The following is a 100,675-nucleotide window of genomic DNA, read 5'->3' as shown; positions in this document are numbered from 1 at the left end:
CCGCCAGGGGCACGGCTGGTTAGCTACGTTCGGAAGGGATAACCGCTGAAAGCATCTAAGCGGGAAGCTCGCTTCAAGATGAGGTATCCCACCCACATTGTGGGGTAAGGCCCCCAGCTAGACGACTGGGTTGATAGGCCGGAAATGTAAGCCCGGTAACGGGTTCAGTTGACCGGTACTAATAGGCCGAGGACTTGACTACTAAGCTGCTACGCGTCCACTGTGCAACTCTGAACAAACCACCACCCATGTTGTTGGGTTGGTTGACATGTTCATAGAGTTACGGCGGTCATGGCGGAGGGGAAACGCCCGGTCACATTCCGAACCCGGAAGCTAAGCCCTCCAGCGCCGATGGTACTGCACTCGGGAGGGTGTGGGAGAGTAGGACACCGCCGGACAATCTTTCAAATTCAGGGCCACCCCCACCGGGGTGGCCCTGAATTGCGTGACCGGAAAGCCGGCCCGAAGGCCGGCTGCGGTCAGCGGCGCTGGACGGACTCGCGGATGTCCCGGAACAGGGCCGCTGCGTCATCGACCCGGCGGCCCGGGAACATGCCCATCACCACGCTGCCGTGGTCGGCCCACCCGCACACCGCGAAGTCGCCGCCGTCGCCGCTCGTCGTACCGCACTTCATCACGCCGCCCAGGCGACCCGCGTCCACCTCGCGCAGCCCTGCCACCCGGCCGGTCTCGTCGGCCATCAGGCCGAACAGGGTGTCCAGGTCACGTTCGGGCTGCCAGAGCAGCGTGGTGCCGCCGAACAGCAGCACCGAACGCTTGGCGTCCCCGCGGTCGGAGTAGACGGCGCCGTAGCCGCGGTCCAGTTCGATGTCGGCGGCCAGTCCGTCGCGCAGGTAGTCGGCGGTGCTGCGGGCCCGTTCGCTGTCGTCGCGTACCAGCCCGGCCACCTCGGCCGGCTGACCGAGCGTGGTGTCCTTCTGCTGGATCACCCGCCAGCCGCCCAGCCCGAGCGCGCCGGCACCGGCCAGGCCAGCCGCCAGCAGGGAGGCGAGGACGATCTTCCGGCGCCGGGACATGGGACGGCGTTCGGGCTCCTGCGCGGGATCGCGGCGGCTCAGCTCGATCGGCTCATCGGTCAGCTCGACCGGATCGGAACCCCCGTCGACCGGGCGCTCGGTGAGATGCGCGTCGGACATGACCGCCACCGTACGCGAATCACAGGTGGTGCACGTCGGGTCCCCGAAAGCGCTCCGTAGACTTTCAGGGTGACCGAGAGACTGGATGCCCGACGCCCCGACGCCCCGACCCTCGCCGGCCAGTACCAGCCCGGCGAGGTAGAGCAGCGACGGTACGAGCAGTGGGTAGCCGGCGGGCACTTCCGGGCGTCGGCGGACAGCGAGAAGCCGCCGTTCACCATCGTCATCCCGCCGCCGAACGTCACCGGCTCGCTGCACATGGGGCACGCGTTCGAGCACACGCTCATGGATGCGCTCACCCGGCGAAAGAAGATGCAGGGGTACGAGGCGCTCTGGCTGCCGGGCATGGACCACGCCGGCATCGCCACCCAGAACCTGGTCGAGCGGCAGCTCGCCGGTGAGGGGCTGTCCCGGCACGACCTCGGGCGGGAGAAGTTCGTCGAGCGGGTCTGGCAGTGGAAGGCCGAGTCCGGCGGCGCGATCCTCGGCCAGATGCGCCGGCTCGGCGACGCGGTCGACTGGGACCGTGAGCGCTTCACCATGGACGAGGGCCTGTCCCGGGCCGTGCAGACCATGTTCAAGAAGCTCTTCGACGACGGGCTCATCTACCGGGCCAACCGGATCATCAACTGGTGCCCGCGCTGCCTCACCGCGTTGTCCGACATCGAGGTGGAGCACACCGACGACGAGGGCGAGCTGGTCTCGATCCGCTACGGCGACGAGGTCGTGGTGGCGACCACCCGCGCGGAGACCATGCTCGGCGACACCGCGGTGGCGGTGCACCCGGACGACGAGCGCTACAAGCACCTGATCGGCACCGAGGTGGAGCTGCCGCTCACCGACCGGCGGATCCCGATCGTGGCCGACGAGCACGTCGACCCGAGCTTCGGCACCGGCATGGTCAAGGTGACCCCGGCGCACGACCCGAACGACTTCGAGATCGGCCAGCGGCACGACCTGCCCTCGCTGACGATCATGGACGAGCGCGGCGTCATCACCGCGCCCGGCCCGTTCCAGGGCCTGGACCGGTACGAGGCCCGCCCGGCGATCGTCGCGGCACTTCGCGAGCAGGGCCGGATCGTGGCCGAGAAGCGGCCGTACCTGCACGCGGTGGGGCACTGCTCGCGGTGCAAGACGACCGTCGAGCCGCGGCTGTCGTTGCAGTGGTTCGTCAACACCGCGCCGCTGGCCAAGGCCGCCGGTGACGCGGTGCGCGACGGCCGGGTGAAGATCGAGCCGGCCGAGCTGGCCAAGCGCTACTTCGCCTGGGTCGACAACATGCACGACTGGTGCATCTCCCGCCAGCTCTGGTGGGGTCACCGCATTCCCGTCTGGTACGGCTCGGACGGCGAGATCGTCTGCGTCGGCCCGGACGAGGAGCCGCCGACCGGCGAGGGCTGGCGGCAGGACGAGGACGTGCTGGACACCTGGTTCTCCAGCGGTCTGTGGCCGTTCTCCACGCTCGGCTGGCCGGAGCAGACCCCGGACCTGGCGAAGTTCTACCCGACCAGCGTGCTGGTCACCGGCTACGACATCCTGTTCTTCTGGGTCGCCCGGATGATGATGTTCGGCCTGTACGCGATGGACGGCGTGCAGCCGTTCGACGTGGTGGCGCTGCACGGCATGGTCCGCGACGAGCACGGCAAGAAGATGTCGAAGTCGTTCGGCAACGTGGTCGACCCGCTGGACTGGATCGACCGGTTCGGCGCCGACGCCACCCGGTTCACGCTGGCCCGGGGCGCCAACCCCGGCCAGGACGTGCCGGTCAGCGAGGAGTGGTGCCAGGGCTCCCGCAACTTCTGCAACAAGCTCTGGAACGCCACCCGGTTCGCGCTCCTCAACGGCGCGCACACCGACGGGCCGCTGCCGGCCGCCGCCGACCTCTCCACCGTCGACAGGTGGATCCTGTCCCGGCTGGCGCACGTCACCGCCGAGGTCGACGAGCAGTTCGAGGCGTACGAGTTCGCGAAGGTCTGCGACCTGCTCTACCACTTCGCGTGGGACGACGTCTGCGACTGGTACGTGGAGCTGAGCAAGCCGGTGCTGGCCGAGGGCGGCCCCGCCGCCGACGCCACCCGCCGGGTGCTGGGCCACGTGCTGGACCAGCTCCTGCGGCTGCTGCACCCGGTCATCCCGTTCGTCACCGACGAGCTGTGGGCCGCGCTCAGCGGCGGCGAGACCGTACTGTCGGCGTCCTGGCCGGTCGCCGACCGTACCCTGATCGACGACGCCGCGGAGGGCGAGGTCGGCACCCTCCAGCGGGTGGTGACCGAGGTCCGGCGGTTCCGGTCGGACCAGGGGCTGCGGCCGACCCAGCGGGTCGCCGCGCGGCTCGACGGCCTGGCCGGCGCGGGCATCGCGGCGCACGAGCCGCTGGTGCGCTCGCTGGCCCGGCTCGACGCCCCCGCAGACGACTTCCAGGCCAGCGCCACGCTGGCCATGCCCGGCGCGGTGAGCGTCGCGCTCGACACCCGCGGCTCGATCGACGTGGCCGCCGAGCGCGCCCGGCTCACCAAGGACCGGGCGGCAGCCGAGAAGGAGGCCACCCAGGCGCGGGCGAAGCTGGACAATCCGGCGTTCGTCGGCAAGGCGCCCGAGCCGGTGGTGGCGAAGATCCGCGAACGGCTGGCGGTGGCCGAGGCGGACCTGGTCCGGATCGACGCCGCCTTGGAGGCGCTTTCCTCGTGAACGACCGCACCGAGTTCGCCGAGGTGGAGGCCGCGCTCAACGCGCGCGGCTTCACCCGGATGCACTTCGAGCTGGAGAAGATCGAGACCCTGCTCGACCTGCTGGGCAGCCCGCAGCGGGCGTACCCGTCGATCCACCTGACCGGCACCAACGGCAAGACCTCGACGGCCCGGATGATCGACTCGCTGCTGCGGGCGTTCGGGCTGCACACCGGCCGCTACACCAGCCCGCACCTGGAGACCGTCCGGGAGCGGATCAGCCTGGACGGCGAGGCGGTGAGCGAGGAGCGGTTCGCGTCCACGTACCGTGAGATCGCGCCGCTGGCCGAGCTGGTCGACCAGCGGTTCGCCGAGCCGCTGACGTACTTCGACATGACCACGGCGCTGGCGTTCGCCACGTTCGCCGACGCCCCGGTCGACGTGGCGGTGGTGGAGGTCGGGCTCGGCGGCGCGGAGGACGCGACGAACGTGATCCAGGCCGGCGTCGCCGTGATCACCCCGATCGGGCTGGACCACACCGAGTGGCTCGGCGACACGATCGAGGACATCGCGCTGCACAAGGCCGGCATCATCCATCCTGGCGCCACAGTGATCGCGGCGGCGCAGGAGGAGGAGGCTGCTCGTCCGATCCTGGAACGCTGCGCCGAGGTCAACGCCACCGTCGCCCGCGAGGGCGCCGAGTTCGGCGTGCTGCGCCGCGCGGTCGCGGTCGGCGGCCAGGTGCTGACCATCCAGGGCCTGGGCGGAGTGTACGAGGAGATCTTCATCCCGCTGCACGGCGCGCACCAGGCGCAGAACGCAGCGGTCGCGCTGGCAGCCGTGGAAGCGTTCCTCGGTGCCGGCGCCCGGCGGCAGCTCGACATCGAGGCGGTCCGTGAGGGATTCGCCGCGACCAGTTCGCCGGGCCGGCTGGAGCGGGTGCGTACCGCCCCGACGGTGCTGCTCGACGGCGCGCACAACCCGCACGGGATGGCCGCGACGGTCGCCGCCGTGCAGGAGGAGTTCGCGTTCAGCAAGCTCGTCGGCGTGCTGGCGGTGCTCGGTGACAAGGACGCGGCGAGCCTGCTGGAACTGCTCGAACCGGTGCTCGACTCGATCGTGGTGGCGGAGAACAGCTCGGCCCGGGCGATGCCGGTGGACGAGCTGGCCGCGCTGGCGCGGGAGATCTTCGGGCCGGAGCGGGTGCAGGTGACCCGGGAGATGCCCGACGCCATCGAGGCGGCGGTGGCGGAGGCCGAGGCGGACGTGCCGGGCGAGCTGTCCGGGGTGGGCGTGCTGATCACCGGATCGGTGGTGACAGTGGCCGACGCCCGCCGGCTGCTCAAGCGATGACCGGCCCGCAGCGCCCGACAGGGCCGGAGCAGCCCGACGGCGTCCGCCGGTCGGGGCTGCGGAACCCGGACAAGGCGGTGCGCGGACTCGGCGCCGGCACGATGTCGCTGGAGGCGCTGGTGCTGCTGCTGGCCATCCAGCCGATCCGGGTGGTCGGCGGTGACCTGAGCGGCGCGGCGATCGGCGCGATCGTGACGCTGGCGGTCGCCTGTGTGGTGCTCGCCGGGATGACGCGCCGCCCGTGGGCATGGCACGCCGGCACCGTCATCCAGGGACTGCTGCTGCTCTCCGGGCTGCTGCACTGGTCGCTGTTCGCGCTCGGGGTGATGTTCGCGCTGGTGTGGGCGTACGCGCTGCACGTGCGGCGGGTCATCCTCGGCTGACGCCGTCGCGGGTGTTGAGAAGGGGGCCTTCCTTACACCTGCGCGAGGGTGCGCCACTGCGTCAGCGCGACGCCGTGGCCGTCGGGGTCGCGGAAGGCAGCCGCCCACACCTCCAGCTTGGTGCCCCGGTTGACCACGCGCGGGGCGTACGTGAACCGGACGCCGGAGTCGCGCAGCCGCTCGTACGCACCCTGGATGTCGTCCACCTCCAGGTTCACGTGCACCAGGCGGCGGCTGATCGGGGCGGCGCCGGTCACCCGGCGCAGCACCAGCCGGGTCGGCCCGGAGACGAGCACGGCGTTGCCCTCGCCCCGGTCCAGCTCCTCGAAGCCGAGCTCGCGGTAGAAGTCGAGGGACCGGTCCAGGTCGGTGACGAGCAGCGTGATGCCGACGCCGCTGATCGGGCTGGCCAGCTCGTCCGGCTCGGTCGCGCCGGACGGGCCGAAGATCGCCTCGTCCAGTTCCTCGGGCGTCGGCGGCGCGTCGGAGCGCCGAGGGGCGTCCGCGGGGTCGTCCAGCGCCACGTCGATCGGGTCGGTCTCGGTGTCGGCCGGCCCGATGTCGGCCCGTCCGGCGTCGGCCGGCCCCGAGCCGGCCGGCCCGGAGTCGACGAGCACTGTCTCGACCGGCACGGTGTCGACCGGCTCCTCGGCCGGCGAGCGGGGCGCCGGGGCGCGGCGGGGGAGCGGGTCAGGGCCGGCCGTGCGTTCGGCCCGCTCGACGAGCTGGCCCTCCAGCACCACCGGGCCGCCGGGGCTCTGGTGCAGCACCACCGGCTCGCGGTCCTCGGCCCGGGGCGGGACGTCGTCCAGGTACGGGTCCGGCACCGGCGGATAGTCGTCGCGGAAGTCGTCCTCCGGCGCGCGCCCGGCCCACGGCGGCGCCTCCTGCGCGATCAGCGGCTCGTCCAGCGGGTCCGGCTCGGCGGCGTACTCAGGCGGCAGGTCGGCGACCGCGGCGGCGCTCTCCGCGTGCGTGGGCACCTCGTCCCAGAGCACGCGTACGTGCCGCTGGTCGTCGAGCGCCACCCGGACCGGCAGCGCCTGGCCCAGCGAGGGCCACTTGGCGACCGGCACCCGAGGCTCGATGATCTTCTTGGAGCGGGGCGGCAGCCCCGGTGCGTCGATCACCAGTTGCAGCTCGCACCGGCCGAACGCGTACTGGGTGGGCGGCTCGGAGGCGCTGTGCACGTGCCCGAGGCCGATCACCCAGGTGCGGCCGCCGCCGCGTACCGTGGCCAGGGCGATCGCCAGCACCAGCAGCGCCACGCCGAGCGCCACGATGGCCCAGCTGGTCATGCCGAGCCCGAACACGGTCACGAAGGTGGCGACCGTGCCCAGCACCGCGCCGATCAGTTTGCGTACCGGCGCGATCGTGCGGTTCCCGCCATTCGCCACAGTGGACCTCCCAGGGGTTCCAGGGCCAGGCTAGGCCGCCGCGGCGGGCCAGGGAAGACGCAGCCGCCGCGCCGGCGCCGGGACCGGGTCGCTACGCTGACCGTACCCAGCCGAACCCCGTTTGAGTGCGCAGGAGGAACCCAGCGTGTCCAGCAGCAGCCCGGACGAGCGGTCGCTCGTACTGATCAAGCCCGACGCGGTGCGCCGCGGTCTGGTGGGCGAGATCCTGTCCCGTTTCGAGCGCAAGGGCCTGCGGATCGACGCGATGGTGAGCCGGACCATGGACGGCGGCTTCGCCGACCAGCACTACGCCGAGCACGTCGACAAGCCGTTCTACCCGCCGCTGAAGACGTTCATGACCAGCGGCCCGCTGGTGGCGCTGGTGCTCTCCGGCGACCAGGTGGTCGAGGTCGTGCGCGCGATGATCGGCAGCACCGACGGCCGCAAGGCCGCCGCCGGCACCATCCGCGGTGACCTGTCGCTGTCGAACCGGGAGAACCTGGTGCACGCCTCCGACTCGGCGGACAGCGCCAAGCGCGAGATCGCGCTCTGGTTCCCCGAGCTGGCCTGACCGACGCGCCGACGGCCCCGGCCCGCTCCTGGCGGGACCGGGGCCGTCGTGTGTCAGCGATCAGACCTGCGCCGGCGGCTGCGTCTGGCAGGTCACCGCGACCCGGTTCCACACGTTGATGGTGGCGATCGCCATCACCAGGTCCGCCAGCTCCTTCTCCGACCACACCTTCGCCGCGGCGTCCCAGACGTCGTCCGGCACGCCGTGCTCGCCGAGCCGGGTCACCGCGTCGGTGAGGGCCAGCGCGGCCCGCTCCCGCTCGTCGAAGAACGGCGCCTCGCGCCACGCCGCGACCGCGAACAGCCGGCGGCTGTCCTCACCGGCCGCCAGCGCCTCGCGGCTGTGCATGTCGACGCAGAACGCGCAGCCGTTGCGCATCGACGCCCGCAGCTTCACCAGCTCCAGCACGGTGTGGTCCACGTTCGCCCGGACGTACTTCTCCAGGCCCAGCACGGCCTGGTACGCCTCCGGTGCCACCGCCGCCATGTCCATCCGGCTCATCGCCGCCTCCTTGAGGGTTCGGGTACGCGCACAGGACGGGGCACGGCGGGTGCGGTGTGACGGCCCGGCGGTGTGACGGTGGTCATGCCGGGGCGCTGGACAGCAGTCGTCGACGTGCCGGTCACCTCGACCGGAGTCCCCGGCCACCTGCGGCCGGTAGACCGGGCTGGCGACACTGCCGACCCCTCGGGCCTCACCCAGGCTCTCGTTGATCATGAAGTTGACGGCGATGTGGATCTCGGATTCCGCCGTCAACCTCATGATCGACGGGGCGGAGGCGGGGCGGAGGCGGGGCGGAGGCGGGCGGGAGATACTCGGCGGCGCGGTGGGTGGGGGGTCGAGTACGCTTGACGGGCACAGGCGACGACCCGGCCATCACCGGCGAGCCTCCGGAAGAACGGCCGGGTGACCGGCTCAGTAGAACCGGACGGGACGGCCCGTCACAGCCGGCCAACGAGCGGGCGGTCGCACCTCGGCCGCCAAGCGGGGTGGTACCGCGGGCCACGCCCGGGACGCCGGTCACGGCGTACCGGATTCGGCTCGTCCTCGCAGACCACAGACGAGTGAGCTGCTGAGGGAGAGCGACAGGCGATGGCCTATCCGTTGCACGACCCGACCGGCGCCGGTGTCCCGGCGAGCCCGGACCTGCCCGCGGTCGAGCGCCGGGTGCTGGAGCACTGGACGGCCGACAAGACCTTCGAGGCCTCGGTCGAGGCCCGCGACGCGGGCCGGAACGGCGAGAACGAGTACGTCTTCTACGACGGCCCGCCGTTCGCCAACGGCCTGCCGCACTACGGCCACCTGTTCACCGGCTACGTCAAGGACGTGGTGCCGCGCTACCAGACCATGCGCGGCAAGCACGTCGAGCGCCGGTTCGGCTGGGACTGCCACGGCCTGCCCGCCGAGGTGGTGGCCGAGAAGCAGCTCGGCATCACCACCAAGGCGGAGATCCTCGACCTCGGCGTGGCCCGGTTCAACGACGCCTGCCGCACCTCGGTGCTGGAGTTCACCCACGACTGGGAGCGGTACGTCACCCGGCAGGCCCGCTGGGTCGACTTCGCCAACGACTACAAGACGCTCGACCTGGACTACATGGAAAGCGTCATGTGGGCCTTCAAGACCCTGCACGACAAGGGTCTGGTCTACGAGGGCTTCCGGGTGCTCGCGTACTGCTGGCGGTGCGAGACGCCGCTGTCGAACACCGAGACCCGGATGGACGACGTCTACCGGGACCGGCACGACCCGACGCTCACCGTCTGGTTCGAGCTGACCGCCGACGAGAACGCGCCGGAACCGCTGCGCGGGCCGGTCAAGCTGGGCGTCTGGACCACCACGCCGTGGACGCTGCCGTCGAACCTGGCGCTCGCCGTCGGCCCCGACATCGAGTACGCGCTGCTGGAACGCGACGGCGAGCGCTACGTCGTCGGCGCCGCGCGCCTCGGCGCGTACGCCAAGGAGCTGGAGGGGTACGAGCAGGTCGGCACCGTGTACGGCCGCGACCTGGTCGGACGCCGCTACACGCCGCTGTACGACTTCCTCGTCGAGCCGGCCGGCCCGAACGCCTACCAGGTGCTCGGCGCGGACTTCGTGACCACCGAGGACGGCACCGGGATCGTCCACCTGGCGCCCGCCTTCGGTGAGGACGACCAGAACACCTGCAACGCCGCCGGCATCCCCACCGTCGTGACGGTCGACGACCACACCCGGTTCACCGCGCTGGTGCCGCCGTACCAGGGCGAGCAGGTCTTCGACGTGAACAAGCCGGTGATCCGGGAGCTGAAGGAGCGGGGGGTGGTGCTGCGGCAGGACACCTACACCCACTCCTACCCGCACTGCTGGCGCTGCGACACCCCGCTGGTCTACAAGGCGGTGTCGTCGTGGTTCGTCGCGGTGACGACGTTCAAGGACCGGATGGTCGAGCTGAACCAGCAGATCAACTGGACGCCCGGCCACATCAAGGACGGCTCGTTCGGCAAGTGGCTGGCGAACGCCCGGGACTGGTCGATCAGCCGGAACCGGTTCTGGGGCTCGCCGATCCCGGTGTGGAAGTCCGACGACCCGAACTACCCGCGGGTGGACGTCTACGGTTCGCTGGAGCAGATCGAGCGGGACTTCGGCGTACGCCTGACCGACCTGCACCGGCCGGCGGTGGACGACCTGGTCCGCCCCAACCCGGACGACCCGACGGGCAAGTCGATGATGCGCCGGGTGCCGGAGGTGCTGGACTGCTGGTTCGAGTCCGGCTCGATGCCGTTCGCCCAGGTGCACTACCCGTTCGAGAACCGCGAGTGGTTCGAGCACCACTACCCGGGTGACTTCATCGTCGAGTACATCGGGCAGACCCGCGGCTGGTTCTACACCATGCACGTGCTGGCCACCGCGCTGTTCGACAGGCCGGCGTTCCGCAACTGCCTGAGCCACGGCATCCTGCTCGGCTCGGACGGCCGCAAGATGTCCAAGAGCCTGCGCAACTACCCGGACGTCTACCACGTGTTCGACTCCTACGGGTCGGACGCGATGCGGTGGATGCTGATGTCCTCGCCGGTGCTGCGCGGCGGCGACATGGCGGTCACCGAGTCGGGCATCCGGGACGCGGTGCGCCAGGTGCTGCTGCCGCTGTGGAACGTCTGGTACTTCTTCTCGCTCTACGCCAACGCCGACGGCTACACCGCGCGTCGTCGTACCGACTCGGCGAACGTGCTCGACCGGTACGTGCTGGCGAAGACGAACGAGCTGGTCGCGACCGTCGGCGCGCAGATGGACGCGTACGACATCTCCGGCGCCTGCGCCACCGTGCGGTCCTACCTGGACGCGCTGACCAACTGGTACGTGCGCCGGTCCCGGGACCGGTTCTGGGCCGGCGACGCGGACGCGTTCGACACGCTGTGGACCGTGCTGGAGACGCTCTGCCGGGTGGTGGCACCGCTGGCGCCGCTGACCGCCGAGGAGATCTGGCGCGGGCTGACCGGCGAGCGGTCGGTGCACCTCACCGACTGGCCGCAGGCGGACGAGTTCCCGGCCGACCACGAGCTGGTCTCCGCGATGGACAACGTCCGGGCGGTCGCCTCGGCGGCGCTGTCGCTGCGCAAGGCCAAGGGCCTGCGGGTACGGCTGCCGCTGGCGACGCTCACCGTGGCGTCGCCCGTCGCCGCCCAGCTGCGGCCCTTCGCCGACCTGGTCGCCGACGAGGTCAACGTCAAGGAGGTCGTGCTCACCGACGAGGTGTCCGCGTACTGCCAGCAGGTGCTCACCGTGGTGCCGCGGGCGCTCGGCCCGCGCGTCGGCAAGGCCGTCCAGCAGGTCATCAAGGCGGTCAAGGCGGGGGAGTGGGAGCTGCGCGACGGCGCCCCGGTCGCCGCCGGGGTCACGCTGGCCGAGGGCGAGTACGAGCTGCGCCTGGTCGCCGCCGACGCCGAGCACTCCGCGCCGCTACCAGGCGGTGAGGGAGTGGTCGTGCTGGACACCGAGGTCACGCCGGAACTCGCCGCCGAGGGGCTGGCCCGGGACGTGGTCCGGGTCGTGCAGCAGGCCCGCCGCGACGCCGATCTGGACATCTCCGACCGGATCACGGTGGCGGTCTCGGCGTCCGAGGAGGTGCGCGCGGCGGTCGCCGCGTACACCGGGTTCGTGGCCCGGGAGGTGCTCGCCGACAGCATCGACTTCGCCGAGGGCCTCGACGGCTTCTCCGGCGAGGCCGGCGAGGGCGAGCGCGTGACGGTGACGGTCCGCAAGGTGTGAGCGGACCGGGCCCTCCTGCACCCTCTCGGGTGGAGGAGGGCCCGCACCCAGCGAGTGGACTGCGGGCCACCCGCTCGGTGGCGGACGGCCGCGTCGGCTACCGTGACAGCGCCTGTTTCACGTACGACCGCCGGAGGACCCGTGCCCCTGCTCTACACCATCGGCAAGCTCACCGTGGCGCCCGCGCTCCGGTTGGCCTTCCGTCCGCACGTGGAGGGTTTGGAGCACATCCCGGCGACCGGCGGCGCGATCTTCGCCAGCAACCACCTCTCCGTCGCCGACGAGCTGCTGCTCGGCACCGTGGTGCCCCGGCACCTGGCGTTCTGGGCCAAGTCGGAGTACTTCAAGGGCACCGGCCTCAAGGGCGGCTTCTCCAAGTTCGTGCTCACCGGCCTGGGCGCGATCCCGGTCGAGCGGGCCGGTGGCCGGGCGGCGCTGACCGCGTTCGACGCGGCGATCCCGGTGCTCAAGGCCGGCGACCTGGTCGCCGTCTACCCGGAGGGCACCCGCTCCCCGGACGGGCGGCTCTACCGCGGGCGTACCGGCACCGTCCGGCTGGCCATCGCCGCCGGTGTGCCGATCATCCCGGTCGGCGTGACCGGCACCGACAAGGCCCAGCCCATCGGTACGCGGATCCCGCGACCGGGCCGCGCCAAGATCACTATGAAGTTCGGCAAGCCGCTGGACTTCACCGGCCGTCCCGACGACCGCACGTCGCTGCGCACGATGACCGACGAGATGATGGCCGAGATCCAGAAGCTCAGCGGCCAGGAGTACGTGCCGCGCTACGCCCCGAAGCGCGCCGACCAGGCCGGCGGCGAGCAGACCGCCTGAGCGGTCAGGACTTCGGCACCACCACGCGCTGGCGCAGGTCGTTCAGCAGCCGCCCGCTGTCGTCCACCGACAGCCGGGTGAACACGCCGGTGGTGAGGCTGCCGTGGTCGGCCGAGACGCAGACCACCACCGAGTCGCCGTCCGCGCGGCCGACGGCGCAGCGCTCGTGGCGTCCCCGTACGCCGGTGTCCACCACCACCGACTCCTGCAGGGCGTAGTCCCCGGCGAGACGTTCGATCTCCGACTTGGCGTCCGACTCCGGGCTGAACCGCAGCCCGGTGGTGCCGAACAACGTCACCCGCTTGCCGTCGCTCGTGCTGTAGATGCCGGCGAACGTGTCCTCGGCCAGCAGGTTCGACTCGCGTACCCGGGACTTCAGCTCCTCGGCGGCGGCCCGGCTGCTGTCGTCCTGACGTAGCCGCATCGAGTCGATCTGGTCCGGGAGGGTGGCGCTGGCCGGGTACTGGGTGGAGATCGGCTGGAACCACCAGAGCGGGAGCCCGCAGCAGCAGGCGACGGAGAGCAGCAGCACCCAGGGCCAGCGGCGCCGGCGGCGGGTCCGCTTCGGCGGCTGCTGCCAGCCCGGCGGCGGTGCGACAGGCGGACCGGCCTTGCCCCGGCGCTGCTTCGGCGGCCGCCCGGGCTTCGCCGGCGGCGCGACGGGCGCCGCGGGCGGCAGGGGCCGGGCGGCGGGCGGAGCGGGATGGTGCGGCGGCGAGACCGGCTGGGCCGGTCCGGGGTACGGGGCGCTGTGCGGCGGGGGCGAGACCGGCCGGGCGGCGGGCGGCGCGGGACGGGCCGGTTGCGGGGCAGGGTGAGCGGCCGGGTGGGCCGCCGGTGGCGCCGGGTGCGCCGGGTGCGGGTTGTTCGGCACGGCCCAGGGCGCGGTGTACGGCAGCGTCGGCGTCGGTGGCGGCAGCTCCGGGGCGTGCAGCTCCCAGCCGGTGGTGTCCACCCCCGCCCACGGGTCGACAGGCGTGGCGTGTTCCGGCGACGCGAGCGGCGGCACCGGGGTGGGCTCGGCGGACTCGCCCCAGGCGGGCCGGCGTGCCGGCGGTGGCGGGACGGCTGCGGAACCGCTCCAGCGGGGCGCCTCGGCCCGGGTCGGGTTCGGGGCGTTCTCCACGCGGGTCGGGTCCGGCGTGTTCCCGGCCCGGATGGAGGCCGGGACGTTCTCGACCTTGGTGGGATCCGGCGTGGTCGCGGCCCGGGGTGGCTGCGGCGCGACGTCGATGCGGGTCGGATCCGGCCGGCCCCCGGTACGCGGAGTGGGGACGGGCGTGGTGCGGCCGGGAACCGCTGCGGATCCCCGCGCCCGGGTCACCGGTACGGGCGGGGTGGCGTCGATGCCGGCCGGTGTTCCGGCGTCGGCGGTCGGGGCCTCGCTGTCTGTGGGCGCGTCGGCCGCGTCGGCCGGCGTTCCGGCGTCGCCGGTGGGGGCGTCGGCGGTCGTCGTGCTCGCCGGTGGGTTCGGGCTCGTGCCGTCGAGCGCGGTGGTGTCGGCCGGGTCTGCCGGCTCGCCCGCCGGTTCGGCTCGTTGGCCCCGCCGTGCCGGTTCGGCCTGCTCGGACGGTTCGGGGCGGTCCTCCGGCAGCGCCCGCCCGTCCTGCCGCGCGGGTTCGGCCTGCTCCGACTGCTCGGCGGGGGCCGGCTGCGGGCCGGTGGTCGAGGCCGCCGGGCTGGGCGTGACCGGGACGTCGGGCGGGGAGGCGGGCGCCGCGGCGCCGGACGGCTGCTCGGCCGGAACGTCGGCAGAGGTCGGGTCGTCGGCATAGGTCGGGTCGTCGGCGCCCTCCGGCGTGGTGGACGGGGACGCCGGAGCCGAGGCGCCGGTGGCGTCCTCGGTGACGGCGGCGGTCGCCGGCTCGGTGACGGACGGCATCTCGGCCCCGTCGGCCGGCCGGTCCGCCCCCGGCTGCGGCTGCGGCATCGCGGCTATCTCCTCTCGCGCCCGTTGCGAGGTTAGTACCGCCCCGCCACCCGGGACGAATCCCGCCCGCCCCGGGCCCCCACTCCGGTGATCAAGGAGTTCGTGTCCGGTGGGAGCGTGGGACAGTCCGCAAACTCCTTGATCAACGCGGTGGACACGGGCGCGGGCGCGGGAGAGGGCGGGGGCACCGCGTACGCTTGGGCATCATGAGTGCCCCGTCCACGACCCCGCGTCCCGCCGCCGCCAACTCGGTCTGGCCCCGGCTGGAGCCGTTGCTGCCGCAGGTGACCAAGCCCATCCAGTACGTGGGTGGAGAGCTGGGCGCGGTGGTGAAGGACTGGGACGCCGCGACCGTCCGGTGGGCGCTGATGTACCCGGACGCGTACGAGGTGGGCCTGCCCAACCAGGGCGTGCAGATCCTGTACGAGGTGCTCAACGAGCTGCCCGACGTGCTGGCCGAGCGGACGTACGCGGTCTGGCCGGACCTGGAGAAGCTGATGCGCGCCCACAGCGTGCCGCAGTTCACCGTCGACGCCCACCGCCCGGTGCGTGACTTCGACGTGTTCGGCGTCTCGTTCTCCACCGAGCTGGGCTACACCAACCTGCTCACCGCGATCGACCTGGCCGGCATCCCGATGCTCGCCGCCGACCGCACCGACGCCGACCCGGTGATCGTGGCCGGCGGGCACGCCGCGTTCAACCCGGAGCCGATCGCCGACTTCGTCGACGCCGCGGTGCTCGGCGACGGCGAGGAGGCGGTCCTGGAGATCACCGCCATCGTGCGGGAGTGGAAGGCGGAGGGCTCCCCGGGCGGCCGGGACGAGCTGCTGCTGCGGCTGGCCCGGACCGAGAGCGTCTACGTGCCGCGCTTCTACGACGTCGACTACCTGCCGGACGGCCGGATCCAGCGGGTCGTGCCGAACCGACCGGACGTGCCGTTCCGCGTGCACAAGCGCACGACCATGGACCTGGACGCCTGGCCGTACCCGAAGAAGCCCCTGGTGCCGCTCGCCGAGACGGTCCACGAGCGGTACGCGGTGGAGATCTTCCGGGGCTGCACCCGGGGCTGCCGGTTCTGCCAGGCCGGCATGATCACGCGCCCGGTGCGGGAGCGGTCGATCACCACCGTCGGCCAGATGGTCAAGGAAGGGCTGGAGTTCTCCGGCTTCCACGAGGTGGGCCTGCTGTCGCTGTCGTCGGCCGACCACTCCGAGATCGGCGACATGTGCTCCGGCCTGGCCGAGCAGTACGCCGGCACCAACGTCTCGCTGTCGCTGCCGTCGACCCGGGTGGACGCCTTCAACATCGACCTGGCCCAGGAGCTGTCCCGCAACGGCCGCCGGACCGGTCTGACCTTCGCCCCCGAGGGCGGGTCGGAGCGGATCCGCAAGGTGATCAACAAGATGGTGTCGAAGGAAGACCTCATCCGCACCGTGGTCACCGCGTACTCCAACGGCTGGCGGCAGGTGAAGCTCTACTTCATGTGCGGCCTGCCCACCGAGACCGACGAGGACGTCCTGGAGATCGCCGACATGGCGCACGAGGTGATCCGGGCCGGCCGCGCCGCCACCGGGTCCAAGGACATCCGCTGCACGGTCTCCATCGGCGGGTTCGTGCCGAAGCCGCACACCCCGTTCCAGTGGGCCTCGATGGAGCGGCCGGAGGTCATCGACGGCCGGCTCAAGCTGCTCAAGCAGGCAATCAACAGCGACCGGTCGCTGGGCCGGGCGATCGGCTTCCGCTACCACGACGGCGAGCCGTCGCTGATCGAGGGCCTGCTGTCCCGGGGCGACCGCCGGGTCGGCTCCGTGATCCGCAAGGTCTGGGAGAACGGCGGCCGCTTCGACGGCTGGAGCGAGCACTTCTCGTACCAGCGGTGGGTGGACGCCGCCGCCGAGGTGCTGCCGGCGTACGGCGTGGACCTCGACTGGTACACCACCCGCGAGCGTGAGGAGCTGGAGGTCCTGCCCTGGGACCACCTCGACTCCGGCCTGGACAAGGACTGGCTCTGGCAGGACTGGCAGGACTCGCTGTCGGAGTACGAGCAGGACGACTGCCGCTGGACGCCCTGCTTCGACTGCGGTGTCTGCCCGTCCATGGACACCGAGATCCAGATCGGCCCGACCGGCCGCAAGCTGCTGCCGCTCACCCCGGTCAACGGGCTGAAGCTGCCCGCCGCCGCCCAGGGCTGAGCCCGCCCGTACGCACCGGAGCGCGGGAACCCGACACGGGTTCCCGCGCTCCGTCGTCTCCGGTGACCGCCGCGGTACGCGGGGTGGGGGTGCCCCGACTGGTCCTTCCTCGATACGCTGCGTCCGTAATGGACCGGCCGCGCCGGTAGCGGGGAGGACAGGCAGCATGGGCATCAATCCGCCGGACACCGGCGATCTGCACGTCAGCGTCGAGGACCTGGATGCGGCGGCCGAGTACATCGAGCGCCTCAAGCAGTACGTCGAGGACACCATCTCCTGGGAGATGCAACGCATCAAGGAGGACATGAAGGGCGACAGCAACAGCCCGCAGATCATGCCCAACGGCACCCCGTTCGGCGCGTTCGCCGACGCCCGGTTGCAGTGGCAGGCGCTGGAACGCTCGACGGCCAACATGGAGGCCCACCTCAAGGGTCTCTCGGCCAAGCTGGCCGGCCTGAAGAAGGGCACCGAGGACATCGCCAAGGCGTTCCGCGACGCCGAGGAGCGCAACGCCGCGAACGGCAAGGACATCGAACGGCTGCTGGAGTCCGCGGCTCCGCCGCCCGGTGGCGCCGAGCCGCCCACCTACCCGTACCCGGCCTGAGAGAGGAGACGGTCATGGCTGGAGCCACCTGGGAACGCTGTGTCCGCGAGGTGACGCTGTCGGCGGATCCGTACACCGTCGGCGTGGTCGGCTCGGGGTGGAGCAACCTCTCCACCGCTCTGGGCCACCTGCGCGACTCCCTCGTCGGCCGGTCGTTCGTCGGTCCGATCGCGGCCGGCCAGGAGCGCCCGCACACCGGCGGCCTGCCCGGGATGCTCGCCGGCTGGAAGGGCAGCGGCGGCGACGCGTACCGCGAGCACCTGTCCGAGATCGGCAAGGACATCGAGGACCTCATCACGCACGCCAGCAACGTCAGTGGCGCGCTGTCGCGGATCGAGGGTGACATCCGCAAGACGGTGGCGAGCATCCCGATCCCGCTGATGGACAACTTCGGCTGGAACGAGTGGAGCCTGCCCGGCGGCACCGAGCTGGACGACGCCCGCGACGGGGAGAGCCAGTCCGGCTTCCTCGCCGCCCTGCGCAGCGACTACCAGGGCAACCAGTCCCTGTACGCCGACGGCGCGTTCCGCGACAAGGCCGACGACCTCGAAGCCACCATGAAGATCGACGGCAACGCCAGCGACCAGAAGCGTGGCGGCTGGTGGGACACCAAGTCGCACCTCGACAACTGGTACAACGACAACCAGAAGGCGGCCAACGCGGCGATGTCGCCGTTGCCGGCGGCGGTCGAGGCCGAGCGCCCCAAGCTGGCCGTACCCCAGCCCAAGAACGACTTCGGCGACGGCTACCGGGGCGACCCGCGTGTTCCCCCGTCGGGCGTACCCGGTGGTGGCCTGCCCGGTGGCGGCGCACCCGGCGGCGGCATGCCCGGCGGTGGCATGCCCGGCGGCGGCCCGATGCCGTCCATCGGCAGCACCGGCATCGGTGGCGGCACGCCCGGTGGCGGCTCGTACACGCCGCCCCCCGGTGGGCCCGGCGGCGGCCTGCCGGGCGGCGGCTCCTACACCCCGCCGACCACCGGGGGTATCCCCGAGCTCGGTGGCGCCCCCGGCTCGGGCACACCGGAGTACGGCAGCGGTCTGGCCGGCGCCGGCGGGCCCGGCACGGTCACCGCCGGCGGGCCCGGCACGCTCGGCCTGGGCGCCGGCGGCGTCGGCGGTGGCGCGGGTGGACTGAGCGCCGGTGGCGGCGGCTTCGGCGGCGGTGGCGCCGGCCTGGGCTCGGCCGGTGGGATCGGCGGCGGTGGGATCGGCGCGGCCGGCGGCATGGCCATGGGCGGCCTGCCCGGCATGGTCGGCGGCGGTAACGGCAAGGTTCCGCCGCTGACCAGCGCGGCCAGCGCGCTGAAGGCCGCGGCCGCGGCGGGCCCGGGCGGCGCGGCGGGTGCGCGTGGCGGGATGGCCGGCGCCGGAATGATGGGCGGCGGGATGATGGGCGGTCACGGCGGCGCCGGTCACGGCGGCGACGCGGCAGGGCACTCGTCATGGTTGACTGAGGACGACGATCCGTGGGGCACCGGTGACGGTGCGTCCCCGGGCATCCTGCGATGAGGACGGACGGATGAAGGTGCACGTCGGCGCGCTCCGGCCGGTGGCTGCCGGCCTGTTTGCCGGACTGATGCTGCTGGGCGCCGCCCAGCCGGCGGTCGCCGCTCCGCGTCGCGCCGAGCAGTGGTATCTGGACGAGCTGCGGATCGACCGGGCGCACCAGATCTCCACCGGCCGGGGCGTCGTCGTGGGCGTGGTGGACACCGGCGTCGACGCGGGGCACCCCGACATGCGGGGCCAGCTGCTGGCCGGGGGAAGCACCCGCGATTCCGGCGACGGGCGGCGCGACCCGGACGGTCACGGCACCCACATGGCGGGGATCATCGCGGCCAACGGGACCGGGGTGGTGGGCATCGCGCCCGACGCCCGGATCCTGCCCATCCGGAAGCCCGCCGGCGACGCGTTCACCTCGGACGACTCCGCGCGGGGCATCCGGATGGCCGTCGACGGCGGGGCGAAGGTGCTCAACCTGTCGTACGGCGGTGCCGGAGCCGTGGAGGAGGTCGAGGAGGCCGCGATCCGGTACGCGCTGGAGCGCGACGTGGTCGTGGTGGCCGCCGCAGGCAACGCCCGGCAGGCCGGCCCGGACGTCACCTCACCCGCCAAGATCCCCGGTGTGATCGCGGTGACCGGCACGGTCCGGGGCGGGGGCTTCTGGTCCGGATCGGCCTCGGGGCCGGAGGCGGTGATCGCCGCGCCCGGTGACGAGGTCTACAACATCGGACCGGACCGGGGCTACGGCTGGGGTGACGGCACCTCCGACGCCGCCGCCGTCGTCTCCGGCGTCGCGGCGCTGATCCGGTCGAAGTACCCGAAGCTGTCCGCGCCCGACGTGATCAACCGGATCATCCGCACCGCCCGGGACGCGGGCCCGCCCGGTCGGGACCCCCGGTTCGGCTTCGGCCGGATCGACCCGGTGGCGGCGCTCACCGCCGACGTGCCGGGGGTGTCGGCGAACCCGCTGCTCGGGGCTGCCGCGCCGAGCGCGTCAGCGCCACCGGCCGCCGCCGAGGACGACAACTTCGACGTGACGAAGTACGGCGACCGGGGCGGCCCCACCGACCAGCAGGTGATGGTCATCGGCATCGGCATCGCCGTGGCGCTCGTGGTCCTGCTGGCGCTCGTGGCGTTCCTGATCTGGAACCGCCGCCGTCACCGGCGCGAACTGGCCCGGGCCGGCGCGATCCCGGAGGAGGACTTGGACCGGCTGAACGGTCAGGGCCCACCGGTGCCCGCCGGTCACGCGGCCGCCCCGCCGCCCGGCTACGGCGCACCCGGCGGCTACCCGCCGCCCGGCGCGCACCCTCAGCAGGGCGGCTATCCCCAGCAGGGCGGATACCCGCCGGGGGCGTACCCGCCGCCGGGTGGATATCCCCAACCCGGTGCGTACCCGCCGGGCGAGGGCGCCTATCCGCCGCAGGGCCAGGCCCACCACGCCCCACCCGGCCAGAGCCCTTACGCCCCACCCGGCGACAACCGCTCCTGACCCACACCCCTACCGCCCCGCCCCGCACCGCCCGCGCCCGCCCACCCGGCACGCCCTCGGCCCGACGATCATGAAGTTGGCGGCACATTCGGAGATCGACTTCGCCGCTAACTTCATGATCAGCGAGGCGAGCGCGGGGTGGGGCGGGGGCCAGGGTGGGCGAGGGCGGGGTTTGGGTGGGTTTGGGGTGGGTGGGGTGGCCCCGGGTGTGGGGCGTGGCGGGCGCTGCGTCAGGATGAGACCGATACGCAGGCACAGCCGAGGAGCTCACGATCGCCAGAAAGCCTCAACCCGAGGGCGGCCAGGCCCCCGTCGTCCAGCGGGTCCGTATCCGGTACGCCAAGCGTGGGCCGCTGCGGTTCACCTCGCACCGGGACTTCGCCCGGGCCTTCGAGCGCGCGCTGCGCCGGGCCGGCGTGCCGATCGCCTTCTCCCAGGGGTTCACCCCGCACCCGAAGATCTCCTACGCCTCGGCCGCCCCGACGGGTGTGGCGAGTGAGGCCGAGTACCTGGAGATCGGGCTCCGTGAGCCGGTCGACCCGGCGAAGCTGCGCGAAGCCCTCGACGGCGCCCTCTCACCCGGACTCGACGTGCTCGACGCGGTGGAGGCCACCGGTGGCAGCCTGGCCGACCGGATCGAGGCGTCGTACTGGCGCATCGAGTTGCCCGAGGTCGACCCGAAGGTGCTCGCGCAGGCGGTGGCGGCCTTCACCGCCGCTGACGAGATCCAGGTCGAGCGGATGACCAAGCAGGGGCGGCGTACGTTCGACGCCCGAGCGGCAGTGGTATCAATCGATGTGATGGCTCCGGCTGAGACGCCTTCCGGGGCGGCGGCCGTACCGTGTGCGATACTCGAACTGGTCGTGCGGCAGGTCACCCCGTCCGTTCGGCCCGATGACGTCCTGTCCGGCCTCCGCGCGGTGGCCGCCCTGGAGCCGCCGGTCACCCCGAAGGTGATTCGGCTGGCGCAGGGCACGCTGACCGCGCAGGGCGAGATCGTCGATCCGTTGGAAGCGGATCGCGACGGGGCAACCATCGGAGAGCGCTGACCGTCGGTCAACGCTCTGGCAGGCAGACTTCGGCGGTCGCGCGTTTGCGCGCCCGGCGGAAACACCTTTGCGGCAACCCTGCGTGGCAGCGCTCACCCGCGCCCGGGGCGGCCAGAACTGGAGAACGTCCATGCTCGAGAACGAGCCCGAGGGCGGCGAACGGACCGGCGCAGAGCCGACCGGGACGACCGCCGACAGTGCCGCCACCGCCTCCGGCAGCGCCGCGAGCGCGACCCCGGCCGGCGCCGAGGGAGCCACCACGGAAGGCACCGTGGAGGGCGTCGCCGAGACCAAGCCGCCGGCCCGTAAGCGGGCCAGCCGCCGCAAGGCCGCTCCGCTGAACCAGCCGGAGCAGACCGACGCGCCGGTCGAGGCGTCCGGCACGGTGACCGGCAGCGGCGAGTCGCCGCAGGCCGAGGTGTTCGCACCGATCGCCGGTGAGTTGGACACCGCGCCCAAGACCACCCGGCGGCGTCGTAAGGCGACGCCGGCGAAGGCGGTCGAGGAGCCGGTGGCCGCAGCCGGGGTGGAGGCTGCCTCGGAGGAGGTCGTGCCGCCGGTCAAGGTGACCCGGACCCGTCGCCGCAAGGCCACGCCGGCTGCCGAGACCGTCGCCCCGGACGAGACCGCCGCCGCGGGGCAGGCGCCCGCGGACGGCATGATCGACGGGCCGGTGTCCGCGCCCGGTGGCGATCTGATCGCCGAGGGACGCGCCGACATCGACGGCGGCGAAGCCGCCGCCCCGGCCGGGACCGCCACCGAAGAGACCGCCGGTACCGGCGGCCGGACCCGTACCCGCCGGCGCGCCGCCGCCAAGACCACCGCCGCCGGCGACAAGACCACCAGCGGGAGCAGGGCCGCCGCCGGTACGGCGAGCACCGGCGCCGCCGAGAGCACCGTCGAGGACGTCGAGGACGAGGACGCCGAGAGCGAGACCGGCGGGACCGTCGAGGACGCGGGCGCCGCTGCCGCGCGTACCCAGGAGGTCGACCTGGCCCGCAGCGGCGGCCCGGCGGACGCGACGGGCGTCGTGTCGACGGGCGCCGCCGTGCCGCGCGTGGCCGAGGAGCCGGCCGAGACGCCGCCGCCCACCAGCCGCCGCCGTCGTGCCGCGCTCTCCGCGCCGACCGTCCTGTTCATGGCGCCGCAGCCCGACGAGGCGCCGGCCGTCCAGGTGACGTACCCGGCGGCGGAGGAGCCGATCGAGGAAGCGGTCGAGACCGGCCGGCGCCGCCGTCGCGGCCGCCGTGAGGTCGAGCCGGTCGAGGCCGAGGTCGAGCCGGAGGCCGCCGAGGAGGAGTCCGCCGCCGAGGCCGAGGAGGCCGTCGAGGGGGACGAGGACGACGAGACGGCCGCGGGCCGGCGTCGCCGTCGCAGGGGCCGCCGGGGTCGTGGCCGGGGCAAGGGCGGCGCGGACGAGGCCGACGACGAGGACGGCGAGGAGCCCGTCGCGGCCGAGGCCGCCGAGGGCGAGGCCGAGGAGTCCGCGGAGGACGAGGAGGCCGAGGGCGAGGGGATGACCCGTCGCCGTCGCCGTCGTCGCCGCCGGGGAGCGGGGGAGGCGGACACCGCCGCCGAGGACGGTGTGCCGACCGTCGTCAAGATCCGTGAGCCGCGCAAGCCGGTCGACGAGGTGCAGGGTGTCTCCGGCTCGACCCGGCTGGAGGCCAAGCGGCAGCGGCGGCGGGACGGCCGCGAGCAGCGACGTACCCGCCCGCCGATCCTGAGCGAGTCGGAGTTCCTGGCCCGCCGCGAGGCGGTGGACCGGGTGATGGTGGTCCGCCAGCGCGGTGACCGTACCCAGATCGCCGTGCTCGAGGACGGCGTGCTCGTGGAGCACTACGTCACGCGGAACTCGTCCGGCACCATGGCCGGCAACGTCTACCTGGGCAAGGTCCAGAACGTCCTCCCGAGCATGGAGGCGGCCTTCGTCGACATCGGGCGCGGGCGCAACGCGGTCCTGTACGCCGGTGAGGTCAACTGGGACGCCACCGGCCTGGAGGGCCGGGCCCGCTCGATCGAGCAGGCGCTGCGCTCCGGCGACTCGGTGCTGGTGCAGGTGACAAAGGACCCGATCGGGCACAAGGGCGCGCGGCTGACCAGCCACATCGCGCTCTCCGGCCGGCACCTGGTCTACGTGCCGAACGGCAACGCCTCCGGGATCAGCCGCAAGCTGCCCGACACCGAGCGCAAGCGGCTTCGGGACGTGCTGAAGAAGCTGGTGCCGGACGGCGCCGGGGTGATCGTCCGGACCGCGGCCGAGGGCGCCAGCGAGGACGAGCTGGCGCGTGACGTCAAGCGGCTCCAGGCGCAGTGGGAGGACATCCAGGCCAAGGCGACCGAGGGCGGCGCCCCGGTGCTGCTCTACGAGGAGCCGGACCTGGTCATCCGCGTGGTCCGGGACCTCTTCAACGAGGACTTCCGCGAGCTGGTCATCGAGGGCGAGCCGGCGTACGACCTGGTCGAGTCGTACCTGTCGCACGTCTCGCCGGACCTGGTGGCGCGGCTGCGCCGGCACGCCGGGGTGGCGGACGTGTTCGCCGAGTACCGGATCGACGAGCAGATCCTCAAGGGGCTGGACCGGAAGGTCTTCCTCCCCTCGGGCGGCTCGCTGGTGATCGACCGCACCGAGGCGATGACCGTCGTCGACGTCAACACCGGCAAGTACACCGGCTCCGGGGGCAACCTGGAGGAGACGGTCACCCGCAACAACCTGGAGGCGGCCGAGGAGATCGTGCGCCAGCTGCGGCTGCGTGACCTCGGCGGCATCGTGGTGATCGACTTCATCGACATGGTCCTGGAGTCGAACCGGGAGCTGGTGCTGCGCCGGCTCACCGAGTGCCTCGGCCGGGACCGTACGAAGCACCAGGTCACCGAGATCACCTCGCTCGGCCTGGTGCAGATGACCCGTAAGCGCATCGGCGCGGGCCTGCTGGAGGCGTTCAGCGAGACCTGCGAGTGCTGCAAGGGCCGGGGCGTGATCATCCACACCGAGCCGGTGCCGGAGAAGCCGCGCGGCGGGGCGGGGGAGAAGGTCAAGGCGGTCGCCTCGGCTGTCACCGCACCGGTCGAGGAGAAGAGCGGCCGGCGCCGGGGCCGCAAGGCCGCCGCGGAGAAGCCCGCCGTGGAGGCCGCGCCGGAGCCCGCCGCCGTGCAGCCGCCGGCCGTCGAGCCGCCTGCCGCACCGGCCGCCCCGGAGCGGACCGTCGCCGAGGTGGTCGAGACCGACGACGACTACTACGACACCCAGGGCTACGACTTGTCCCGGTTCGAGACGGACACGCCGGCCGCCCCGGCGGTCGCGGACAGCCAGGAGGGCGACTCGGCCCGGCTGGCCGCCGCCGACGACCCGGACGCGATCGGTGACGGCGACAACGACGACGACAGCGGCGCCCCGCGCCGGCGGGCACGCCGTGGTGGCGCCCGGCGGCGTACCCGGCCGTGAGGCTCTGACCTGCTCGAACAGGACCCCTGAATCCGCACGCTATGGGTGGATTCAGGGGTTCTGTCGTGTCCGCTGGCCGCCGGGAGGCCGCGGACCGCGGGCCCGGTTTGGGGGGCGGGCCGGGTATGGCGTACCCTTGCCTGCGGCGCACTTTTGGTGTGCCGAGTTCCCGCGTGCCCGCGCTGCCGGTGTCACGGCTCCCGGCGAGACGCCGTGGGAACGACCGCGAACGGTGTGACAGCCGACTGCGGTGGAATAGACGCCAGTAGCCTCAACGACAGGGAGTCCGCCTCCGATGTACGCGATCGTCAAGACCGGCGGCAAGCAGTACAAGGTCGCCGAGGGCGACGTGATCGAGGTCGAGAAGCTCGCCGGTGCCCCCGGCGACGCGGTGAAGCTCACCGCGGTGCTCCTCGTCGACGGTGACGACCTGGTGACCGACGCGGCGAAGCTCGCGAAGGTCGCGGTGTCCGGCGAGATCGCCGCGCACACCAAGGGCCCGAAGATCCGGATCCACAAGTTCAAGAACAAGACCGGCTACCACAAGCGCCAGGGTCACCGCCAGCCGCTGACCCAGGTCAAGGTGACCGGCATCTCCAGCGGGAAGTAGGTCGTCCTCCAATGGCTCACAAAAAGGGTGCGTCCAGCTCGCGTAACGGCCGTGACTCCGCGGCCCAGCGACTCGGCGTGAAGCGCTTCGGTGGTCAGGTCGTCAGCGCGGGTGAGATCCTCATCCGTCAGCGTGGCACCAAGTTCCACCCCGGTGACCTGGTCGGCCGTGGCGGCGACGACACGCTGTTCGCGCTGGCCGCCGGTTCGGTGCAGTTCGGCACCAAGCGCGGTCGCAAGACCGTCAGCATCGTGCCGCAGCAGTAGTTCTGAAAGCGTTGCGGGCCGCGGACCTCGAGTCCCGGCCCGCTTCGCTTTTTCACGCGCGGGGCGGACCCCGCTGGAAGGATTGGCGTCGTGACGACGTTCGTTGACCGGGTCGTCCTGCACATGCAGGCCGGCGACGGCGGGCACGGCTGTGTCTCGATCCACCGGGAGAAGTTCAAGCCGTTCGGCGGGCCGGACGGCGGCAACGGCGGCCACGGCGGCAGCGTGTCGCTGGTGGTCGACGCGCAGGTCACCACGCTGCTCGACTTCCACTTCCGGCCGCACCTGAAGGCCGAGAACGGCAAGGGCGGCGCCGGCTCGAACCGGGACGGCGCCAACGGCCGCGACCTGCTCATCAAGGTGCCGAACGGCACCGTCGTGCAGAGCCTCGACGGCGAGGTGCTGGCCGACCTGGTCGGCGTCGGCACCACGTTCGAGGCGGCCCGGGGCGGCCGGGGCGGGCGCGGCAACGCCTCGCTGGCGAACGCCCGCCGCAAGGCGCCGGGCTTCGCCGAGCTGGGTGAGCCCGGCGACCGGCTCGACGTCGTGCTGGAGCTCAAGAGCGTCGCCGACGTGGGCCTGGTCGGCTTCCCCTCGGCCGGCAAGTCGTCGCTGATCTCGGTGATCTCCGCGGCCAAGCCGAAGATCGCCGACTACCCGTTCACCACGCTGGTGCCGAACCTGGGCGTGGTCCGGGTCGACAACCACACCTTCACCGTCGCCGACGTGCCGGGCCTGATCCCTGGTGCGGCCAGCGGCAAGGGCCTGGGCCTGGAGTTCCTCCGCCACGTCGAGCGCTGCGCCGTGCTGGTGCACGTGATCGACACCGCGACGCTGGAGCCCGGCCGCGACCCGCTCGCCGACATCGACGCCATCGAGTCCGAGCTGTCCCAGTACGGCGGCCTGGCCGACCGGCCCCGGCTGGTCGCGCTCAACAAGGTCGACGTGCCGGACGGCAAGGACCTCGCCGACATCGTCCGCCCCGACCTGGAGGCGCGTGGCCTGCGCGTCTTCGACGTCTCCACCGCCACCCGCGAGGGTCTGCGCGAGCTGACGTACGCGATGGCAGAGCTGGTCGAGCAGGGTCGCCGCGCCGCCCCGCCGGCCGAGCCGACCCGGATCGTGATCCGCCCGAAGGCGGTCGACGACGCCGGATTCACCATCGAGGCCGAGCCGGACGGCTCGTACACGGTGCGCGGCAGCCGGCCGGAGCGCTGGGTCAAGCAGACCAACTTCGACAACGACGAGGCGGTGGGTTACCTGGCCGACCGGCTGGCCCGCCTCGGCGTCGAGGAGAAGCTCGCGAAGGCCGGCGCGCAGGCCGGTGACCTGGTGCGCATCGGCGACCGGGAGTTCGACTGGCAGCCGACGCTCTACGCCGGCGTCGACTTCGTACCCGGTAACCGGGGCACCGACGTACGGCTCGAGGAGAAGTCGAACCGTCCGTCGGCGTCCGACCGGCTGGCGGCCCGCAAGGCCCGCCGGGTCCGGCCGGAGGACGAGGTCGAGGCCGCGCCGGTGGCGGAAGCGGACGCCGAGTAGCCGTTTCCGGGTCGGTGGCGGGAAACCTGCGCGAAATCAGGCCGATCTAGCGTACGGGCATGTTGATCGAGTCCCGTCCCGCCACCGATCCGGAGATCGCCGCGCTCGTCGTCGCCCAGCAGCGTGAACTGCGCGACGCGGACGGCGGGCTGGACGGGCAGGTCACAGTCGTGCACACCGACATCCACTACCTGGCCGCCGTGGTGGGCGGCCGGGCCGTCGGCTGCGGTGGGCTCCAGGCACTCGACGCCGACACCGGCGAGCTGAAGCGGATGTACGTGCGTCCGGCGTACCGGGGGCGGGGCATCGCCCGGCAGATGCTGGTGGCGCTGGAGGAGCTGGCGTTCCGGCACGGGCACCGCACGGTGTGCCTGGAGACCGGCACCTACCTGCCGGCCGCGATCGCGCTCTACCGATCAAGCGGTTACGAGCCGATCCCGGTGTACGGCGAGTACGTGGACAACCCGTACAGCGTCTGCTTCGCCAAGCGGCTGCCGGTGGCGGCCTGACCGGTGGCCTGACGCTCGGGGCGAGCGTGGTCGCGGTTGTCCTCCGGCCCGGCGCCGGGCCGGGGCAAACGCCGCGCCGGCGTGTCGCGCCTGGTCAGGGGCGGTCGAAGGGTGCCTCCACCGGGGTGCCGGTGCCGAGGTTGTTGTTGAGCAGCAGACCGGCGGCGAGCATGCCGAACCCGAGGACCAGGTGCAGCCAGTTGTCGGCGTCGTTCACCGGCACGAAGTTGGCAGCGGTGTCGCGGTCGATGGCGAAGCCGTACAGCCACAGCACCAGGTAGAGCGCGCCGCCACCGGCCAGGAAGACCCGCGCCCCGGCCAGCCGCCGGGCCATCACGAGCCCGACCAGCCCGAACAGCAGGTGCACCAGGTTGTGGAGCACCGACACCTGGAACACCCCGAGCAGCTTCGCCTCGGAGTGGTGCCCGGCGAACGTCAGCTCGCCGTAGTGCGTGGTGATGCCGGGAATGAAACCGAGCACGCCGATGAGCGCGAAGACGGCGGCCGCCGCGAGGGCGACCTTCTGCACCGCAGGCCGGGCGGGCGCGTGTTCGCGCAGGTCACGTGCCATCCCTGTCACCCCCGTGGAACTCGCCGCCGCCCGGGCGGGCGGGCACCCCATTGTCTGACCGGGGCAGGGCACTCCCGCAGAGAATTCACGAATCAGGCATGGAGCCGCCGACCTGGGGTAGGGCGATTGTCACGCGGAAACAGATCCGCGTACCCCCCGAAGACACCCCGCTGGGAACACACGAGCGGAAGGGACACCATGACTCAGGATCTTTCCCCCAGTTCGGCCACGTACCAGTCGACGAACGGTGGTGGCGGCGTACGTGACCAGGCCCGCCAGGTCGGCTCCGACGCCGCGAACGCGGGCGGCGCCGTCGCGCAGACCGCCAAGGAGCAGGGCCGGGAGGTGGTCGGCGAGGCCAAGCGGCAGGCCCGCGACCTCTACGGCGAGACCCGCACCCAGGTCGCCGCCCAGGCCGGTCAGCAGCAGCAGCGCGCCGCCAGCGGACTGCGCTCGCTCGCCGACGAGATGCGCACCATGGCGCAGCAGGGCGGCGGCTCCGGGCCGGTCACCGAGCTGGCCCACCAGGCGGCCGAGCGCGTGCACGGCGTGGCCGGCTGGCTGGAGCAGCGTGAGCCGGGTGACCTGCTCAACGAGGTGAAGAGCTACGCCCGCCGCAACCCGGGCACGTTCCTCGTCGGCGCGGCGCTGCTCGGCGTGGTCGCCGGGCGGCTCACCCGCAACATCACCGCGCTCGGCGACGACAACAGCGGCGCGCGGCCGGCGTACGACCCGGACCGCACCGCCGTCATCCCGACCGCGCGTGAGGTGCCGGACCAGGTGCCGCCGGGCGGCTACCTCGACCCGACGCCGGGCAGCTACGCCGAGCCGGACCCGGGCTACTCCGCGCCGGGCGCGACCTACCCGACCGGCGGCGCCCCGAACACCTGGGCCGACCCGGCGGGTGGCACCGGTCAGCCGCTGCCGCCGCCGGAGCGCACCGACCCGCTGCCGGGTGTCCCGTCGACCGGCGCTCCCCGCCCGTGACCGGCCGTATCGGCAGAAGGGAGGCGACGGCGTGACCGTACCCACGCAGGACCCCGGCTATCAGGCGGCGGGTGCCCCGCCCCATGCCGACGAGGTGCGCGGCAGCTCGCTCGGCGACCTGATGCGTCAGGTCACCACTGACCTGTCCACGCTGATGCGCCAGGAGGTCGAGCTCGCAAAGGCGGAGATCCGCCAGGAGGGCAAGAAGGCGGGCAAGGCCGCCGGACTGTTCGGCGGCGCCGGCTTCGGCGGCTACATGGTGGCGCTCTTCGTCTCGATCGCGATCTGGCAGTTCCTCGACAACGTCATGGACTCCGGGCTGGCCGCGCTGATCGTGGCCGTCATCTGGGCCGCTGTCGCGGCGGTCCTGTACTCGATGGGCAAGAAGAACGCCGAGCGGATCCGCGGCCTGAAGCAGACGAACGACAGCGTGCAGCGCATCCCCGACGCGCTCAAGCCGCACCCGGAGGGAGTCATCCGATGAGCACCGATCCCGAGCAGATCCGCCGCGAGATCGAAGCCACCCGCAACAACCTCAGCTCGGACGTGGACGCCCTGGCGTACAAGGTCAGCCCGAGCCGCATCGTCGACGACCGCAAGCAGCGCGTACGCAGCGCGCTGACGAACGTGAAGGACAAGGTGATGGGAACCGCATCGGATCTCGGCCACGGCACCGGCCACGCCGCCCACTCGGTGGGCGACCACGCCTCCTCGATGGCGTCCACGGTGGGCGACAAGGCGCAGTCCGCCGCCGCCACGGTGAGCGACGCCGCGCACCGGGCGCCGCAGGTGGTGCGGCGCAAGTCCGAGGGCAACCCGATCGCCGCCGGCGTGATCGCCTTCGGTGTCGGCATGCTGGTCTCCTCGCTGATCCCGGCCACCCGCCGCGAGCAGCAGGTCGCCGCGCAGGTCAAGGAGAAGGCCGCCGAGCACGGCGGCGTCGTCAAGGAGAAGCTGGGTGAGGTCGCCACCGAGCTGAAGGACGAGCTGCGCGAGCCGGCGCAGCACGCCGCCGAGTCGGTGAAGGCCACCGCGCAGGACGCCGCGTACGCGGTCAAGGACGACGGCCGCGCCGCCGCCCAGGACGTCCGGCACAGCGCCGAGCAGGTGCGGTCCTCCTGAAGGTCCGCGCTCTCGGTTGGGAAGGGCCCCTTTTTATCGCCTGGGCGACAAAAAGGGGCCCTTCCTTACACCTCGGCGCGCAGCGGCGGCGGGGGCACCGCCCCGGTCTCCACCCACAGCACCAGATCGTCGGGGCGGCGCCGCGCCATCCGCCGGCGCAGGACCCCTGTGGGGTGGGCCGCCGTCCGCAGCCGGGCGCCCGCGTAGGGCACCCCGCCGCGCAGCCGCCGGCCCACAGCCAGCCACGCGCACAGGCCACGTTCCAGCACCCAGGCGGGCGCGGCCAGGCTCGTGTGCGCCGGGAAGACCCGGGCGCCGCCGGCCCGTCGCCGGCCCAGCTCCGCCACGGCCACCGTCGCCAGTCCGGCGCGCAGCAGCAGCCCGGGCCGGCGGGTGGCGAGCGCGACAGCCGTCGCCGGCAGCACCGTCAGCGCGGCCAGCAGCCACACCGGCCGGGCCGTCTCGTCGTACGCCTGCCGGACGCGCTGCCCGAGGAAGTGCGCGACGGAGGGCGGTAGCCGCCGCACGTACAGCCACGCCGGGGTGGCGGTGCTGCCGCCGTACGCGCGCACGGTCCGGACCAACTCCAGGTTCTCGAAGAGCACGTCGGGGTCGTAGCCGCCCATCGCCAGGAACGTGCTCCGCCGCACCCCGAGCGTGCCCGGCCAGTCCCCGCCGAACACGCGGGCCAGCAGCGTCCGGCCGGTGTCCCACCAGGCGTGCCAGGGCAGCGGGTCGAAGTGGTTCTGCGGCCGGACCAGGTCCACCCCGTCCAGCAGCTGGTGCACCGCGCACAGGGCCGCCCGGTCGTACCGGACGTCGTCGTCGGCGATCACCACGTGCTCGTGCCGGGCCAGCGCGACGCCGGTGAGCACGCCGAGCACCTTGCCGTTGCGCCCGCGCAGCGCCGGGTCCGGCGGCACGTGCCGGACCAGTCCGCGCCAGGCTTCGGCGTGCCGGGCGAACGACTCCGGCGCCGATCCGTCGACCACCACCACGTCGACCCACCGGCTCAGCTCGCGCAGGTACCCGGTCAGCTCGTCCAGGCCGCCGTCGTCGTGGGCGCGCAGCGGCAGGACGTACGCCATCGGCAGCCGGACCGACGCGGACGCGGCGCCCGCGTCGCGTGGCGGCGCGGCGGTCGGTAGGGTCATGTCGTCTCCCCTCGTGGCGGGTGACGCGACTTGCCCGGAATGCGGCTGCTGAAACCGTTCTGGCCGGCTGTGCCGGTTAGCGCAGCCGGATATCGCGGCCGGCGAGATCGACCCCGGCTCGGCCCGGTTCAGCGCAGCGGGCGTACCCCACCGGCCGGGCGTGCGCCGTCGGCCGGGCGTACCCCGTCGAGCACCAGCCCGCCGGGTGGCAACGCCGGCATGGCCCCGAGGTCGAGCGCCAGGTCCTGCGGCGGAACGCGGTAGCTCATCGCGCCGGTCAGGTTCGTCACCGCCCGCTTCATCAGCTCGATCGTGATCCACTCACCGGCGCAGCGGTGGCCGGTGAAGTGGTCGCCGCCGCCCTGCGGGACCAGGCCGAACGGGTCGTCGCGCCAGCCGGCGAAGCGTTCCGGCCGGAACCGTTCCGGCTCCGGCCACACGTCGGGGTGGTGGTTGGTGCCGTACAGGTCGAGCAGTACCCGCCGGCCCTGCGGGAACGCGTAGCCGCGCCACTGGAACGAGCGTCGGACCCGGGCCGCGGCGACCGGGAAGAACGGGTAGTAGCGGCGTACCTCCTGCACGAACTGCTCGGTCGCGGCGTCGTCGCCCGGCAGCCGGTCCCGCCAGTGCGGGTGGTCGTGCAGCGCCAGCGCGGCGAAGACCACGTACCGGTCCACCGCGACGGTGGGGCGCAGCACGTTGAGCAGCTCCACGGCGGCGATCCGGCGCGGCAGCGGCAGGCCCCGTTCGTCCCGGTGCCCGGCCACGACCGCCAGCGCGCTGCCCTCCGGGGCGGGCACCGCGCCCGCTCGTACCCGCTCGATCAGCTCGCCGGCCCAGCGTTGCGCGTGCCGGCGGCCGAGCCGTCCGCGCCAGTGCCGGGGGCCCAGCGCGGCCGGCGCCTCGATCATCGCGTGCATCTCGGTGGTACGGCGCGGCACGTCGGCCTCGGCCAGCGGAACCCCGGCCCAGGCCCAGACCGTACGGGTCAGGATCCGGCCCACCTCGTCGTAGAGCACCACCGGGCCGCTGCCCGCCCAGTCGAGGATCCGGGCCCGCCACTGTTCGTCGAAGATCTCCCCGAGGCGGCGGATCGCGGCCGGCGTCATGATCGACATGAACATCGCCTTGCGGACCAGGTGGGCCTGCCCGTCGAGGCCCTGCACGCCGCCGACGCCGGTGAGCGTGCGCTGCCCGCGCATGGGCATGGCGCCGCGCCTGACGAACCGCTCCTCGTCGTAGAACAGCTCGGCGGCCTCCCGGCCGCGCAGGCAGATCGTCGGCTCCAGCAGCAGCCGGGTCTGGAAGACGTCGCTGCCGAGGCGGTCGCAGCGGGAGCCGACGAAGCGGTAGCCCTCCCGGAGGAACGCCAGTGTGCTGTCCGGGCTCCGGTCGCTCGGCATGGTGCTCATCTCGGCTGCTCCTGACGCGGTTCGGCGGCGCTGCCTGCCTACCCGGGCCGGCGCGGCCGAACCCTCCATTCCAGCAGCTCCGGCCCTGGGGGAGGGGCCGGGCCACGCGGGCGGGCGCTGGCCCCTCCCCGGGCGCGGAAAAGCTGGTTGGCTCGGGTTCGCGGACCGGCGGGCGACCGGCCCGCCGCCCGCCGGCGCGACGTCCGGCGGGCGTCACAGACGACGGGGGAGGGCACCGATGCGTGACGACAGGGCGGCACGACGGCACCGCGAGGCACCGGCCCGGCTGCGCGGCGACGGCCGCGACGGGCCGCTGATCGGCACGCCCCGGCGCGCCGCCGGCCGCCCACCGCGCTACTTCACCGTGCACCTGGGCTTCGCCGCCGACGATCCGGCCGTCGCGCGGGAGCACGCCGTGGCGTACGCCGAAGCACTCGGCCTGCTCCGCCCGGAGCTGGCGCTCGGTGCGGCGGCGCTGTCCCCGGCGGACGCCTGGCACCGCGCCGAGCGGCTGTTCTGCGACGCCGCCGGGCCCGACGGCGAGCGCTGCGCCGACGTGGCCGGTCACCCCGGCTTCCACCACGCGCCCGGCCCGGGTGGGCTCGGCTGGGGCGACGGTGACTGAGGTGCGCTCAGTCCAGGTCGAACTCGCCGTCCTGGGCGCCCGCGACGAACGCGTCCCACTCGGCCTGGGTGAAGACCAGCACCGGCCCGTCCGGCTCGGCGGAGTTGCGCATACCGATCAGGTCGTCGACGAAGGCCACTTCGACCGCTCCCTCGGAGGTGTCGCCCTCAGCCCGCTGCCAAACCGCCCGGGAGAGGTCGAAATCGCCCTTGGGGTGCTGACCCATCGCTGCTCCTCCATCGCCATGCGTAACGAGACGGCCCGAGCGGACCTCATCGGGCAGGATAAGCGGATGCCGAGCCTCACCCGTGCAGAGGCGACCGCGCGCCGCGCGTCGATCACTGTCGAGTCCTACGATGTGGACCTCGACCTGACCGGCGACGCCGAGCGGTTCCGCTCCGCCGTCACCATCCGGTTCCGGGCCACCCCCGGCGCCGAGACCTTCGTCGACGTCAAGCCGCGCCGACTCCTCGCCGCCCGCCTCAACGGCAACGACCTCGACCCGGCCCTGCTGGTCGGCGACCGGCTGCCGCTGACCGGCCTGGCCGAGGACAACACGCTCACCGTCGAGGCCGAGATGGCCTACTCCAACACCGGCGAGGGGCTGCACCGTTTCGTCGACCCGGCCGACGGCGAGACCTACCTCTACGCGATGTCCTTCCTGGACGACGGGCCGCGCATCTTCGCCGCGTTCGACCAGCCCGACCTGAAGGCGCCGGTGACGCTGACGGTCACCGCGCCGCCGGAGTGGACCGTCGCCGCCAACGGGCCGCTCGCCGACCGCCCCGCGCCCGGGCGCTGGGAGTTCGCCACCACCGAGCCGCTGGCGACCTACTTCGTCTCGCTGATCGCCGGGCCCTGGCACGTGCTGCGCGCCGAGCACGACGGCATCCCGCTCGGCCTCTACTGCCGGCGTTCGCTCGCCGCCCACCTGGACGCCGACGCCGAGGAGATCCTCACCGTCACCCGGCAGTGCTTCGACCGCTTCCACGAGCTGTTCGCCGAGCGTTACCCGTTCGGCAAGTACGACCAGGCGTTCGTGCCCGAGTTCAACGCCGGCGCGATGGAGAACCCGGGCCTGGTCACGATCCGCGACGACTACGTGTTCCGCTCGGCGGTCACGGACACCCAGCGTGAGCTGCGCGCCACCACCATCGCCCACGAGATGGCGCACATGTGGTTCGGCGACCTGGTCACCATGAGCTGGTGGGACGACCTGTGGCTCAACGAGTCCTTCGCCGAATACCTGGGCACCCGGGTCACCGCCGAGGCGACCCGGTTCGACCGGGCATGGACCACGTTCGCCAGCCGCCGCAAGGCGTGGGGCTACACCGCCGACCAGCGTCCCTCCACCCACCCGGTGGCCCCGGAGGAGGTCGCCGACGCCGCGCAGGCGCTGCTGAACTTCGACGGCATCTCGTACGCCAAGGGCGCCAGCGTGCTGCGCCAGCTCGTCGCCTGGCTCGGTGACGAGGCGTTCCTGGCCGGGCTGAACGCGCACTTCGCGGCGCACCGGTTCGGCAACGCCACGCTCGCCGACCTGCTTGCTGCCCTCGGCGCGGCGAGCGGTCGCGACCTGGACGGCTGGGCGGAACGCTGGCTGCGCCGCGCGCAGGTGAACACGCTGCGGGTCGACACCGCCGTGGACGCCGACGGCCGGTGGACCGACGTGGCGATCGTGCAGACCGCCCCGGCGAGCCACCCGGTGCTGCGACCGCACCGCATTGGCGTGGCCCACCACACCGCGGACGGCCCGGCGTACCGGTTCGAGGTCGACCTCGACCCGGACGCCGACGGTGGCCGCACGCCGCTGCCGGAGCTGGTCGGGCGGCCCGCCACCGGGCTCGTGCTGCCGAACGCCGGTGACCTGACGTTCGCGAAGATCCGGCTCGATCCGGCCTCGACGGACGCGGTGCCGCTGCTGCTTCCCGGGCTCGACGATTCGCTGGCCCGGGCGCTGCTCTGGGCCGAGACGCTGGACGCGGTCACCGACGGGGAACGGCCGGCCGGCGCGCTCGCCGAGCTGATCGGGGCGGCGCTTCCGGCCGAGACCGAGGTGACGATCGTCGAGGACGTGCTGCTGCTCAGTCGCCGGCTGATCGACCGCTACCTCGATCCGCTCGCCCGTGACGCGGCGCTGCTGCGGGTGGCGAACGCCTGCACGGCGCTGCTCGACTCGGCGCCCGCGGGCGGCTCCCTGCAACTGGCGGCGGCGCGGGGCCTGATCGGCGCGACCACCGACACGGTCATGCTGACCGGCTGGCTCGCCGGCAAGGACGTGCCGCCGGGGCTCGCGGTCGACGCCGACCTGCGCTGGGCGGTGCTGCGCCGGCTCGTGGTGCTCGGGGCCGCCGGTGCGCCGGAGATCGACGCCGAGGCCGACGCCGACCGCAGCGCCACCGGTGCCGAGCAGGCCGCCGCGTGCCGGGCCGCGCTGCCCGACGCCGACGCGAAGCGGGCCGCGTGGGAGATCGTCACGCGCAGCACCGAGCTGTCGAACCGGCTCGTCGAGGCGACCGCCGAGGGCTTCTGGCAGCCCGAGCAGGCCGAGCTGACCGCCGGGTACGTGGAGCGCTACTTCACCGACATGCCGGCGACGGCGCGGCTGCGTACCGCGTGGGTGGCCGACGCGGTCACAGTGGCCGCATACCCCCGCTACGCCGTGTCGCAACCCACCCGGGAAATGGCCGCGGCGCTGCTGGCCCGCGACGACCTCACGCCCGGCCTGCGGCGATGGGTGACCGACCTGGACGACGACATGCGCCGGGCGCTGGTGGCCCGGACGGCGGTGGCCGCCGCGGCGGCCTGACCGGGGGCACGCCGGGCGGGGACCACCCGCCCGGCGTGGCCGACCCCGCCCGAGACCGCCCGCCGCGCGGCCTACGATCGCGGGGTGGAGGAAGACATCCAGCGGGTCGGCATCATGGGCGGCACGTTCGACCCGATCCACCACGGGCACCTGGTGGCGGCGAGCGAGGTGGCCGACCGGTTCGGCCTGGACGAGGTCGTCTTCGTGCCGACCGGGCAACCGTGGCAGAAGGCGGAGGAAGCGGTCACCCCGGCCGAGGACCGCTACCTCATGACGGTGATCGCCACCGCCTCCAACCCGCGTTTCCAGGTGAGCCGCGTCGACATCGACCGGGGCGGCCCCACCTACACCGTCGACACGCTGCGCGACCTGCACGCCGAGTACGGCCCGAAGGCCCAGCTGTTCTTCATCACCGGCGCGGACGCCCTGGAGCGCATCCTCTCCTGGAAGGACCTGGACGAAGCGCTCGAACTGGCCCACTTCATCGGCGTGACCCGGCCCGGTTTCGAACTCACCGACAAGCACCTGCCGGCCGACTCGGTGAGCCTGGTGCAGGTGCCCGCGATGGCGATCTCCTCGACCGACTGCCGCGCGCGGGTCGCCCGGGGGGAGCCGGTGTGGTACCTGGTGCCCGACGGTGTGGTGCAGTACATCGCGAAACGGCGTCTTTACCAGCGGTGATTCGCCCCCGTGTGTCCCGGTTCATGCCTGAAATCGACCAGAACTGACAAGTCGCCGCACCGCCGGGTGTGAGACGCTTGGAGGGTCGCACGGTTGATCGAAGGAGAACGGTGACAGTTTCCGAACGCGCGCACGAGCTGGCGATGGCCGCCGCCCAGGCCGCGGCCGACAAGAAGGCACAGGACATCGTCATCATCGACGTGGGCGACCAGCTCGCGATCACCGACGCGTTCCTGCTGGCCGCCGCTCCGAACGAGCGTCAGGTGCTCGCCATCGTCGACGCCATCGAGGAGCGCCTGCTGGAGCTGCCGGAGAAGGCCAAGCCGGTGCGCCGCGAGGGCGAGCGGGGTGGCCGCTGGGTGCTGCTCGACTACGTCGACATCGTGGTCCACGTCCAGCACACCGAGGAGCGCGAGTTCTACGCCCTCGACCGGCTCTGGAAGGACTGCCCGCAGATCCCGTTCACCGATCGCGACCTGGCCGACTCGGCCGCCGGCACCGCCACCGCCGAATGACCCGCCTGATCGTCTGGCGGCACGGCAACACCGACTGGAACGCCGCGAGCCGGGTCCAGGGGCAGACCGACGTGCCGCTCAACGACCTCGGCCGGGAACAGGCGCGCGCCGCCGCGCCGGTGCTGGCCGCGCTGCGCCCGGACGCGATCGTCGCCAGCGACCTGCGCCGGGCCGCCGACACCGCCGCCGCGCTCGCGGCGCTGACCGGGCTGCCGGTCCGCTCCGACGCCCGGCTGCGTGAACGGCACTTCGGCCAGTGGCAGGGCCTCACCCTGACCGAGGCGGCCGAGCGGTTCCCCGACGAGTACGCCCGCTGGCGGGCCGGCGACCCCGACCCCGGCGCCGGCATCGAGCCCCTTGGTGACCTGGGCGCCCGGCTCGGCGCCGGGTTCCAGGACGCGGCCGACCTCGCCGTCGGCGGCACTGTCGTGGTGACCACGCACGGCGGCGGCGCCCGGCAGGGCGTCGGGCACCTGCTCGGCTGGGACCACACGGTGCTGCGCAGCCTCGGCTCGCTGGCGAACTGCCACTGGACCGAACTGCGCCACGACGACGTGCGGGGCTGGCACCTGCGTGCGCACAACGTCGGCCTGATCACCCAGCCGGCGCTCACCGACGCCGTCTGACACCTCCGGCCCCGGCAACTCACAGGGCCATCGGCTAGCGTGCCGGTCATGCCCGTCGCGGTCGTCACCGACTCCACCGCCTACCTGCCCCCCGACGTGGTCCGCGCACGCGGGCTCACAGTCGTCCCGCTGACCGTCGTGCTCAACGGCGCGGAAGGGCTGGAGGGCGTCGAGACCTCCCCGGCCGACGCCACCCGCGCGTTCAGCGGCCGGCGGGTCTCGGTGAGCACGTCCCGGCCCGCGCCCGAACAGTTCGCGCAGGTCTACCGCACGCTGCTCGCCGAGGGCGCCGACGGTGTGGTGTCGGTGCACCTGTCCGCCGAGTTGTCCGGCACCGTCGAGGCCGCCCGGCTCGCCGCCGCCGAGGTCGGCGAGGACAAGGTCACCGTGGTCGACAGTCGGTCCACAGGCATGGGCCTCGGCTTCCCGGCGCTCGCGGCCGCCGCGGCCGCCGCGCGGGGCGCCGACCTGACCGGGGTACGCGACGCGGCGCTGGACGCGGTCACCAGGACCACCATCTACTTCTACGTCGACACGCTGGAGTTCCTGCGCCGGGGCGGCCGGATCAACGCGGCCGAGGCACTGCTCGGCACCGCCCTCTCGGTCAAGCCGATCATGCACATGCCTGACGGCGCGATCGTGGTCAAGGACAAGGTCCGTACCGCCAGCCGGGGCGTGGCACGCCTGGTCGACCTCGCCGTCGAGGCGGCAGGCGACGCCCAGGTGGACCTCGCCGTGCACCACCTCGCCGCGCCGCAACGCGCCGAGCAGTTGCTGACGGCGCTGACCGAGCGGCTGGGCGATCGCCTGCACGACACGTACGTCACCGAGGCCGGAGCGGTCGTCGCCGCGCACGCCGGGCCCGGGCTGGCATGCGTGGTGGTCCACCGCCGCACGCCCTAGGGTGGCCGGATGAGCCCACTGTCGTACGTCGTCACCGGCGGCGGGCGCGGCGTCGGACGGGCCGTCGTCGAACGGCTGGCCGCAGACGGCGGCACAGTGGTCGTGGTCGAGCGGGACACCAGCGCGCTGGACTGGCTGGCCCGGCATCCGCTCGCCGACCGGCTGCACGCCGTCACAGGCGACGCCGGCGACGACGCGGTCACCGGGCGGGCCGCCGACCGCGCCGAGGCACACGCGCCGCTGGCCGGCTGGGTCAACAACGCCGCCGTCTTCCGCGACGCCGACCTGCACCGCGCGCCCGCGAGCGAGGTCGTCGACCTGATCGCGCTCAACCTGCGCCCCGCCGTGGCCGGGGCCGGCACCGCCGTACGCCGGTTCCTGGCCGCACGCACCGGCGGCGCGATCGTCAACGTCTCGTCCCACCAGGCCCGCCGGGCCGTGCCGGGTGCTCTGCCGTACGCCACCGCCAAGGCCGCGCTGGAGGGGCTGACCCGGGCGCTCGCCGTCGACTACGGTCCCCGCGGGATCCGCGCCAACGCCGTCGCACTCGGCTCCATCCGCACCGAACGGCACGCCGCCTACCTGGCCGGGCTCGACCCGGAGGGGGCGGCACACGTCGACGCGGAGATGGCCCGACTGCACCCGCTCGGCCGGATCGGGCGTACCGACGAGGTGGCCGAGGTGGTCGCGTTCCTGCTCTCCGACCGCGCCTCCTTCGTCAACGGCGCGACGGTGCCGGTTGACGGGGGACGGGCCGCGCTCGGGCTGGACCCGGAGGCACGCTGAGCTTCGCCTCCCGGCTGCCCTAGCACAGTCAGGGCTTGATCGGGATCCTGTCCACAGTGCGCCCGCTGTCCACAGGTGAGAGTTCACCGGCCGACTGTTGACGAGCCGTCGCCGTAGCGTCCCGAGCCGTGCCAGACGACCAGGAGACGACGGTACGGCGGCGGCTCGCCCGGCTGTTCGGGTTCACGGATGCCGCCGCCGTCCCGCCGATCCGCGCCGGCCGCTTGGGCGAGTCCGGCCATCGAGCCGGAGAGGCCCAGCCCGGCCCGGATCTCGTCGAGCAGGGCGGCCGAGCGGCGCGGTCCTTCTGGCGGCCCGGCCTTTCCCTGCCCGGGCCGGACGATGCCGTGCCGATCTTCACCGGCGGGTCCGGCGCGAGCCTCGGGGATGCCCCTGGCCGGGCCGGCACCCGCGACCCACAGCCGCCGGGCGAGCAGGACGCCGGTCCGCCTGCTCGGCGTCGGCCCGGTGCCCGAGGGCGGCTCGGGCGTGCGCCGGACGAGATCGAGCCGGGTTTCGGGCTGCGCCCCGGATTCCCGGAGCGCTACGGCGGGCGGGAGCATCCGTTCGGGGCTGATCCGGCCTCCGCCGATCCGGACGCCGACGGCATAGGCGACGCTCCGGCAATCGAGCGCGGGCTCGCGTCGCGACTGCCCGGCCCCGGGGCGTTCGATCCCGGGCGCCGGGGCGTACGCGCGCTCGCGGCGGTGGCCGCAGTGGTGGTCCTGGTGGCCGCCGTCTGGGCGTGGCGCGCGCGTCCCAGCGCCGAGCCCGTCCAGCCGGTCGCGGCTTCCGCCGAGGCGCCGGTGAGTGCGGCGACCGAAACCGTTCCCGGGGTGCCCGCGCCGGCCGGCTCACCCGGTCAGGTGGTCGTCGCGCTCGCCGGCAAGGTCCGGCGCCCTGGCCTGGTCCGCCTGCCTGCGGGCGCGCGGGTGGCCGACGCGATCGAGGCGGCCGGCGGTGCGCTGCCCGGCGTCGACGTGGCGCTGCTCAACCCGGCCCGCAAGGTCACCGACGGGGAGCTGATCCTGGTCGGCGTCACCGCCCCACCCGGGCAGGCCCCGCCCGGCCCGGCGGCCGGTGGTGGTGCACCGGGTGGCCCGGCGGCGCCCGCCGGACCGGTCAACCTGAACACCGCGACGCTGGCCCAGCTCGACGCGCTGCCGGGCGTCGGTCCGGTGCTCGCCCAGCGGATCCTCGACCACCGGGACCGCAACGGCGGGTTCCGGTCCGTGTCCGACCTGCGGCAGGTCGACGGCATCGGCGACGCCCGGTACGAGCAGCTCAAGGAACTGGTGACGGTTTGACCGCCCGACGCGGGCCACGCCCCGCGCCCCTCGACGGTGGCGCGGCCGACCGCGATGTGCCCGACCTGCGGCTGGCCGGGCTGGCGGTTGCGGCCTGGCTCGCCGCGTTGGCCGGGCTGCACCTGAGTGTCCGGTCGAGCGTGTGGATGGCCGCCGTCGCTGCCGCGCTCGCCCTGCTCACGGGCCTGCACCTGGGCGGCGTGCTCGGCCGGCCGGGTGCGGCGGTCCGCCGTTACGGCTGGATCGCGGTCGCCGTGCTGCTCGGCGTGCTCTGCGGCGCGGCGGCCACCGGCGCGCGGGTCGCGGTCCGCGATGCCGCCCCGATCCGCGCGCTCGTCACCGACAGTGCCCCGGTCACCGCCGAGCTGGTGTTGCGCGACGACCCCCGCCCGGTACGCGGCGCACCCGGCCGGCAACCGATGCTGCTGGTCCGTGCGGATCTGATCCGGCTCACCGGACCCGACGGCGCCCGCGTCACCGGCCCGGTACGCGCCCTGGTGCTCGCCACCGACCCGGCCTGGCGTCCACTGCTTCCCGGCCAGCGGGTCACCAGCCGGGGGAGGCTGGCCGCCCCGCGCGGCGGTGACCTGACCGCAGCCGTGCTCTCCACCGCCGAACCGCCCACGCTGCGCGGCGACGCGTCGTGGCCGCAACGGGCGGCGGGGGTGCTGCGGGCCGGGCTGCAACGGGCCTGCGAGCCGCTGCCCGACGCGCCGGGCGGTCTGTTGCCGGGCCTGGTGGTGGGCGACACCAGCCGGCTGCTGCCGGAGGTGGAGGAGGACTTCCGGGCCACCGGGATGACGCACCTCAACGCGGTGTCCGGGTCCAACGTGGCGATCGTCGTCGGAGCGGTGCTGCTGCTGGCGCGCTGGGCGCGCGCCGGTCCGCGTACCGCCGCCGTGCTCTGCGTCCTCGCGCTCGTCGGGTTCGTCATTCTCGTGCGGCCCTCGCCGAGCGTGGTGCGTGCCGCCGCGATGGGCGCGATCGGGCTCGCCGCGCTCGCCGCCGGGCGGTCCCGGTCGGCGCTGCCGGCGCTCGCCGCCGCTGTCACCGGCCTGGTCCTGTACGACCCGGATCTCGCGGGCGACCCGGGTTTCGCGTTGTCGGTCTGCGCCACCGGGGGACTGCTGCTGCTCGCGCCGGGCTGGCGGGACGCGCTGCGGCGCCGGGGCGTACCGGCCGGGCTGGCCGAGGCGCTCGCGGTGCCGGCTGCCGCGCAACTGGCCTGCGGCCCGGTGATCGCCGGGCTGTCCGCGACGGTGAGCCTGGTGGCGGTGCCGGCGAACCTGCTGGCGGTGCCGGCCGTCGCGCCGGCCACCGTGCTCGGCGTGCTGGCGGCGGTGCTGTCGCCGGTGTGGCCGGGCGGTGCGGAGTTCCTGGCCTGGCTGGCGAGTTGGCCGGCGCGCTGGCTGGTGGCGGTCGCCGCGTACGGGGCGGACCTGCCGGCCGGGAACCTGCCGTGGGCGGGTGGGGTGGCAGGCGCCCTGCTGCTGGCGGCGGTGAGCGTGGCGCTGCTGCTCGCCTTCCGCCGACGCCGGGCGAGGCGGCTGATCGCTGTCGTCGCGGTGGCGGTGGTGCTGGGCGCGGTGCCGATCCGGCTGCTCGCCTCGGGCTGGCCGCCGCGCGGCTGGGTGGTGGTGGCGTGCGCGGTGGGGCAGGGGGACGCGGTGGTGCTGCCGGTCGCCGTCGGCCGGGCCGTGGTGGTCGACGCCGGCCCGGAGCCGTCCGGCGTGGACGCCTGCCTGCGCCGTCTTCGCGTACGCGAGGTGCCGCTGCTGGTGGTCAGCCACTTCCACGTCGACCACGTCGGCGGCGTGGCCGGGGTGTTCCGGGGCCGGCGGGTGGGTGCGGTGGTGGGTCCGTCCTGGTCCGAGCCGCCCTTCGGCGCAGCCCAGGTACGGGATGCGGCTCGCCGGGCCGGTGCGTCGCTGGCTTCGGTGCAGGCGGGGTGGCGGTGGCGGGCGGGTGCGGTGGACCTGGTCGCGGTCGGGCCGCCGTACCCGCTGCGGGGCAGCCGGTCGGATCCGAACAACAACTCGCTGGTGCTGGCCGCCACCGTGGGCGGGGTACGGATCCTGCTCACCGGTGACGCCGAGACGGAGGAGCAGCGGGCGATGCTGGAGACCACACCGGCCGCCGCGATCCGGGCCGACGTGTTGAAGGTCGCCCACCACGGGTCGGCGTACCAGGCGCCGGAGTTCCTGGCCGCGGTGCGTCCGGCGGTGGCGCTGGTGTGCGTGGGCGTCGACAACGACTACGGGCACCCCAACGCCGGGCTGCTGGACCGGCTGACCCGGGCTGGTGCGCGGGTGCTGCGTACCGACACCGACGGGGACGTCGCGGCAGTCCGGGGGGATGCCGGCCTCGCAGTGGTGAAACGCGGCGCCGAGTCGGGGCGGCCACGCTGAATCAGGGGAATCTTGTCGCGGTAGATGGGGAATCAAGTCAAATGTCTGGATTTGCGCTGTGTGCGGGCTGCGCCGTCCCAGTCCCCGATGAGCAGGCCCGGCCGGGTCGGAGGGCGTGCGAGTATGGGCGACGTGACCCCCGCCGACCTGCCTCCTATTGTGCTCGTCCTCGGCGACGAGGAGCTGCTCGCCACGCGAGCGGTCACCGAAGCCGTCGCCCGGGCCCGCGAGGTCGACCCCGACGTGGACGTACGGGAATACCAGGCCGGCACGCTCACCGTCGGCGAGATCGCCGAGATGCTCAGCCCGTCGCTGTTCGGCGGTCGCCGGGTGCTCGTGCTGCGCTCCGGGCAGGACGCCCGCAAGGACCTGTCGACAGCGCTGCTCGCGTACGCGAAGAACCCCGACCCGGACGTGCAGCTCGTGGTGCTGCACCTGGGCGGGGCCAAGGGCAAGGCGTTCGCCGACGGTCTGCGGGCTGCGGGCGCCACAGTGGTGCCGGCGGTGAAGCTGAAGGGCGACCGGGAGCGGGCCGCCTTCGTGCGGGACGAGATCCGCCGCATCGGCGGCAAGTGCACGCCCGACGCGGCCGACGCGCTGGTCGCCGCCGTCGGGAACGACATGCGTGAGCTGGCCGCCGCCTGCTCGCAACTGGTCGCCGACACCGACGGCCGGATCGGCGCGGACACCGTCGCCCGCTACTACCGGGGGCGGGCCGAGGTCACCGGCTTCACCGTCGCCGACGCGACGATGGTCGGTGACGTACCAGGCGCACTGGAGGCGCTGCGGTGGGCGCTGCACGTCGGCGTCGACCCGGTGCCGATCGCCGACGCGCTGGCCGACGGCGTACGGACCGTCGCCCGGGTCGCCGCCGCCGGCCGGGGCAGCGCGTTCCAGCTGGCGAAGACGCTCGGCATGCCGGCCTGGAAGATCGAGAAGGCCCAGGTACGCGCCCGGGGCTGGACGCCGGAGGGCCTGGTCGAGGCGATGCGGGTGGCGGCCGAGTGCAATGCGGCGGTCAAGGGCGGCGCCGACGACCGGGCGTACGCCCTGGAGCGGGCCGTGTTCTCGGTGGCCGCGGCCCGGCAGGGCGGCGCCCGGTGACCCGAGCGTGGTCGACGGTGGCCACGGACGAGGAGCGGTACCGCCCGCTCTACGCCCGGGTGCTGGGACTGCGCTTCGTCAACCCGGGTGGGGTGCTCTGCTTCCTCTTCTTCGAGGGCGCGGTGGCGCTGGCTGTCCTGCTCGCGCTCGCCGAACTGGTGAGCTGGTGGGCGGTGCTGGTGCTGCCGATCGCGGTGGCCGCGATGGTCAAGCTCAACGACGTGGTGGCCGAGATGGTCGTCCGCACTGCGGCGCAGGTGCCCGAGCAGGAGCGGGACCGCTTCCGCCGCCAGATGGAGCCGGTGGTCGGCCGGGCCCGGGTGCCCACGAGCGCCCGCGCACTCCCGGGCGGCGCGGCGACCATCGGATCACTGCCGCGCGGCGCGGCGCCGCCGAGCGCCCGCGCATGGCCGGGCGGCGCGACCACCGACTCCCGGGGCGTCCGCTACCACCATCCGCAACGCGCGACGTTCGACCACCCGAACGAGCAGTAGCGGCCACCGCGCCTCGCGCTCTCCGGACGCCCCGCGCTTTCCCGCCGGACCGACCGCCGAAGACGCCGCCGGGGGCCCGATCACTCCGTAGATCTTGGTACGAAATGGCCCCCAGAGGGGCCGAAATCTTCCAAAATCTCCGCGCACGGCGCGCGACGGGGGAGGGGACAGGCGGAAGCCCCGTGGCTCGTGGCCCCGGGGCTTCCGGTGGAATCTGTAGCGCTGGTCAGGCAGAGAACGAGGCGACGCGCTTGGCGATCGCCGACTTCCGGTTGGCCGCCTGGTTCGAGTGGATGACACCCTTGCTGGCAGCCTTGTCCAGCTTGCGGGTGGCCTCACGCATGAGCACGGTGGCCTTCTCGGTGTCGCCCGCCTCCGCAGCCTCGTGGAACTTCCGGATGGCGGTCTTCAGCGACGACTTGACCGACTTGTTACGCAGCCGGCGCTTCTCGTTCTGCCGGTTGCGCTTGATCTGGGACTTGATGTTCGCCACGCGACAGCCTCGTCTTGATAGCTCGGGTTGGTCTGCTTTCGCGCACGACGAGCATGCGTCATCGCCGCGCGAAAAGCCAGGCTACCAGGTCGGCCCCGGACGAGCCAAAACGCCTCCGGCCGGGGCCCACCCGACCCTCGTCACCAGCATGCCGCCGCACCCATGGACGCCGCCAGGCCGACCGGCGTTCCCAGGCTGGTCGGGCGGCGCGCCAGTTCGGGGAGGTGGCGGGGTCAGAGCCCGTGTGATGCCGCCTTTTCCCCGTGCTGGTGTGGATCAAGGGTGAGGGTCGGTGGACTGGCTCGCCAGGTCGGGGAAGTGGCGGGGTCGGGGGCAGTGTGATGTGGCCACTTCCCCGTGCTGGTGTGGATCAAGGAGGCGATGGGATGCGGCCGCCTTGCCGAACCGGGGTGGATCACGGGGAACCGGCGGGGTGGGGCCGGCTCGCGGACCAGGTTGCTTGTTGCCATGGCTGTCCCTGGTCAGTCAGGACCAGCCCTGCCGCTCGGCCAGCCAGGCGAGCGCCTGCTCCCCGCTCCACCGCTGGTGGGCGCGCAGGTGCGGGGAGGCGTTCGACGGTCCGGCGGCGGCACCGGTCAGGAAGTACCCGGCCAGTGCGGCGAGCGTCACGTCCAGCGCGTCGGCGGGCGCTCCCGCCGTCGCCGGGTGACCGGCGAACGCGGCGTCCGCGTCCAGGTCGCTGGCGTACGCGGTGAGCAGCAGCCCGGCCAGGTCGAACCAGGCCGGCCCGTGGCAGAGCCAGGGCCAGTCGCACAGCCAGGCCCGGCCGTCGGGGTCGATCAGGAGGTTGTCCACCCGCAGGTCGCCGTGGACCAGCCCCGGGGCCGCGTCGGCGTACCCGGGCAGGCGCGACTCCAGCGCGACCAGCTCGGCCAGCGGGGCGCCGGCCGCCTGCTCGGGCAGCGGCTCGCGGCCGGCGGCCACCTCGCCCCACCAGAGAATGTCGTCGCGGGCCAGGTCCGCGAGGCGGGGGAGCCGGAGCGCGGCCAGCTCCGCGGGCGGGCCGGCGAGCGCGGCGGCCACCTCTGCGTACGTGGCGAGTGCGGCGTCCAGCTCGGCCGGCGCCCAGGGCAGCGCGGGGGTGTGCCCGTCGATCGCGTCGAGCGCGAGCGCGTACCAGCCGGACTCGGTGAGCGCCCAGCGCGGCCGGGGCACCGGCAGCCCGGCCGGGAGCCGGGCCAGGATCGCCGCCTCGTGGGCGTACCAGTCGACCAGGTGCCGTTGCCCGTGCAGTGCCGCCGCCTTGACGAACACGCGCTCCCCGGCGGGGCCGGTCAGCACGGCGGCGAAGCCGCTGGTGAATCCGCCGCCCGTCACCCGTACCGCCGCGGGTGGGCCGCCGATCCGGGCGGCCAGCGCGCCGCGCAGCCCGGCCGGCAGGTCGGCCCAGCCGGGCCGGACGGCTGTCGACCCGTACGGGACGGGCGGTAGGGAGATCGGGCGCACCGCACCATGCTGCCGCACCGGCGGCGCGCACCATGCTGCCGCACCGGCGGCGCGCGGCGAACCGGCGCGTCGGTGGGCTCTGCCAGACTGCCTGCCATGAGGACCGACGAGTTCTGGCAGCTGATCGACGACGCCCGCGCCGGTGCCGGGGGAGAGCCCGACGCAGTGGCCGCCCGGGCGGTCGCGCTGCTGGCTGAGCGCGACCCGGAGGAGATCGTCGGCTACGCCCACCACCAGCGGCGGGTGCTCGCCGCCTCCTACAAGGTCGACCTCTGGGGCGCGGCGTACCTGATCAACGGCGGCGCCTCGGACGACGGCTTCGAGTACTTCCGGGGCTGGCTGATGACGCAGGGGCGGGCGGTGTTCGCGCGGGCGGTCGGCGATCCGGACGCGCTGGCCGAGCTGCCGCAGGTGCGGGCCGCGGCGCTCAGCGGCGAGGAGTTCGAGTGCGAGGAGATGCTGGCGGTGCCGTGGGACGCGTACCGGAAGGCCACCGCGTCCGACCTGCCGGCCGAGCGTGACCCGGTTCCGGTGCCCGACCTGAACGACTTCTGGGACTTCGACGACGAGGAGGAGGCCCGCCGCCGCCTGCCGAGGCTGGCCGCCCTCTTCGTCGAGCCACCCGTGGAATAGCCGAGCCACCCGTGGAATAGCGGTGGAGTGAAGGGGGAGCCCGGGCGCGCGCCGGGCGACGTGGGACCATGGAGGGGGCCGGCGGCGCGCCGGCCCGCTCACGTCAGCCGACCAGAACGGACCGCTGTGCCACCGACGCTCGATCCCGGCGCGAACGCTCCTGGTGCCACCGACCCGGCGCGCATCCGGAACTTCTGCATCATCGCCCACATCGACCACGGGAAGTCGACCCTGGCCGACCGGATGTTGCAGCTCACCGGTGTGGTCGACCCGCGGCAGATGCGCGCGCAGTATCTGGACCGGATGGACATCGAGCGCGAGCGCGGCATCACCATCAAGAGCCAGGCCGTGCGGATGCCGTGGACGATCCGCGAGGGCGACCGGGCCGGCGAGACCGCCGTGCTCAACATGATCGACACCCCGGGTCACGTGGACTTCACCTACGAGGTGTCCCGTTCGCTCGCCGCCTGCGAGGGCGCGATCCTGCTCGTCGACGCCGCGCAGGGCATCGAGGCGCAGACCCTCGCCAACCTCTACCTGGCGCTCGAGAACGACCTGCACATCATCCCGGTGCTCAACAAGATCGACCTCCCGGCCGCGCAGCCGGAGAAGTACGCCGAGGAGCTGGCGCACCTGATCGGCGGCGACCCGGCGGACTGCATCAGGGTCTCCGGTAAGACCGGCGAGGGCGTGCCCTACCTGCTGGACGAGATCGTCCGGCAGTTCGTGCCGCCGGTGGGCGAGGCCGAGTCGCCGGCCCGCGCGATGATCTTCGACTCGGTGTACGACGTCTACCGGGGCGTGGTCACGTACGTCCGGGTGATCGACGGCCGGATCTCGGCCCGGGACCGGATCAAGATGATGTCCACCGGCGCGGTCCACGAGTTGCTGGAGATCGGCGTCATCTCGCCGGAGATGGTGAAGGCCGACGCGCTCGGCGTCGGCGAGGTGGGTTACCTCATCACCGGCGTGAAGGACGTGCGCCAGTCCCGGGTCGGTGACACCGTCACCATCAACAACAACCCGGCCAAGGAGGCGCTCGGCGGCTACAAGGACCCGAAGCCGATGGTCTACTCGGGTCTCTATCCGATCGACGGCTCGGACTACCCGAACCTGCGCGAGGCGCTGGACAAGCTCAAGCTCAACGACGCCGCGCTGGTCTACGAGCCGGAGACCTCCGGCGCGCTGGGCTTCGGTTTCCGCTGCGGCTTCCTCGGCCTGCTGCACCTGGAGATCATCCGGGAGCGGCTGGAGCGGGAGTTCAACCTCGACCTGATCTCCACCGCCCCGAACGTGGTCTACCGGGCCATCCAGGAGGACGGCGAGGAGATCGTGGTCACCAACCCGAGCGAGTACCCGACCGGCAAGATCGCCGAGGTGTACGAGCCGACGGTGCGGGCCACGGTGCTGACCCCGAACGACTACGTCGGCGCGGTGATGGAGCTGTGCCAGGGTCGCCGGGGCAGCCTGCTCGGCATGGACTACCTCTCCGCCGACCGGGTGGAGCTGCGCTACACGCTGCCGCTGGCCGAGATCATCTTCGACTTCTTCGACCAGCTCAAAAGCCGCACCAAGGGTTACGCCTCGCTGGACTACGAGCCCTCCGGCGAGCAGGCGTCCGACCTGGTGAAGGTCGACATCCTGCTGCACGGTGAGCCGGTCGACGCGTTCAGCGCGATCGTGCACAAGGACAAGGCGTACACGTACGGCACGACGATCGCGGCGAAGCTGCGCACGCTGATCCCGCGCCAGCAGTTCGAGGTGCCGATCCAGGCGGCCATCGGCAGCCGGGTGATCGCCCGGGAGACCATCCGCGCGATCCGCAAGGACGTGCTCGCCAAGTGCTACGGCGGTGACATCAGCCGGAAGCGCAAGCTGCTGGAGAAGCAGAAGGAGGGCAAGAAGCGGATGAAGATGGTGGGCCGGGTGGAGGTCCCCCAGGAGGCGTTCATCGCGGCGCTCTCGTCCGACTCCGGCGACGGCAAGCCCGCCGGCAAGAAGTAAGCCGCCGGAGCCCACGAACCGGCCGGCGTCCCCTCGCAGGGGCGCCGGCCGTTCGCGTACCCAGGAAATTTTCAGCTGCTGGCAGCGCTCCCACCTGCGGGTTCGTCCCGGCCGGGGAGCGGCGGTCGATGCCGCCGGTTTCGGTTTTCGATGCGTCGGGCACTTAGCGGTCACGACAGTAACCGCACAGAACGTGCGAAATCGCTTTAGGAGGACCGACCGTGGAGTTCACCGTCTGGGGCATCGTCACCGCGCTCGTCGTGGGTCTGATCGTCGGCGCGCTGGGCCGGCTGGTCGTGCCGGGCCGGCAGAACATGCCGATGTGGCTGCACATGGTGATCGGTGTCGGCGCCGCGCTGCTGGGCACCGTCCTGGCCCGCGCGCTCGGCATCGCCACGCAGACCGCCGGCATCGACTGGGCCGAGCTGGCCGTGCAGGTCGTGCTCGCCGCCATCGCCGTGGCCCTGGTGGCCGGCGTCGGCCGCCGCCGCAGCGTCTCGCGCTACTGACCCCGCACCACGCGCCTCGACGGGCGCCCGGCCTCACGGCCGGGCGCCCGTCGGCGTATTCGGCGCATTGAACCCTGTCGGTGCGCCGGGTCCGCCCGCCGCGCCGGGTTTCGGGGAGAAGCAGCAGGTCAGGGACGTCTGAACAATTCGTCATCGGAGTCGGTTTGGATTTCCGGGCGGTCGGGAACTTAGCGATCACGACAGTAACCACACAAAAACGTGTGACCGGATCTTAAGGAGGAGGGCGACCATGGAGCTCACCGTTTGGGGCATCATCACGGCGCTGGTCGTTGGTCTGATCGTCGGCGCGCTGGGCCGGCTGGTCGTGCCGGGCCGGCAGAACATGCCGATGTGGCTGCACATGCTGATCGGCGTCGGCGCCGCGCTTCTGGGCACGATCGTGGCCCGGGCCTCCGGCTTCGCCGAGACCGCCGGTATCGACTGGCGCGAGCTGATGCTGCAGGTGCTCTTCGCCGCGATCGGCGTGGCCCTGGTGGCCGGTGTCGGCCGTCGCCGCGGCGTCTCGCGCTACTGACCCCGCACCACGCGCCTCGACGGGCGCCCGGCCTCACCGGCCGGGCGCCCGTCGGCGTATGCGGGTCCTGAACTGCCCGGACGGCATCGATGTCGGCCGGGCCTCCGGCTGCGATACGGTCGCCTGTGCCCTCCGTCACGAACACCCCCTGTTGTAAAGGAAATTTTCCTACTAAGGTGCGGCGGAGAAGGTTAGTGCCAAACGGCCCTGAGGGAGATATGGCGTGAACAGGTGGAAGCGGCTGGCTCCGGTCACCGCCATCGTGGCGTCGGCCGCGTTGGTGCTGACCGCGTGCGGTGGCTCCGGCGACGACGACAAGGCCGCCGACAACAGCAAGCTCACTGTGTGGATGATGGGTGAGGGCGGCGACGCCCAGACCAAGTTCCTCGACAGCGTCGAGGCGGAGTTCAAGAAGAAGCACCCCGAGACCGACGTCGTGGTGCAGTACATCCCCTGGCTCGAGGCGCCGAAGAAGTTCCAGGCCGCGCTCGCCGGTGGGGAGGGCCCGGACGTCACGGAGCTGGGCAACACCGAGACCCAGGGCTGGGCCGCGCAGGAGGCCCTGGCCGACGTCTCGGACAAGTTCAACGGCTGGTCCGAGGGCAAGGACATCCTGCCCGACCTGGTCCGCAACGCCCAGCTCGACGGCAAGCAGTACGGCGTGCCGTGGTACGCCGGCGTGCGCGCCGTCTACTACCGCACCGACTGGTTCGCCGAGGCGGGCGTGAAGACGCCGACGAACTGGGACGAGATGGTCGCCGCCGCGAAGGCCGTGCAGGCCAAGAAGCCGGGCACCTACGGCATCGCCCTGCCCGGCAACTCCGAGCTGCCGTTCTACTCCTTCCTCTGGGGTGCCGGCGGGGAGATCGCGACCAAGGAGGGCGACAGCTGGAAGTCCGGCTACAACACCCCCGAGGCGCAGAAGGCGGTCAAGTTCTGGACCGACCTGGTCACCGTGCACAAGGTCGCCCCGCCGGCCGCCGCCGGGTGGAACGAGGTCGACGCCCGTACCCAGTTCGCCACCGGCAAGGCCGCCATGGCGTTCGCCGGTAGCTGGCAGGGCGGCGCGATGAAGAAGGACAACCCCGACATCGAGAAGGTGTGGGGCACGTTCCCGATCCCCGGCCCGGACGGCAAGCCCGCCCCGGCGTTCGCCGGCGGCTCCGACATCGCCATCTGGAAGGACAGCGAGCGGCAGGCGCTGGCCTGGGACTACATGACCGTGCTGCTGAGCAAGCAGAAGGACAAGGAGTTCGCCAGCAGCCTCGGCTTCTTCCCGGTCTACCAGGACCTGGTCAGCAGCGGCGACTACGCCAACGACAAGGTGATGGCCGCGTTCGCCACCGCCATCCAGAACACCAAGCTGACCCCGCTCACCCCGAAGTGGGTCGAGGTCAGCCGGACCAAGACGGTGACCCAGGCGATGAACAGCTCGGTCATCAAGGGCCAGAAGACGGTCGAGAAGGCCACCGCCGACGCGGCCACCGAGATGGAAGGCATTTTGAACAGCAAGTGAGCCTACTGACAAAGAGCCCCGGCGAGGCCGCCGCGCGGGAGACCCCCGCGCGGCGGCGCCGTCGCCGGGTGGACCACCTTCCGTACCTGCTCCTCCTGCCCTGCCTGGCGATCATCGCCGTGCTGCTGCTCTGGCCGCTCGGCCAGGTCGTGTGGATGTCCTTCCACAAGCTGGACAGCGTCCGGCAGCTGCGCGGCGACCGCGAGTGGCCGTGGGTCGGCCTGGCCAACTACGCGCAGATCCTCGGCGACCCGTTCTTCCGTACGGTGCTGCGCAACACGGTGCTGTTCGCGCTCGCCAACGTGGCGCTCACGATGATCCTCGGCACCCTGGTCGGGCTGCTGCTCAACCGCCTGGGCAAGAAGATGGCCACGTTCGTGGCGAGCTGCGTGATGCTCGCCTGGGCCACCCCGGCGCTGACCGGCACGATCGTCTGGAAGTGGATCTTCGACGATACGAGCGGCCTGGTCACGTGGCTGTTCAACAAGCTGCCGGACGGGCTGTCCACGGCCCTGTTCGGGCGCAGCGACTGGACCGGGTACGGCTGGTTCAACGACCCGCTGCTGTTCTTCGCCATCCTGACGCTCGTGGTGGTCTGGCACTCGTTCCCGTTCATCGCGGTGAGCGTCCTGGCCGGGCTCAAGAGCGTGCCGACGGAGTTGCAGGAGGCGGCCCGGGTCGACGGCGCCGGGCCGTGGAAGGTCTTCTGGTCGGTGACGTTCCCGGTCCTGCGGCCGGTCTTCGGCATCCTCGTGGTGCTCTCCACGATCTGGGACTTCAAGGTCTTCACCCAGCAGTTCGTGCTGGCCGGCGGCACCCAGGACCGGTCCACGTTCATGCTGTCGATCTACTCGTACGCGGAGGCGTTCTCGCCGCCGCCCAAGTACGGCCTCGGCTCCGCAATCGCGGTCATCCTCACCGTGATCCTGCTCGTGGTGACCGCCCTGTACGTCCGCATGGTGCTGCGGCAGGAGGACGAATGATGAAGAAGATCGCCCTCAACGGCGCGGGCCTGCTGGTCGCTCTCTTCGCCGCGTTCCCGGTCTACTGGATGGTGGCGACCTCGCTGAAGCCCAACCGGGAGATCTTCTCGTCCACGCCCCGGCCGGTGCCGGCGGAGCCGACGCTGGAGCACTACCGGGAGATCCTCACCGGCAACCTGATCCCGGGCGTCACGTTCGCCGACTTCTTCCTCAACAGCGCGCTCGTCGCGCTGGCGACGGTGCTGCTGAGCGGGCTGGTCGCGCTGCTCGCCGCGACGGCCGTGGCCCGGTTCCGGTTCAAGCTGCGCACCACGTTCCTGATCATGCTGCTGGTGGTGCAGATGATCCCGCTGGAGGCGCTGGTCATCCCGCTGTTCCTGATGATCCAGCGGCTCGGCCTCTACAACACGCTGCCCAGCCTGATCCTCACGTATCTCGGCTTCTCGCTGCCGTTCGCGGTCTGGATGCTGCGCGGCTTCGTCGCCGCGGTGCCGAAGGAACTGGAGGAGGCCGCCGCCATCGACGGCGCCAGCCGGGCCCAGACGTTCCGCAAGGTGCTGTTCCCGCTCGTCGCGCCCGGCCTGGTCGCCACCAGCATCTTCTCGTTCATCACCGCGTGGAACGAGCTGATCTTCGCGTTGACCTTCATCAACGACCAGCAGAAGTACACGCTGCCGGTGGCGATGACGTTCTTCTTCGGCCGGGACGACACCGCCTGGGGCTCGGTGATGGCCGCGTCCACGCTGTTCACCCTGCCGGTGATCGTCTTCTTCCTGCTGGTGCAGCGCCGGATGGTCTCCGGACTGGTCGCCGGAGCGGTGAAGGGCTGAGGGCGGGCGGCCGTCAGGCCGCGGCGAACACCTCGGCCCGCACCTCGGTGGCCGGGTCGCCCTTCACCCGGGCCCAGGAGCCCTGCTCGGCGGTCCACTCCAGGTTGCCGAAACGGACCTTCTTCACGCCGTGGTCGTCGGCGTGCGAGACCAGCCAGTGCGCGTACCGCCAGCCGTTGCGGTCGTCGCCGGCCGGCACGGTGAGCGCGGTCAGGTCGGTCGCCGTGGGCAGCCGGGGCAGACCCCAGTCCAGCGACAGGCTCTCCAGCACGGCGCTGGCGGCGGCCGGGCCGCGCATCGTCGGCGGCGAGGAGACGGTGCAGGCCACCGCGCCGGTCGCGTGGCCGAGCAGCGCCCGGGTGAGGACCTCCGACTCGTCGGCCCACTTCTCGTACGCCTCGGGGAACGCCGACCGCTGCACCCGCTGGGCGGCGTCGGTGACCCGCATCCGCTCCCAGCCCTTGACCTTCTTCAGCGCGGCGTAGAACTTGTTCGCCGCGTACCGCGGGTCCTGGACCTGCTCCGGGGTGCCCCAGCCCTGGCTCGGGCGCTGCTGGAACAGGCCGAGCGAGTCGCGGTCGCCGTGGGCGATGTTGCGCAGGTGCGACTCCTGGTACGCGGTCGCCAGCGCCACCACCACCGCCCGCTCGGGCATCCGGCGCTGCATCCCGATGGCCGCGATGGTGGCCGCGTTCGCCATCTGGTCGGCGCCGAGCACCACCTCGCCGTCCGCCTTCACGGTGCAGGTCCGGCTGGACAGGGGGAGCCGCAGGTGCTCGCCGAACTGTTTGGTCACGACATAGACCGCGAGCAGTGCCAGCACGCACACCGCCACCCCAGATGCCACGATCGCCGCTCGCGTCCGCACCCGCACCCCCTGTCCCGACAGTCCGACAAGCGTACGTCCCACCCGCACCGGCGCGTCTCGGCCGACCGGCGGGCCCCACCTCGGCCGCAATGGCTCCAGCGGGGCCCGCCGCGCACCTCAGTCTCCGGCGGGCACCCAGGCGGCGGGACGCTTCTCCCGGAACGCCATGACGCCCTCGCGTCCCTCGTCGGAGAGGAAGTACCCGGTCGACAGCGCGGCCAACTCGGCGATCTCGGCCCGCAGGTCGGTCCCGGCGGGCCGGCGCAGCAGCTCCTTCGCCCCGGCCAGCGCCCCCGGCGCGCCCTTCACCAGCGACTCGCAGTAGCGCCCGACGGCGGCGTCCAGCTCGTCGGCCGGCACCGCGGCGGTGACCAGGCCGATCTCGGCGGCGCGGCGGCCGTCGAACGTGTCGCCGGTCAGGTACAGCTCGGCGGCGGCCCGCTGGCCCAGGCGCGGCAGCACGGTCGCCGAGATCACCGCCGGGATCACGCCGATCCGCACCTCGGTGAACGCGAACGTCGCCTCCTGCGCGCAGACCGCCAGGTCGGCGGCGGCGATCAGGCCCAGCCCACCGGCCCGGGCCGGCCCGGCGACCTTCGCCACCACCGGCTTCGGGCACTCCCGCACCGCCACCAGCACGTCGCCGAGCATCCCGGCGGGCACCGTGCCGCTGGCGTACGCGGCGGCGGTCTCCTTCAGGTCGGCGCCGGAGCAGAAGACCGGGCCGGTGTGGTCGAGCACGATCGCGCGTACCGCGTCGTCGGCGACCGCGTCGGCCAGCCCGGCCAGCAGCTGGGTCATCAGGGGCGTGGAGAGCGCGTTGCGGTTGTGCGGGCTGTCCAGGGTGAGGGTGGTCACCCCACGGGCCGTGGCGACTCGCACGAGAGCGTCCGGAGAGGTCATGCCGGGCACACTAGTGGCCATGCCCGGCGTCCTTCCAGAAGGCGAACCCGTCCCGCGCGACGGATCGCTGCCCGCCACCGCCCGTCGCGCCGTCGGCGCCCGCGGCTTCGGCGTGTACGTCCACGTGCCGTTCTGCGCCAGCCGGTGCGGTTACTGCGACTTCAACACGTACACCGCCTCGGAGTTGGGCGGCGGGGCGAGCCGGGAGACGTACGCCGACTCGGTGCTTGCCGAACTGGCGCTGGCCGCCCGGGTGCTGGGCGACTCGCCGCCGCCCCGGGTCGACACCGTCTTCGTCGGCGGCGGCACGCCCACCCTGCTGCCCGCCGACGACCTGGCCCGGATCCTCGACGGCATCGACCGCGTCTGGGGGCTGGCCGCCGACGCCGAGGTGACCACCGAGGCCAACCCCGAGTCGGTGAGCCCGGAGTCGCTCAAGACGCTGCGGGCGGCCGGCTACACCCGGATCTCGCTCGGCATGCAGTCCGCCGCGCCGGGCGTGCTCGCGGTGCTGGACCGGCGGCACAGCGCGGGCCGGGCCACCGCCGCCGCGCTGGAGGCGCGCGACGCCGGGTTCGAGCACGTGAACCTGGACCTGATCTACGGTACCCCGGGCGAGACGGCCGACGACTTCGCCGCCTCGCTGGCCCAGGTGGTCGACGCGGGCGTGGATCACGTCAGCGCGTACGCCCTGATCGTGGAGGACGGCACCCGGCTGGCCGCGCGGATGCGGCGTGGCGAGCTGCCGTACCCCTCCGACGACGTGGCGGCGGACCGCTACCTGGCCGCGGAGGCCGCGCTCGGCGAGGCCGGGTTCTCCTGGTACGAGGTGTCGAACTGGGCCCGCTCGGCGGCGGCCCGGTGCCGGCACAACCTGCTCTACTGGACCGGCGCCGACTGGTGGGGCCTGGGCCCGGGGGCGCACAGCCACGTCGGCGGCGTGCGGTGGTGGAACGTCAAGCACCCCAGCGCGTACGCGGCGCGGCTGGCCGAGGGTGCCTCGCCGGCGCTGGCCCGGGAGCGGCTCAGCCCCGAGGAGCAGCACATGGAGGACGTGATGCTGCGGGTGCGGCTCGCCTCCGGTCTGCCGCTGGACGTGCTGGACGAGCCCGGCCGGGCGGGCGCCGAGCGGGCCAGGGACGCCGGGCTGCTCGACGCCGGGGCGTACGCGCGAGGGCTTGTGGTGCTGACGCTGCGCGGACGGCTGCTGGCCGACGCGGTGGTACGCGACCTGCTGCCGTGACCGGCACCGGCCGGCCGCCCCCTCGGCCGGCCGGCGGTGTCACTTGATGAAGTTGTAGGTCATCGGGTAGCGGTAGAGCACACCCTCGTTGGCCTTGATCCCGCCGATGATCCCGAAGATCAGCGGCACCAGCCAGACCAGCATCGGGACGAAGAACAGGATCCCGCAGGTGATGACCGTGACGACCCAGGCGAGGACGCTGGCGATGGTCCAGGTGATCTGGAAGTTCAGCGCCGCGACCGCGTGGGCGCGGACCGTCGGGGACTGCTGACCGCGGGTCATCATCGCGATGAGCGGGGCGACCCAGCCGAGCAGACCGCCACCGACGATGACACCGGCGGCGCCGCCGAAGTGCGCCACCAGGGCCCACGTCTTCTCGTCGTTGTTGGCGTAGGAGGCCGGGCCGTACCCGCCACCGGCGGGGTAGCCGGGCATGCCGCCCGGCGGGGGGTAACCACCCGGCGGGGGGTAGCCGCCGCCCGGGGGCGGGTAGCCGCCCGGGGGCGGATAGTCACCGGGCGGGGGATAGCCGCCGGCGCCCGGCGCCCCGGACAGTGGAGCGGTGGGCGGTTCGCTGCCCGGCGACGAGCCGTAGGGCGCCGACGGGTCGGGCTGGGGGCCGGAGTCCCCTGCCCCTGGAGGGCGAGGAGGTTCTGTCATGGTCGCCACGGTAGGGGCACCGGTCAACTCGCACCAGAGCGACACAGACCGACGATGACCGGCTGTTCGGCCCTGGTGGGCGGCGCTGTGTGGTGGGCCGCACCGCAGGTCCGTCAGGCGATCATCGCGTCGGCGGGGGTGCCGACGTAGACTGGCACTCGCTACAGTCGAGTGCCAGCCGCCCGGCGGATGCCGCGTGCCGGCCCGGCCGAGGTGCGTCAGGAGGTGGGGAATGGGTCTCGACGACCGCAAACTCGCCGTGCTGCGCGCGATCGTCGAGGACTACGTCGCCACGCAGGAACCGGTCGGCAGCAAGGCCCTGGTCGAGCGGCACCAGCTCGGCGTCTCGCCCGCCACCGTGCGCAACGACATGGCGGTGCTGGAGGAGGAGGGCTACATCCGGCAGCCGCACACCAGCGCCGGCCGGGTGCCCACCGACCGCGGCTACCGCCTCTTCGTCGACCGGCTGTCCCGGGTCAAGCCGCTCAGCCCGGCCGAGCGCCGGGCGATCGAGCGCTTCCTGGTCGGCGCCGTCGACCTGGACGACGTGGTGCACCGCACGGTCCGGCTGCTCGCCCAGCTCACCCGTCAGGTGGCGGTGGTGCAGTACCCGAGCCTGGCCCGGTCCAAGGTGCGTCACCTGGAGCTGGTGCCGATCTCCACCACCCGGCTGATGGTCGTCATGATCGCCGACACCGGCCGGGTCGAGCAGCGGCTGGTCGAACTGCCCGCCCCGGTGCCCGCCGACGACGTGACCGACCTGCGCCGGCTGGTGAACGAGAAACTCGTCGGCTGCCAGCTCGCCGAGACGCCTCCGCTGGTGCAGGCGCTCGTCGAGGAGTCCGCGCCGCATCTGCGCCCGGCCATGACGACGCTCTCCACAGTGCTGCTGGAGACCCTCGTGGAACGGCACGAGGAGCGCCTCGCGCTGGCCGGGCAGGCCAACCTCACCCGGGGTGGCCTGCTCGACTTCCAGGGTTCGCTGCGGCCCATCCTGGAGGCGCTCGAAGAAGAAGTCGTACTGCTCAAGCTGATCGGCGAGACCGAGCCGAGCACCACCCGGGTGCTCATCGGCGACGAGAACGAATTCGACAACCTGCGGGCCGCCTCGGTGGTCAGCACCGGCTACGGACCGGGCAGCACGATCGTCGGCGGGCTCGGCGTGCTCGGGCCGACCCGGATGGACTACCCCGGCAATATCGCCATGGTGAGGGCCGTGGCACGCTACGTGGGCGAACTGCTGGCCCAGAACTGACCAGTCAGGGCCGACGGCCGGTTCCGGCCGACGACCGGAGCGACGCGAGACGAACATGAGGACACCTAACGCAGTGGCCAGGGACTACTACGGCATTCTCGGCGTGAGCCGGGACGCCTCCGACGACGAGATCAAGCGCGCCTACCGCAAGCTGGCGCGGCAGTTCCACCCGGACGTCAATCCGGACCCGGAGGCCCAGGAGAAGTTCAAGGACATCAACGCCGCGTACGAGGTCCTCTCGGACGACCGGAAGCGGCAGATCGTCGACCTGGGCGGCGACCCGCTCGCCCCGGGCGGCGGTGGCATGGGCGGCCCGGGCGGGCCCGGCGGCGCCGGTCCGTTCGTCGGCTTCCAGGACATCATGGACGCGTTCTTCGGCGGCGCCGCGGGCGGCAGCCGGGGGCCGCGTCCGCGTACCCGCCCCGGCGCGGACGCGATCCTGCGCCTGGAGCTGGACCTCAACGAGACCGCGTTCGGCGTCGAGGCGCCGATCACCGTCGACACCGCGGTGCTCTGCACCACCTGCTCCGGCGCCGGCACCGCCGCCGGCACCCACCTGGCCACCTGCGAGGCGTGCGGCGGCCGGGGCGAGGTGCAGTCGGTGCAGCGGACCTTCCTCGGTCAGGTGGTCTCCGCCCGGCCGTGCACCGTCTGCCAGGGCTACGGCACCACCATCCCGCACCCCTGCCCCACCTGCGCGGGTGACGGCCGGGTACGCACCCGCCGCTCGCTGACCGTCAAGATCCCCGCCGGGGTCGAGGACGGCATGCGGATCCGCCTGGCCCAGCAGGGCGAGGTCGGCCCCGGTGGCGGCACCGCCGGTGACCTCTACGTCGAGATCCACGAGCGGCCGCACGACGTCTACTCCCGCAAGGGCGACGACCTGCACTGCCGGGTCACGGTGCCGATGACCGCCGCCGCGCTCGGCACCCGGCTGACCATCAAGACGCTGGACAGCGAGGAGACGGTCGACGTCAAGCCCGGCACCCAGCCCGGCAGCACGCTGCGGCTGCGCGCCCGGGGCGTACCGCACCTGCGCGGCACCGGCCGGGGTGACCTCTACGTGCACCTGGACGTGCGTACCCCGACCAAGCTCGACGCCGACCAGGAGCGGATGCTGCGCGACTTCGCCAAGACCCGCGGCGAGGAGGTCGCCGAGCTGACCAAGCAGGGCGGCTTCTTCTCCCGGATGCGCGACGCCTTCAACGGGCACGCCTGAGGTGTCCGCGCCGCTGTTCCTGGTCGAGGCGCTGCCCACCGGTGACACGCTGACGCTGGACGGCCCGGAGGGCCACCACGCGGCCACCGTGCAGCGGCTGCGCGTCGGCGAGGAACTGGTGCTCGCCGACGGCCGGGGCGGCACCGCCGCCGCGGTGGTCACCGCCGTCGGCCGCGGCACGCTCGACCTGCGGGTCACGAGCCGGGGGTACGCGGACGCGCCGGTGCCCCGGCTCGTCGTGGTGCAGGGCATCGCCAAGGGCGACCGGGGCGAACTCGCCGTGCAGGCGATGACCGAGGTCGGGGTGGACGAGATCGTGCCCTGGGCGGCGTCCCGCTCGGTGGCGCAGTGGCGCGGCGAGCGGGGCGAACGGGCCCGGCAGAAGTGGGTCGCGACCGCCCGCGAGGCGGCCAAGCAGGCCCGCCGCCCGTGGTTGCCGGTGGTGGCCGGCGCGCCGGACGAGTCCACCGCCTCGGTGGCCCGCCGGATCGCCGGTGCGGCCGGCGCGTTCGTGCTGCACGAGGGCGCGCAGGACCGGCTGACCACAGTCGACCTTCCGGCCGCCGGGGAGATCGTGCTGGTGGTCGGCCCGGAGGGCGGCATCGCCGACCACGAGCTGGCCGCGTTCGCCGAGGCGGGCGCCCGCACGGTCCGCCTGGGCCCGTCAGTCCTGCGCACCTCGACGGCAGGCGTGGCAGCCCTGACAGTCCTGGCCACCCGCCTGACCCACTGGTAAACCCGCGCGCCCCCCTCTTTGGTGCGCGCTGATCTTGCAGTTTCGGCCCGCGCGGCGCCCCTTTTGCGGCGTTTTGCCCGGGCCGGAAGTGCAAGATCGCGGGGGTCAGGAGCGGAGGTAGGAGGCGCCGTTCAGGTCGATGATGGTGCCTGCCGCCCACTCGGCCTCGGGGCTGGCCAGCCAGTGCACCGCCGCGGCGATCTCCTCCGGCCGGGCCACCCGGTGGAACGGGGACTGGGCGCGCACCGCCTCGCCCCGCTCGCTCTTCAGGTGCTCGTTCGTCATGTCGGTCTCGACGAAGCCGGGCGCCACGCAGGCCACAGCGATGCCGTACGGCGCCAGGGCCACCGCCAGCGACTGGGCCATCGCGTTCATCCCGGCCTTGCTGGCCCCGTACGCCGGGTTGGCCGGCTCGCCCCGGAACGCGCCCCGGGACGAGACGTTGACGATCCGGCCCCCGCGCTCACGCATGTGCTGCGCGGCGCACCAGGCGGCGTTCGCGGCGCCGACCAGGTTGGTGTCGAGCACCTCCCGCCACCGCGCCCGCCACTGCTCGTAGCTGCTCTCGAAGACCGGGTGCGGGGGATCGGCCGGCCCGAACACCCCGGCGTTGTTCACGAGTACGTCGAGGCCGCCGAGCCGCTGGGCCGCCTCGTCCACCATGGCGCGTACCGCGTCGGGGTCGGCCAGGTCGGCGCGGACCACCACGTGCCCGTCGCCGGGCAGTTCGGCGCGCAGTCGCTCCGCCAGCTCGGCCGAGTCCCGGTGGTGGATCGCCACCCGGTCTCCACCTGCGGCGAACGCCCGCGCCACCGCCCGCCCGATGCCCCGCGAGGCCCCCGTCACCAGCACCGCCCGTCCCGACATGGCGGCCATCCTGCCGCATCCTGCCGGTCCGCCCGGCGGTGCCCCCGCCACGCTCGCGGCGACGTCCTTACACTGCTGCGATGGACTGCCTCTTCTGCCGGATCGTCGCCGGGGAGATTCCGGCCACCATCGTCCGCGAGACCGCCACCACCCTGGCCTTCCGGGACATCGACCCGAAGGCGCCCACGCACGTGCTGGTGATCCCCAAGGAGCACTACGCGGACGTGGCCACGCTGGCCCAGGGCGCGCCCGAACTGGCCGGCGAGGTGCTCCAGACCGCCGCCGTGGTCGCCGAGGAGGAGGGCCTGACCGTGGACGGGTTCCGGCTGATGTTCAACACCGGCCCGTACGGCGGCCAGGAGGTCTTCCACGTGCACGCCCACCTGCTCGGTGGCGCGCCGCTCGGCCCGATGCTCTGCCGATGACCGACGTGTCCGACCGGCTCGGCCGGATGGTGCGCCAGGCGCAGGCCACCGGGCGGATCCCGGCGGTGTCGGCCGCCCTGCACCGGGCCGACCGGCCGCTCTGGACCTGCACGGTGGGCGACACCGGCAACGACACCCCGCTGGGGCCGGAGACGGTGTTCCGGATCGGCTCGGTCACCAAGACCTTCACCGCGGCGCTCGTCATGCAGTGTCGCGACGACGGCCTGCTCGACCTGGACGACCCGATCGGGCGGCACCTCGACCTGCCCGCGCACGGCGACGCGACGGTACGCCGGCTGCTGTCGCACACCGCCGGCCTGCAACGCGAGCCGCACGGCGACGTGTGGGACAGCCTGCGCGCCCCGGCCGTCGACGAGATGCTGGCCGACCTGGCCCGGGTCGAGCGGGTACTACCCACCGGCCGGCGCTTCCACTACTCCAACCTCGGCCTGGCGCTGCTCGGCGAGGCGGTCGCCCGGCTGCGCGGCGGCACCTGGGCCGAGGTGCTGGCCGACCGGGTGCTCACCCCCCTCGGGCTGACCGCCACCGGCCCGTACCCGACCGAGCGGGCCGCGACCGGGTTCCTGGTCGACGCGTACTCCGACGAGGCCCACCCGGAACCACCCGCCGACTTCGGCGCGGTGGCCCCCGCCGCGCAGCTCTGGAGCACCGCGTCGGACATGGCCCGCTGGGCCGCGTTCCTGGCCGACCCGGCGGCGGTGGACCCGGACGGCGCGGTGCTCGCCGCGACGACTGTCGAGGAGATGCGCTGGCCGCTCACCCCCACCGACGAGGCGGTCTGGTCGGCCGGCTTCGGGCTGGGGCTGATCCTGATCCCGCAGCCGGAGCGGGTGACACACGTGGGCCACGACGGCGCGATGCCCGGATTCCTCGCCGCCGTGTACGGGCGGCGCGGCGGGCAGGGCACCGCCGGGGCGATGGGCGCCGCGGTGCTCGGCTCGTCCGGTACCGGCGTCGAGGTGTTCGACCTGTCCCACCGGCTGCTGGCCGCCGCCGCCGAGCACGATCCGGCGGAGATCGAGCCGTGGCGTCCCGGCCCGCCCGCCCCGGACCACCTGCGCCGCGTGCTGGGCCGCTGGTGGGGCGAGGGCTTCGAGTACGTCTTCTCCTGGCACGACGGGACGCTGCGGGCGCGTGGCGCGGACGACCCGGCCGGGAAGCCGCCCGCGGTGTTCGCGCCGCTGCCGGACCGGCCGGACGTGTTCCGCACGGTCTCCGGCCGGGAGGTGGGGGAGCTGCTGCGACTGACCCGCGACGAACGCGGCGTGGTGGTCCGGATGCACTGGGCGACCTACCGTTTCACCCGCACCCAGGAGACCTTCGACGGGTACGACTTCCGCGCCGGCGCCTGACCGCCGGGCACCGGAAATGGGCGCGGTGCGTACGGTGCCGACCCGATACGATGGAGGTAACCGAACGCCGCGCCAGCAGGGCCCGGCGCCCGAGAAGCGGAGAGCAGGTGGCGCAGGGCCCGACGGGCCCGACCTATGACCGGCACCCCACCTCCCGGCACGCCGCGTGTGCAGACCAGGATCACGGTCCCCGACCAGAAGATCATGGTGAACCTGCTCGGCGCGGGCGACGAGATCCTGCGGCTCGTCGAGCGCTCGATCGACAGCGACGTCCACGTCCGCGGCAACGAGATCACCATCACCGGCGCCCCCGCCGACAACGCCCTCGCCGAGCGTCTCTTCAGTGAGCTGCTCGAACTGATCGAGAAAGGCGAGACCCTGACCACAGACGCGGTACGGCGTACCGTCGGCATGCTCGAGCAGGGCGGCGCCGAGCGGCCCGCCGAGGTCCTGACGCTCAACATCCTCTCCCGGCGCGGTCGCACCATCCGTCCCAAGACGCTGGGGCAGAAGAAGTACGTCGACGCGATCGACGCCCACACCATCGTCTTCGGCATCGGCCCGGCGGGTACCGGCAAGACGTACCTGGCGATGGCGAAGGCCGTGCAGGCGCTCCAGGCCAAGCAGGTCAACCGGATCATCCTGACCCGGCCGGCGGTCGAGGCGGGGGAGCGGCTGGGCTTCCTGCCCGGCACCCTGAACGAGAAGATCGACCCCTACCTGCGCCCGCTCTACGACGCGCTGCACGACATGCTCGACCCGGAGACCATCCCGAAGCTGATGGCCGCCGGCACGATCGAGGTGGCGCCGCTGGCATATATGAGGGGGCGCACCCTTAATGACGCGTTCATCATCCTGGACGAGGCGCAGAACACCACGCCCGAGCAGATGAAGATGTTCCTCACCCGGCTCGGCTTCGGCTCCAAGATCGTCGTCACCGGTGACGTCACCCAGGTGGACCTTCCCGGCGGGACGACCAGCGGCCTGCGGGTGGTCCGGGAGATCCTGAACAACGTCGAGGACGTGCACTTCGCCCAGCTCTCCAGCTCCGACGTGGTGCGCCACAAGCTGGTGGGCGACATCGTCGACGCGTACGCCCGCTGGGACGCCGAGCGGGAGAACCAGCAGGCGCAGAGCGTGCACGCCGTACCGGGGCGCACCGCCCAGGGCGGCCGGGCCGGCCGGCGCCGCTGAACCACCGGCGGAAGCCGTCACATCATCAGAGGAAGACAGTTGTCCATCGAGATCGCCAACGAGTCGGGTGTCGACGTCGACACCGACGCCGTGCTCGCCGTCGCGCGGCACGCCCTCGACGAGATGGGGGTCAACCCCCTCGCCGAGCTGTCCGTGCTGCTCGTCGACATCGAATACATGTCGGAGCTGAACCACCGCTGGATGGGTGGCGACGGCCCGACCGACGTGCTCGCCTTCCCCATGGACGAGGGCAGCGTCGACCATGGCCCGGGGGAGAGCAACCCGGCCGGCGGTGAGCCCGCCCTGCTCGGCGACATCGTGCTCTGCCCGGAGGTGGCGGCCAAGCAGGCCGCCGTGGCCGGACACTCGGCCGCCGACGAGCTGCACCTGCTCACCGTGCACGGCGTGCTGCACCTGCTGGGCTACGACCACGCCGAGCCCGAGGAGGAGCGGGAGATGTTCGGTCTCCAGGCCCGGCTGCTGGCCAGCTGGCGGTCGACCCGGTCGCGGTGATGGACACCTTGGCGGCGGTCCGCACCCCCGCCGGACTGCCTGATCTTCAACTCCTGGTCTTCGCCGCCGGGCTGGTGGTGCTCGCCGGCCTGATCGCGATGACCGAGGCGGCGCTGGCAGCGGTCTCGCCGGCCCGTGCCGCGGAGCTGACCCGGGACGGCGCCCGCGGCGGACGTGCTCTCCAGGCGGTCGCCGGTGACGTGGTCCGCCATCTGAACCTGCTGCTCCTGCTGCGCCTGCTGGCCGAGCTGACCGCCACCACGCTCGTCGCGCTGGTGGCCGTCGACACGTTCGGCGCGGGCTGGCGGGCGGCGCTGGTGACCGCGGGCGCGATGACTGTGGTGAGCTTCGTCGTGGTCGGCGTCGGCCCGCGGACGATCGGCCGCCAGCACGCGTACGCGGTCGGCCGCGCGGTCGCGCCGCTGGTGCGCTGGCTGGGCCGCGCGCTCAACCCGCTGGCGTCGCTGCTGATCCTGATCGGCAACGCGGTCACCCCCGGCAAGGGCTTCCGCGAGGGGCCCTTCGCGACCCAGGTGGAGCTGCGGGAACTGGTCGACCTGGCCGAGCAGCGCGGTGTGGTGGAGCACGGCGAGCGTCAGATGATCCACTCGGTCTTCGCGCTCGGCGACACCATCGCCCGCGAGGTGATGGTGCCGCGTACCGAGATGGTGTGGATCGAGGAACGCAAGACGCTCGCGCAGGCGCTGGCGTTGTTCCTGCGCTCCGGGTTCTCCCGCATCCCGGTGATCGGCGAGAACGTCGACGACGTGCTCGGTGTGCTCTACCTCAAGGATCTGATCCGCCGGGTGCAGGGCGACCAGGCCGCCCGGCAGATGCCGGTGGCCGAGCTGATGCGCCCGGCCACGTTCGTGCCGGAGTCCAAGCCGGTGGACGACCTGCTCTCCGAGATGCAGGCGGCCCGCAACCACCTGGTCATCGTGGTCGACGAGTACGGCGGCACCGGCGGGCTGGTCACCATCGAGGACATCCTGGAGGAGATCGTCGGGGAGATCACCGACGAGTACGATGTCGAGCGCCCGCCCGTCGAGCACCTGCCCGACGGGGCCGTCCGGGTGACCGCGCGGCTGCCGGTGGAGAATCTGGGCGAGCTGTTCGACACCGAGCTGCCCACCGACGAGGTGGAGACGGTCGGTGGCCTGCTCGCCCAGGCGCTCGGCCGGGTGCCCATCCCGGGCGCCGAGGCCGAGGTGGCAGGCCTGCGGCTGGTGGCCGAGGGCACTACCGGCCGGCGCAACCGGATCGACACGGTTCTGGTGAGCCGGGTCGACCGGGGTGACGCGCCGGAGGGCACCAACCGCAGCGAGCCGCCCGATTCGCGTGGCGACAACAACCGTTCCGAGGAGAGGCAACCCGCCGATGCCTGAGTCACCCGCCGTACCGGCCGCCCTGCCCACCCCCGCCGATCCGGCCGAGCTGAGCGCGGAGGACGCCAAGCTCGTGATCCTGGCCCGGGGAGCGCGGAGCCGGGTGGCGGCCGTGGAGGGCGCCGCGGTCCGCGACCAGGACGGCCGGACGTACGCGGCGGCGAGCGTGGCGCTGCCGTCGCTGACCCTGACCGCCCTTCAGCTCGCGGTGGCCTCGGCGGTGGCGGCGGGCGCGAGCCGGCTGGAGGCGGCGGTGGTGGTGACCGAGGCGTCGACGCTGGACGGGGCCGGGCACGCCGCGGTGCGTGACCTGTCCGCCGACGCGCCGGTGCACGTGGCCGCGCCGGACGGCACCGTCCTCGGCACGGTGGTCGAGTGACAACGCCCGAGGCGCGTCCCTACCGCGCCGGTTTCGCCTGTTTCGTCGGTCGGCCGAACGCCGGCAAGTCGACGCTCACCAACGCGATCGTCGGCACGAAGATCGCGATCACCTCGAACAAGCCGCAGACCACCCGGCACATCATCCGGGCGGTGCTGCACCGGCCGGACTCGCAACTCGTGCTTGTCGACACCCCGGGTCTGCACCGGCCCCGGACGCTGCTCGGCGAGCGCCTCAACGACCTGGTCCGGGAGACCTGGAGCGAGGTCGACGTGATCGGCCTGTGCGTGCCGGCGAACGAGCCGGTCGGCCGGGGCGACCGGTTCATCACCGGTGAGCTGGCCAGCCTCAAGGCCACGGTGCTGGCGGTGGTCACCAAGACCGACCTGGTCGACAAGAAGCGGCTCGCCGAGCAGTTGCTCGCGGTGAGCGAGCTGGGCGAGTTCGCCGACGTGGTGCCGGTCAGCGCGGTCTCCGGCCACCAGGTCGACACGCTCGTCGACGTGATGACCGGCTACCTGCCCGAGTCGCCGCAGCTCTACCCGGACGACATGCTCACCGACGACCCGGAGCAGGTGCTCGTGGCGGAGCTGGTCCGCGAGGCGGCGCTGGAGGGCGTACGCGACGAGCTGCCGCACTCCATCGCGGTGGTGGTCGAGGAGATGATCCCGGAGGGCAACCTCACCAAGATCTACGCCGACGTGTACGTGGAGCGCTCGAGCCAGAAGGCCATCGTCATCGGCCACCGGGGCAGCCGCCTCAAGCACGTGGGCACCACCGCCCGGCGGCAGATCGAGGAGCTGCTGGGCACCCGGGTCTATCTCGACCTGCACGTCCGCGTGGCGAAGGACTGGCAGCGCGACCCGAAGCAGTTGCGCAAGCTCGGCTTCTGACCGGCGGCCGGGGCAGGCCCGGCAGCGGATGATCAGGATCAGCCAGACCTATGGGACATCTCACTTTCCATAGGCGTTCTCGGCTGTTTCACAGTGTCCGGGAGCAGGGTAGGGACCATTGTCTCTGCCCCCGGACCCCGCCGCGAGCTGATGCGAAACCGCTACCTGGACCTGCTCCGCTTCCTGGCCATCCTGCGCGTCGTCACCTACCACGTCACCGGCTACGCCACGCTCACGCTGGTGTTCCCGGCGATGTCGGTGATGTTCGCCCTGGCCGGGTCGCTGATGGCGGCGTCACTGGACCGCAGCGGGGTACGCGCGGCCGGGCGCCGGCTGCGCCGCCTCCTGCCGTCGCTGTGGGTGGTCGCCGCGGTCTTCGTGCCGGCCATGCTGCTCACCGGGCTGACGTTCAGCCCGAAGGTGCTGCTCTGGCTCTTCCCGATCAGTGACCCGCCGGCCAACTACTGGGGCGGGCTGGCGCTCAGCCCGATCTGGTACCTGCGGGACTACCTGTGGTTCGTCCTCGCCTCACCGTTCGTGCTCTGGCTGTTCCGCCGGGCGCCGCTGCCCACGCTCGCCGCCCCGTACCTGCTGCTGGTCGCGATCGAGGCCGGTGTCCTGGCGAACCCGCCGACGGTGCTGCGGGAGTTCGGCCTCTACTTCGGCGCCTGGCTGCTCGGCTTCGCCCACCACGACGGGATGCTGCGCCGGATGCGCAACCGGGTGCTGCTGCCGGTGGCCGCCATGATCGGCGCCGCCGGGCTGGCGTGGATCGTCACCCACCCGGGGCCGCGCGGATTCGACATCAACGACATCCCGCTCGGCAACGCGCTCTGGTCGGCCGCGTTCATCCTGGTGGCGATCGGCCGGGCGCCGGCCGGAGTGACCTGGGTCGACCGCGTGCCGGCGCTCGGCCGGGCGGTGACCGTGGTGAACCGGCGCGCGCTGACCATCTACCTCTGGCACATGCCGTTCGTGGTGCTCCTCACCCCGCTCGTCGGCCTGGTCGGCTGGTCGCCGCGCGACCCGGTGGGCCTGTGGCTGCGGGTGGGGCTGGTCTTCGCGCTCGTCGGCGTGGTGACGCTCATGGTCGGCTGGGTCGAGGACGTGGCCGCCCGGCGTACCCCCGAACTGGTCCCCGGCAAGCCGCGGCGGACCGTGGCCGACCGGGCGGCGGCCGCGCCGGCCAGCCCGGCCCCCGCCGGGGCGGAGGACGCGCTGGTGAGCGTCGGCGCCCGGGTGCCGGGCCCGCGCCGCCCGGCCGAGGACCCCGGCCGGGGAGACGGCGTTCCGGCGTCCCGGCGGGACGCGCCCGGCGGCGACTGAGCGACCACCGGGCGCGGCCCGCTCAGCGCGTGCTGACAGTGACGTTGCCGCTGGTGGCGGACGCTTCGAGCGTCACCGACGCGGTCGGGTCGTCGGTGACGCGTACGTCGGTGTCGCCGGACGTCGCGGTGGCGCGGACCCGGTAGCGGCCGGCCGGTACGGCGAGGTCGACGTCGCCGCTCGTGGCGTGCGCCCGGGCCGGAGCCGGCTGGTCCAGCTCGACGACGATGTTGCCGGAGGTGGTCTCCACGTCGACGGCGGAGGCGAGCCGGCGGGCCTCGATGTCGCCGGAGCGGGCCCGCAGCCGCACCGGAGCGGCCGCCTCGACGACCCGGATGTTGCCCGACGTGGTGGACGCGCGGACCTCGCCGGTGGCGCCCCTGATGGTCAGGTCGCCGGAGCTGAGCGTGAACTCGACGGTGCCCACGTCGGTGAGGTCGACGTTGCCCGAGCCGGTGCCGCCGCGGATCACCACGCCGGGCGGTGCGGTCACCTCCCAGGAGATGCTGCACCGGTGCCCGCAGTCCGTGGGCAGGACGAGTTCGTCGCCCTTGATCTCGTACCGGCTGGTCGGCTCGTCGCCCTGGTAGCGGACCACGCGCTTGACGCGTACCTGGTCGGCGGGGCCGTTGGCCCGCACCACGACGTCGCCGGCGCCGTCGTCGTCCACGGTGATCTTCGTGATCCTGGTCCGCTCGGTGTTGTCGTAGTCGAGCCGGCGGAACGAGAGGGTGTCACACCCGGAGAGAACGATGAGCGTGGCGGCAGCGGTCGCGGCCACCGCGGTGCGGAGCGAAGCCATGGCCAGCACACTAGGTCCGGCCCGGCACCCGGCACATCGGGGATCGCCCGCCGGTGCACCCCGAGCCGACCCTGAGATCGCACCCGGAGGGAGAATGGCCTGATGGCCGGGTACCGCCGACAGCTCTACCGCGACGACGCGGTGGTGCTGCGTGTGCAGAAGCTGGGCGAGTCCGACCGCATCATCACGCTGTTCACCCGCCGGCACGGCCGGTTGCGCGCGGTGGCCCGGGGCGTGCGGCGCACCACGAGCCGGTTCGGCGCACGGCTGGAACCGTTCGGGCACGTCGACCTCCAGCTCGCCGGCGACCCCAAGGGCAACCAGGGCAGCTCGCTGCACACCGTCAGCCAGGTCGAGGCGATCGAGCTGTACGGCAAGCGGTTCCTCGGCGACTACCCCCGCTACACCGCGGCCAGCGCGATCGCCGAGACCGCCGAGCGGCTCACCCCGGTCGAGCGCGAACCGTCGCTGCGGCTGTTCCAGCTCACCCTCGGCGCGATGAAGTCGCTCGCCCGCGGCGAGCACGCCACCACGCTCGTGCTCGACGCGTACCTGCTGCGCGGCATGGCGTTCGCCGGCTGGGCGCCGGCGCTCGCCGCCTGCGCCGTCTGCGGCGAGCCGGGCCGGCACCGCGCGTTCTCCGTACCGGCCGGCGGCGCCGTCTGCCCGGACTGCCGGCCCCCCGGCGCCGCCCACCCCGCGCCCGCCACGCTGGAGCTGATGTCCGCGCTGACCTCCGGCGACTGGGGGTACGCGGACGCCGCCGAGACCGGCGTACGCCGGGAGTGCAGCGGGCTGGTCGCGGCGCACCTCCAGTGGCATCTGGAGCGCGCGCTACGCTCGCTGCCGCTGGTCGACCGGGGTGCCCCGGCGGCCGGCGCGGTCCCGCCGCCCGGCGTCGCGGGGCCGGATGTGGTCCCGCCGCGCTCCGGCGCCGGGCCCGTCGCCGGTGTGAACAGGGAGATGACCGAGTGATCCGATCGACGAGGGCGACCCGCCGCGAGCCGGTGCCGCCGACCCCGCACCCCTCCGGCGCCCGTCCGCCGGCGCTGCCGCCCGCCGCGGTGCCCCGGCACGTCGCCATCGTGATGGACGGCAACGGCCGCTGGGCCAAGGAGCGCGGGCTGCCCCGCACCAAGGGGCACGAGCAGGGCGAGCACAGCCTGTTCGACGCGGTCGAGGGCGCGATCGAGATGGGGATCCCCTACCTGTCGGCGTACGCGTTCTCCACCGAGAACTGGCGGCGCTCGCCCGACGAGGTCCGCTTCCTGATGGGCTTCAACCGGGACGTCATCCGCCGCCGCCGCGACCAGCTCGTCGACCTGGGCGTACGGGTGGTCTGGTCGGGCCGCGCGGGCCGGCTGTGGAAGAGCGTCATCTCCGAGTTGCAGACCGCCGAGGAGATGTCGCGCGGCAACTCGACGCTGACGCTGCAGTTCTGCGTCAACTACGGCGGCCAGGCCGAGATCGCCGACGCCGCCGCCGGGATCGCCCGCGACGTCGCGGCCGGCAGGCTCGACCCGGCCAAGGTGAACGAGAAGACGATCGCGCGGTACCTCTACCACCCCGAGGTGCCCGAGGTCGACCTGTTCCTGCGCCCCTCCGGGGAGCAGCGCATCTCCAACTTCCTGCTCTGGCAGACCGCGTACGCCGAACTGGTCTACCTGGACACGCTCTGGCCCGACTTCGACCGCCGTCACCTCTGGTACGCCTGCGAGCTGTACGCCCAGCGCGACCGCCGCTTCGGCGGCGCCCTGCCCAACCCGGTCGCCCCGGGCGCCTGACGTCACGCTTACCGACGTGCCGCGCTGGGTACCGATACCGGTAGACAGCAAACGCGGAGGTGAACCACATGATTCAGAAGCGGATCGCGCAGTGGGCGGTCATGGCGGTCGCCGTGCCGCTGGCGGCGGCCGGCGCGCGCCGGCTCAGCCACACCCTGGAGGCCCGTCGCGGCCCGTCCGGGGTGAGCCGTCTGCTGACCAAGGGCGCCGACCTGGTCCGGCCGCAGAAGGCCAAGCGTCGCCGGTTCTTCTGACCGCGACACCCGGCCCTGGTGGCTGCGGCCGACATCCGGCCCGAGTGTGACGCCCCGCATCCGGCTTTCCCGCCGGGGGCGGGGCGTTCCGCTCTACGATCGGCGCAGGGCGCGCCGCCGGGTGCGTGCCCGCCACGGGGGTGGAGGATGCGCGATCTCCGGTACGAGATGACTACTGCCCTGGCCGCCGCCGACCTGGTGGAGCCGGCCCGCCGGGACGCCGTCGCCGCACTGTGCGCCGACGTCGCCCAGCGGTGGTGCGCCGACCTCGGGCACACCCCCGCCGTCCGCTCCGGTGAGATCGGCGAGCTGGCGGCGGGCGAACCGGCCGCCGGCTGGGCGCCCGACCCGGACGGTCAGCGGGCCTGGTGACCCGTCCGGCCGTGCTGCCGGTGCGGCTCACGCCTCCACTTCGGAGCGGTCGCCCGCCCACAGCGTGTGGAACGAGCCGGCCCGGTCCACCCGGTGGTAAGTGTGCGCGCCGAAGTCGTCCCGCAGGCCCTGGATCAGCGCGGCCGGCAGTCGCTGCGCCCGCAGCGCGTCGAAGTAGGCCAGCGACGACCCGAAGGCCGGGGCCGGGACGCCCGCCCGGGCCGCGTCGGCCACCACCCGTCGCCAGGCCGGTACGCCGGCGCTGACCCGCTCGGCGAACCACGGCGCGACGAGCAGCGTCGACAGGTCCGGCTCCGCGTCGTACGCCTCCCGGATCCGGTCCAGGAAACCGGCCCGGATGATGCAGCCGCCCCGCCAGATCGTGGCCGTACCGCCCAGGTCGATGTCCCAGTCGTACTCCCGGCTGCCGGCCCGGATGTGGTCGAAGCCCTGCGCGTACGCGACGATCTTGCTGGCCAGCAGCGCGCGGCGCACGTCCTCGACGAACGCGTCCCGGTCGTCCACCTGCCACTTGTCGCCCGCGTCGGCGAACACCCGGCGGGCGGCCTCGCGCTGGTCGGCGTGGCCGGACAGCGACCGGGCGAACGTGGCCTCGGCGATGCCGGTGATCGGGATGCCGAGGTCCAGCGCGCTCTGCACGGTCCAGCGGCCGGTGCCCTTCTGCTCGGCCTGGTCGAGCACGATGTCCACGAACGGCCGGCCGGTGGCCGCGTCGGTGTGGCCGAGCACGTCGGCGGTGATCTCGATGAGGAACGACCCCAGCTCGCCGCCGTTCCACTCCCGGAAGATCTCCGCGATCTCCGCCGGGCTCGCCGACAGACCGGCCCGCAACAGGTCGTACGCCTCGGCGATGAGCTGCATGTCGGCGTACTCGATGCCGTTGTGCACCATCTTCACGAAGTGGCCCGCGCCGTCCGGCCCGATGTGCCGGCAGCAGGGCTCACCGTCCACCTGCGCGGCGATCTTCTCGAAGATCGGCCCCAGCTTGCGGTACGACTCGGCCGAACCACCCGGCATGATGCTCGGGCCGAGCAGCGCGCCCTCCTCGCCGCCGGACACGCCGGTGCCGACGAAGTGCAGCCCGTGCTCGCGCAGCGCTTCCTCCCGGCGGCGGGTGTCGGCGAAGTGCGCGTTGCCGCAGTCGACGACGATGTCCCCCTCCTCCAGCAGCGGGACCAGCTCGTCGATCACCGCGTCGGTCGGCGCACCGGCCTTCACCATCACGATCACCGCGCGGGGCCGCTCCAGCGAGCCGACGAAGTCCGCGAGCGACTCCGACGGCACGAACGTGCCCTCGTCGCCGTGCTCGGCCACGAGGCTGCGGGTACGTTCCGGCGACCGGTTGTGCACCGCCACGGCGAAGCCGTTACGGGCCAGGTTCCGGGCCAGGTTGCGGCCCATCACCGCCAGACCGGTGACCCCGATCTGCGCCGTCGCCTGCTCTGCCATGCGTACCGCCACCTCTCGTTCGTGCTGCCGTGCTGCGACCGTATCGCGGTCGCCGGGGGAGCGGGCGGGGACGTCGACAGGGCGTGATCGGCGGGTGGCCGTGCGTCTCGCGCGGGCACGTCCGCGTTCTCTCCCGGTAAATCGGGTGCGGACCTCCGGGCGGCGGGATAGCGTTGCCGCATGCGTAAGTGACGCCCCACCTCCGAGCCCGGTCCACCGCCGCCAGTGCCGTGGACCCGTCCTGCTCCGGGCGTCCGCATTCCTTCCCCGCCACCGTCGGTCGCGGTGTCTGTCGTGATCGGAACGCACCGGAGCCCTCGCTCGGCGCGTCCCGGTCGGCGCGCCCGCACGACAGGAGGCCCGCGAATGCCCGCGAAGCGCAATCCGAAGAAGTCCCGCAAGCAGTCGTCGCCGCAGGTGACCACGCCAAACCTCGACGCGCTCACGGTGACGCCACCCGCGGTGGTGCTCCCCACCGAGCCGTCGGCGTCCACCGTGTCCCCGGTGGTGCTTCCCACCGAGCCGGCGGCGCCCGCCGTGTCTCCGGATGCGGTGTCGCCGGTCCTGGCTGCGCCGACGGTGTCGCCCTCGGAGTCTCCGGAGACCCCGGTCCTGCCGGGCGCATCCGCGACGCCGCCCAGATCGGGCCCACCGGCAGGGCGGCAGGCCCGGTTGACCGGGCGGAGCCAGCGCGCCGGCCAGACCCGGTTCTACGCCTTCCGCCGCAGCTGACCGACAGCCCCGCCCGAGCCTCCCCGAAGATCTTGGAGGATTCCGGCCCCCATAGGGGCCCTTCCGTACCAAGATCTCGCCCGGCTCTGGTTGATCATGAAGTTGGCGGGGGCGAATCGGGCAACCGGTGCCGTCAACTTCATGATCAACGGGGCGGGGGCGGAGGTGAGGGGGAGGGAGGGAGAGGGAGGGGTCAGCCGATCAAGGGGCGGAAGGTGCCCAGGGCGATGCTTGTGGCCAGGGCGCCGCCTGCCAGCAGCGCGGCGCCCGCCACGAGCAGGGCGTCGGCGCGAGTGAAGCGCTGCGGGCGGGCAACGGTGCGTGGGGTGCCCGCGTCGAAGCCCCGGGCGTCCATCGCCACCGCCAGCCGGGTACCCCGCCGGATCGCGCCCACCAGCAGGGTGAACGCGGTGGACGCGAACAGCCGCAGCTTCGCCACCGGGTTGCGGCCGGCGTCCACGCCGCGGGCCCGGCGGGCCATGCTGATCATCCGCCACTCCTGTTCCAGCAGCGGCACCATCCGGAACGCGGCGAGTGCCCCGATGGCGAACCGGGCGGGTGCCTTGGCGTTCTGGATCAGCGCGTCGGCCAGGTCGGTCGGGTCGGTGGTGGCGAACACGACGATGCCGGGCAGCGCCACGGCGAGCATCCGCAGCACCAGTCCGAGCGCGGTCATCAGCACGCCCTGGGTGACCAGGATCGGCCCGGCCTCGACGAGCACCGGGCCGGAACGGTCGGCCGCGAAGAGCACCAGCGTGATCAGGATGCCGACGGCGCCGGCGAGCAGCGGCCAGGCCCGGCGGGCCAGCACCCGGTAGCGGACCCCGAACAGCGGCAGCACCGCGAGTTCGACGGCGATGGCGATGGCCGGGGCCACCGGGTCGAGCGTCGCCACCAGGATCAGCGTGAAGACCACAGCGGCGGCCAGCTTCGCCACCGGGTTGCGCCGGGCCAGCGGGGCGCCGGGCGCGGCGACCGGTTCGAGGCCGATCACGTGACCACCCCGTCGGGGGAGCGGTGCAGGGTGAGCGTCCGGTCGGCCAGCGCGGCCACGAAGTCCGCGTCGTGGGTCACCGTGACCAGGCCGTGCCCGGCGTCGCGCAGCTCGGCGAGCAGGTCGACCAGTTCCAGCCAGGTCCGCCGGTCCTGGCCGAACGTGGGTTCGTCGCAGATCAGCAGGCGGGGCGCGGTGGCCAGGGCCGTCGCGACACTCAGCCGCCGTGCCTCGCCACCCGAGAGGGTGTACGGGTTGGCGCCGGCCAGCTTGTCCAGCCGCAAACGGTGCAGCAGTTCGTCGACGGTGGCGGTGACCGCCGGCTCGGGTCGGCCGGTGCGGCGCGGGCCGAGCGCCAGCTCGTCGCGCACCGTGGCGGTGACGAATTGGTGTTCCGGGTCCTGGAACACCGAACCGATCCGGCGGACCAGCGCGGGTGCGCGCCAGCGGTGCGGGGGAGTACGAGCGTCCCGCCCGGCGAGTTCCGCCGACGCGGTGACGGCGCCAGTGCCGGGCTTCAGCAGGCCGCCCAGGAGCAGCGCCAGTGTGGACTTCCCGGCCCCGTTGGGACCGAGGACGGCGAGCGCTTCGCCGGCGCGTACCCGAAGGTCGGTGGGGTTGAGCCGCGGCGGCAGGCCGAGCCGCTCCGCGGAGAGCAGCACGTCGCCGGGCGGCGTGGTGGCGTGCCGGGGCGGCGCGACGTGGCCGGGTACCCAGACCCCGGCGGCCGCAAGCGCCTCGCCGTGCGCGGCGAAGACCGCGTCGGGCGGCCCGTCGGCGCGCACGCCGCCGCCGGGTTCCAGCACCACGACGCGGTCGACCAGCGGCAGCGCCTCGGTGACCCGGTGCTCGACCAGGACCATCGTGGTGTCCGGGTCGAGCGCGTTCGCGACGGCCCGGCGGATCAGGCCGGCGCCGGCCGGGTCGAGGTTGGCGGTGGGCTCGTCGAGCAGCAGCAGCCCGGGGCGCAGCGCGAGCGTGCCGGCCAGTGCCAGCCGCTGCTGCTCGCCGCCGCTGAGCGCGGCGGTGGGGCGGTCCCTGTCGTACGGGAAGCCGACCCGGTGCAGCGCCTCGTCGACGCGGGGCCAGATCTCGCCGGCGGGTACGCCACGGTTCTCCAGCCCGAACGCCACGTCGTCGCCGGAGCGGGCCATGACGAGCTGGGTCTCCGGGTCCTGGAAGACGATGCCGACGCGCTCGCGGGCCTTGCGCGGGTCCAGCCCGTCGATCTCGACGGTGCCCTCCTGCTCGCCGGAGTCCTCCGGCAGCAGCCCGGCCAGTGCGGCCAGCAGCGTGCTCTTACCGGCGCCGGAGGGTCCGAGCAGCAGCACCCGCTCGCCGCTCTCCACGCGCAGATCCACCCCGCGCAGAGCCCAGCGTTTCCGTCCCCCGTGCCGCCACCCGAACCCCCGGAGCACCACCCCGCTCACCGCCCACCACCCCCTCTCCCGGCCCAGCCTGCGTGATCAAGGAGTTCGCGTCCGGAGAACCGTGCCCGGCGGACGCAAACTCCTTGATCACCGGGGCGGGGCGAGGCGAGCCTCAGACCAGGGCGCGGTCGCGGCCGGCGGGGAAGCGGTCCAGTACGCCGGTGTTCGCCAGCGCGCGGGTGAGGGCCACCGCGCCCAGGCCGGCCACCAGCAGGCAACTGAGCACACCGAAGGCGATGTAGGGCAGCCGGAAGGTCGTCCAGCTCGTGCCCGGGTACCAGTACAGGGCGTCGAACAGCGTGGCGAAGAGGCCGCCGCACGCGCCGGCGAGCGCCGCCGTGAGCGGCCGGTAGAGGCGGTACCGGGTGGCCGCGAAGACCGCCTCGACGCCCAGGCCCTGCACTGCGCCCTGGAGGATCGCCATCGCGCCGTACGGGGAGCCGAGCAGCACCGAGACGGTCGAGGCGACGGTCTCGGTGAGCAGCGCCGCACCCGGCTTGCGGACGATCAGCGCGCTCAGCACGGCCGGGATGAGCCAGACGCCGTACATCACCGACTGCAGCGGGGCGAAGAAGGCGAACGGCCCGTCGCTGCCCTTCCAGAGGATGTTCCAGAGCTGGAACACGACGCCGAAGGCTACGGCGATGACCGAGGCGACGACGATGTCGACGGTACGCCAGCGGTTGCTGTCGGTACGGTTCATGGTTGGCTCCCAGTTCGTCGAGGTGAACCAGGAGAAGACGCACGCCGCGCCCGGTGGTCACCGGACGGCGACGCGGCTGGAGGTCGACCGAACTCCCTGCGCTGGCATTACCCAGATCAGGTTCGAGGGTCTGCGGGCACCGGCCCGCACTCTCAGCGCTGTGCGCTCCCCTGTCGGATGTGAAGTTGTCTCGTCGCAGACGCTAGCACCGACGACGGCCCCCAGCCCAGCAGGGCGAGTGTCGGTATGGTGGCGATCATGCTGGTGGATGCGCGGGGACTGACGTTCGAGGTACGCGCCGGCGGCCCCGAGGGCGGTGATCCCGTCCTGCTGCTGCACGGCTTCCCGCAGCACTCCGGCGAGTGGGACGCGGTGACGCCCGCCCTGCACGCCGCCGGGCTGCGCACGTACGCGCTCGACCAGCGCGGCTACTCGCCCGGCGCGCGTCCGGCGGACGTCGGGGCGTACCGGATTCCGGAGCTGGTGGCCGACGCGGCGGCGGTGCTGGACGCGCTCGGGGTGACCCGCGCGCACGTGGTGGGCCACGACTGGGGCGCGATCGTGGCGTGGGGCCTGGCGGCGGCGCACCCGGAGCGGGTCCGGACGCTGACCGCGGTGTCGGTGCCGCACCCGGCCGCCATGGGCCACGCGCTCGCCACCGACCCCCGGCAGAAGGTCAAGTCCGCCTACATCGCGTTGTTCCGCAAGCCCGGTACGGCGGAGAAGGTGCTGCTGGCGTGGAACGGCGCCACGCTGCGCAAGCTGCTGAGCGGGGTGGGCGGCGCCGGCGAGGTGGCCCGGTACGCCGAGCCGATGCGCGAGCCGGGGGCGTTGACGGCGGCGCTGAACTGGTACCGCGCGATGACCGGGACGGACATGAAGGCGGTCGCCCCGGTCGGGGTGCCCACCACGTTCGTCTGGAGCGACAAGGACGTGGCGATCGGCCGGACGGCCGCGCAGGCGTGCGCCGCGCACGTCACGGGTGACTACCGGTTCGTGGTGCTGCCCGGGGTCAGTCACTGGATCCCGGACGAGGCGCCCGGCCCGCTGGCCGAGGCGATCCTCGCCCGGTGCGCAGGAACGGAGGAAGCATGACGGTGAGCGCCGACGCGTACCTGGCGGTGGTGACCGAGACGATCGGCCGGGTCGCCGCCGAGCAGCGGCAGAACGTCGCCGACGCAGCCGACCTGATCGCGGCGGCGCTGCAGGCCGACGGGGTGGTGCACGCGTTCGGCACCGGGCACTCCGAGGCGCTGGCCATGGAGATCGCCGGGCGGGCCGGCGGGCTGGTGCCCACCAACCGGATCGCGCTGCGTGACCTGGTGCTGATCGGCGGCGACCCGGCCGACGTGCTCGGACCGAAGCTGGAACGCGACCCGGCGGTCGCGCACCGCCTCTACGAGCTGGCGCCGATCCGTCCGCAGGACGTGTTCGTGCTGGCCTCGAACTCGGGCGTGAACGGGGCGATGGTCGAGTTCGCGTCCATCGTGAAGGAACGCGGGCACGGGCTGGTGGCGATCACCTCGGCACAGCACTCGGCCCGGATGACGTCGCGGCACCCGTCCGGCCGCAAGCTGGCCGACTTCGCCGACGTGGTGCTGGACAACGGCGCCCCCTACGGCGACGCGACGCTGCCGCTACCGGGTGGCGGCGCGGTCGGCGCGGTCTCCTCGATCACCGCGGCGCTGCTCGCCCAGCAGATCGTCGCCGAGGTGGTGGCCCGGCTGGTCGCGGCGGGGCAGCGCCCGCCGGTCTACCTGTCCGCGAACATCACCGGCGGCGACGAGCACAACGCCGAGCTGGAGGCACGGTACGCGGGCCGGATCCGCCGCGGTTCCTGAACCGGTTTCGTGATCAGCCGTACGGGGCACTGGCGCTCCTGCCGGTGGGCGTTCACCCGCCGGCCGTGCCGTCTCCCGGGGAGGTCCGCGAGTGTCGAAGGAATCCGAGAAGCAGCGCTGGCAGCGCAACTTCGCCGACCTGTTGCAGGAGCTGCGGGTCGCGCAGACCGGTGTGCAGATCCTCTTCGCCTTCCTGCTGACGCTGCCGTTCAGCAACGGGTTCGGCCGGACCACGGAGTTCCAGCGCGACGTCTACATCCTGGCGCTGCTGACCGCCGCCGCGTCCGCCGCGATGATCATCTCTCCGGTCGCGTTCCACCGGGCGCTGTTCCGGCAGGGGCGTAAGCCGGAGCTGGTCCGGTTCGCCCACCGGATGGCCACCGGTGGCCTGTTCTTCATGCTGATCGCGATGGTCAGCTCGGTCCTGCTGGTCACCGACTTCGTGCTGGACCGGCCGATCGCGTTCCTGCTCAGCGCGCTCACCGGCGTGTGGTTCCTGATCTTCTGGGCGATCCTGCCGTTCAGCCGGCGCAACTGGGGTGAGGACGACATCGACGACGAGGACGACAGCCCTCAGTCGCTGACCGACTGACGGTCCGCCAAATCGGACGTGCACGCAGCGCTACCCCTGGGTAACACCCGGGGGTAGCGTCGTTTTCGTCGAACGCGTCGACGCAGCCGGACCGCGAGGAGGCAGCCGTGACCACGACACAGAACAGCCGGCCCGAGTCACCGGACGGCGCGGGGCCGCTGCCCACCGAGGCGGGCCAGGTCTCCGAGAAGGAGGCCCGCCAGGTCGCCGAGGCGGCCCGCGAGTCGGCCTGGGACCGGCCCAGCTTCGGTAAGGAACTGTTCCTCGGCCGGTTCCGGCTCGACCTGATCGACCCGTGGCCCCGCCCCGACCCGGCCGAGGTGGCTCGCGCCGACGAGTTCCTCGGCGCGCTGCGCGCGTACCTGACGTCCGAGGTGGACGGCGAGGCGATCGAGCGGGACGCCCGCATCCCCGACGAGGTGTTCCACGGCCTGGCCGGGCTCGGCACGTTCGGCATGAAGATCGACCGGAAGTACGGCGGGCTGGGGCTGAGCAACCTGCACTACTGCCGGGCGTTGATGCTCGTCGGCTCGGTGAACCCGGCGGTCAGCGCGCTGCTCTCCGCACACCAGTCGATCGGCGTGCCGCAGCCGCTGAAGATGTTCGGCACGCCCGAGCAGAAGGACCGGTTCCTGCCCCGGCTCGCCGCCGGTGAGGTCTCCGCGTTCCTGCTCACCGAGCCGGACGTCGGCTCCGACCCGGCCCGGCTCGCCACCACCGCCGAGCCGACCGCGGACGGCACCGGCTACCGGCTCAACGGCGTGAAGCTCTGGGCCACCAACGGCACGCTCGCCACGCTGCTGGTGGTGATGGCCCGGGTGCCGGCCGGCGAGGGGCGGCGCGGCGGCATCACCGCGTTCGTGGTGGAGGGCGACAGCGACGGCATCACCGTGGAGCGGCGCAACTCCTTCGTCGGGCTGCGCGGCCTGGAGAACAGCCTCACCCGGTTCCACGACGTGTTCGTGCCGAAGGAGAACGTGATCGGCGGTGAGGGCAAGGGCCTCAAGATCGCGTTGACCACGTTGAACACCGGCCGGCTCTCGCTGCCGGCCATGTGCGTCGGCGCCGGCAAGTGGGCGCTCAACGTGGCCCGCGAGTGGGCGGCGGACCGGGTCCAGTGGGGCCGCCCGGTGGGCGAGCACGAGGCGGTGGCGAAGAAGCTCTCCTTCATCGCCGCCACCACGTACGGCATGGAGTCGATGCTCGACCTGTCCTGCATGCTCGCCGACGACGACCGCAACGACATCCGGATCGAGGCGGCGCTGGTCAAGCTCTACGCCAGCGAGATGGCCTGGCGGATCGCCGACGAGCTGATCCAGATCCGCGGTGGCCGCGGCTACGAGACGGCCGACTCGCTCGCCGCTCGCGGGGAACGGCCGGCCGCCGTCGAGCAGCTCCTGCGCGACCTGCGGATCAACCGGATCTTCGAGGGCTCCACCGAGATCATGCACCTGCTGATCGCCCGCGAGGCGGTCGACGCGCACCTGTCCGTCGCGGGCGACATCATCGACCCCGACGCCGGGCTGGGCCGCAAGGCGAAGGCGGGCGCGCGGGCCGGCGCCTTCTACGCGAAGTGGCTGCCCACGCTCGCCGTCGGCAAGGGGCAGACGCCCGGGGCGTACCAGGAGTTCGGGCCGCTGGCCGGGCACCTGCGCCACGTCGAGCGGACCTCCCGCAAGCTGGCCCGGTCGACGTTCTACGCGATGTCCCGGTGGCAGGGGAAGATGGAGCGCAAACAGGCGTTCCTCGGCCGGGTGGTGGACATCGGCGCGGAGCTGTTCGCGATGAGCGCGGTATGCGTCCGGGCCTACGCCGAGCGGGACGCGCACCCGGAGAACGTCGAGCTGGCCGACCTGTTCTGCCGTCAGGCGCGGCTGCGCGTCGACGAGCTGTTCACCGGCCTGTGGTCGAACACCGACTCGGTGGACGTGGCCGCCGCCAAGCGGATCGTCGCCGGCCGGTACGCCTCGGTGGAGGAGGGCGTCGTCACCCCGCCCGCCGACCTGCCCTGGGTGGCCCGATGGGAACCGGGGCCGTCCACCGAGCAGGACGTCCGCCGTCGCATCCCGCCGGCCGGCTGACCGGACCAACCCGGCGGCCGTCCGCCCGGACGGCCGCCGCGGCGGTCAGCGCGCGATCGCCCAGGCCAGGATGCCGGCCAGGATCAGGCCGTTGAGCCCGGCCAGCACCAGGTACGCCGACGGCGGGATCTTGCGGCCCTTGCGGACGAAACTCACCAGCACGGCCGCGTATCCCAGCAGCAGCACGGCGACGACGATCAGGAAGTACAGCACCGGCACACCTTACCGGCCGCCACGCAGCCCCAGTTCGCGCAGCTCCAGCGCGGCGAGCGCGTCGACTGTCGCGTCGTCGCCGCGCCGCCACGCCTCGGCGACGTCGGGCGCGATCCGGGTCAGCTTCGACAGCGGCTGACCCGCCAGTGCGCGCAGCGCCAGCAGGTCCCGGCCGGCCGGGACGCCCGCCAGGGCCTTCGCCGCGCCGGCCCGGCGCATCCAGCGCAGGCGCAGCGGCAGCCAGCCGAACAGCACCAGGCCGAGCGGGAACACCAGCACCGCGACGGTCAGCCCGAGCGCGAGCTGCCCGACCAGCTCCTGCTGGTCGCGGCCCGCCTCGGCGACCGCGCGGGCGGCGTCGGCGGCGCGGGTGAACGGCGCGGTCAGCTCGTCGCCGACGATCGGCACCCGGCCGACCTTGCCGCCGGCCTCGGCCAGGTTGTCGGCGAGCCCACCACCGGCCCCCTCCAGCTTCTGCCCGGGTACGGCGAGCTTCTCGACCACGTCGTGCAGCCACAGCGCGAAGCGGATCGCCGCGTACACCCAGGCGACAACGAGCAGGTCGGTGAGGAACTGGCGGACGGCGGTGGGAAAACGGTCGGCGTAGATCTTCACGCCGGACAGCGTCCCACGACACGGGCGCGTCGGCACCTGGCCGATTTCCCGCTCAGTGCGACCCTTCGCCGGCGTGACTGACCGCGTCCCTGACGATGTGGGCCACGTGGTCGTCGACGAGCGCGTACGCGATCTCCCGGCCGCGCCGCGACCCGCGCACCACCCCCGCGCCGCGCAGCACCCGCAGGTGCTGGGAGACCAGCGGCTGCGGGGCGCCGAGCTTCTCGACCAGCTCGTGCACGCAGCGCTCCCCCTCGGCCAGCTCGCTGACGATCGCGAGCCGGATCGGGGCGGAGAGCGCGCGCAGCAGGTCACCCGCACCCTCGAAGGCGTCGTACCCGTTCGTGCCGGTCACCCTGTAACGGTAACCAATCCCAGCTGCGCCGGCGGGCAGGGCCTCATCCCAGCAGCACCTCGTGCTCGGCCGGCTCGGGCGGCGGCGTGGACCGGTCGGCCCGCACCCGCCGCCGCACCGCCCGCAGACCGGCCGCGGCGATCGCCACCAGCAGGAACGAGCCGATCGCCACGATCACCACCGAGGCGCCGGGCGCCGTGTTGGCGGTCGCCGCCACCCAGACGCCGGTGCCGGCGGCGAACACGCCCAGCGCCATGGCCGCCGTCATGGTGGACCGGAAGCCCCGGGTCACCTGCTGCGCGGTGGCCACCGGCACGACCATGAGCGCGCTGATCAGCAGCACCCCGACCGCCCGCATGGCGATGGTCACGGTGACCGCGGTGCCGACGGCGATGACCAGGTTCAGCGTCCGCACCGGCAGGCCGGACACACGCGCGTACTCCTCGTCGTGGCAGACCGCGAACAGCGCCGGGCGCAGCACCAGCATGGTCACCAGCAGCACCGCGCCGAGCACGCCGATGGTGACCAGGTCGCCCGGCGAGGTGGTGGTCAGCGACCCGAACAGGTACGCGTTGAGCGACCCGCTGCTGGCGTCGGAGAGCCCGACCAGCATCACGCCACCGGCGATGCCGCCGTAGAACAGCAACGCCAGCGCGAGGTCGCCGGAGGTGCGCCCGTACGCGCGGACCAGCTCGATCACGATCGCGCCGAGCGTCGCCGCGATCACCGCCACCAGCACGGGGGAGCGGTTGAGCAGCAGTCCCGCGCCGACGCCGGTGAGCGCCACGTGCCCGAGCCCGTCGCCGATCAACGCCAGCCGGCGCTGCACCAGGTAGATGCCGAGCGCCGGGGCGGCCAGCCCGATGATCAGCGCGCCGACCAGGGCGCGGAGCATGAAGTCGTACTGGAAGAGATCCATCTCAGATGCCTGTCCAGAGCCGGGCGGGCTCCTCGTCGCAGTGCGGGTGCACGTGCTCGTGGTCCGGGTCGGCGTGGTGGCCGGCCGGCTCCGGCACCGCGCCGTCGTGGGCGATCCCGCCCTGGTGCACCACCACGGCCCGGCTGATCAGCGGGCGCAACGGGCCCAGCTCGTGGGCGACGAGCAGCACCGTGCCGCCGCCGTCGCGGAACCCGCGCAGCGCCTCGGCGAACGCCTCCTGGCTGGCCGCGTCCACCCCGGCGGTCGGCTCGTCGAGCACCAGCAGCTCCGGCCCGCCGGCCAGGGCGCGGGCGATCAGGGTGCGCTGCTGCTGGCCGCCGGAGAGCGTGGACACCGGGTCACCGGCCCGGTCGGCGAGCCCGACCGCGTCCAGCGCCGCCGTCACCGCCTCCCGGTCCGCGCGCCCGGCGGGCCGCAGTACGCCCCGGCGGGCCAGCCGCCCGGACGCCACCACCTCGCGCACCGTCGCTGGTACTCCGCTGCCCGCGCCGAGCCGCTGCGGCACGTACCCGATGCGGTGCCACTGCCGGAAGCGGCGCTGCGGCGTGCCGAAGAGGGTGACCGACCCGGCACCGACCGGCACCAGGCCGAGCGCGGCGCGCACGAGCGTCGACTTGCCGGAGCCGTTGGCGCCGAGCACGGCGACCACCTCTCCGGAGGTCACTGTCAACGAGACGTCACGCAGCACCGGGCGGCCGTCGTAGCCGACCGTGGCGTGCGCGATCTCGATCACGGGTGGGGTCATGAGCAGTCCAGAGCGGTTCGCAGGGTCTGCAGGTTGGCGCGCATCGCGGAGAGGTAGTCGCCCTCGGCGGGCGGGCCCTCCAGCGGGTCCAGCATCGCGGTCTTCGCCCCGACCTCGCGCGCGATGGTCTCGGCGACCTTCGGGCTGACCCGGCTCTCGAAGAAGATCGTCCCGGCCTGGTGCTCCCGGGCCTCCTTCGCGACCTCGGTGAGCCGCTGCGGGGACGGCTCGGACTCCGGGGTGAGCCCGCTGATGCCGATCTGCTCCAGCTGGTAGCGCTCGGTCAGGTAGCCGAACGCGGTGTGGCTGGTGACGATCTCCCGGCGCTGGCAGGTGCGCAGGCCGTCGGCGTACTCGGTGTCGAGCTTCGTCAGCTCGGCGCGCAGCGCGCCGGCGCGGGCGGTGTAGTCGGCGGCGTGGTCCGGGTCGGCCTTGCCGAGCCGCTCGGCGAGCTTGTCGCCGATGGTGGCCAGCCGGGTCGGGTCGAGCCAGACGTGCGGGTCCTTGCCGCCGCCCTCCTCGGAGTGCCCGGCCTCGCCCTCGTGGTCGTGGTCGTGCCCACCGGCGGCGGCGTCCCGCAGCGGCGTGACGCCCGCCACGTCGAACGCGCGGTCGCCGCCGTTCTGCTCGACCGCCTCGTCCACCGCCGGCTGGAAGCCGCTGAGGTAGACGACCACGTCGGCGTCGACCACCTGGCCGACCTGCCGCGGGTTGAGTTCCAGGTCGTGCGGCTCGGCGCCCGGCTTGGTGAGGTTGCTGACCGCGACCGTGTCGCCGCCGATCCGCTCGGCGAGGAACTGGAGCGGGTAGAACGCGGCCACCACGTCGACCCGGCCGGGCTCGCTCGCGCCGCCCGAGCTGTCGGCGCAGGCGGTCAGGCCGGCGGCGGCGAGCAGGGCGGTGGTTGCGGCGGTCAGGATGCGGCGCGGTGCACGAACGGTCATGGGCTCAACTGTCCGCGACAACGAAAACTATTGTCAAAAACGCATGATTGCATGTCAGCGCAGGTCAGCTCGGCTCTGCTTCGTGCGGTCAGCCGACCATGAGCTTCGCCAGCGCCACCGCGATCAACAAGGTCAACATCACCAGCCGGAGCATCCGGGTCGCCGGCGCCTGCACCGGCCAGGTGACCGACATCAGCCAGACCAGCCCGCCGGCCAGCACGAGCAGCAGGACGCCACCCGCCGGGCCGGGCGCGAACAGGCCGACAAGCACCAGGGCCAGCGCGGCCAGGAACACCGCCGTCGGGTTGAGCCGTGCCAACCGGGACAGCACGGGACTCTGCGTACGCTGCATGCCACGAACTCTACGAGGAGGAACCCCGTGCTGGTCACCAACCGCTTCGTGGTGGAAGCCGAAACGGTGGACGAGTTCACCCGTGCGGCGCACGCCGCGCTGGCCGCGCTCGCCGCCCGCCCCGGCTACCTGCGCGGTGAACTGCTGCGGGCGCTCGACGACCCGGACCACTGGCTCCTGGTCACCGAGTGGGAGTCGGTCGGTGCGTACCGGCGGGCGCTCGGCGGATTCGACGTCAAGGTCACCGCCGTGCCGCTGCTCGCCCGATCGGTGGACGAGCCGTCGGCGTACGAGACGCTCGCCGGCGCCGCCCCGGAGGGGGAGGTCGTCGTCGTCGCCAGCGATCGTGCCGCAGGCCCGTACCGCTGAGTGCCGGGGCACTACCCTGGCGCGTATGACCGCTCCCGGACCGGCCGCGCCACCCCCGTCGTCAGTTCCGCCCGCGCCGCCGGCGGACCCCGGGGTGCCCACGCCGCCGCAGGGACCCGGCGCCGTGCCGCCGTTCGCCGCCCCGCCCACCGAGGGCGGGCGGACCCGGCTCTGGCTCGGCCTCGGCGCGGGTGCGCTCGCAGTGCTGATCTGCTGCGGCGGAGGCGGTGCCGCAGTGGTCGGCCTGGCCGTGAGCAACGCCCAGGCGATCGGCGAGCAGGGCCGGGCCGTCACGAACGACTACTACCAGGCGCTCGTGGCCCGGGAGTGGTCCAAGGCGTACGACACGCTCTGCGACGACATCCGGCGACGCGAGCCCCGGCGCGAGTTCGAGCGGCGAGTGGCGACCGAGCCGCAGATCTCCGGCTACCGGGTCGGCGAGGTCGACCTCAACACGCTCACCGTGCCGGTGGACGTCACGCTCGCCGGCGGCCGCCGGGAGGCGCAGACCGTGACGCTGGCACCCGACCAGCAGACGGGCGGCGTGGAGGTCTGCGGGGTGAGCTGACCGGCCCCCGGTATTCTGCTGGGCTCGGGACGGACACGGTCGTACCGTTGTCCCGAACAGCCCGGTTCTATCCATCTCAACCGCGCCGACCGCCAGCCGGCGTAGGAGGAAACATGCCAGCCGACCGTATCGACGCCGTCACCAGCCTCGCCAAGCGCCGGGGCTTCGTCTTTCCCTCCAGCGAGATCTACGGGGGCACCCGGTCGGCGTGGGACTACGGTCCGCTCGGCGTCGAGCTGAAGGAGAACGTCCGCCGGCAGTGGTGGCGGACCATGGTGCAGCAGCGCGACGACGTCGTCGGCCTCGACTCGGCGGTCATCCTGGCCCGCAAGGTCTGGGAGGCCAGCGGCCACATCGCCGAGTTCGTCGACCCGCTCACCGAGTGCCAGTCCTGCCACAAGCGATTCCGGGCCGACCACCTGGAAGAGGCGTACGAGGCCAAGCACGGCAAGCCGCTGACCTCGCTGACGGAGCTGAACTGCCCCAACTGCGGCAACAAGGGCACCTTCACCGAGCCGAAGATGTTCAACGGCCTGATGAAGACCTACCTGGGCCCGGTGGAGAGCGACGAGGGCATGCACTACCTGCGCCCGGAGACCGCCCAGGGCATCTTCGTCAACTACAAGAACGTCGAGACGGTCGCCCGCAAGAAGCCGCCGTTCGGCATCGCGCAGACCGGCAAGTCGTTCCGCAACGAGATCACCCCCGGCAACTTCATCTTCCGGACCCGCGAGTTCGAGCAGATGGAGATGGAGTTCTTCGTCGAGCCCGGCACCGACGAGCAGTGGCACGAGTACTGGCTCTCCGAGCGCTGGAACTGGTACCTCGACCTCGGCCTGTCCGAGGAGAACCTGCGCTTCTACGAGCACCCCAAGGAGAAGCTCTCCCACTACTCGAAGCGCACCGTCGACATCGAGTACCGGTTCCGGTTCGGCGGCAGCGAGTTCGCCGAGCTGGAGGGCATCGCCAACCGCACCGACTTCGACCTGTCCACGCACAGCAAGCACTCCGGCGTCGACCTGTCGTACTTCGACCAGGGCAAGGGCGAGCGCTGGATGCCGTACGTGATCGAGCCGGCCGCCGGCCTCACCCGCGCGGTGCTGGCGTTCCTGCTGGAGGCGTACGACGAGGACGAGGCGCCGAACACCAAGGGCGGCGTGGACAAGCGCACCGTCATGCGGTTCGACCCGCGCCTGGCCCCGGTCAAGGTCGCCGTGCTGCCGCTGTCGCGCAACGAGGCGCTGTCGCCGAAGGCCAAGCAGCTCGCCACCGACCTGCGCAAGCGCTGGGTGGTCGAGTTCGACGACTCGCAGGCGATCGGCCGCCGCTACCGCCGGCAGGACGAGATCGGCACGCCGTTCTGCGTCACTGTCGACTTCGACACGCTCGACGACAACGCGGTCACGGTCCGGAACCGGGACACGATGGCCCAGGAGCGCGTCTCCCTGGACCAGGTCGAGCGCTATCTGATCGAGCGCCTGCCCGGCTGCTGACCGTGTAAGGAAGGGCCCCTTCTTAACGCCTCGCGTAGAGCAGGGGCCCCTTCTTAACACCCGACGCCGGGGGAGATCGGCTCCGCCCGTACGCCGGTCGCGGCGCCCAGCCCGCGCCGGGCCGCGTACGCGTCCTCCACCGTGCGCCGCACGCGGCCCGGCTCCCGGCGGATCTGTGCCGGCGTGAAGTGCAGGATGAGCACCCCGTGCCGGCTCAGCTCGTTGTGCCGGTCCAGCGTCCGCGCCCAGTCGTTCGGGCTGAGGTGGTACTCCCGCGAGTCGACCTCCAGCGCCACCGCGCAGTCGGCGAGGTAGCCGTCCGGCGTCGGCAGGCGGGTGCCGTCGGCCGCCGACAGCCGCGGGTTCCACAGGATCTCGCCGAGCACGCCGCTGCCGCCCAGGCACTCCCGCAGCTCCGTCTCGGGCGCTGAGCGGACCCCGTCGGTGATCTCCGCGAACGCCTTCCGGATGAGGGCGGTGCGGCTGCGTCGGGCCCGGCGGATCTCCGCATCCAGGCTGTCCAGGTCGGTGAAGCCGCGTTGCACGGCCTCGGCCACCGTCGCCCGTACCGGCCGCAGCTGGCGCAGGTCGCGGGCGGCGTCCACCACCGCCCGCGCCGGCGAGCACACCGGGTACAGCGCGGTCCGCCGCGCCCGTGGATCAAGCTCCAGGGCCCGCGCGATCACCGCGTGACCGGCCGATCGGCGCCGCACGTGGTGCGGCAGGATCAGGTGTACGTCAGCAGTGCGCGGGCTGTGCCGGAAGCCGTACCAGATCAGGGCCGCGAGGCCGGTGAGCTGCGCGTCGGCGCCCGCGTAGAGCGCCGCCGAGATGCGTCGCTGCTCGTCGGTGAGGGTGCCGGTGACGAGCGCGTACGTGGCCGGCAGCACGCGCTGCCACAGGCCGCGCCGGGTCTGCCGGTACAGGTACATGTCGTCGTATCCGACGCCGAGAAGCTGCATCCGCGTGACGATCTGCTGCTGGCGTTCCGCCAGGTCGGTGAGTTCGGGTGGCTGTTGGCGCATGCCCGGCAGCGTGCGGGCTCGAGCGCTGCGCTTCCTGCCCGCTCGCCCGGCCTGTGGACAGCCGCCCCGATTGTGGAGAACGCCCGCCGGGCGGGCTGGCTGTGATATGCGCCCTGTTAAGAAGGGGCCCCTGCTCTACCGGAGACGTTAAGAAGGGGCCCTTCCTTACACTTGTGCGGTGACTGCCCCGACCCTGCCCGCGTTGACCATCGGCCCACACCGGGTGTGGCCGCCGGTGGTGCTCGCGCCGATGGCCGGGATCACCAACGTCGGCTTCCGCCGGCTCTGCCGTGAGCAGGGCGGTGGCATCTACGTCTGCGAGATGATCACCACCCGCGCGCTCGTCGAGCGGAACCCGAAGACGCTGCGCATGATCGCCTTCGGCGCCGAGGAGCACCCTCGCAGCCTCCAGCTCTACGGCACCGACCCGGAGATCACCGCCGCCGCCGTACGGATCGTGGTCGAGCGCGACCTGGCCGACCACATCGACCTCAACTTCGGCTGCCCGGTGCCCAAGGTGACCCGCAAGGGCGGCGGCTCGGCCCTGCCGTGGCGTCGCCGGCTGTTCGCCCGGCTGGTCAAGGCCGCGGTGGACGCCGCGTCACCCGCCGGGGTGCCGGTCACCGTGAAGATGCGCAAGGGCATCGACGACGACCACCTGACGTACGTCGAAGCGGGGCTCGCCGCGCAGGACGCGGGCGTCGCGGCGGTCGCCCTGCACGGGCGTACGGCCGCGCAGCGCTACTCCGGCACCGCCGACTGGGACGCGATCGCCACGCTCAAGTCGGCGCTCGACGTGCCGGTGCTCGGCAACGGCGACATCTGGGAGGCCGACGACGCGCTGCGGATGGTCGCGCACACCGGCGTCGACGGTGTGGTGATCGGGCGCGGTTGCCTGGGCCGGCCGTGGCTGTTCGCCGACCTGGAGGCCGCGTTCAACGGGAGCGCCGAGCGGCGGCTACCGAGCCTCGGCGAGGTGGCGGTGACGATGCGGCGGCACGCCGAGCTGCTGGTGGAGCAGTTCGTGGCGGGCGCGCGCAACCCGGCCCGGGGCGAGCGGGACGGCTGCACCGACTTCCGCAAGCACGTCGCCTGGTACCTGAAGGGCTTTCCGATCGGCAGCGAACTGCGCCGCTCGCTCGCCATGATCGAGAGCCTGGCGCAGCTCGACGACCTGCTCGGTAAGCTCGACCCGGCCGTACCGTTCCCGGTGGAGAACCTCGGCCAGCCGCGCGGCCGCACCAACTCCCCGGGCAAGGTCTTCCTGCCCGACGGCTGGCTGGCCAGCCGCGACGACGACACTCCGCCCGACGGCGCCGAGCTGGACGACTCCGGCGGCTGACCCGCTGACCCCGGACACGCCGAAGGGCCCGACCCCTGTTCTGGGGTCGGGCCCTTCGGCATTGTCACTCGGTCAGGAGCTGTAGCCGCGGCTGGCGATCCAGTGCGCCAGGGCGTCCACGTCCATGCGGTACGAGGCCTGATTCGGGTTGGCCGAGTCGGCGATCGTCACGACCTTCCCGCCGTCGCGGTAGCCGACCACGCTGATGTAGTGGCCACCCTCGAACGAGTGGGCGTTGCCGTCGGTGTCGGTCGCGGTGCCGGCGATGTTCGCCACCACGGCCCGGCCGTCGTCCACCGTGCGCACCACGTCGGCACGCAGCTTCTCCACCTTGTCGCCGGCCTTGTCCACCGGGATCTCGGTCGACTTGTAGACGTCCTTACCGGTCTCCTTGTTCAGCACCGGCGTGATGTCGTTGATGGAGTTGGTGCCGTCCTCGGTGGTGCCCATCTCCTCGGCCATCGCGTGCACGTCGATGTTCTTGCCCTGCACGCTCAGCGCGTTCCGGGCCGCGGCCGGGCCACAGAAGTAGAAGTTGGGCTGCGCCTCGTAGCGCACGTCCAGCTCCCGCTCACCGTGCTTGCGGTCGGTGGTGACCTGGGCGGCGGCACGCTCGGCCGGAGTGGCCTGGGCGGCGATGGCGGGGCCGGCGATGCCACCAGCGGTGGCGACGACACCAGCAGCGGTCAGAACGGTCTTGCGCAGCAGAGTGGTAGCCATGATCAGTTGCCTCTCTGTCGGGGGTACGCGGCGATGGGGGATGCCGCGAAGAAAGATCAGGTGGCCCGGTATGTGCGTCGGGCCGATGGCTCGCTCGGGCGGCCAGGGGGACGGCCTGCTCCGGCGGCTCGGGGATGTAACGACCGGGGGCCCGGGGTCATTCCCGGGGCGCTGCCCGGCGGTGGGGCCGGCTCGACAGGCGGTCGGCCTGCTCGGCGGCCCGGTGATGTAACGACCGGCGTCCCGTCCCGGCCCGAGGGGGCGGGCGGTCGGCGGGTGCGGCGCGGTCTGCCATGTACAACGCCCCGCACCCACCCCCGATTCCACCCCACCGGTGACCCCCACCACCCGAAATCCGGACACCCGCCCCCACCGGGCCCGCCGCCGACACCGACCCCGCCCGCCCTCACCGCAGCCACCCGGCCCGGCCACGCCCGAGGGGCTCCCCTCACCGGGGTGAGGGCGTCGATCATGAAGTTGGCGGTGTCTTGTGTCCGGTTTGTCGCCGTCAACTTCATGATCGACGGGTTCGGCGACCCCGCGCGGGTCAGGGAGTGGTTGGGGAGGGGTGGGGAGTGGGCTGGGTGGGGATCTGGGCTGGGGTGGTGGGCCAGGGGATTTCGGGGGACTGGTGGAAGGTGATGCCGGCGGTGGACCAGCGCGGGCCGTGGCCGGCGAGCCGGCTGCGGAACCGGGACCAGTCATGCGTCTCGCGGGGTGACCAGCCCAGCTCGGCGACGGCGGGCAGACGCGGGAAGAGCATGAACTCGACCTCGGCCAGCGTGGTGACCGACTCGGTCCACAGCGGGGCCTCCACCCCCAGCACCGCCTCGGCCGGTACGCCCCGCACGTGAGTGGCCGGATCCCACTCGTATGCCCGGCGTACGTCGATCAGGCCCGCCCAGTCGTGTCCGATCGGGGTGCCCGGGGCGTACTTCATGTCCAGGTACGCGTGGTTGCCGGGGGAGAGGATCAGCCGGGCGCCCCGGCGTACCGCGTCGGCGGTCTCCGGGTCGTCCCCGTTCGTACCCCACCACTGCAGGACGCGCCCGTCGACGTGTTCGGCCGGGGCGAGCTGGTGCCAGCCGACGACGGTCTTGCCGGTGGCGGCGACCAGCCGCTGCGCCCGCGCCACGAACGCGCGGTAGCTGTCGGCCGGCACCTTGAACGCCTCGTCGCCGCCCAGGTGCAGCCACGGCCCGGGCGTCAGCGCGGCCACCTCGCCGACCACGTCCGCGACGAAGGCGTACGTCCGCTCGTCGGCGGGGTCGACGAAGCTGAAGCCGACCTCGGTGCCGGTGTACGGCGGCGGCGCGACCTTGCCGGGCGCCAGTTCGGGGTACGCGACGAGCGCCGCGTTTGTGTGGCCCGGCAGGTCGATCTCGGGCACCACTGTCACGTGGCGGCGGGCGGCGTACGCGACGATCCGGCGGTAGTCGTCACGGGTGTACCAGCCGCCCGGGCCGCCACCGACCGCTGTCGTGCCGCCGACGTCGGCGAGCCGGGGCCAGGAGTCGACGGCGATCCGCCAGCCCTGGTCGTCGGTGAGGTGCAGGTGCAGGTGGTTGAGCTTGTAGCGGGCCAGGTGGTCGATCACCCGCAGTACGTCCTCGACCGGGAAGAAGTGGCGCGCGACGTCGAGCATGGCGCCCCGGTAGGGGAAGCGGGGCCGGTCGACGATCGTGCCGCCGGGGATCGCCCAGCGCGCGGCGACAACGGCCGGGTTCTCGATCGGCGCGGGTAGCAGCTGCCGCAGTGTCTGCGCGCCGTGGAACAGCCCGGCCGGGGTGGCGGCGGTGATCCGCACGCCGCCGGCGGTCACGTCGAGGCGGTAGCCCTCATCCCCGAGCCGCACGTCGCCCGGCCCGCCGGAGCCGCCGGACTCGCTGGAGCCGCCGAAGCCGCCCGATCCGCCGAAGCTGCCGGAGCCGCCCGATCCGCCGGCCCCGGTGGAAGCCGCCGCGGCCAGCGTGAGCGTCAGCGGGCCGCCCTCGGCGGTGTCGGCGACCGGGAGCGGGAAGCCGGTGGCCGGGCGCAGCCACCCGGCGAGCTGTTCGGCCACGTCCCGCCCGGCGGGGCTGACCCGCAGCACCGCGTCCGCGCTCAGTGTGAAGTCACCCGCCGGGTCGGGGCGCACCTGCTCGGGCGCCGGCACCACGTCGTCGAGCCGGACCGGCGCCGGACCGGCGAGCGCCCCGGCGGCCCGGCCCGCGGCGACCCGGGCCAGCTCGGCGGAGGACGCCGCCACACCCGGCAGGCCGTCGGCGGGCGCCGCCACACCAGGTAGGCCGTCGGCGGGCGCTGCCGCACCGGGCAGGTCGGGGGAGGAGGGCGCCGCCGCACCGGGCAGGCCGACGGGGGACGCCGCCGGGGCGGGCGCGCCGGGCGAGGCCGCATCCGGCGGCGGCAGGTCGCCGGAAGGGCTGGTGGGAGGGGTGTCGGACGGCTCCGGCCCGATCTGCGGGGCGGCGGGGTTTGTCGGCACGGCGACGGCTCCGAGGGTGTATTCGCGCGGGATATGGCAAAGGTCAGGTTCCGCGAGATGCAGTGACGTCAAGAGTACGAGGAGAAGCGGAATTGCGTGATCGTGCTCGTGGAAGCGTTCCCAAAAACCCGTACGAACGCGGATTGTGGTGACCGTTGTGCCGAAAGTCACCGAACGCTCCCAGGTTTCTCGAAACTCGCCTAGCCTTCGGCCCACCGACGCTGACGAGCCGGGATTGCCGGTGGTCACTACCGGGGTATGTCCGAACTGAACCTTCGTTAAGTGTCAATGGCGCGCGTGGGAGGCTCTGGTGGCAGCGCACGATCCGGTCGAGCAGAAGTACGTCTACGACTTCGCCGAGGGCAACAAGGATCTCAAGGATCTGCTCGGCGGCAAGGGGGCCAACCTGGCCGAGATGACGAATCTCGGCCTGCCGGTTCCGCCCGGCTTCACGATCACCACGGAGGCCTGCAAGGCGTACCTGACGACCGGGCGCGAGCCGGACGGCCTGGCCGCGCAGATCGAGGCGCACCTGGAGTCCCTGGAGCGCGAGATGGGCCGGCGCCTCGGCGACCCGGACGACCCGCTGCTGGTCTCGGTACGCTCCGGCGCCAAGTTCTCCATGCCGGGCATGATGGAGACCGTCCTCAACGTCGGCCTCAACGACCGCAGCGTCGAGGGACTCGCACGACAGGCCGGTGGCAGTGCTGACCGGGCCGCCTCCGGCGGCGCAGACAGGTTCGCCTGGGACTCGTACCGGCGGCTGATCCAGATGTTCGGCAAGACCGTCTGCGAGGTGCCGGGCGAGGAGTTCGAGCACGCGCTGGACGAGATCAAGAGCGCCAAGGGTACGCACAACGACCTCGACCTGGACGCCGACGACCTGCGCGGGCTGGTCGACGCGTACAAGAAGATCTTCGCCAAGCACACCGGCCGCGAGTTCCCGCAGGAGCCGCGCGAGCAGCTCGACCTCGCCATCCGCGCGGTCTTCGACTCGTGGAACGCGGAGCGGGCGATCCTCTACCGCCGGCAGGAGCGCATCCCGGCCGACCTGGGCACCGCCGTCAACGTGGTGACGATGGTCTTCGGCAACCTCGGTCCGGACTCCGGCACCGGCGTCGCGTTCACCCGCGATCCGGGCAGCGGCGCGCAGGGCATCTACGGCGACTACCTGGCCAACGCCCAGGGCGAGGACGTGGTCGCCGGCATCCGCAACACGGTGCCGTTGCAGGAGCTGGAGCAGCTCGACAAGACCTCCTACGACCAGTTGCTCGGCATCATGGCCCGGCTGGAGGAGCACTACAAGGACCTCTGCGACATCGAGTTCACCATCGAGCGCGGCAAGCTCTGGATGCTGCAGACCCGCGTCGGCAAGCGCACCGCCGCCGCCGCGTTCGTCATCGCCGGGCAGCTCGTCGACGAGGGCCTGATCGACCTGGACGAGGCGCTGCACCGGGTCAACGGCGCGCAGCTCGCCCAGCTGATGTTCCCGCGCTTCCAGCTCGACCACGAGTTCGAGGCGGTCGCCAAGGGCATCGGCGCCTCCCCGGGCGCGGCGTCCGGCAAGGTGGTCTTCACCTCGGCCCGGGCGGTCGAGCTGGCCGCCGAGGGGGAGTCGGTGATCCTGGTCCGCCGGGAGACCAACCCGGACGACCTCAACGGCATGATCGCCGCCCAGGGCATCCTCACCTCGCGGGGCGGCAAGACCAGCCACGCCGCCGTGGTGGCCCGCGGCATGGGCAAGACCTGCGTCTCCGGCGCCGACGAGCTGGACGTGAACGTGCCGGCGAAGAGGTTCACAGTGGGCGACCACGTGGTGAACGAGGGCGACGTGGTCTCGATCGACGGCACCACCGGCAAGGTCTACCTCGGTGAGGTGCCGGTCATGCCGTCCGAGGTGGTGCAGTACTTCGAGGGCGAACTCGACCCGGAGAACACCGACGACGCGCTGGTCCGCTCCGTACACCGGATCATGACGCACGCCGACGCGGCGCGGCGGCTGCGGGTACGCACGAACGCCGACACCGGCGCGGACGCGGCCCGGGCGCGGCGCTTCGGCGCCGAGGGCATCGGCCTGTGCCGCACCGAGCACATGTTCCTCGGCGACCGGCGCGAGCTGGTCGAGCGGCTCATCCTGGCCTCCGGCGACAAGGAGCGGGAGGACGCGCTGGCCGCGCTGCTGCCGCTGCAGCGGGCCGACTTCATCGAGATCTTCCGGGAGATGGACGGCCTGCCGGTCACCGTGCGGCTGATCGACCCGCCGCTGCACGAGTTCCTGCCTCCGCTGGAGCAGCTCGCGGTGAACGTCGCGGTCGCGCAGGAGCGCGGCGAGGACGTCGCCAAGGAGGAGGCGCTGCTCGCCGCCGTGCGGCGGATGCACGAGGAGAACCCGATGCTGGGCCTGCGCGGCGTACGCCTCGGCCTGGTCATCCCCGGCCTGTTCGCCATGCAGGTCCGCGCGATCGCGGAGGCCGCCGTCGCGGTCGTCCGCGACGGCGGCATCGCCTGCCCGGAGATCATGGTGCCGCTCGTCGGGGCCGTGCAGGAGCTGGAGACGGTACGCACCGAGGCCGAGCGGATCATCGCCGAGGTGGTCGGGGACAGCGGCGTCGAGGTGCTGATCGGCACGATGATCGAGGTGCCCCGGGCGGCGCTGACCGCCGGACAGATCGCCGAGGCGGCCGAGTTCTTCTCCTTCGGCACCAACGACCTGACCCAGATGGGCTGGGGCTTCTCCCGCGACGACGTGGAGGGCGCGTTCTTCTGGCGGTACCTGGAGCTGGGCATCTTCGGCATCTCACCGTTCGAGTCGATCGACACCGACGGTGTCGGCCGGCTGGTGCGCATCGCCGCCGAGGAGGGCCGGGCGGCCCGTCCGGGGCTGAAGCTCGGCGTCTGCGGCGAGCACGGCGGTGACCCGGACTCGGTGCACTTCTTCCACGAGGTCGGGCTGGACTACGTCTCCTGCTCGCCGTTCCGGGTGCCGGTGGCGCGCCTGGAGGCGGGACGGGCGGCGATCACCACCACGGGTTCGGACTCCCGCTGACCGGAGCGCGGGGCCGCCGGTGTCCGCCGGCGGCCCCGCGTACGCCCGGCGCGCCTTTCCGGCCTCCTCGGCGTAACCTGAGCTTCCGCCACGTGTCGATCAGGAGGGGTGGCCGCATGACCGCCGTCTGGGAGAACCTGACCATCGACGCCCGGGACCCGTCCCGGCTCGCCAGTTGGTGGGCGGAGGCCCTCGGCTATCAGGTGATCACCGACAAGCCGGACGAGGTGGAGATCCGCCGGACCCCCGACACGACGCCCGGGCTCGTCTTCGTACCGGTCGCCGGGCCGAAGGAGGGAAAGAACCGGCTGCACATCGACCTGCGCCCGGCCGACATGGAGGCCGAGGTGGAGCGCCTCGTCGACATGGGCGCCCGGCACGTCGACATCGGCCAGGGAGACGTGGAGTGGACGGTGCTCGCCGACCCGGAGGGCAACGAGTTCTGCGTTCTCCGGGAGCGCGAGGAGTGAGCCGGTCTTGCGAGCCCCGCAGTCGCGACCTCAGCGGTCCGGGAGCGCGAGGAGTGAGCCGGTCTTGCGAGCCCCGCAGTCGCGACCTCAGCGGTCCGGGAGCGCGAGGAGTGAGCCGGTCTTGCGAGCCCCGCAGTCGCGACCTCAGCGGTCCGGGAGCGCGAGGAGTGAGCCGGTTTTGCGAGCCCCGCAGTCGCGACCACCTGCCAGTCCGGGAGAAGTGAGCGGCGACGCGGCGCGGCTGGTCGACGAGGCGCCCAAGGACACCGGGTACGGCCGGTCGCCGTTCGAGCGGGACCGCGCCCGCGTGCTGCACTCGGCGGCGTTCCGCCGGCTCGCCGCGAAGACGCAGGTGCACACCGCCGGCACGAACGACTTCCTGCGTACCCGGCTGACCCACTCGCTGGAGGTCGCGCAGATCGCCCGCGAGATGGGCGCCCGGCTGGGCTGCGACCCGGACGTGGTGGACACCGCCGGGCTGGCCCACGACCTGGGCCACCCGCCGTTCGGGCACAACGGCGAGTACGCGCTGGACGAGCTGGCGGCCGCCTGCGGCGGCTTCGAGGGCAACGCGCAGACGCTGCGGGTGCTCACCCGGCTGGAGGCCAAGGTGCTCACCCCGGACGGACGTTCGGCAGGGCTGAACCTGACCCGGGCCGCGCTGGACGCGGTGAGCAAGTACCCGTGGCCGCGCCGCCCCGGCGAGCGCAAGTTCGGCGTGTACGCCGACGACCGCCCGGTCTTCGACTGGCTGCGCGAGGGCGCCCCGCCCGGCGCGCGGCGTTGCCTGGAGGCCCAGGTGATGGACTGGGCCGACGACGTGGCGTACTCGGTGCACGACGTCGAGGACGGCATCCACGGCGGGTACGTCGACCTGCGCCCGCTGCTGGCCGACGCGGACGAGCGGCGGGCGCTCTGCGCCGACGTGGCCGCCACCTACTCGGGTGAGGCGCCGGAGGACCTGGGTGAGGTGCTCGCCGGCCTGCTGGCCGATCCGGTGCTCGCGCCGCTGGCCGCGTACGACGGCAGCCACCGTGCGCTCGCCGCGTTGAAGGCCACCACGAGCGTGCTCACCGGCCGGTTCGTCGCCGGCGTGGTGGAGGCCACGCAGCAGCGCCACGGTCCCGGTCCGCACCGCCGCTACGACGCCGACCTTGTGGTGCCGCGCCGGATCCGGGCGCAGTGTGCGCTGCTCAAGGGCATCGCCCTGCGGTACGTGATGCGCCGTCCCGGCGCCGAGGACCGCTACGGGCGGCAGCGGGACGTGCTGACCGGGCTGGTCGCGGCGCTGCTGGACCGGGCGCCGGACGCGCTCGACCCGGTGTTCGCGCCGCTGTGGCGGGACGCGGCGGACGACGCCGCGCGGCTGCGCGTGGTGGTCGACCAGGTCGCCTCGCTCACCGATCCGGCCGCGCTGGCCTGGCATGCCCGTCTGGTGTCGCCGAGCTGACCGGATCACCCCGCCGGAGCTTAGGCTAGCCTAAGCAGTATGACGGATCGCCCGAAGAAGCTCACCGCCGCCACGGTCGTCCGGACCACGCGGCCCACCCCGCACCTGATCCGCCTCCTGCTGGGGGGTCCGGAGCTGGCCGGGCTGCCCGTGGGCGCGTACACCGACCACTACGTGAAGTTCGCCTTCCCGCCGGCCGGGGTGACCTATCCGCACCCGGTCGACCTGGCGACGATCAAGCGGGAGTTCCCGGCGGAGCAGTGGCCGCGCCTGCGCGCGTACACCGTCCGGGCCTGGGACGCCGCGGCGGGTGAGATGACAGTGGACGTGGTGCACCACGGCGACGAGGGTCTGGCCGGGCCGTGGGCGGCGGCGCTGCGTCCCGGCGACCGGGTGTTGTTCACCGGGCCGGGCGGCGCGTACGCGCCGGACCCGGCCGCCGACTGGCATCTGCTGGCGGGCGACGAGAGCGCGCTGCCGGCCATCGCCGCCGCCCTGGAGCGGCTGCCCGCGGGCGCTCCCGCGAAGGTGTACGTCGAGGTCGGCGGCCCGGCCGACGAACTGCCACTGGCCGGTGCGGACGGGGTCGAGGTGCGCTGGCTGCACCGCGACGGGCGCCCGTACGGCGCGCCGCTGGTCGAGGCGGTCCGGGCGCTGGAGTTCCCGCCCGGCCGGGTGCACGCGTTCGTGCACGGTGAGGCCGGCGCGGTGAAGGAGCTGCGGCGGCTGCTGCGCGTGGAGCGCGGCGTGCCGCGGGGTGACCTGTCCATCTCCGGCTACTGGCGGCGCGGGATGGACGACGAGGGCTGGCGGTCCACCAAGCCGGCCTGGAACGCCGCGGTGGAGGCCGAGGAGGCCGCCGCCGTCATGTCCTGACCCGCCCCGCCCCCGCCCGCCCCCGCCCCGCCCCGCCCTCGCCGCCCCGCTCCCGACGCCGATCTGTGAGTGGGGTTGTCAAGTGGTGCGGTGGTGGTTGGTGATGGTGCGGTAGATCTGTCGGGCGATGTAGCGCTTGAGGCAGCGGGTGATTTCTT

95 protein-coding genes, 2 rRNA genes and 1 riboswitch are annotated in these 100,675 nt (G+C 73.1%); of the genes, 68 read left to right on the top strand and 29 right to left on the bottom strand.

Annotation, left to right across the window (positions count from 1 at the left end; translation table 11 throughout):
• A 23S ribosomal RNA gene (locus SM452_RS27325) occupies positions 1 to 202 on the top strand; the annotation flags it as partial.
• Positions 203 to 281: 79 nt separating this feature from the next.
• Positions 282 to 398 (top strand): 5S ribosomal RNA (gene rrf, locus SM452_RS27320).
• 81 nt (positions 399 to 479) lie between these two features.
• Here rrf and SM452_RS27315 read toward each other — a convergent pair.
• A complete protein-coding gene (locus tag SM452_RS27315) occupies positions 480 to 1,157 on the bottom strand; it encodes a hypothetical protein (RefSeq protein ID WP_355514160.1) in 678 nt (225 codons plus the stop codon).
• A gap of 69 nt (positions 1,158 to 1,226) precedes the next feature.
• Here SM452_RS27315 and SM452_RS27310 point away from each other — a divergent pair, with 69 nt between their 5' ends.
• From SM452_RS27310 to SM452_RS27300, 3 genes are read left to right on the top strand one after another with little or no spacing between them, the layout of a single operon-like run.
• Entirely contained in the window at positions 1,227 to 3,845 is a 2,619-nt protein-coding gene (locus SM452_RS27310; RefSeq protein ID WP_355514157.1) for a valine--tRNA ligase, read from the top strand.
• A 59-nt stretch (positions 3,846 to 3,904) separates the two neighbouring features.
• Positions 3,905 to 5,176, top strand: coding sequence for a bifunctional folylpolyglutamate synthase/dihydrofolate synthase (locus SM452_RS27305; RefSeq protein WP_436798938.1), 1,272 nt, complete (start codon positions 3,905 to 3,907; stop codon positions 5,174 to 5,176).
• On the top strand, positions 5,173 to 5,559 hold the full coding sequence (locus SM452_RS27300; RefSeq protein ID WP_463840987.1) for a DUF4233 domain-containing protein: 387 nt from the start codon (positions 5,173 to 5,175) through the stop codon (positions 5,557 to 5,559). Before SM452_RS27305 ends, SM452_RS27300 begins: the two co-directional genes overlap by 4 nt.
• 32 nt (positions 5,560 to 5,591) lie before the next feature.
• Here SM452_RS27300 and SM452_RS27295 read toward each other — a convergent pair whose 3' ends face one another.
• Positions 5,592 to 6,956, bottom strand: coding sequence for a VOC family protein (locus SM452_RS27295; protein WP_463840986.1), 1,365 nt, complete (start codon positions 6,954 to 6,956; stop codon positions 5,592 to 5,594).
• 145 nt (positions 6,957 to 7,101) lie between these two features.
• Between SM452_RS27295 and ndk the strand changes: the two genes are divergently transcribed.
• The gene (gene ndk, locus SM452_RS27290; protein ID WP_013475497.1) at positions 7,102 to 7,527 is read left to right on the top strand and encodes a nucleoside-diphosphate kinase; all 426 of its coding nucleotides are present in this window, start codon (positions 7,102 to 7,104) and stop codon (positions 7,525 to 7,527) included.
• Between the two features lie 60 nt (positions 7,528 to 7,587).
• On the opposite strand, the gene SM452_RS27285 is transcribed toward ndk, so the two are convergent.
• Positions 7,588 to 8,028, bottom strand: coding sequence for a carboxymuconolactone decarboxylase family protein (locus SM452_RS27285; protein WP_262015115.1), 441 nt, complete (start codon positions 8,026 to 8,028; stop codon positions 7,588 to 7,590).
• Positions 8,029 to 8,619: 591 nt separating this feature from the next.
• Between SM452_RS27285 and ileS the strand changes: the two genes are divergently transcribed.
• Complete coding sequence (gene ileS / locus SM452_RS27280; RefSeq protein WP_463840985.1) at positions 8,620 to 11,766, top strand: isoleucine--tRNA ligase; 3,147 nt, start codon at positions 8,620 to 8,622, stop codon at positions 11,764 to 11,766.
• Between the two features lie 141 nt (positions 11,767 to 11,907).
• The gene (locus SM452_RS27275) at positions 11,908 to 12,600 is read left to right on the top strand and encodes a lysophospholipid acyltransferase family protein (RefSeq protein ID WP_262015118.1); all 693 of its coding nucleotides are present in this window, start codon (positions 11,908 to 11,910) and stop codon (positions 12,598 to 12,600) included.
• 4 nt (positions 12,601 to 12,604) lie between these two features.
• Here the strand turns inward: SM452_RS27275 and SM452_RS27270 are convergent, their stop codons facing one another.
• Positions 12,605 to 14,530 (bottom strand): hypothetical protein, encoded by a 1,926-nt coding sequence (locus SM452_RS27270; protein ID WP_463840984.1) that lies wholly within the window; start codon positions 14,528 to 14,530, stop codon positions 12,605 to 12,607.
• A gap of 206 nt (positions 14,531 to 14,736) precedes the next feature.
• Between SM452_RS27270 and SM452_RS27265 the strand changes: the two genes are divergently transcribed.
• The 10 genes from SM452_RS27265 to SM452_RS27220 all read left to right on the top strand — a co-directional run bounded on the left by SM452_RS27265 (position 14,737) and on the right by SM452_RS27220 (position 27,741).
• Positions 14,737 to 16,722, top strand: a complete 1,986-nt coding sequence (locus tag SM452_RS27265; RefSeq protein WP_262015120.1) for a TIGR03960 family B12-binding radical SAM protein — start codon at positions 14,737 to 14,739, stop codon at positions 16,720 to 16,722.
• A gap of 166 nt (positions 16,723 to 16,888) precedes the next feature.
• Positions 16,889 to 17,326 carry a hypothetical protein gene (locus SM452_RS27260; RefSeq protein ID WP_262015121.1) on the top strand — a complete coding sequence of 146 codons (438 nt, stop codon included), beginning with the start codon at positions 16,889 to 16,891 and terminating at the stop codon, positions 17,324 to 17,326.
• 14 nt (positions 17,327 to 17,340) lie between these two features.
• On the top strand, positions 17,341 to 18,837 hold the full coding sequence (locus tag SM452_RS27255) for a hypothetical protein (RefSeq protein WP_355511788.1): 1,497 nt from the start codon (positions 17,341 to 17,343) through the stop codon (positions 18,835 to 18,837).
• A 10-nt stretch (positions 18,838 to 18,847) separates the two neighbouring features.
• Entirely contained in the window at positions 18,848 to 20,320 is a 1,473-nt protein-coding gene (gene mycP / locus SM452_RS27250) for a type VII secretion-associated serine protease mycosin (protein ID WP_355511790.1), read from the top strand.
• Positions 20,321 to 20,649: 329 nt separating this feature from the next.
• On the top strand, positions 20,650 to 21,369 hold the full coding sequence (locus SM452_RS27245; protein ID WP_135241611.1) for a TIGR03936 family radical SAM-associated protein: 720 nt from the start codon (positions 20,650 to 20,652) through the stop codon (positions 21,367 to 21,369).
• 130 nt (positions 21,370 to 21,499) lie between these two features.
• The gene (locus SM452_RS27240) at positions 21,500 to 24,814 is read left to right on the top strand and encodes an Rne/Rng family ribonuclease (protein WP_463840983.1); all 3,315 of its coding nucleotides are present in this window, start codon (positions 21,500 to 21,502) and stop codon (positions 24,812 to 24,814) included.
• 295 nt (positions 24,815 to 25,109) lie between these two features.
• The gene (gene rplU, locus SM452_RS27235; RefSeq protein WP_018787289.1) at positions 25,110 to 25,424 is read left to right on the top strand and encodes a 50S ribosomal protein L21; all 315 of its coding nucleotides are present in this window, start codon (positions 25,110 to 25,112) and stop codon (positions 25,422 to 25,424) included.
• An 11-nt stretch (positions 25,425 to 25,435) separates the two neighbouring features.
• A complete protein-coding gene (gene rpmA, locus SM452_RS27230) occupies positions 25,436 to 25,690 on the top strand; it encodes a 50S ribosomal protein L27 (RefSeq protein ID WP_013288010.1) in 255 nt (84 codons plus the stop codon).
• Between the two features lie 90 nt (positions 25,691 to 25,780).
• Positions 25,781 to 27,232 carry a GTPase ObgE gene (gene obgE, locus SM452_RS27225; protein WP_355511794.1) on the top strand — a complete coding sequence of 484 codons (1,452 nt, stop codon included), beginning with the start codon at positions 25,781 to 25,783 and terminating at the stop codon, positions 27,230 to 27,232.
• Positions 27,233 to 27,291: 59 nt separating this feature from the next.
• The gene (locus SM452_RS27220) at positions 27,292 to 27,741 is read left to right on the top strand and encodes a GNAT family N-acetyltransferase (protein ID WP_463840982.1); all 450 of its coding nucleotides are present in this window, start codon (positions 27,292 to 27,294) and stop codon (positions 27,739 to 27,741) included.
• 94 nt (positions 27,742 to 27,835) lie between these two features.
• On the opposite strand, the gene SM452_RS27215 is transcribed toward SM452_RS27220, so the two are convergent.
• Complete coding sequence (locus SM452_RS27215) at positions 27,836 to 28,300, bottom strand: DUF4383 domain-containing protein (protein WP_262015209.1); 465 nt, start codon at positions 28,298 to 28,300, stop codon at positions 27,836 to 27,838.
• Positions 28,301 to 28,510: 210 nt separating this feature from the next.
• Between SM452_RS27215 and SM452_RS27210 the strand changes: the two genes are divergently transcribed.
• From SM452_RS27210 to SM452_RS27200, 3 genes are read left to right on the top strand one after another with little or no spacing between them, the layout of a single operon-like run.
• On the top strand, positions 28,511 to 29,299 hold the full coding sequence (locus SM452_RS27210) for a hypothetical protein (RefSeq protein ID WP_355511797.1): 789 nt from the start codon (positions 28,511 to 28,513) through the stop codon (positions 29,297 to 29,299).
• Between the two features lie 31 nt (positions 29,300 to 29,330).
• Entirely contained in the window at positions 29,331 to 29,783 is a 453-nt protein-coding gene (locus SM452_RS27205) for a phage holin family protein (RefSeq protein WP_013288004.1), read from the top strand.
• Positions 29,780 to 30,421, top strand: coding sequence for a DUF3618 domain-containing protein (locus SM452_RS27200; protein ID WP_262015127.1), 642 nt, complete (start codon positions 29,780 to 29,782; stop codon positions 30,419 to 30,421). Before SM452_RS27205 ends, SM452_RS27200 begins: the two co-directional genes overlap by 4 nt.
• A gap of 65 nt (positions 30,422 to 30,486) precedes the next feature.
• On the opposite strand, the gene SM452_RS27195 is transcribed toward SM452_RS27200, so the two are convergent.
• A complete protein-coding gene (locus SM452_RS27195; protein WP_463840981.1) occupies positions 30,487 to 31,575 on the bottom strand; it encodes a glycosyltransferase family 2 protein in 1,089 nt (362 codons plus the stop codon).
• Between the two features lie 128 nt (positions 31,576 to 31,703).
• Positions 31,704 to 32,987, bottom strand: a complete 1,284-nt coding sequence (locus tag SM452_RS27190; protein ID WP_463840980.1) for a cytochrome P450 — start codon at positions 32,985 to 32,987, stop codon at positions 31,704 to 31,706.
• A gap of 238 nt (positions 32,988 to 33,225) precedes the next feature.
• Between SM452_RS27190 and SM452_RS27185 the strand changes: the two genes are divergently transcribed.
• The gene (locus tag SM452_RS27185) at positions 33,226 to 33,612 is read left to right on the top strand and encodes a hypothetical protein (RefSeq protein ID WP_463840979.1); all 387 of its coding nucleotides are present in this window, start codon (positions 33,226 to 33,228) and stop codon (positions 33,610 to 33,612) included.
• Positions 33,613 to 33,619: 7 nt separating this feature from the next.
• Here SM452_RS27185 and SM452_RS27180 read toward each other — a convergent pair whose 3' ends face one another.
• The gene (locus SM452_RS27180) at positions 33,620 to 33,838 is read right to left on the bottom strand and encodes a DUF397 domain-containing protein (protein ID WP_013287999.1); all 219 of its coding nucleotides are present in this window, start codon (positions 33,836 to 33,838) and stop codon (positions 33,620 to 33,622) included.
• Between the two features lie 66 nt (positions 33,839 to 33,904).
• On the opposite strand from SM452_RS27180, the gene pepN reads away from it, so the two are divergent.
• The 10 genes from pepN (at position 33,905) to SM452_RS27130 (ending at position 45,245) form a co-directional block, all read left to right on the top strand.
• The gene (gene pepN, locus SM452_RS27175; RefSeq protein WP_463840978.1) at positions 33,905 to 36,421 is read left to right on the top strand and encodes an aminopeptidase N; all 2,517 of its coding nucleotides are present in this window, start codon (positions 33,905 to 33,907) and stop codon (positions 36,419 to 36,421) included.
• Positions 36,422 to 36,505: 84 nt separating this feature from the next.
• Entirely contained in the window at positions 36,506 to 37,102 is a 597-nt protein-coding gene (gene nadD / locus SM452_RS27170) for a nicotinate-nucleotide adenylyltransferase (RefSeq protein WP_262015132.1), read from the top strand.
• Positions 37,103 to 37,212: 110 nt separating this feature from the next.
• Complete coding sequence (gene rsfS / locus SM452_RS27165; protein WP_013287996.1) at positions 37,213 to 37,617, top strand: ribosome silencing factor; 405 nt, start codon at positions 37,213 to 37,215, stop codon at positions 37,615 to 37,617.
• Positions 37,614 to 38,243, top strand: a complete 630-nt coding sequence (locus tag SM452_RS27160) for a histidine phosphatase family protein (protein ID WP_262015133.1) — start codon at positions 37,614 to 37,616, stop codon at positions 38,241 to 38,243. The genes rsfS and SM452_RS27160 overlap by 4 nt, the downstream gene beginning before the upstream one ends.
• Positions 38,244 to 38,291: 48 nt before the next feature.
• On the top strand, positions 38,292 to 39,146 hold the full coding sequence (locus SM452_RS27155; protein ID WP_463840977.1) for a DegV family protein: 855 nt from the start codon (positions 38,292 to 38,294) through the stop codon (positions 39,144 to 39,146).
• Between the two features lie 9 nt (positions 39,147 to 39,155).
• Positions 39,156 to 39,932 (top strand): SDR family NAD(P)-dependent oxidoreductase, encoded by a 777-nt coding sequence (locus SM452_RS27150; RefSeq protein ID WP_463840976.1) that lies wholly within the window; start codon positions 39,156 to 39,158, stop codon positions 39,930 to 39,932.
• A gap of 503 nt (positions 39,933 to 40,435) precedes the next feature.
• Positions 40,436 to 41,239: a ComEA family DNA-binding protein gene (locus SM452_RS27145; protein ID WP_355511894.1), complete on the top strand. Its 804-nt coding sequence runs from the start codon at positions 40,436 to 40,438 to the stop codon at positions 41,237 to 41,239.
• Positions 41,236 to 43,647: a ComEC/Rec2 family competence protein gene (locus SM452_RS27140; protein WP_463840975.1), complete on the top strand. Its 2,412-nt coding sequence runs from the start codon at positions 41,236 to 41,238 to the stop codon at positions 43,645 to 43,647. Before SM452_RS27145 ends, SM452_RS27140 begins: the two co-directional genes overlap by 4 nt.
• 123 nt (positions 43,648 to 43,770) lie before the next feature.
• Entirely contained in the window at positions 43,771 to 44,751 is a 981-nt protein-coding gene (gene holA, locus SM452_RS27135) for a DNA polymerase III subunit delta (RefSeq protein ID WP_013287990.1), read from the top strand.
• The gene (locus tag SM452_RS27130) at positions 44,748 to 45,245 is read left to right on the top strand and encodes a hypothetical protein (RefSeq protein ID WP_463840974.1); all 498 of its coding nucleotides are present in this window, start codon (positions 44,748 to 44,750) and stop codon (positions 45,243 to 45,245) included. The genes holA and SM452_RS27130 overlap by 4 nt, the downstream gene beginning before the upstream one ends.
• A 226-nt stretch (positions 45,246 to 45,471) precedes the next feature.
• On the opposite strand, the gene rpsT is transcribed toward SM452_RS27130, so the two are convergent.
• Together rpsT and SM452_RS27120 are read right to left on the bottom strand one after the other, a co-directional pair.
• Positions 45,472 to 45,738, bottom strand: coding sequence for a 30S ribosomal protein S20 (gene rpsT / locus SM452_RS27125; RefSeq protein ID WP_013287988.1), 267 nt, complete (start codon positions 45,736 to 45,738; stop codon positions 45,472 to 45,474).
• A 486-nt stretch (positions 45,739 to 46,224) separates the two neighbouring features.
• Positions 46,225 to 47,205 (bottom strand): phosphotransferase, encoded by a 981-nt coding sequence (locus tag SM452_RS27120; protein ID WP_463840973.1) that lies wholly within the window; start codon positions 47,203 to 47,205, stop codon positions 46,225 to 46,227.
• Between the two features lie 96 nt (positions 47,206 to 47,301).
• Here SM452_RS27120 and SM452_RS27115 point away from each other — a divergent pair, with 96 nt between their 5' ends.
• From SM452_RS27115 to SM452_RS27085, 7 genes are all read left to right on the top strand, one after another.
• Positions 47,302 to 47,838 carry a DUF4240 domain-containing protein gene (locus tag SM452_RS27115; RefSeq protein WP_262015140.1) on the top strand — a complete coding sequence of 179 codons (537 nt, stop codon included), beginning with the start codon at positions 47,302 to 47,304 and terminating at the stop codon, positions 47,836 to 47,838.
• A 126-nt stretch (positions 47,839 to 47,964) separates the two neighbouring features.
• Positions 47,965 to 49,842 carry a translation elongation factor 4 gene (lepA, locus tag SM452_RS27110; RefSeq protein WP_013287985.1) on the top strand — a complete coding sequence of 626 codons (1,878 nt, stop codon included), beginning with the start codon at positions 47,965 to 47,967 and terminating at the stop codon, positions 49,840 to 49,842.
• Between the two features lie 221 nt (positions 49,843 to 50,063).
• Entirely contained in the window at positions 50,064 to 50,351 is a 288-nt protein-coding gene (locus SM452_RS27105; RefSeq protein ID WP_355511891.1) for a GlsB/YeaQ/YmgE family stress response membrane protein, read from the top strand.
• A 250-nt stretch (positions 50,352 to 50,601) separates the two neighbouring features.
• Entirely contained in the window at positions 50,602 to 50,886 is a 285-nt protein-coding gene (locus SM452_RS27100) for a GlsB/YeaQ/YmgE family stress response membrane protein (protein ID WP_030503112.1), read from the top strand.
• A gap of 223 nt (positions 50,887 to 51,109) precedes the next feature.
• On the top strand, positions 51,110 to 52,402 hold the full coding sequence (locus SM452_RS27095; RefSeq protein ID WP_355512832.1) for a sugar ABC transporter substrate-binding protein: 1,293 nt from the start codon (positions 51,110 to 51,112) through the stop codon (positions 52,400 to 52,402).
• Positions 52,399 to 53,385: a carbohydrate ABC transporter permease gene (locus SM452_RS27090; RefSeq protein ID WP_262015143.1), complete on the top strand. Its 987-nt coding sequence runs from the start codon at positions 52,399 to 52,401 to the stop codon at positions 53,383 to 53,385. The genes SM452_RS27095 and SM452_RS27090 overlap by 4 nt, the downstream gene beginning before the upstream one ends.
• Positions 53,382 to 54,215, top strand: coding sequence for a carbohydrate ABC transporter permease (locus SM452_RS27085; RefSeq protein ID WP_013287980.1), 834 nt, complete (start codon positions 53,382 to 53,384; stop codon positions 54,213 to 54,215). Before SM452_RS27090 ends, SM452_RS27085 begins: the two co-directional genes overlap by 4 nt.
• Before the next feature lie 13 nt (positions 54,216 to 54,228).
• On the opposite strand, the gene SM452_RS27080 is transcribed toward SM452_RS27085, so the two are convergent.
• Together SM452_RS27080 and SM452_RS27075 are read right to left on the bottom strand one after the other, a co-directional pair.
• The gene (locus SM452_RS27080) at positions 54,229 to 55,089 is read right to left on the bottom strand and encodes a hypothetical protein (RefSeq protein ID WP_262015144.1); all 861 of its coding nucleotides are present in this window, start codon (positions 55,087 to 55,089) and stop codon (positions 54,229 to 54,231) included.
• Positions 55,090 to 55,200: 111 nt separating this feature from the next.
• Positions 55,201 to 55,986 carry an enoyl-CoA hydratase-related protein gene (locus SM452_RS27075; protein ID WP_262015145.1) on the bottom strand — a complete coding sequence of 262 codons (786 nt, stop codon included), beginning with the start codon at positions 55,984 to 55,986 and terminating at the stop codon, positions 55,201 to 55,203.
• A gap of 19 nt (positions 55,987 to 56,005) precedes the next feature.
• Here SM452_RS27075 and hemW point away from each other — a divergent pair, with 19 nt between their 5' ends.
• A complete protein-coding gene (gene hemW / locus SM452_RS27070; protein WP_357209391.1) occupies positions 56,006 to 57,229 on the top strand; it encodes a radical SAM family heme chaperone HemW in 1,224 nt (407 codons plus the stop codon).
• A gap of 39 nt (positions 57,230 to 57,268) precedes the next feature.
• Here the strand turns inward: hemW and SM452_RS27065 are convergent, their stop codons facing one another.
• Entirely contained in the window at positions 57,269 to 57,889 is a 621-nt protein-coding gene (locus SM452_RS27065; RefSeq protein ID WP_355512825.1) for a DUF4870 domain-containing protein, read from the bottom strand.
• A 232-nt stretch (positions 57,890 to 58,121) separates the two neighbouring features.
• Here SM452_RS27065 and hrcA point away from each other — a divergent pair, with 232 nt between their 5' ends.
• The 3 genes from hrcA (at position 58,122) to SM452_RS27050 (ending at position 61,099) form a co-directional block, all read left to right on the top strand.
• Positions 58,122 to 59,144, top strand: a complete 1,023-nt coding sequence (gene hrcA / locus SM452_RS27060; protein ID WP_262015148.1) for a heat-inducible transcriptional repressor HrcA — start codon at positions 58,122 to 58,124, stop codon at positions 59,142 to 59,144.
• 73 nt (positions 59,145 to 59,217) lie between these two features.
• Entirely contained in the window at positions 59,218 to 60,363 is a 1,146-nt protein-coding gene (dnaJ, locus tag SM452_RS27055) for a molecular chaperone DnaJ (RefSeq protein ID WP_175438744.1), read from the top strand.
• A gap of 1 nt (position 60,364) precedes the next feature.
• A complete protein-coding gene (locus SM452_RS27050; RefSeq protein WP_194802352.1) occupies positions 60,365 to 61,099 on the top strand; it encodes a 16S rRNA (uracil(1498)-N(3))-methyltransferase in 735 nt (244 codons plus the stop codon).
• Positions 61,100 to 61,204: 105 nt separating this feature from the next.
• On the opposite strand, the gene SM452_RS27045 is transcribed toward SM452_RS27050, so the two are convergent.
• Positions 61,205 to 61,966: an SDR family NAD(P)-dependent oxidoreductase gene (locus SM452_RS27045; protein WP_463840972.1), complete on the bottom strand. Its 762-nt coding sequence runs from the start codon at positions 61,964 to 61,966 to the stop codon at positions 61,205 to 61,207.
• A gap of 80 nt (positions 61,967 to 62,046) precedes the next feature.
• Between SM452_RS27045 and SM452_RS27040 the strand changes: the two genes are divergently transcribed.
• The 8 genes from SM452_RS27040 to SM452_RS27005 all read left to right on the top strand — a co-directional run bounded on the left by SM452_RS27040 (position 62,047) and on the right by SM452_RS27005 (position 69,454).
• A complete protein-coding gene (locus SM452_RS27040; RefSeq protein WP_013475524.1) occupies positions 62,047 to 62,391 on the top strand; it encodes a histidine triad nucleotide-binding protein in 345 nt (114 codons plus the stop codon).
• The gene (locus SM452_RS27035) at positions 62,388 to 63,764 is read left to right on the top strand and encodes a serine hydrolase domain-containing protein (RefSeq protein WP_463840971.1); all 1,377 of its coding nucleotides are present in this window, start codon (positions 62,388 to 62,390) and stop codon (positions 63,762 to 63,764) included. The genes SM452_RS27040 and SM452_RS27035 overlap by 4 nt, the downstream gene beginning before the upstream one ends.
• Positions 63,765 to 63,899: 135 nt before the next feature.
• A complete protein-coding gene (locus tag SM452_RS27030; RefSeq protein ID WP_262015152.1) occupies positions 63,900 to 64,958 on the top strand; it encodes a PhoH family protein in 1,059 nt (352 codons plus the stop codon).
• 39 nt (positions 64,959 to 64,997) lie between these two features.
• A complete protein-coding gene (ybeY, locus tag SM452_RS27025; RefSeq protein WP_013287968.1) occupies positions 64,998 to 65,471 on the top strand; it encodes an rRNA maturation RNase YbeY in 474 nt (157 codons plus the stop codon).
• Positions 65,447 to 66,856, top strand: coding sequence for a hemolysin family protein (locus SM452_RS27020; RefSeq protein ID WP_262015211.1), 1,410 nt, complete (start codon positions 65,447 to 65,449; stop codon positions 66,854 to 66,856). Before ybeY ends, SM452_RS27020 begins: the two co-directional genes overlap by 25 nt.
• Positions 66,849 to 67,235, top strand: a complete 387-nt coding sequence (locus tag SM452_RS27015; protein ID WP_135241577.1) for a cytidine deaminase — start codon at positions 66,849 to 66,851, stop codon at positions 67,233 to 67,235. Before SM452_RS27020 ends, SM452_RS27015 begins: the two co-directional genes overlap by 8 nt.
• Positions 67,232 to 68,128 carry a GTPase Era gene (era, locus tag SM452_RS27010; protein ID WP_262015153.1) on the top strand — a complete coding sequence of 299 codons (897 nt, stop codon included), beginning with the start codon at positions 67,232 to 67,234 and terminating at the stop codon, positions 68,126 to 68,128. Before SM452_RS27015 ends, era begins: the two co-directional genes overlap by 4 nt.
• Positions 68,129 to 68,278: 150 nt before the next feature.
• Positions 68,279 to 69,454, top strand: coding sequence for an acyltransferase family protein (locus SM452_RS27005; RefSeq protein WP_463840970.1), 1,176 nt, complete (start codon positions 68,279 to 68,281; stop codon positions 69,452 to 69,454).
• Positions 69,455 to 69,476: 22 nt separating this feature from the next.
• Here SM452_RS27005 and SM452_RS27000 read toward each other — a convergent pair whose 3' ends face one another.
• Positions 69,477 to 70,256, bottom strand: a complete 780-nt coding sequence (locus SM452_RS27000) for a DUF4097 family beta strand repeat-containing protein (protein ID WP_262015155.1) — start codon at positions 70,254 to 70,256, stop codon at positions 69,477 to 69,479.
• A 102-nt stretch (positions 70,257 to 70,358) separates the two neighbouring features.
• On the opposite strand from SM452_RS27000, the gene recO reads away from it, so the two are divergent.
• The 4 genes from recO to SM452_RS26980 all read left to right on the top strand — a co-directional run bounded on the left by recO (position 70,359) and on the right by SM452_RS26980 (position 72,666).
• On the top strand, positions 70,359 to 71,231 hold the full coding sequence (gene recO / locus SM452_RS26995) for a DNA repair protein RecO (RefSeq protein WP_194802343.1): 873 nt from the start codon (positions 70,359 to 70,361) through the stop codon (positions 71,229 to 71,231).
• 32 nt (positions 71,232 to 71,263) lie between these two features.
• Positions 71,264 to 72,040 carry an isoprenyl transferase gene (locus SM452_RS26990; protein WP_199733322.1) on the top strand — a complete coding sequence of 259 codons (777 nt, stop codon included), beginning with the start codon at positions 71,264 to 71,266 and terminating at the stop codon, positions 72,038 to 72,040.
• A gap of 68 nt (positions 72,041 to 72,108) precedes the next feature.
• Positions 72,109 to 72,294 (top strand): hypothetical protein, encoded by a 186-nt coding sequence (locus tag SM452_RS26985; protein ID WP_073831832.1) that lies wholly within the window; start codon positions 72,109 to 72,111, stop codon positions 72,292 to 72,294.
• 147 nt (positions 72,295 to 72,441) lie between these two features.
• Complete coding sequence (locus tag SM452_RS26980; protein ID WP_463840969.1) at positions 72,442 to 72,666, top strand: thioredoxin reductase; 225 nt, start codon at positions 72,442 to 72,444, stop codon at positions 72,664 to 72,666.
• A gap of 27 nt (positions 72,667 to 72,693) precedes the next feature.
• Here the strand turns inward: SM452_RS26980 and gndA are convergent, their stop codons facing one another.
• Positions 72,694 to 74,136: an NADP-dependent phosphogluconate dehydrogenase gene (gene gndA / locus SM452_RS26975; protein WP_463840968.1), complete on the bottom strand. Its 1,443-nt coding sequence runs from the start codon at positions 74,134 to 74,136 to the stop codon at positions 72,694 to 72,696.
• A 366-nt stretch (positions 74,137 to 74,502) separates the two neighbouring features.
• On the opposite strand from gndA, the gene SM452_RS26970 reads away from it, so the two are divergent.
• A complete protein-coding gene (locus tag SM452_RS26970; RefSeq protein ID WP_355512811.1) occupies positions 74,503 to 74,868 on the top strand; it encodes a hypothetical protein in 366 nt (121 codons plus the stop codon).
• Positions 74,869 to 75,061: 193 nt separating this feature from the next.
• Here the strand turns inward: SM452_RS26970 and SM452_RS26965 are convergent, their stop codons facing one another.
• The 3 genes from SM452_RS26965 to SM452_RS26955 all read right to left on the bottom strand — a co-directional run bounded on the left by SM452_RS26965 (position 75,062) and on the right by SM452_RS26955 (position 77,995).
• Complete coding sequence (locus tag SM452_RS26965; protein ID WP_463840967.1) at positions 75,062 to 75,862, bottom strand: energy-coupling factor transporter transmembrane component T family protein; 801 nt, start codon at positions 75,860 to 75,862, stop codon at positions 75,062 to 75,064.
• Positions 75,859 to 77,292: an ABC transporter ATP-binding protein gene (locus SM452_RS26960; RefSeq protein ID WP_463840966.1), complete on the bottom strand. Its 1,434-nt coding sequence runs from the start codon at positions 77,290 to 77,292 to the stop codon at positions 75,859 to 75,861. Before SM452_RS26960 ends, SM452_RS26965 begins: the two co-directional genes overlap by 4 nt.
• A 112-nt stretch (positions 77,293 to 77,404) precedes the next feature.
• Positions 77,405 to 77,995, bottom strand: a complete 591-nt coding sequence (locus SM452_RS26955) for an ECF transporter S component (protein ID WP_091421696.1) — start codon at positions 77,993 to 77,995, stop codon at positions 77,405 to 77,407.
• 75 nt (positions 77,996 to 78,070) lie between these two features.
• Positions 78,071 to 78,177: riboswitch (TPP riboswitch) on the bottom strand.
• Positions 78,178 to 78,253: 76 nt separating this feature from the next.
• Here SM452_RS26955 and SM452_RS26950 point away from each other — a divergent pair.
• The 4 genes from SM452_RS26950 (at position 78,254) to SM452_RS26935 (ending at position 82,509) form a co-directional block, all read left to right on the top strand.
• Entirely contained in the window at positions 78,254 to 79,090 is an 837-nt protein-coding gene (locus SM452_RS26950) for an alpha/beta fold hydrolase (protein WP_252454486.1), read from the top strand.
• Positions 79,087 to 79,836, top strand: coding sequence for a sugar isomerase domain-containing protein (locus tag SM452_RS26945; protein ID WP_463840965.1), 750 nt, complete (start codon positions 79,087 to 79,089; stop codon positions 79,834 to 79,836). Before SM452_RS26950 ends, SM452_RS26945 begins: the two co-directional genes overlap by 4 nt.
• A 91-nt stretch (positions 79,837 to 79,927) precedes the next feature.
• Positions 79,928 to 80,428 (top strand): DUF6328 family protein, encoded by a 501-nt coding sequence (locus SM452_RS26940; protein ID WP_194802334.1) that lies wholly within the window; start codon positions 79,928 to 79,930, stop codon positions 80,426 to 80,428.
• Positions 80,429 to 80,535: 107 nt separating this feature from the next.
• Complete coding sequence (locus tag SM452_RS26935; RefSeq protein ID WP_463840964.1) at positions 80,536 to 82,509, top strand: acyl-CoA dehydrogenase family protein; 1,974 nt, start codon at positions 80,536 to 80,538, stop codon at positions 82,507 to 82,509.
• Between the two features lie 45 nt (positions 82,510 to 82,554).
• Here SM452_RS26935 and SM452_RS26930 read toward each other — a convergent pair whose 3' ends face one another.
• The 7 genes from SM452_RS26930 to SM452_RS26900 all read right to left on the bottom strand — a co-directional run bounded on the left by SM452_RS26930 (position 82,555) and on the right by SM452_RS26900 (position 86,673).
• Positions 82,555 to 82,722, bottom strand: coding sequence for a hypothetical protein (locus tag SM452_RS26930; protein WP_262015164.1), 168 nt, complete (start codon positions 82,720 to 82,722; stop codon positions 82,555 to 82,557).
• Positions 82,723 to 82,731: 9 nt separating this feature from the next.
• Positions 82,732 to 83,337: a hypothetical protein gene (locus SM452_RS26925; RefSeq protein ID WP_463840963.1), complete on the bottom strand. Its 606-nt coding sequence runs from the start codon at positions 83,335 to 83,337 to the stop codon at positions 82,732 to 82,734.
• 52 nt (positions 83,338 to 83,389) lie between these two features.
• On the bottom strand, positions 83,390 to 83,692 hold the full coding sequence (locus tag SM452_RS26920; protein ID WP_357388508.1) for an ArsR/SmtB family transcription factor: 303 nt from the start codon (positions 83,690 to 83,692) through the stop codon (positions 83,390 to 83,392).
• Positions 83,693 to 83,735: 43 nt separating this feature from the next.
• On the bottom strand, positions 83,736 to 84,611 hold the full coding sequence (locus SM452_RS26915) for a metal ABC transporter permease (RefSeq protein WP_357388510.1): 876 nt from the start codon (positions 84,609 to 84,611) through the stop codon (positions 83,736 to 83,738).
• A gap of 1 nt (position 84,612) precedes the next feature.
• A complete protein-coding gene (locus tag SM452_RS26910; RefSeq protein ID WP_357388512.1) occupies positions 84,613 to 85,377 on the bottom strand; it encodes a metal ABC transporter ATP-binding protein in 765 nt (254 codons plus the stop codon).
• Positions 85,374 to 86,321 carry a metal ABC transporter substrate-binding protein gene (locus SM452_RS26905; protein ID WP_463840962.1) on the bottom strand — a complete coding sequence of 316 codons (948 nt, stop codon included), beginning with the start codon at positions 86,319 to 86,321 and terminating at the stop codon, positions 85,374 to 85,376. The genes SM452_RS26910 and SM452_RS26905 overlap by 4 nt, the downstream gene beginning before the upstream one ends.
• 88 nt (positions 86,322 to 86,409) lie before the next feature.
• On the bottom strand, positions 86,410 to 86,673 hold the full coding sequence (locus SM452_RS26900) for a DUF6703 family protein (RefSeq protein ID WP_120568528.1): 264 nt from the start codon (positions 86,671 to 86,673) through the stop codon (positions 86,410 to 86,412).
• A gap of 27 nt (positions 86,674 to 86,700) precedes the next feature.
• Here SM452_RS26900 and SM452_RS26895 point away from each other — a divergent pair, with 27 nt between their 5' ends.
• The 3 genes from SM452_RS26895 to SM452_RS26885 all read left to right on the top strand — a co-directional run bounded on the left by SM452_RS26895 (position 86,701) and on the right by SM452_RS26885 (position 89,103).
• On the top strand, positions 86,701 to 87,042 hold the full coding sequence (locus SM452_RS26895) for an antibiotic biosynthesis monooxygenase family protein (RefSeq protein WP_262015170.1): 342 nt from the start codon (positions 86,701 to 86,703) through the stop codon (positions 87,040 to 87,042).
• 94 nt (positions 87,043 to 87,136) lie between these two features.
• Positions 87,137 to 87,610 carry an Rv0361 family membrane protein gene (locus SM452_RS26890; protein WP_262015212.1) on the top strand — a complete coding sequence of 158 codons (474 nt, stop codon included), beginning with the start codon at positions 87,137 to 87,139 and terminating at the stop codon, positions 87,608 to 87,610.
• A 113-nt stretch (positions 87,611 to 87,723) separates the two neighbouring features.
• Complete coding sequence (locus SM452_RS26885) at positions 87,724 to 89,103, top strand: glycine--tRNA ligase (protein ID WP_013475540.1); 1,380 nt, start codon at positions 87,724 to 87,726, stop codon at positions 89,101 to 89,103.
• Positions 89,104 to 89,156: 53 nt separating this feature from the next.
• On the opposite strand, the gene SM452_RS26880 is transcribed toward SM452_RS26885, so the two are convergent.
• Positions 89,157 to 90,128: a type IV toxin-antitoxin system AbiEi family antitoxin domain-containing protein gene (locus tag SM452_RS26880; RefSeq protein WP_463840961.1), complete on the bottom strand. Its 972-nt coding sequence runs from the start codon at positions 90,126 to 90,128 to the stop codon at positions 89,157 to 89,159.
• Between the two features lie 178 nt (positions 90,129 to 90,306).
• On the opposite strand from SM452_RS26880, the gene dusB reads away from it, so the two are divergent.
• Entirely contained in the window at positions 90,307 to 91,470 is a 1,164-nt protein-coding gene (dusB, locus tag SM452_RS26875; protein ID WP_262015172.1) for a tRNA dihydrouridine synthase DusB, read from the top strand.
• A 72-nt stretch (positions 91,471 to 91,542) separates the two neighbouring features.
• Here the strand turns inward: dusB and SM452_RS26870 are convergent, their stop codons facing one another.
• Together SM452_RS26870 and SM452_RS26865 are read right to left on the bottom strand one after the other, a co-directional pair.
• A complete protein-coding gene (locus tag SM452_RS26870; protein ID WP_194801693.1) occupies positions 91,543 to 92,190 on the bottom strand; it encodes a C39 family peptidase in 648 nt (215 codons plus the stop codon).
• A gap of 547 nt (positions 92,191 to 92,737) precedes the next feature.
• Positions 92,738 to 94,675, bottom strand: coding sequence for a beta-N-acetylhexosaminidase (locus tag SM452_RS26865; protein ID WP_463840960.1), 1,938 nt, complete (start codon positions 94,673 to 94,675; stop codon positions 92,738 to 92,740).
• Positions 94,676 to 94,985: 310 nt separating this feature from the next.
• On the opposite strand from SM452_RS26865, the gene ppdK reads away from it, so the two are divergent.
• From ppdK to SM452_RS26845, 4 genes are all read left to right on the top strand, one after another.
• A complete protein-coding gene (gene ppdK / locus SM452_RS26860) occupies positions 94,986 to 97,721 on the top strand; it encodes a pyruvate, phosphate dikinase (RefSeq protein ID WP_463840959.1) in 2,736 nt (911 codons plus the stop codon).
• 116 nt (positions 97,722 to 97,837) lie between these two features.
• Entirely contained in the window at positions 97,838 to 98,191 is a 354-nt protein-coding gene (locus tag SM452_RS26855) for a VOC family protein (protein WP_262015175.1), read from the top strand.
• 220 nt (positions 98,192 to 98,411) lie between these two features.
• Positions 98,412 to 99,641, top strand: a complete 1,230-nt coding sequence (locus tag SM452_RS26850) for a deoxyguanosinetriphosphate triphosphohydrolase (RefSeq protein ID WP_463840958.1) — start codon at positions 98,412 to 98,414, stop codon at positions 99,639 to 99,641.
• 39 nt (positions 99,642 to 99,680) lie between these two features.
• Positions 99,681 to 100,517 carry a siderophore-interacting protein gene (locus tag SM452_RS26845; RefSeq protein WP_463840957.1) on the top strand — a complete coding sequence of 279 codons (837 nt, stop codon included), beginning with the start codon at positions 99,681 to 99,683 and terminating at the stop codon, positions 100,515 to 100,517.
• Positions 100,518 to 100,675 lie beyond the last annotated feature (158 nt).

It is taken from the genome of Micromonospora sp. SYSU B005, assembly GCF_055362685.1.
Note: the sequence above shows the minus strand (reverse complement) of the source record. Positions and strands in the feature narration are given on the sequence as shown.

Coding starts and splice junctions, on each gene's coding strand:
- holA (WP_013287990.1), top strand. CDS start 43,771: ATGGGCGACGTGACCCCCGCCGACCTGCCTCCTATTGTGCTCGTCCTC.
- SM452_RS27285 (WP_262015115.1), bottom strand. CDS start 8,028: ATGAGCCGGATGGACATGGCGGCGGTGGCACCGGAGGCGTACCAGGCC.
- SM452_RS26870 (WP_194801693.1), bottom strand. CDS start 92,190: ATGGCTACCACTCTGCTGCGCAAGACCGTTCTGACCGCTGCTGGTGTC.
- SM452_RS26885 (WP_013475540.1), top strand. CDS start 87,724: ATGCCAGCCGACCGTATCGACGCCGTCACCAGCCTCGCCAAGCGCCGG.
- SM452_RS27240 (WP_463840983.1), top strand. CDS start 21,500: ATGCTCGAGAACGAGCCCGAGGGCGGCGAACGGACCGGCGCAGAGCCG.
- SM452_RS27065 (WP_355512825.1), bottom strand. CDS start 57,889: ATGACAGAACCTCCTCGCCCTCCAGGGGCAGGGGACTCCGGCCCCCAG.
- SM452_RS26900 (WP_120568528.1), bottom strand. CDS start 86,673: ATGCAGCGTACGCAGAGTCCCGTGCTGTCCCGGTTGGCACGGCTCAAC.
- SM452_RS26955 (WP_091421696.1), bottom strand. CDS start 77,995: ATGAACCGTACCGACAGCAACCGCTGGCGTACCGTCGACATCGTCGTC.
- SM452_RS27190 (WP_463840980.1), bottom strand. CDS start 32,987: ATGAGCACCATGCCGAGCGACCGGAGCCCGGACAGCACACTGGCGTTC.
- SM452_RS26980 (WP_463840969.1), top strand. CDS start 72,442: ATGCGCGATCTCCGGTACGAGATGACTACTGCCCTGGCCGCCGCCGAC.
- SM452_RS26855 (WP_262015175.1), top strand. CDS start 97,838: ATGACCGCCGTCTGGGAGAACCTGACCATCGACGCCCGGGACCCGTCC.
- pepN (WP_463840978.1), top strand. CDS start 33,905: ATGCCGAGCCTCACCCGTGCAGAGGCGACCGCGCGCCGCGCGTCGATC.
- hrcA (WP_262015148.1), top strand. CDS start 58,122: ATGGGTCTCGACGACCGCAAACTCGCCGTGCTGCGCGCGATCGTCGAG.
- SM452_RS27005 (WP_463840970.1), top strand. CDS start 68,279: ATGCGAAACCGCTACCTGGACCTGCTCCGCTTCCTGGCCATCCTGCGC.
- SM452_RS27200 (WP_262015127.1), top strand. CDS start 29,780: ATGAGCACCGATCCCGAGCAGATCCGCCGCGAGATCGAAGCCACCCGC.
- SM452_RS26970 (WP_355512811.1), top strand. CDS start 74,503: ATGCCCGCGAAGCGCAATCCGAAGAAGTCCCGCAAGCAGTCGTCGCCG.
- SM452_RS27185 (WP_463840979.1), top strand. CDS start 33,226: ATGCGTGACGACAGGGCGGCACGACGGCACCGCGAGGCACCGGCCCGG.
- SM452_RS27040 (WP_013475524.1), top strand. CDS start 62,047: ATGGACTGCCTCTTCTGCCGGATCGTCGCCGGGGAGATTCCGGCCACC.
- SM452_RS27035 (WP_463840971.1), top strand. CDS start 62,388: ATGACCGACGTGTCCGACCGGCTCGGCCGGATGGTGCGCCAGGCGCAG.
- rplU (WP_018787289.1), top strand. CDS start 25,110: ATGTACGCGATCGTCAAGACCGGCGGCAAGCAGTACAAGGTCGCCGAG.
- SM452_RS27265 (WP_262015120.1), top strand. CDS start 14,737: ATGAGTGCCCCGTCCACGACCCCGCGTCCCGCCGCCGCCAACTCGGTC.
- SM452_RS27115 (WP_262015140.1), top strand. CDS start 47,302: ATGAGGACCGACGAGTTCTGGCAGCTGATCGACGACGCCCGCGCCGGT.
- SM452_RS27305 (WP_436798938.1), top strand. CDS start 3,905: ATGCACTTCGAGCTGGAGAAGATCGAGACCCTGCTCGACCTGCTGGGC.
- SM452_RS27260 (WP_262015121.1), top strand. CDS start 16,889: ATGGGCATCAATCCGCCGGACACCGGCGATCTGCACGTCAGCGTCGAG.
- SM452_RS26915 (WP_357388510.1), bottom strand. CDS start 84,611: ATGGATCTCTTCCAGTACGACTTCATGCTCCGCGCCCTGGTCGGCGCG.
- SM452_RS27085 (WP_013287980.1), top strand. CDS start 53,382: ATGATGAAGAAGATCGCCCTCAACGGCGCGGGCCTGCTGGTCGCTCTC.
- SM452_RS26845 (WP_463840957.1), top strand. CDS start 99,681: ATGACGGATCGCCCGAAGAAGCTCACCGCCGCCACGGTCGTCCGGACC.
- SM452_RS27075 (WP_262015145.1), bottom strand. CDS start 55,986: ATGACCTCTCCGGACGCTCTCGTGCGAGTCGCCACGGCCCGTGGGGTG.
- SM452_RS27155 (WP_463840977.1), top strand. CDS start 38,292: ATGCCCGTCGCGGTCGTCACCGACTCCACCGCCTACCTGCCCCCCGAC.
- SM452_RS27015 (WP_135241577.1), top strand. CDS start 66,849: ATGCCTGAGTCACCCGCCGTACCGGCCGCCCTGCCCACCCCCGCCGAT.
- SM452_RS26985 (WP_073831832.1), top strand. CDS start 72,109: ATGATTCAGAAGCGGATCGCGCAGTGGGCGGTCATGGCGGTCGCCGTG.
- SM452_RS27255 (WP_355511788.1), top strand. CDS start 17,341: ATGGCTGGAGCCACCTGGGAACGCTGTGTCCGCGAGGTGACGCTGTCG.
- SM452_RS27045 (WP_463840972.1), bottom strand. CDS start 61,966: ATGTCGGGACGGGCGGTGCTGGTGACGGGGGCCTCGCGGGGCATCGGG.
- SM452_RS27195 (WP_463840981.1), bottom strand. CDS start 31,575: ATGACCCTACCGACCGCCGCGCCGCCACGCGACGCGGGCGCCGCGTCC.
- hemW (WP_357209391.1), top strand. CDS start 56,006: ATGCCCGGCGTCCTTCCAGAAGGCGAACCCGTCCCGCGCGACGGATCG.
- SM452_RS27180 (WP_013287999.1), bottom strand. CDS start 33,838: ATGGGTCAGCACCCCAAGGGCGATTTCGACCTCTCCCGGGCGGTTTGG.
- mycP (WP_355511790.1), top strand. CDS start 18,848: ATGAAGGTGCACGTCGGCGCGCTCCGGCCGGTGGCTGCCGGCCTGTTT.
- SM452_RS27030 (WP_262015152.1), top strand. CDS start 63,900: ATGACCGGCACCCCACCTCCCGGCACGCCGCGTGTGCAGACCAGGATC.
- SM452_RS26945 (WP_463840965.1), top strand. CDS start 79,087: ATGACGGTGAGCGCCGACGCGTACCTGGCGGTGGTGACCGAGACGATC.
- SM452_RS27300 (WP_463840987.1), top strand. CDS start 5,173: ATGACCGGCCCGCAGCGCCCGACAGGGCCGGAGCAGCCCGACGGCGTC.
- SM452_RS26880 (WP_463840961.1), bottom strand. CDS start 90,128: ATGCGCCAACAGCCACCCGAACTCACCGACCTGGCGGAACGCCAGCAG.
- rpmA (WP_013288010.1), top strand. CDS start 25,436: ATGGCTCACAAAAAGGGTGCGTCCAGCTCGCGTAACGGCCGTGACTCC.
- SM452_RS26905 (WP_463840962.1), bottom strand. CDS start 86,321: ATGACCGTTCGTGCACCGCGCCGCATCCTGACCGCCGCAACCACCGCC.
- SM452_RS26950 (WP_252454486.1), top strand. CDS start 78,254: ATGCTGGTGGATGCGCGGGGACTGACGTTCGAGGTACGCGCCGGCGGC.
- SM452_RS27315 (WP_355514160.1), bottom strand. CDS start 1,157: ATGTCCGACGCGCATCTCACCGAGCGCCCGGTCGACGGGGGTTCCGAT.
- SM452_RS27210 (WP_355511797.1), top strand. CDS start 28,511: ATGACTCAGGATCTTTCCCCCAGTTCGGCCACGTACCAGTCGACGAAC.
- SM452_RS27220 (WP_463840982.1), top strand. CDS start 27,292: ATGTTGATCGAGTCCCGTCCCGCCACCGATCCGGAGATCGCCGCGCTC.
- recO (WP_194802343.1), top strand. CDS start 70,359: ATGGCCGGGTACCGCCGACAGCTCTACCGCGACGACGCGGTGGTGCTG.
- SM452_RS27100 (WP_030503112.1), top strand. CDS start 50,602: ATGGAGCTCACCGTTTGGGGCATCATCACGGCGCTGGTCGTTGGTCTG.
- SM452_RS26910 (WP_357388512.1), bottom strand. CDS start 85,377: ATGACCCCACCCGTGATCGAGATCGCGCACGCCACGGTCGGCTACGAC.
- SM452_RS27000 (WP_262015155.1), bottom strand. CDS start 70,256: ATGGCTTCGCTCCGCACCGCGGTGGCCGCGACCGCTGCCGCCACGCTC.
- SM452_RS27150 (WP_463840976.1), top strand. CDS start 39,156: ATGAGCCCACTGTCGTACGTCGTCACCGGCGGCGGGCGCGGCGTCGGA.
- SM452_RS27270 (WP_463840984.1), bottom strand. CDS start 14,530: ATGCCGCAGCCGCAGCCGGGGGCGGACCGGCCGGCCGACGGGGCCGAG.
- gndA (WP_463840968.1), bottom strand. CDS start 74,136: ATGGCAGAGCAGGCGACGGCGCAGATCGGGGTCACCGGTCTGGCGGTG.
- SM452_RS27160 (WP_262015133.1), top strand. CDS start 37,614: ATGACCCGCCTGATCGTCTGGCGGCACGGCAACACCGACTGGAACGCC.
- ileS (WP_463840985.1), top strand. CDS start 8,620: ATGGCCTATCCGTTGCACGACCCGACCGGCGCCGGTGTCCCGGCGAGC.